Origin of the sequence: Streptacidiphilus anmyonensis (assembly GCF_000787855.1) — a bacterium.
Taxonomy (GTDB): domain Bacteria; phylum Actinomycetota; class Actinomycetes; order Streptomycetales; family Streptomycetaceae; genus Streptacidiphilus; species Streptacidiphilus anmyonensis.
Window position 1 is genome coordinate 246,025 of record NZ_BBPQ01000001.1, and the last position, 110,445, is coordinate 356,469.

A 110,445-nucleotide genomic window follows, 5' to 3' on the forward strand; every position below is an offset into this window, starting at 1 on the left:
GCGCAGATTAGTGCGTCTTAGGACGGTACCGACACAGCAGACACAGCGGAGGGGGACCGGCCACCCGGGCCGGTCCCCCTCCGCTCTTCCTCAGTCCAGCTCAGCGCGTAGCGCAATGCGCGCAGTGCGCGCAGTGCGCGCAGTGCGCCGCGCTACAGCAGGCCGTCCCAGAACTGCTCCAGGACCACGGCCCACCAGTTCTCCGGCGAGGCCAGCGCCGCCGGGTCGATGGCGTTGACCTCGTTCTGGAAGTCGGTCGTCCAGCGGCCCGCCTGCTCCTGGGTCAGGCCGTAGCGGAAGCGCCACAGCCGCCCCAGAACAGCGAGGCAGCGGACGAACTGCGGCAGGCCGGTGTTCACGAAGCGCGGCTGCGCCCCCTCCGGACCGGCCGGCTGCCCCGGCGTCCCCAGATCGACCGCGACGATCGCGTTCGTGCCGTACTGGACGCAGAGCTGTCGCCCGTAGTCGTTGCCGACGACGAGGTACGTGCCCGCGTCCGGACCGGCGGCCAGACCGCGCTCCGCGGCCAGCTCCGCCAAGGTCGGGATCGGCCGGCCGGGCTGCGCCTGCGCCCAGAAGAACGGACCGAAGTCACGCGGCAGGCCCGCCCAGGCCAGCGTCGACTGGACCTCCGGCGGCACCCCCGCCCGCGAGACCGCCTGCTGCTCGAAGCGGAACAGGTTCTGGTCGCCGAACGCCGCCTGCAACTCCTGGGCGAGCGCCTGCGGCGGCGGCACCGGGGCCGGTTGCGCGGCCGGCGCGAGCGGCGCCTTCGAGGACGCGATCGGCGCCGGACCGGCGGCGTGGGTGTGCAGCTCACGCAGGTGCTCCAGCAGGTGGTCGACCCCGCGCCGACGCGCCGCGGCCTCCCGCCCGTACGGGGCGGTGTGCGTGATCCGCACGTTCGGCCACGCCTCCTTGACCATCCGCGCGCAGTAGCCCGCAGGCAGGTCGCAGCACTCCAGCTCGGTGTGCAGCTCCAGCACCTGCTCCGGCGGCACGTTCAGACGCCGCACCTCCTGCAGGATCTGCCACTCCGGGTGCGGCTGGCCGAGCGCGGAGCGCTGGATCACCTGCTGCTCCGAGCCGTCCGGGCCCCGGTAGCGCAGCACGGCCATGTAGCCGGGCCCGACCGTCGGGACACCGGGCGCGGGCGCGGGCGCTCCGACCGGCGCCCCGGGCTGCACGGGCCCGGACTGACCGCCGAAGGACGCCCCGGGCGGGGGCGGGGGCATGCCGGGGCCACCCAGCGGCGCACCCGGCGGGGGCGGCGGAGGCATCCCCGGACCACCCATCGGCACACCCGGCGAAGCCGGCATGCCCGGAGGCGGCGGGGGCATGCCCGGGCCGCCCAGCGGCGCACCCGGGGGCGGCGGCGGAACCGCCGCGCCCCCCAACGGGCCGGGCGGAGGAGGAGGCGGCACACCGGGCCCACCCAACGGCGCGCCCGGAGGCGGCGGGGGAACCCCCGGTCCACCGACCGGAGCCGCAGGGGCACCCGGCGCACCGGGCGCGCCGGGGCGGCCGGGAACGCTGCCCGGGGTCGCGAACATCGTCGGCGCGAAATCCAGACCCTCGGCCTGCAGCCCGCCCATCATGCCCGGCGGGGGCGGCGGCACACCGGGCCCGCCCAGCGGACCACCCGGAGGCGGCGGAGGCATCCCCGGACCACCCGCCGGCATGCCCGGCACCCCTGGCATCCCCGGCACTCCCGGCGGAGGCGGTGGCATGCCGGGCCCTCCGAGCGGAGCGCCCGGAGGGGGCGGAGGCACCCCCGGACCGCCCAGCGGTCCAGGCGGCGGAGGCGGCGGCACACCGGGGCCGCCCAGCGGAGCACCGGGAGCGCCCGGCACACCCGGGGCGCCCGGACGACCGGGAACACTCCCCGGAGTCGCGAACATCGTCGGCGCGTAGTCCAGCCCCTCGGCCTGCGGCCCGCCCATCACACCCGGCGGGGGCGGCGGCACACCGGGCCCGCCCATCGGCACACCCGGAGGCGGCGGAGGCATCCCCGGACCACCCAGCAGATCAGCGGGCGTCCCCGGGGCGCCCGGCATGCCCGGCACTCCGGGCGGCGGAGGCGGCGGCATGCCGGGACCGCCCAGCGGGCCACCGGGGAACGGCTGGCCACCCGGCAGACCCGGGGGCGGCGGAGGCATGCCCGGAACGCCCATCGGCGCACCTGGCGCCGGGGCGGCTGCGTTCGCGCCCGGGAACGGCTCGGCGACCGGCCCACCGGGCGGAGGCGGAGGGGTTCCGGGCACGCCCTGCTGCGCGGGCACGCCCACAGGCGCGCCCGCCGCGGGCGGGAAGCCGTACGAGCCGGACGCCACGGCGCCTTCCTGCGGGAAGCCGTAGCCGCCGCCCGAGCCGGGCGCCTGCCCGGGCTGCGGGTAGCCGTAACTTCCAGCGGCCGCCGGAGCAGCGGCGGAGCCCTGCGGATACCCGTACCCCGGCGTACCGGCACCGGCCGAGCCGGGCCCGGCGTGGGCCTCGGACGACGACGGCGCGAACGGCGATCCGCCGTCAGACGCGGACACGGACTCGGACGTGGACGCAGGCACTGGCGCAGGTGCGGCCGCCGGCGCGGGCTCGCTCGGATGCGGGACGGGCGTCGGCGGCGCGAGCATCGTCGGCACCTCGGCCGGCGGACCCGCGGAGACCGGCGGGGCCACCTGGAGGCTCGCCGCCTCCTCCTCGCGGGCCCGGGCCGCGGCCTCCTCCAGCCACTGCGGCGGGCTGAGCAGGAAGGACGTCGCCTCGACGAGATCCCGGTCCCCGGTCACCTGCAACGGCGACTGCGGCGTCGCGCCCGCCGGGCGGCCGTAGACCTCCTCGTAGCGCCGGACCACGTCGTTGATCGGCAGGGCGGGCCAGAGCGTGGTCGCGCCCGTCTCCCGGGCGATCACCATCCGTGCCGCGCCGCCGTCCGAGGACGGACCGTCGGTGCGGTCGACCGCCCAGGCCACGAAGCCCAGGTCGAACTCGCGCACGCGCACCTCGCGGCGCAGCCACGCGGGCGCCCCGGCGTTGATCCATTCCTCGGCGCGCTGCTGCGCCTCCGCGTACGTCACCACGTCGACGCCCCCCTCAACCCTTCACCGGGACGGCGCGCGCGAAGCCGCCGTCCACCATCAGTTCGGCCACTGTCTGCAGCTCCGGCGGGCTGCCCGCCAGCCGGAGCAGGAACGCGTCGAAGTCGTCGCCGCAGGGCAGCAGCAGGCGCTCGCAGCGCTGCTGCGGCGTCAGGGACGGGTCGCCGTCGTCGCGCGCGTCGTCGTAGGGCAGGAACCAGACCGTGCCGATCCGGTCGCCGCGGACCTTGACCGCCAGCAGGCCGCCCTGGACGAAGCCGACGCCGAGGTAGTCCTTGGTGATGTGGTCGCGCAGGCACTTGTTGACGTATGCGAGGTCCGCCGTGGACCGCTCCGTGGGCAGCCCGAAGAAGGGCTGGTCCACGAGGATGCCCAGCTCGGTGTCGAGCCCGAGGCCCTTGGGGGCGCGGCCGCCGGCCGCCTTCAGGAAGGTCCGGTAGGGCCCGGGCAGGGTGTAGCCGAGGGCCTCCTCGACGGCCTGCAAGCGCTGCTCGATCTCCTCCGGGCTGGGCGGCGGGGCGGCCTCGCCGCCGTCGCCGCCCTCTCCGGCCTCCGCCACGCCGGGGAGGGCGAAGTGGACGGGGCGTCGCTCCTGGAGCGGACGCGTGCCGCGCTTGCCGTGGTCCGCGCGTGAGCCGGCCAGGCCGCCGTGGTGCCGCAGCAGCGCCTTGACGTCGACGGGGACCAGCTCGAGTCGACGGCTGCCCGGCGTCGCCGGGTTGACGGAGTGGTGCCAGGTCCAGCCGGCGGGTGTGCCAACCGGGCTCTCCACGTCCGCCCACAGCTCGTGCCCGTCGGCGCGCAGCGCGGCGTTGGCGGAGACGTAGTCGGTGAGCCGCAGCTCGTCGACGCCGAACCCCTCGGGTGGGTCCGCGACCTCCGCCGCGGCTCGGGCGTACGGGGAGAAGTCGGGGCGACCGTCCGCGTCGACCCTCACCCCGCCCGGGTACTGCTGCGCGCGCAGCGGATCGGGAAAGTGCACGACCTGCCCGGCGTAGGCCGCGTTGGGCCGACCTGTCGTCATGGAGTTTGCCCCCTGCTGGAACTGACTGCCGCGCCCAAGCCTAGGGGCTCACCGGCCCGTGGGGATCTCCCCGGTCGGCCGGAAGGCGGGGGGAGGGCGGTCCGCGCGCACCGGTCCGTCGTCGAACGAGACCCCGACTTCAGTATCTGCGTACGGATTTGGCAGTCTGATCCACAGCACGTTGACGGGGGTTAACGGGGGAAGGGGACTACCGTTCATGGAGATCATGCAGCACCAGAACAGACAGGCGCCGGCACCGCTGCTGCGCCACCGCCGGGACAGCCTGATGCCGATCGTCGCCGCGGCGCTGTCGGTGCGGGGTGATACCTATACGCACGTGAGCGAGAAGGGCGGGGCCCCGCAGCTCCACCCGCTCGTGGACGAGTTCCTGGCCGGGCTGCCCGTCGGGCAGTTGGAGCGGTTCACCGGGCGCTGCCCGGAGGCCGTGCTGCTGTCCCAGTTCCTGGACCACGCCGAGTCCGGGCGCTCCGGCCGGGCCGCGCGGAAGTCCTTCGGCGAGGGGGAGGCCCGAAAGGCGCTGCGCGGGGCGAAGATGACGACGGTCCGGATCCGCGAGGAGGGCGATCCGGCCCACGGCACCCACCAACCGCCGTGCCGCAGCTGCGAGCCGTTGCTGGCCCACTTCGGGGTCAGGACCATCTCGCTGCGCCCGAGGAAGAAGTGACGAGGGGAGGTCGGACACCATGCAGGCACGTTTCCCTGCGGACGTCGCGTCCGCTCTCGCCAAGGCGGGCTGGTACCCGGACCGGCGACGCGTGGCCACCGCGGAGTCCTGGGCGGAGCAGCTGTCCGCCTACGTCTCCCCGGAGGGCCACCGCCACACCGTCTTCCCCGCCGCGCTGGAGGCCTGGGCGGAGTTCGGCGAGATCGGCGTCTCGCTGGACGGCGCCGGGGTCGAGGTCGCCCGCACGCCCTTCGTCATCGACCCGCTGCGAGGTCTCCACCAACCCCGCACGCTTTCCGACCTGGGCCGCGCGCTGGAGCTGCCGGTGGCCCCTCTGGGCGAGGAACGGGAGGGTGCGGCGCTGCTGGCGATCGACGCGGTCGGCCGCGTCTACAGCCTCGACCACGCGGGCGAGTGGTTCCTCGGGCACACGATGGACCAGGCGCTCACCGTGCTGATCAACGGCCTGCGGGCGGAGCGGCTCCGGTTCCTGACCGAGGCGCTGTAACGAGGCCGGTCGCGGTACGCGGGCGGCGCGGCGCGGCGATGAGCCGCTCCGCCGCCCCGTGCGGCCGGTGCGGCGCGGCTACGCCTCGCCGTACGCCTCGCGCAGGGCCGTGTCGACCACGGCGCGGGCCTGGTCCGGCGGCAGGCCGAGGGACTTCGCCCGCTGCGCGTACGCCGCCGCCGCGCGGGCGATCTCGGCGAGCGACCGGTCGCCGGAGGCCGCGACGACCGTGCCCGCGCGGCCGCGGGTCTCGACCACGCCCGCGGCCTCCAGCTCGCGGTACGCCTTGGCGACGGTGTTCACCGCGAGCCCCAGGTCCTCGGCGAGCTTGCGGACGGTGGGGAGCTTCGTCCCGACCGGAGCCTCCCCGCTCGCCGCGGCGGCGGCGACCTGCGCCCGGATCTGCTCCGACGGCGGGACATGGGACGCGGGGTCAAGGGCGATCAGCACGCGGCGCTCTCCGGCACTCAGGACGACGACAGCCTCCTACGGTAGTGCCGTCGCACACCCGGAGCGCTGACGATCGTGTTGACGGTGAACGCGCCGAGCACGACGAGGACCGACCATCCCTGGAACAGGGCGAGCACCCAGGGACCGGCGCCGTTCAGCGAGTAGCAGCAGGCCGCACCCGCCAGGGCGACCAGCAGCGGCACGGTCATCACCGTCGACAGCAGCGTCGTCACCCGGAACGCCTCGTCGAAGGCGAGTTCCGGCCCGGTCTCGGCAACCCGGCCGGAATTCATCAGATACAGCTGCCCACGCTCGATCCCCCACACCGACACCCCGGCGGCGACCGCGAGCGCGGCGAACATCAGCGTCTGCTCCGTCTTCGCGTGCACGGCGCAGAGCACGGCCGCACCGGCGGGCGGAAGGACGGCGAGCAGGCGGGAGATCCAGGTCAGCCACGGCGGCACCACTTGGCCCAGCCGGGCGGGGGTGCGGACGACGGTCGGCGCGTCGGCTCGACGCGACCCGCCCCGGGCGACGTCCCAGACGTGCACGGCCACGTTGAGCAGCCCGAGGGGCAGGACCAGCACGACGAAGAGCATCGGCCCGGGAAAGAAGGAGAGCCTGTCGGGGACCAGCGGGGTGCCGAGGCCGCGGGCCATCGACGTCACGTACCAGCCGAAGACCGGCGCGCCGACGAGCCCCGACAGGAGCTGGCCGAGCCCCGCGCGGCGGCGCAGCCGTGCACCGACCGATCGGGCGAACTCGGGCGGCAGCCACAGGTCCTGCTCGCGGGCGAACCTGTCGGCCCACTTCAGTTCGGCGCGTTCACCGCTCCGCAGGAGTGTGAACATACCGGTGCCAACGAGCACGACACCGATGCCGACCGCGGCACCCACTCCGACTTCCACCGCGGACATCGCCGCCCACCCTCCCACCGACCGCGTCCCTCGCAGGTCAGGCGAGCGTTCTAGCACATCATCAGGTCGCCGTCAGCAGGCGGGCCTCGACGCGGAAGCCGCCCTCGGCCGTCGGGCCGGCGGCGAAGCTGCCCCCGAGGGCGTGCACGCGCTCGCGCATGCCGAGCAGCCCGTTGCCGCCGCTGGGCAGACCGCGGTCGGCGGCGGGCACGGTGTCGGCGGCGGGGCAGGTGTTGGAGACGGCGAGGGCGACGCCGCCGGAGACGTAGGCGACGACGACCTCGACGTCCGTGCCCGGGGCGTGCTTGAGCACGTTGGTGAGCGCCTCCTGGACGACGCGGTACGCGGTCTGCTCGGCCTGGGCGGGCAGCGCGCTGCGCAGGCCGCCCAGGGTGTACCGGACGCCCAGGCCCGCCGCCCGCGACTCGTCGACGAGCTTCGGCAGGTCCGCCAGACCGAGCCCGGCGGCCCCGGAGCCCTCGACGGGCGAGCCCAGGCCCACCGGCGTCGCCGTCGTCCCGGTGGTCCCCGCCGCCCCGGGCTCCGCCTGCGGCTCGACGGTCCGCAGTACGCCGAGGATCTGCCGCAGCTCGTCCAGCGCCTGGCGGCCGATGTCACCCATCAGCTTGGCGCTCTGCGCGGCACGCTCCGGATCCTTGTGGACCACCCGCTCCAGCGCGCCCGCGTGGACGACGAGCAAGCTGACGCGGTGGGCGACCACGTCGTGCATCTCACGGGCGATCCGCGTGCGTTCCTCCACGCGTGCCCGGCGCGCACGCTCGTGCGCCTGGTCGGCCAGCAGGCTGAGCTCCGTCTCCAGTCCCTCCGCGCGCTCCCTGAGCGCGACCAGCAGCCGTCTCTTGGCCCCGATGTAGAGGCCGAGGATCGCCGGCGGCACGCTGATCGCCACGGCGACCAGCACCGACAGGATGACCAGCACGTACTCGGCCACGCCGTGGCGCAGCGCCTCCTGCTGCTGGGTGCCGAGCGTCAGCGTGGAGACGATGACGGTCTCGGCGATCGCCAGCGCGCACAGCGCGCTCATCACGCGCCGTTCGGCGAAGCGACTGGCGGCGCCCTCGGGGCGGTACGCCCCGAGCGTGTAGAGGCCGATCATCAGCAGCGTGTAGCCCGCGTCGAGCGGGATCGTCGCGAGCGCCGCCGCGACCGGGATCAGCGGCCAACGCCGCCGCACCAGCAGCGTCGAGCCCGCGACCAGCCCGAACACCGCGACCGCCGCCACCGCGGCGGTGCCGAGGCCCTGGCGGAACGCGAAGACGGCCGCCGACCACGCGCACTCACCTGCCGCGACCACCGCGAGGCCGATGTCCAGCCACATGCTCCGTCGGCGCGTCCACGCTCCCACCCTCATGCGACAAGGGTAAAAGGAAGCTCAAAGGCGGCGCGGGCGACCGCCCCGTTGTCCGGATAGCGGCCATTCCCGTGGACGGTCACACCCCGCAACCTATGCTGGACCGCGAGAGATCAACCATCTCGAGCGCAAGGCAGGCGACTGCATCTTGGGCGGACAGCGTGGTCCGCACACGCCCCTGTCCGTTCCCCCACCCCGCAAGGGAGCACCAGCGTGAGCGACGACCGCGAGGCCACCGTCCCCGCCACCGCCCCGGCGACCGCCGAGCCCGACAACAGCGCGCTGCGCGCCGACATCCGGCGTCTCGGCGACCTGCTCGGCGAAACCCTGGTCCGACAGGAGGGCCAGGAACTGCTCGACCTCGTCGAAGAGGTCCGCGCCCTGACCCGCAGCGACGGCGCGGCCGCCGCCCAGCTGCTGGAGGAGACCGACCTGGCCACCGCGGCCAAGCTGGTCCGGGCCTTCTCCACCTACTTCCATCTCGCCAACGTGGCCGAGCAGGTGCACCGCGGCCGTGAACTGAACGCCAACCGCGACGACAACGGCAGCCTGCTCTCGCAGACGGTCGACAAGCTCGCCGACGCCGACCCGGAGCACCTCGCCGAGACGCTCCAGCACCTCAACGTGCGGCCGGTGTTCACCGCGCACCCCACCGAGGCCGCGCGCCGCAGCGTGCTGCAGAAGCTGCGCCGGATCGCGGAACTGCTGGACACCCATGACACGCCCTCCCGGCCCACCGGCCGCCGCCAGGCCGACCGCCGCCTCGCCGAGGTCATCGACCTGCTGTGGCAGACCGACGAGCTGCGCATCGCCCGGCCCGAGCCGGCCGACGAGGCCCGCAACGCCGTCTACTACCTGGACGAGCTCTACAAGCGCGCCGTCCCCGACGTGCTGGAGGAGCTGTACGAGGAGCTGGCCCGGGTCGGCGTCCAGCTCCCGGAGGGCTCTCGTCCGCTGACCTTCGGCACCTGGATCGGCGGCGACCGCGACGGCAACCCGAACGTCACCCCCGACGTGACGCTGGACGTGCTGATCCTCCAGCACGAGTACGGCATCAACGACGCCCTGGACCTGATCGACGAGCTGCGCGCGACGCTCTCCTCGTCGGTGCGGCTCTCGGGCGCGAGCGAGGAACTGCTGCAGAGCCTCGCCGCCGACCTGGAGCAGCTGAAGGAGATCAGCCCCCGCTACAAGCGGATGAACGCCGAGGAGCCCTACCGCCTCAAGGCCACCTGCGTGCGGCAGAAGCTGATCAACACCAAGGAGCGCCTGGCCGGCAACACCCCGCACGTCCCGGGCCGCGACTACCTCGGCACCGGCGAGCTGCTGGCGGACCTGGAGGTCATCCAGGCGTCCCTGCGCGCCCACAAGGGCGGCCTGATCGCGGACGGCCGGATGAGCCGCGCCATCCGCACCGTCTCGGCGTTCGGGCTCCAACTGGCCACGATGGACGTGCGCGAGCACGCCGACGCGCACCACCACGCGCTCGGCCAGCTCTTCGACCGCCTCGGCGAGGAGGCCTGGCGCTACACGGACATGCCGCGCGAGTACCGGCAGCGGCTGCTCGCCAAGGAGCTCAAGTCCCGCCGCCCGCTGGCCCCGACGCCCGCGCCGCTGGACGCCGCGGGTGCGAGGACGCTCGGCGTCTTCGAAACGGTGCGCGAGGCCTTCGACCGCTTCGGGCCGGAGATCGTGGAGAGTTACATCATCTCCATGTGCCAGGGCGCGGACGACGTGTTCGCGGCAGCGGTGCTGGCCCGCGAGGCCGGGCTGATCGACCTGCACGCGGGTGTCGCCCGGATCGGCATCGTGCCGCTGCTGGAGACCACCGACGAGCTGCGCGCCGCGGACACGATCCTCGACGAGATGCTGCGCGACCCCTCCTACCGCCGCCTGGTGGCGCTGCGCGGGGACCTCCAGGAGGTCATGCTCGGCTACTCCGACTCCTCGAAGTTCGGCGGCATCACCACCTCGCAGTGGGAGATCCACCGGGCCCAGCGCCGGCTGCGGGACGTCGCGCACCGCTACGGCGTGCGGCTGCGGCTCTTCCACGGCCGCGGCGGGACCGTCGGCCGCGGCGGCGGCCCGTCTCACGAGGCGATCCTGGCCCAGCCGTGGGGCACCCTGGAGGGCGCGATCAAGGTCACCGAGCAGGGCGAGGTGATCTCCGACAAGTACCTGATCCCCTCGTTGGCCCGGGAGAACCTGGAGCTGACCGTCTCCGCGACGCTGGAGGCCTCGGCCCTGCACACCTCGCCGCGTCAGTCGGCCGAGGCACTGTCGCGCTGGGACGCGACCATGGACACCGTCTCCGACGGCGCGCACGCGGCCTACCGCCGCCTGGTCGAGGACCCGGACCTGCCGGCGTACTTCTTCGCCTCCACCCCGGTCGACCAGCTGGCCTCGCTGCACCTGGGCTCTCGCCCGTCCCGCCGCCCCGACTCCGGCGCGGGCCTGGACGGCCTGCGCGCCATCCCCTGGGTCTTCGGCTGGACGCAGTCCCGCCAGATCGTCCCCGGCTGGTACGGCGTCGGCTCCGGCCTCGCCGCCGCCCGCGAGGCGGGGCTCGGCGAGATCCTGGACGAGATGCACGGCGAGTGGCACTTCTTCCGCAACTTCCTGTCCAACGTCACCATGACGCTGGCCAAGACGGACCTGCGGATCGCCCGCCACTACGTCGAGCAACTGGTGCCGAAGGAGCTCCAGCACGTCTTCGCCCTGATCGAGGCCGAGCACGAACTGACCGTCAAGGAGGTGCTGCGGGTGACCCGCGAGTCCGAACTCCTGGAGCACCAGCCGGTGCTCAAGCAGACCTTCGCGATCCGCGACGCCTACCTCGACCCGATCTCCTACCTCCAGGTCGCCCTGCTGCGCCGTCAGCGCGAGGACGCCGCGAAGGACGTCTCCGACGACCCGCTGCGCTCGCGGGCCCTGCTGCTCACCGTCAACGGTGTGGCGGCAGGTCTGCGCAACACGGGCTGACATCCCGGTTCACACGTCGACGGTGACGAGTCGTCGGTAACGATTCGTGCATCAACTGCGGTCGGTTTCCGGATCATTCCGGACACCGGCCGCAGTCCGTTTTCGGCCACGGGATTAGGCTCGCGCGCACACCTCTCATGCTTCGCACAACCGTTGCACATGAGCCACAGACTCCGGGGGGATCTCAGCGTGGGGCTCCGTTCCGCCATGTCCGCCGCCGCAGCCGCCGCGCTGCTGACGGCATTCCTCGCCATGCCGACCCAGGCCCTGGCCGAAACCTCCGCGGGCGCGAGGCCGCACGACACGGCGCCCGGCGCGCCGACGCCCGGGCCGACCGATCCGGCCACCGTCGTGACCACACAGACCGCCGGACTCCCGTGGGCCTGGGGAGTCGGCACCGCCGCCTCGGACCCGCACCAGTTGCAGATCGAGGCGTGGCTCGCCGCGAGCGACCCGTCCTTCGCCGCCCCCGGCGAGATCACCTCGGTGACGGCCCATCTGCGTCCGCACGGCTCGGCCGTCGGCACGCCGGACGCGGTGACCCTCACGCTGACCCACCCCGACACGGCCTCCACGTCCTGGTACTCCGCCGGCGACGTGCAACCGCCGCAGCTCGGCGTCTACGACGTGGACGCCGAGCTGACGGACGACCAGGGCCATCACGTACTGGTCCCGGACGCAGGCCAGTTCACCGAGGCGGCCGACGTGACGCTCTTTGGCCTCGCACCGCGTCAGGCGACCGTCGACTTCGACCACCCCACGGTCACCCTGACCGGCCAGGTGACCGTCACCGATCCGCGGACCGGCGCCGCGCTCACCCCTGACCACCTCGCGATCGACCTCACCGACACCTTCGGCCACGAGGGCGACTACACGGTCAACCCGGGTGCCGACGGCAGCTTCTCCGTCACGGTTCCGCCCTTCGTCTACGGCATGCAGGCCGACTTCGTGGTACGCGCGGTGTACGGGACGGGATCCGTCCCGTACCGCCTCGCCAACGCGACCGCCGTCGGTGACAGCTACGTCGCCATCCAGTCCGAGCAGACCCGCGTGCGCTATCTGACACCGACGAACGTCTACGGCCCGCAGGGCGGTACGGCCACCGTCACCGGCGTGGTCGAGCACGAGGTCGGGTCCGCCTGGCTACCCGCGGCGGGCGTCCAGGTCGCCTACCACCAGTGGCTGGGTACGCCCTCGGGAACGCTGACCACGGACGCCCAGGGCCACTTCAGCATCGCTCTCGGCGTCCCGGGACCCTACTGGTTCGACACCGTCGGCTCGACCTACCTCCAGTCCTCGTACCCCGGCACCCCTGAGGTCGACGTCCACATCCCGCAGCCGACCGCGTTCACCGGCCTCCAGATCACGGAGGACCAGTACGGCGAGGCCGCGATCGACGGGCATCTCAAGCTCAACGGCAACGTCTACCAGGGCACCAACGGCGCCAAGATCTACGTGCAGTTCTCGCCGGACGGGCGGACCTGGCGCTCGGTCGGCTACACCGTGGTCGGCGGCCAGGGCCGGGCCACGGACGAGTTCAAGTGCTACGCCCGGCTGGGCGCCAACGCGAACGGCTACTGGCGGGTCTCGTACTCGGGCACGGCCGACTGGCGTCCCGTGCTCAGCCAGGCGGTCCGGATCTGGCGCTACCCCACCGCCGTGACCGGCGGCAAGCCCAGCACCACCAGGGCGCGCAAGGGACAGACGCTGAGCTTCAGCGGCACCGTCGCGCAGCGCATCTCGTCCTGGCGACCGCTCGCCCACGCCAAGGTGATGCTGCTCTTCCGTCCGCGCGGGAGCTCGACCTGGTATTGGGTCACGATCGGCTGGACCGACTCACGCGGCCGATACAACCTGCGAGGCCGGGCCTACACGGGCGGCACCTGGGCCGTTCTCTACACCGCCACCGACGCCACGCACATCGACTCGACCGGGCCGCAGACCTACGTGTCCGTGAGCTGATGGCGATCCGCGCCTCAACTGCGGCGACCAGGCATGACTCAACGGCTGTTCAGGAATCACGTTTCTTCAGGGGGAATCTCAGCGTGAGACTCCGTTCCACTCTTCCCGCCGTCGCGGCCACCGCACTGCTGGCGGCGACGCTCGCGGTGCCGGCTCAGGCGATGGCCGACACCTCCCCGAGCCCGACACCGTCCGCCGCCACCGGCGGCGGCACCCCGGCGCCGTCGTCAGCGTCGTCAGCGTCGTCGGCGCCGATCTCGGCGCGGACCTCGGCGCCGTCCTCGGCGCGGACCTCGGCGTCGTCGTCGGCACCGACGACGACGGCTGCCACGGCCCCGGTCATCGACCAGGTCGGCCTGGTCAGGACGGACAGCGGTACCGCGCTCAAGGTCGTCACCGACACCGGTGACCCCGTGGACACGCTGACCGTGGCGATCAACACGTCCGGGCAGACGCCCACGCCGGTCAAGACCGTCACCGCGTTCACCCAGGAGTCCCCCGGGGTCTGGCAGAGCGCTCCGCTCCAGCTGGGCAGCCACGGCTACTTCGGCTACTCCGCCACCGCGACCGACGCGGCGGGTACCGCCACGGCCACCGCCACGAGCGGCTACTTCATCTACGACACCTCGCCCGTCTTCCACGACCTGACCGGCTCACCGGCGCTCCTGTCGTACGGCCATGAGCTGGTCACCGTCAGCGGGCACCTGACGACCTACGACCCCGACCTCGGAGTCACCAGCGCACCGTACGCGGGTGCCGACATGGGCTTCGCGGGCAACGCGTTCTGGTCCCAGCCGGACGGGTCGTTCAGCGACACCCTCTACATCGGTCGTCCGGCCACGAGCACGTTCACGACCACGGTCGACGCGAACGGCAAGGACAACGCCGAGATCGTCAGCTCCCCGGTGAGCTGGCAGGTCGGCGCCGACCAGCAGACCCGCATCGTGCTCGACAGTTCCTCGGCCTCCGGCCTCGTGGTCGGCACCACGCTCAAGATCCGCGGCCTGGTGCAGTTCCAGGACACCGACGGCTCCTGGAAGCCGCTCACCGACTACGCGGTACAGCTGGGCAACAGCGGCTTCACTCCCGACGCGTCGGCCACCACGGACGCGAACGGGCGCTTCGAGCTGTGGACCACGGTGCCGAAGGCGGCCGGGAACCTCGGGCTCTACCTGCCGAACACCTACGCCTCCGACCGGTGGCTGGTGCCCTCGACGGCGACGTTCCAGGTGCAGTCCGTGCTCCAGAGCATCGGCCTGTACGCGTCGAACGCGAGCGTCGACGAGTTCTCCGACCTCAGCTTCAACTACGCCGTCACCAGCACCGACGGCAAGGTCCCGGGCGGCCGGATCTACGTGCTCGAGTCGCCGAACGGGTCGACCGGCTGGAAGAACCTCGGCTACCTCCAGGTCAACGGCCCCGGCTCGCCGGCGAAGCCGATCACCGCCTGGGTCGACAACCCGCACGGCTACTGGAAGCTCTGGTACCCCGGTGCGACCGGATACGCGCCCGCCTACAGCGGCGTGATCCACACCTTCCGGTACCTGACCGACATCACCGGCGGGAAGCCCAACACCACCTCGGCCTACCGCGGCCAGACTCTGCGCTTCAGCGGCGGCCTGTGGGAACAGGGCATGGGCAACTGGTTCCGCATGGGCGCCAACTGGCGGGTCTACCTCTTCTTCGAGCCTGCCGGCAGCAAGACCTGGAAGCTCGTCAGCTACACCCGGACCGACCGCAACGGCTACTGGAACCTCTCCGGAAAGGCCACCGCGGCCGGCACCTGGGAGGTCGCCTGGTTCACCGGTGACACCAACCACGTCGACGCTTTCGGCCCGAGGACCTACGTGCACATCCGCTGACACGACGGCGTGAGACGAACGGCCGGACCCGCTGCTGCAGGCCCGGCCGTTCGCCGTTCAGTTCGCCGTTCAGTTGGCCGTTCAGTTGGCCGTTCCGGCGGCTCAGCTGTTGTAGACCGACTGGGCCCGCTCCAGGCCGTCCTGCATCAGCGACTCCACCGAGTCCGCGCAGCGGTCGACGAACCAGGGCAGTTCCTTGCGCTCGGTGGACGAGAAGTCGCGCAGCACGAAGTCGGCGACCTCCATCCGGCCGGGCGGGCGCCCGATGCCGGCGCGGACCCGGAGGTAGTCCGGGCCGAGGGACTTGGTGATCGACTTGAGCCCGTTGTGGCCGTTGTCGCCGCCGCCGCGCTTGAGGCGCAGGGTCGCGTAGTCGATGTCGAGCTCGTCGTGGATCACGATCAGCCGGTCGACGCCCGACTTGTAGAAGTCGCGGAGCCCGACGACCGGGCCGCCGGAGAGGTTCATGAAGGACATGGGCTTGGCCAGCACGACCCGCTGCCCGGCCAGTCGGCCCTCCAGGACCTGGGCGCGGCTCTTGTGCGCCTTGAACTTGCCGCCGACCCGCTCGGCCAGCAGGTCGGCCACCATGAAGCCGATGTTGTGGCGGTTGCCCTCGTACTGCCCACCGGGGTTTCCGAGGCCGACCACCAGCCAGGGGCCCTGCTCGCTCATCTGCTGCGACTCCTGTCGTGCTGCGGCTGGTGTGAACGCGGGACTGCCCCGGCCGTCACAGCGGACGGCCGGGGCAGCTTCACGCGGATGAGGCTCAGGCCTCGGCCTCGGCCTCGGCGGCCTCCTCGGCCTCCTCCTCGACGGCCTCGACCTGGGCGCCGATGACCTGCAGGACGACCGCGTCCTCGTCGACGGCCAGGGTGGCGCCGGACGGGAGGGTGATGTCCTTGGCGAGGATGGAGGCGCCGGCCTCCAGGCCCTCGACGGAGACCGTGACGGCCTCGGGCAGGTGGGTGGCCTCGGCCTCGATCGGCAGGGCGTTCAGGACGTGCTCGAGCAGGTTGCCACCGGGGGCCAGCTCGCCCTCGGTGTGGACCGGAACCTCGACGGTGACCTTCTCGCCACGCTTGACCAGCAGCAGGTCGACGTGCTCGATGGTGCGCTTGATGGCCTCACGCTGGACGGCCTTCGGCAGCACGAACTCCTGCTTGCCGTCGATCGGCAGGGAGATCAGCGCGTTCGGGGTCTTCAGCGCCAGCATCAGGTCGTGGCCCGGCAGGTTCAGGTGGACCGGGGCGTGGCCGTGGCCGTAGACGACGGCGGGGACCAGGCCGGCGCGACGGGCGCGACGGGCGGCACCCTTGCCGAACTCGGTGCGGGGCTCAGCGGCAAGGCGAATCTCGGACATGGAAGCGCTCCTTGTCTCGTTGTGAACGGGTGAGCGCTCGGCGGCCATCTCACACGTCTTGGAACAAGAAGCGCGTCGATAACGGAGTTTGTTTCTGTGTACCGGGGCACACAGAAAAGCTCCCTCGCCGGGCAGGTACCCCAGAGTACCCAAGCCCGCCGAGGGAGCCAAAACGATCAGTACGCCGACCAGGCGGTGCGGATCAGGCGCGCTCGTCGAAGAGGCTGGTGACCGAGCCGTCGTCGAAGACCTCGCGGATCGCGCGGGCGATCAGCGGGGCGATGGAGAGCGTGGTGACCTTGTCGATCTCCTGGGACAGCTCGCCCGGGGTCGGCAGGGTGTTGGTGAAGACGAACTCGCTGGCGCGCGAGTTCTTCAGACGGTCCGCGGCCGGGCCGGAGAGCACGCCGTGGGTCGCGGCGACGATGACGTCCTCCGCACCCTGCTCGAACAGCGCGTCCGCGGCGGCGACGATGGTGCCACCGGTGTCGATCATGTCGTCGACCAGGACGCAGACGCGGCCCTTGACGTCACCGACGACCTCGGCGGACATGACCTTGTTGGCCACGTTCGGGTCGCGGCGCTTGTGGATGATGGCCAGGGGCGCGGCCAGACGGTCCGACCACTGGTCGGCCACGCGCACGCGGCCGGCGTCCGGGGAGACGACGGTGAGCTTGTCGCGGTCGACCTTGGAGCCGACGTAGTCGGCCAGGATCGGCAGCGCGAACAGGTGGTCCACCGGGCCGTCGAAGAAGCCCTGGATCTGCGCGGTGTGCAGGTCCACGGAGATCAGCCGGTCCGCGCCCGCCGTCTTCAGCAGGTCCGCTATCAGGCGGGCGGAGATGGGCTCGCGACCGAGGTGCTTCTTGTCCTGACGGGCGTAGCCGTAGAACGGCATGATCACGGTGATGGTCTTGACCGACGCGCGCTTGAGCGCGTCGATCATGATCAGCTGCTCCATGATCCACTGGTTGATCGGAGCGGTGTGGCTCTGCAGCACGAAGGCGTGCGCGCCACGGACCGACTCCTGGTAGCGGACATAGATCTCACCGTTGGCGAAGTCCAGTGCCTTGGTGGGGACCAACTCGACGCCCAGCTGCTCGGCCACCTCGTGCGCGAGGGCAGGGTGTGCACGGCCGGAGAAGAGCATCAACTTCCGAGAGCCGGACGATTTGATCCCGGTCACTGCAACCGTCTCCTTGTTGCTTTGACACCCAGGTTTGCTGATCATCCGCAGGCGGACACTGGCCTGGCGCGGCCCTGTGGTGTGTGGATGACCACCAGGTTACGCGGCCGTGGAGGTTCCCGTCGCGCCCGGGTCGCCTCAAGGAGTGGTCGAAGCAGCCCCTTCGGCCCCGTCGGCCGCTGCCTTCGCAGCAGCCGCGGCCTGCGCCGACGCCGTCCCCGGACGCTTGCGCTCCACCCAGCCCTCGATGTTGCGCTGCTGCGGACGGGTCACGCCGAGCGCGCCCGCCGGGACGTCCTGGTAGATCACGGAACCGGCCGCCGTGTAGGCGCCGTCCCCGACCGTCACCGGGGCGACGAACATGTTGTCAGAGCCGGTCCGGCAGTGGGCGCCGATGGTGGTGCGGTGCTTGTTGACGCCGTCGTAGTTGACGAAGACCGAGGCGGCCCCGATGTTCGTGCCCTCACCGATCGTCGCGTCACCGACGTAGGTCAGGTGCGGCACCTTGGCGCCGTCGCCGACCACGGCGTTCTTCATCTCGACGTAGGTGCCCGCCTTGGCCTTCACGCCGAGCACCGTGCCGGGGCGCAGGTAGGCGTACGGGCCGACGTTCGCGCCCGCGCCGATCACCGCGCGCTCGGCTGTGGCATTGATCACAACGGCGCCCGCGCCGATCTCGGTGTCGCGCAGCGTGCAGTTCGGGCCGACCTCGGCGCCCTCGCCGACGCTGGTCGCGCCGTGCAGCTGGGTGTTCGGGTGGATCACCGCGTCCCGCTCGTAGGAGACCTGGACGTCCAGCCAGGTGGTGGCCGGGTCGACGACCGTGACGCCGGCCCGCATCGCGGCGTCCAGCAGGCGGTCGTTCATGATCCGGCGGGCCTCGGCGAGCTGCACCCGGTCGTTGATGCCCAGGATGTCGCGGTAGTCGCCCGCCACGACGGCGCCGACGCGGTGCCCCGCCTCGCGCAGGATGCCGAGGACGTCGGTGAGGTACTCCTCGCCCTGGCTGTTGTCCGTCCGGACCTCCGCCAGGCCCTGGGCCAGCAGCTTTCCGTCGAAGGCGAAGACACCCGAGTTGATCTCACGCACGGCGCGCTGCTCGTCGCTGGCGTCCTTGTGCTCGACGATCGCCTGCACCGCGCCGTCCGCGCCGCGGATGATCCGGCCGTAGCCGGTGGCGTCGGGCACCTCGGCGGTCAGCACGGTGACGGCGTTGCCGTCCTGGCCGTGGGCCGCGACCAGCGCCTGCAGGGTCGTGCCGGTCAGCAGCGGGGTGTCCCCGGTGGTGACGACGACGGTCCCGTCGAGGGCGACGCCCTCGGCGCCCAGCGCCTCCAGCGCGACGCGCACGGCGTTGCCGGTGCCGTTCTGCTGCTCCTGCACGACCGTGCGCACACCCGGGTCCGCCTCGGCCAGATGGGCCGTGACCTTGTCCCGCATGTGGCCGACGACCACGACCAGCTGCTCCGGCGTCAGTTCCCGGCCGGCCGCGACGGCGTGCCCGACGAGCGTCCGCCCGCACAGGGGGTGGAGCACCTTCGGCAGTACGGCCGACTTCATCCGGGTGCCCTCGCCGGCGGCGAGAACGATCACAGCGGTGGGAGTCATGGGACGCAGGCTCCTCTGCAGGGGGCTGACTCTTTCGAAGACCCCGAAGGGGCCCGCCGGGCCCGTCACACACCCACGAAGGGAGCCGCACAGACGTACCCGAACACAGTGAGGATAGCCGTCACCGGAGGGATCGATCAGAACCGATCAGAGGCTGTGCTCCGCCGCAAGGACTCGAACCTTGAAAACTGGATCCAAAGACCAGCGTGTTGCCAATTACACCACGGCGGATCGTCCGTCCACCCGTGCGGGCCGAACGGCGGCTCCTACTATGCCGTACTACCAGCCCTCCACGCGACGGTACGACCGGCGGCACGACCCGCGGTACGCCGGACATCCGGGAGTCGGCATCCGGCGAATTCCTGCGGTGACGGGAATTCTGACAATTCACCCGCTCGACACGTCCGGCGAGGGTGGGCTTCCACCGGCACGGGCACAGAACCTACGATGCCGTAAGTTACGGTTCCGTAGGTGAGGCCGAGGGGCGACCCATGACCAGCATGCCGAGCACAGAGACCGACCTGCGTCCGGTGGCGGACGCACGCCCGTCGATGGATCCGCTGCCCGACGCCACCCGGGGCGGCGAGCGCGCGAGCCTGCTCCAGCGGTTCGCGATCGGGATCTTCATCGTCGTCCCGTTCGCGGCGCTGGTCGCCGCCGTCCCGGTGGCCTGGGGGTGGGGGATCGGCTGGCACGACATCGCGATCGCGACGGTGATGTACTTCCTGACCTGCCACGGGGTCACCGTCGGCTACCACCGGTACTTCACCCACAGCTCCTTCAAGACCGCCCGCCCGCTGCGGATCGCCCTGGCGGTGGCGGGCAGCCTCGCGGTCGAAGGTCCGGTCGTCAGATGGGTCGCCGACCACCGCAAGCACCACAGGTTCTCCGACCGCGAGGGCGACCCGCACTCGCCGTGGCGCTACGGCGAGACCGTGCCGGCCCTGCTGCGCGGCCTGTGGTGGGCGCACATGGGCTGGCTGTTCGACGAGGAGCAGACGCCGCAGCAGCAGTACGCGCCGGACCTGGTCAAGGACCGGGCCATCCACTGGATCTCGCGTCAGTTCTTCGCCTTCACCATCGCCTCCCTGCTGCTGCCGGCGCTGGTCGGCGGGCTGTGGTCGTGGTCCTGGCAGGGCGCGGCGACCGCCTTCTTCTGGGGCTCGCTGGTCCGGATCGCGCTTCTGCACCACGTGACGTGGTCGATCAACTCCATCTGCCACGCGGTCGGCTCGCGCCCGTTCCGGTCGCGTGACCGCAGCGGCAACGTGTGGTGGCTGGCGATCCTGTCCTGCGGCGAGTCCTGGCACAACCTGCACCACGCCGACCCCACCTCGGCCCGCCACGGCGTGCTGCGCGGTCAGATCGACTCCTCGGCCCGGCTGATCCGCTGGTTCGAGCTGCTCGGCTGGGCCCGCGACGTGCGCTGGCCGAGCGCGGACCGGTTGGACATGAAGCGGGTCGCCGAGCCGACGGGCGCGGCCTCGCTGTAGCGCCGGACCAAGGAAGCGGGAAGGGCGACACGAACAACCAGAGCAACCAGAGCGAGCGGGAAACGAGCAAGGGCCCGACAGGCAGGGGCCCGAGAGGCAAGGGCCCGAAAAGCCGGAAGCGTCGGGCCGAGAGCGCCCGGAGGCGAGGGCCGGAGGAGCAGCGCGGCATGATGGTCCTGTGAACGAGAGCAGTGGCGACAGGGACGCGGGAGGCGACGCCCCCTCGTCCAAGCGGGGGGCGTCGACACGTCGGGGCACACGTGTGCGGATGAGCGGCAAGGAGCGCCGCGAGCAGCTGCTGGACATCGGACGGAGCCTTTTCGCGGAGCGAGGCTACGACGCGACGTCGGTCGAGGAGATCGCGGCGAAGGCGGGCGTCTCCAAGCCGGTGGTGTACGAGCACTTCGGCGGCAAGGAGGGGCTGTACGCGGTCGTCGTGGACCGCGAGATGCAGCTGCTGCTGGACATGGTCACCGGGTCGCTGACCGGTGGCCATCCTCGTGAGCTGTGCGAGGAGGCGGCGTTCGCGCTGCTGGACTACATCGAGACCTCGACGGACGGGTTCCGCATCCTGACCCGGGACTCGCCGGTGACCCAGTCGACCGGCACGTTCGCCTCGCTGATCGGGGACATCGCGAACCAGGTCGAGGACATCCTCGGCCTGGAGTTCAAGTCCCGTGGCTACGACCCGAAGCTGGCGCCGATGTACGCGCAGATGCTGGTGGGCATGGTGGCGCTGACGGGTCAGTGGTGGCTGGACGTCCGCAAGCCGAAGAAGGCCGAGGTCGTGGCCCATCTGGTGAACCTGGCCTGGCACGGCCTGGAGGGCATGGAGCGGCGGCCGCATCTGGTGGGCCGCCGCAAGGCGTAGCGCCGCGAGGCATGACACCGCCTGGCACAGCGCTGCGGGGCAGAGTGCTGCGAGGTACAGCGCTGCGCGACTTGGTGCTGCGTCCACGGCTGGACTCAGCGCGGCTCCAGGAACTCGATCCGGTTGCCGACCGGGTCGAAGGAGTAGAAGCGGTCATGGCCCGGCAGGTTGTCGTCCCAGACGACCTCCGCCCCGTTGGCTGCCAGCGTCTGCGCGTAGGCGTGGATGCCGCGGATCCGCAGGGCCGGGTGGGCCTTCTTCGCGGGCGTGAACGGCTCCTCGACGCCGACGTGGACCTGGACCGCGCCGTCGGCCGAGGCGAACCAGCAGCCGCCGCGCGCGGCGAGCACCGGGGGCTTGGGGATCTCGCGCAGGCCGAGCACACCGACGTAGTAGGCGCGCAGGAGGTCCTCGGCGCCCACCGGAGCGGCGAGCTGGACGTGGTCGAGAGCGACGATCATGGTCGGTCTCCTTCCGTTCTCGATCTTCAGTACTTGATCTTCAGCGTCTGGTCTTCAGCGCTTGACCGCGACGGCGAAGACGCGGCGGAAGGGCAGGACCGTCCCGTACGGACGGCGCGGGTAGGCGTCGTCGAGCAGTGCGGCGTACTCGGCGAGGAACGCGGCGCGCGCGTCGGGATCGGTCAGCGCGCCCAGGACGGGGCGCAGCCCGGTGCCGAGCATCCAGTCGAGGACCGGCCGCTCACCCTGGAGGACCTGGTGGTACGTCGTCTCCCAGACGTCGGCCGCACAGCCGAGACCGGCCAGCACGTCGAGGTACTCCCCCGGCTCCGGCGCGGCGGCGCGGTGCGGTCCGCCGACGCGCTCGGCCCAGCGGGGCGAGTTGCGCAGGTCGTGCAGGAGCGTGTGCGTCGGATTGTCGAAGTTGCCGGGCACCTGGAAGGCGAGCACGCCTCCGCTCGGCAGCGCGTCGATCCAGGCGGGGAAGAGCCGAGTGTGCCCCGGGACCCACTGGAGCGCGGCGTTGGAGACGATCAGGTCGGGTGCGTCCGCGGCCGGGTCGTACTCCGCGATGTCGCCGAGTCGGAACTCGACGCCGGCGGAGTCGGTCGCGCCGAAGTCGCGCCGCGCACGGTCGATCATCTCGGCCGAGTTGTCCACGCCGACGACGTGGGCGTCGGGCCAGCGGGCAGGAAGCGTCGCCGTGGTGTTGCCGGGACCGCAGCCGAGGTCCACGACGCGCGTCGGGGCGCCCGGGATCCGGTCGACCAGCTCGAAGAAGGGACGACTTCGCAGGTCGGCGTGGCGCAGGTACTGCTGCGGGTCCCACTGAACGCCTGCCATCGCGACCTCCAGGTATCTTGATATCGAGACATCTTCAGCATGGCGTCCGTAAATTCTTGATGTCAAGAGACTTCATGTCGATAGATATCCGACTACACTGATCAGCATGGAGGACGAGGTCGATCGGCTGGTCGCAGCATGGCGCCGGGAGCGCCCCGACCTCGACGTGGAACCTCTCGAGGTACTGAGCCGGGTCAGCCGGCTCGCCCGTCACCTCGACCGCGCCCGCCGTGCCGCCTTCGCCGAGCACGCGCTGGAGCCGTGGGAGTTCGACGTGCTCACCGCGCTGCGCCGGGCCGGCGCCCCGTACCAGCTCTCCCCTGGCCAGCTGCTGACGCAGACCCTGGTCACCTCCGGCACCATGACCAACCGCATCGACCGTCTGGCCGGCAAGGGCCTGGTCCAGCGCCTGCCCGATCCGGACGACCGCCGCGGTGTGCTGGTCCGGCTGACCCAGGGCGGGCAGGAGCGCGCGGACGCAGCCCTCTCGGGCCTGCTCGACCACGAGCGCGCGATCCTCGGCGAGCTGTCGACCTCCCAGCGGGGCGACCTCGCCGGGCTGCTGCGCCAACTCGTCGCCCCCTTCGACAACCTGACGGACTAGGGCAGCACCGGGCGGCCCCGCTCCCGCCACTCCGCGTTCCCCTGCTGCACGCCTCTTGTCAGCGGTTACCGGCCGGTTGTCTACTCCCTTCCCATGAGTCCGCGACAGCGCGGGCTCCCGAAGGGGGGACCACCCGATGACCGCACTGCCGCGGCTCGCGCGCGTACTGGCCGCAGCCGCCTGCTCCACCCTGCTCGCAGCCGGCCTGGCCGGCCCGGCCTTCGCCGAGGGCTCGACCTCCGCGACGGCGACGGCGCCAGCGACAGGAAGTACCGCGTCGTCGCACCACCGGAACCCCGACTACTACGTCTCGCTCGGCGACTCGCTCGCCGCCGGTTACCAGCCGAACATCGGGCACGACACGAACGTCTCCTACACCGACCAGCTCTACGCCCAGCTCAAGAAGCACGACCCGGACCTGGTCCACATCAAGCTCGGCTGCTCGGGTGAGACCACCGAGACGATGATCGCCGGCGGCATCTGCCACTACCCCGGCGCGACCTCGCAGCTCGACGCCGCCGTGAAGTTCCTGCGGGCGCACCGGGGTCACGTCAGCTACGTGACGCTCGACATCGGCGCCAACGACGTGGACGGCTGCCTGAAGGGCGGCGCCGTCGACGTCAGCTGTGCGCTCAAGGGCATCGCCACCGTCGCCGCGCAGGTCCCGCAGATCACCACCGCACTGCACCGCGCGGGCGGCAGCCACCCGCGCTACGCCGCGATGAACTACTACGACCCCTTCCTCGCGGTCTGGCTGACGGGCCCGGCCGGGCAGCAGGCGGCACAGGAGTCGGCGCAGCTGAGCGTGGGGCTGAACGACGCAGTCGAGCTCGGCCTGAAGGCGGGCGGCTTCCGGCTCGCGGACGTGTCGACGGCGTTCTCGACGCTGGACTTCACCGACCAGGCCACCCTCCCCGGCGTCGGCCAGGTGCCCCTGAACGTGGCGCGGATCTGCACATGGACGTGGATGTGCACGCCCTACCAGGACATTCACGCCACTCCGACCGGCCACGCGGTGATCGCGGGGGTGTTCCTGGACCTGTTCCGGCACCGCCGGCACTGAACGGCCGAGGCCCCTGCGGCCGGTCAGGCCGTCGCCCAGGCCGTCGCGCAGGCCCGTCGTCCGGGCCGCCCGGCGGCCGAGGCCGACCGGCTTCCCTGCTTCCCCCGGCTGCACCAGCTGATGTCTGATCCATCCCGTTCTGGTGTGCAATCATGAAGATTGCCCCAGAACGGGATGGATGCGCACGTGTCGACCGATAGTCCGGCCAGCAACCGTGAGAAATGGCAACGCCGAGCCGCTTGGGCGGCCATCTGGTATCTGCGCCTCGCCGCCGCGCTCAACCTGCTCGGGGCCTTCTCTGCGCCGTTCCGCCGCCAGGTCACCCGACACAACACCGGCGAGCTGTTCACGCCGTACCTGCTGACGGCCGGCTTCACCTCCGCCGCGCTCGCCTGGTTCCTGGCGATCATGATGCGACGGCGCAAGCGGGCCGCCTGGATCTTCAACATCGTGCTGTCCGGCGCCTACCTGCTGCTGGTCGCCCTGGCGCTGATCGTCGCGCCCGAGGTACGCGAGCACACCTTCAACTGGATCTCAGCCGCGATCAGCGCCTTCTTCGTGGCCGCGCTGCTGGTCGGACGGCGCGAGTTCCACGCGAAGGGCGACCGCTCCAACCCGCTGCTCGCCATCCTCACGCTGATCGTCGGCGGTGCCGTCGGCATGCTGATCGGCACCGCGCTGGTGACCGTCACCAACACCGCCACCGGCTCCACGCTGTGGGACCGGATGAACTACGCGCTGATGCGCGTCTACACCCTCGCCCCCGCCGGCTCCGAGCACGCGGGCGTGCGCATCCCGCACTGGGTGGACATCGCGATCAACGTGCTCAGCGTGATCCTCTTCCTGCTCGTGCTCTACGTGCTCTTCCGCGCCCCCAAGGGCAAGGAGTACCTGTGCGACGACGACGAGCGGCGGCTGCGGGACATGCTCGACCGCCACGGCGACCGCGACTCCCTCGGCTACTTCGCGCTGCGCCGCGACAAGAGCGTCGTCTTCTCCTCCAGCGGCAAGGCCGCCGTCGCCTACCGCGTGGTCGGCGGCGTCTCGCTCGCCTCGGGGGACCCGATCGGCGACCTCGAGGCGTGGCCGGGCGCGATCGACCAGTGGCTGGAGCAGGCCCAGGTGCACGCCTGGACCCCGGCGGTGATGGGCGCCAGCGAGGAGGGCGGCACCGTGTACGCCCGCCACGGCCTGAACGCGCTGGAACTCGGCGACGAGGCGATCGTCGAGGTGGACGAGTTCACACTCGACGGCCGCGCGATGCGCGGCGTCCGGCAGGCGCACAAGCGCGTCGGCCGCGCCGGCTACACCGTCCGGATCCGCCGCCACGCGGCGATCCCGGAGGACGAGATGGACGCGCTGCTGCAGCTCGCCGACCACTGGCGGGACGGCCAGACCGAGCGCGGCTTCTCCATGGCCCTCGGCCGTCTCGGCGACCCCGCCGACGGCCAGTGCGTGATGCTGGAGTGCCACGACGGCGAGGGCCGGCTGCGCGCCCTGCTGAGCTTCGTCCCCTGGGGTCGTGAGGGCCTCTCGCTCGACCTGATGCGCCGCGACCGCGAGTCCGACAACGGCCTGATGGAGTTCATGGTCATCGAGCTGATCCGGCAGGCCGACACCGTCGGCGTGAAACGGATCTCGCTGAACTTCGCCATGTTCCGCGCCGTCTTCGAGCGCGGCGGCAAGCTCGGCGCAGGCCCCGTCCTGCGCCTGTGGCGCGAGGTGCTGATCTTCCTCTCGCGCTGGTGGCAGATCGAGTCCCTCTACCGGGCCAACGCCAAGTACCGCCCGATCTGGGAGCCGCGCTACCTGCTGTTCGAGCGCAGCAGCGACCTCCCCCGGATCGGCATCGCCTCGGCCCGCGCCGAAGGCTTCATCACCGCGCCCAGCCTCCCCGCGCTGTTCAAGCGACGCCATGTCCCGGCGGCCGCGGCCGAAGCCGTGAGTGCGACCCCGGCCGCAGCCCCAGCCACAGCCCCCACCGCTCCGCGCACAGGAGCCGCGGCAGCCGCTGAGGCGGCTGAGGCGGCTGAGGCGGCTGAGGCGGCGAGCATGACGACCGGTGCTCCGGCCGGGAACCGGCAGGCCGGTCGTCCGAAGGACCAGGCCGGTGTGGCGGCCACGAACGGGCACGGTCGCGGACGCGCAGACGGACGCGGTGACGGACCCGGAGACCGTGACGCAGACGGCGACGGGCGCCGGGGCCGGGATCCGCGGCGGCCAGGGCAGGACCCCGGGCGCGGCGCCGCCGAGTCCTCGCAGACCTCCGCCGCCCCCGCCGAAGGTCCCGCACCGAGGGCGACGACTCCTCCGGAGTAGGCCGCTCCGCTGTCCGCCGCGTCCACCGCATCCGCCGGATCCGCCGTGGACCGACCTGCCACCATTCCGACTTATCGGACATTCCGGCTTACCGTGGAGAGAGGCATTCGTCCTCGAACTTCCTGGCACTTCCTCGAACATGCCTGGCCCCTGGAGGAACAGCGCGCATGCAGAGGGACGGAACGGCAACCGTCGGTGGTGGCGCGGGAGTGGCCCTGCGGTCGAGCTTGCGTGCCGCCGCGGAGCACGAGTGGGGCGCGCTGGCGCGCGCGATACGCAGCGGCCTGCGCGGGCGCGGCCTCGCGGCGATGCCGCTGACCATCTGCGCCACCCTCGCCATCCTCGCGTTCCAGGTCTGGCAACAGTCCCCGCGGGGTGCGGCGATCGTCGAGCAGGTGGGCGTGGTCCGCGCCTCGCTTCCTCTCGGTGTCGCGCTGTCGCGCACGCCCCTGTCGCTCTTCGTGCCCGCGCCCGACCTGCCGGTCTGGGGCGCGGCCCTCCAGGTGTTCCTCGTTTTCGGCATCGCCGAGCTCACCCTCGGACGCGTACGCACCCTGGCCGTCGGCTACGCGGCCACCCTCGCCGGGACCATGTACACACGCCTCGGCACCTCGATGGGGCCGGACCGCTTCTTCGGCCTCTCCTACAGCGCCGAGTTCGTCCGGGACACCGGCCCCTCCGTGGCGGTCGTGGCCCTCGCCGTCTGCATCGCCTGGCGCTACCGGGCGCTGGTGACGGGCGCGCTGGTCGTCGCCTCGATGGTGGCCGAGGCCCTGATCCTGCCGAACATGGCCGGCGCCGAGCATCTCGTCGCCATCCTCACCGCGCTCACCGTGGCCCTGGGCGCGGAACTGGTCCAGCGGCAGACGCGCCGCACGACCGCCGCACTCAACGCCGTCCTGCTGGTGCGGCGCCGGATCTGAACGCCGCTCCGTCGAGGGGCTCCGCCGTGGGGAGCGCAGCTCGTCCGGGCGGCCTCCCCACTACCGCCCGAGGTCAGGCGTCCGCCGGACCGACGCCCGCTCGGCGCGCGAGCGCGACGGCCGCCAGCGTCGAGTGGACCCCGAGCTTGCCGAGGACGTTCTGCATGTGCGTGCGCACGGTGTGCGGGGACAGGTAGAGCCGGTCCGCGACGGCCTGCCGACCGAGCCCCGCGACCATGCAGCGCAGCACCTGCTTCTCGCGGGGCGTGAGGGTGTCCACCAGCCGCTCGCTCTCGGTCCGGTCCCGGCGCGCGGCGGTCAGTTCGCGTATGACGCCGGTGAGCAGGCTCGGCGCGAGGTGCGTCTCGTCCCGCATCACGCCGCGGATCACGGCCATCAGCCGTCCGAGGGAGCTCTCCTTGGCCACCCAGCCGCCCGCCCCGGCCTGCAGCGCGCGCACCGCGCGGTGCGGGTCGTCCGCGGTGGCCAGCACGATCACCCGCAGCTCGGGATGGGCGGCGCGAGCCCTGGAGATCAGCGCGATTCCGTCGGCGCCGACCGGCCCGGGTGCCGCCGGGGGCTGGGGCGCGGCGCCAGCCGAGCGCCGCTGGGCGGGCAGGCGGACGGGTCCGCCGAGGACGGGCGCGGGCAATCCGGCGGCACCGGCGCCGACGCCCAGATCCGCGTCGACCAGCATCACCTGGAATCCGCGCGCCTCCGCCGCGGCACGTTCCAGCGCGCGCTCCGCACCCGCGGCGCTGCCCGCCGCGGCGACCTCCACATCCGGCTCCGCGGCGAGCGCCGTCGCCAACGCCTCCGCGAAGATCCGGTGGCCGTCGGCCACCAGCACCCTGATCCGCCCCACGCCCGCTCCCCCCGACGCAGCACCGCCTCCTCCAGCACCCAGCGTAGGGTCGCGCCCGCGATGACGCGGCGTTATCACCCGAACGAGCGCGGTCACCGATGCACGCGGGGAGACGGCACCACTCGGGGGGCGCAGAGCCGGACCGAGCGCCGTGCGGTCCGCCTGGGAGCCCCATGCCACCCCGCAGTGGGCTGACAGCCCTGGTCAGCGGCGGACAGGCCGGTGCGCGGGGACCCGGACGGGGACCGCCCGCCACCCCTGCCCGCTGCTCGCGCGGCTCCCCCGCAGGGCGGAGACGAGCCGAGGCGGGACACGAGCAGAGATGAGCAGAGATGGCACCGACACCGGTGGAGCGGAGGCGGCGCGGACACCGGTGGAGCGGAGAAGACGCGGACATGGGTGAAACGGGAACGCCAGGCGTGGCCCGGAGCGACCCTGAGTACCCGGGGTCAGCCGGGACCGGCCGGGATCGGGCGCGTGGGCACGCCCGGTGCACCGGGCGTGCCCACGCGGCCTACGCGCCCGAGGCGTCGAGCATCTCGTCGCGGGGCACGATCTTGACGCGCTCCCGGCCTTCCGCAGTACCGAGCTCGCGCTCACGCGCGTCCAGGCGCTGCCAGCCATCCCACGTCGTGAAGCGGACGCCACGCTCGCGCAGGAACGCGTCCACCGCCTCCGGCTCCGGGAGCGCCGCGGGCGTCAGCTCTCCCCCGGCGTAGTCGGAGAGCAGGGAGGCGACGGTCTCGTTCGCGTCGCCCTTGGTGTGGCCGATCAGGCCGACCGGGCCGCGCTTGATCCAGCCCGTCACGTACGTGCCCGGCTCGACGCGGCCGGCGTCGTGCGGCACCGTGCCGGAGTCGGGGTCGAAGGGGAGCTTCGCGAGCTCCTCGGAGTAGTACCCGACGGCCCGGTAGACGGACTGGAGGTCCCACTCCTTGAACCGCCCCGTGCCGCGGACGTTGCCGCTGCCGTCCAGCTCCGTGCGCTCGGTGCGCAGGCCGACGACGCGCCCGCCCTCGCCCAGCACCTCCACAGGGGACTCGAAGAAGTGCAGGTAGAGCCGGTGGGGGCGGGTGCCCACATCGCGGATGGCCCAGTTCTCCAGCGTGGAGGCGACCATGTCGGCCTGCTTGTTGCCGCGCCTGGTCGCGATCGAGCCCTCGTCGTAGTCGATGTCCTCGGGGTCGACGATGACCTCGATGTTCGGCGAGTGGTCGAGCTCGCGCAGCTCCATCGGACTGAACTTCGCCTGCGCCGGACCCCGGCGGCCGAAGACGTGGATCTCCTTGGCGGCGTTCTGCTTCAGGCCCTCGTGGACGTTGGCCGGGATCTCCGTCGGCAGCAGTTCGTCCGCCGTCTTCGCCAGGATGCGCGCCACGTCCAGAGCCACGTTGCCGACCCCGAGCACGGCGACCTTCTCCGCCGTGAGCGGCCAGGTGCGCGGGACGTCCGGGTGACCGTCGTACCAGAACACGAAGTCGGCCGCGCCGTAGGAGCCTTCGAGCTCGATGCCGGGTATGCCCAGGTCGCGGTCGGCATTGGCGCCGGTGGCGAAGATCACCGCGTCGTAGAACCGGTGCAGTTCGTCGAGGGTGAGGTCGTTCGGGTAGTCGACGTTGCCGAAGAGGCGGATCTGCGGCTTGTCCATCACCTGGTGCAGGGCGGTGATGATGCCCTTGATCCTGGGGTGGTCGGGCGCGACACCGTAGCGGATCAGGCCGAAGGGGGCCGGCATGCGCTCGAAGACGTCGACGGACACGCCCGGGTCCTGCGCCACGTCCGACTTGAGCAGGGCGTCGGCGGCGTAGATGCCGGCGGGACCGGACCCGACGACGGCGACCCGGAGAGTGCGTGTCATGGAAGAGGACTCCTTGGAGCGACAGGACGACTGACGAGCGGAGGGCGGCGAGGCTACCTGGTAAGGCAACCCTCACCTCCGCCAGCCTGCCACAGTAGTCAGTCCTGCTTTATGACCCCATAAGCCCGACTTATGTGTAGCCCCCGCCCCGACTGCCCCTACCGCATGCGTCGCGCGCCGGGTGCGGGCGTCGCGGTGAAGAACGCGGGGGCGTTCCAGCTCTCCTGGGCCGCGTAGGCGGCCGCAATCGCCGCGGTGATGCCGGGCACCAGAGCGGGTTCGGTCAGCACGATCACGCAGCCGCCGAAACCGCCGCCCGTCTGCCGCGCCCCGAGGGCGCCCGCGACGAGCGCGGTGTCGACCGCGGTGTCGGACTGTGCGCAGGAGATCGCGAAGTCGTCGCGCTGCGAGGCGTGCCCGGCCGTCAGGACGGGGCCGAGGGCACGCAGCCCGCCCTCGTCGAGCAGTCGGACGGCCTCCAGCACCCGCGCGTTCTCGGTGACGACGTGTCGGGTGAGGCGGCGCAGTTCCTCCTCGGGGAGCCGGTCGAGCAGGGCGTCCAGGTCGGGGCCCGAGGCCGCCTCCACATCGCGCAGCGCCTTGACGCCCAGCAGGTCCGCGGAGCGTTCACAGCCCTCACGGCGCTGCCGGTAGGCGCCGTCCGCGTGGCCGTGCTCGACGCGGGTGTCCACGACGAGCAGCACCAGCCCGGCGGCGGCGAGGTCCAGGGGGACCTGCCGCTGCGACATGTCCCGGGTGTCCAGGAAGAGGGCCGCACCCTCGGCGCAGCACAGGGAGGCCGTCTGGTCCATCACACCGACGGGGGCGCCGACGTAGTCGTTCTCGGCGCGCTGGGCGAGCCTGGCGAGGCTGGGCCGGTCGATGCCGAGGCCGAGCAGCTCGTCGCAGGCGAGCAGCACCGCGCACTGCAACGCGGCGGAGGAGGAGAGCCCGGCCCCGAACGGCACGTCGCTGTCGAGGTGCAGGTCGATGCCGGGGACGGCGTGCCCGCCCTCACGCAGCACCCACAGGGCGCCCGCGGGATAGGCGGCCCAGCCGGCGACGGAGCCGGGTGCGAGCGATTCCACTGTGAACTCGACCACGGAGCCGCCGCCTTGTGAACTGTGCACCCGCACCACGCCGTCGTCACGCCTGGCCACGGCGACGCGGGCCGCGTGCGGCAGGGCGACCGGCAGCACGAAGCCGTCGTTGTAGTCGGTGTGCTCGCCGATCAGGTTGATCCGTCCCGGCGCCTGCCACACGCCCTCGGGCTCCCGCCCGTACAGCGCGGCGAACTCCTCGGCGACCACGGCGGCGTGCGGCTGGTTCACGGGCGGCTCTCCTACCTCTGCGGCTTCGGGTGGTGCGGGCGACTGCGGGCGCTGCGGGTGCTGCGGGTGCTCCCGAGGGTGCCGGTGCTTCGGGTGCTGCGGGTGCTCCCGATGCTGCGGGTGCCGCCTGGGCGCCGGCAGGGTCAGGGGTGCTGCGGTGCGGTGGAGGCTCCCGCGGCCTCCGGCCGGGGGAGCTCCTGCTCGCCCGCCAGGGAGAGCGCGAACTCCCAGGCGTCGGCGACGATGCCGTCCAGGTCGGCACGGCGCGGACGCCAGCCGAGGGTCTCGTGCGCGCGCTCGGCGGAGGCCACCAGCACGGCCGGGTCGCCCGGGCGGCGCTCGGCGGTGACGGCCTGGATCTCACGGCCCGTCACGCGGCGCACGGCCTCGATGACCTCGCGCACCGAGAAGCCGTTGCCGTTGCCGAGGTTGCAGATCAGGTGCCGGCCCGGCGCCGCGGCGTCGAGGGCGAGCAGGTGGGCGTCGGCCAGGTCGGCGACGTGGATGTAGTCGCGCACGCAGGTGCCGTCCGGGGTCGGGTAGTCCTCACCGAAGACGGAGATGTGCGGGCGGCGGCCCAGCGCCGCCTGGATGACCAGCGGGATGAGGTGCGTCTCGGGGTCGTGCCGCTCGCCCTGGCGGCCGTAGGCGCCCGCCACGTTGAAGTAGCGCAGCGAGACCGCGGCCAGGCCGTGGGCGTTCGCCTCACTGGTGATCATGTGGTCCACGGCGAGCTTGCTCGCCCCGTACGGGTTGGTCGGGCTGGTCGGCGCGGTCTCGAGGATCGGCGTCGTCGCGGGCTCGCCGTAGACGGCGGCGGTGGAGGAGAAGACCAGGCGGCGCACGCCCGCCTTGCGCATCGCGGTCAGCAGCTCCAGCGAGCCGGCCACGTTGTTGCGCCAGTACTTCTCCGGGTCGGCGACGGATTCGCCGACCTGGGAGCTGGCCGCGAAGTGGAGGACTCCGTCGAAGGAGCCGTCCAGCACCTCGGCGGCGTCCTGGACGCGGCCCTGCACGAAGGTCGCCCCGGCCGGCACCGACTCGCGGAAGCCGGTCGACAGGTCGTCCAGGACGACGACCTCGTGGCCGGCCTCGAGAAGGTGCGCCGCGACGACGCCGCCGACGTAGCCGGCGCCACCGGTGACCAGGTACTGACTCATGCCTTGACCTCCCGCAGGCGTCGCGCTGCGTTCTCGGGCGCGACGTCGTTGATGAACACGTCCATGCCGGACTCTGAACCGGCCAGGAACTTGAGCTTCCCTACGGTACGACGGATGGTGAAGAGCTCCATGTGGAGCGCCAGCTCGTCGGCGCCCTGGGCGCGGTCCGCACCGCGCCGCACCGGGGCCTGGTGCCAGGCCGCGATGTACGGCGTCCTGCTGGACGCCTTGGGCGTGCTGTTGACGCCGTCCACGGCTTCGTCCGCTGTGAACAGCAGATCGAAGCGCTGCAGCAGGTCGAGGTAGAGGTGGGCGAACTCGGTGCGCTCCGCCTCGTCGAGCGCGAGCAGGTCCGCGACCCGGCGGTTGGGATACACATGCACCTCATAGGGCCAGTGGGCGGCGAACGGCACGAAAGCGGTCCAGTGCTCGCCGGCCACGACGATCCGCTCGCCGCTCCGGCGCTCGGCCTCCAACTGGTCCTCGAAGAGGTTCCGGCCGGTACGGACGCGATGGGCGACGGCCGCGGCGATCATCCGCTCGGTGCGGGGGGTGACGAAGGGGTAGGCGTAGATCTGCCCGTGCGAGTGCTCCAGGGTGACGCCGATCTCCACACCGCGGTTCTCGAAGCAGAAGACCTGCTCGACGTCGGGGAGTGTGGACAGCTCGGCGGTGCGGTCCGTCCACGCCTCCAGCACGGTGCCGACCTGACGCGGACTGAGGTCGGCGAAGGAGGCGTCGTGTTCGGGGGTGAAGCAGACCACCTCGCACCGTCCGGCGGCGGGGCGGATCGCGTGCGGCGGGGCCGCGCTCACCTGCTCGGGGTGCGGGTGCGCGGCGAGCGACGGGAAGCGGTTCTCGAAGACGACGACCTCGTAGTCGGATTCGGGGATCTCGCTCAGCCGCCCGTCCCGCGAGGGGCAGAGCGGGCACTCGTCCGCCGGCGGGTGGTAGATCCGGCCCTGCCGGTGCGCGGCGATGACCACCCACTCGTCGAGCACGGGGTCGTGGCGCAGTTCGGAGAGGGTCTCACTGTGGGGCAGCGGCCGCTGGTCCTGGGCGCTGCGGACGGCGTCGTCACGGGAGTCGTAGTAGATCAACTCACGGCCGTCGGCCAGTCGCGTGCTGGTCTTCTTCACTACGGGAATCTCCAAGGTCGGCCTCGCTCGCAGACGTTCAAGCTCGCTCGGTTCAACATAATCGAACATAAACAAGCAGCAGTCAACAGGCATGCGCGACGTTCATGGCACAACTGAGCAGCAGGCATCGTCAGGCCCCCGCGAATCGGATGGCACTGTTCGGAAGTGTTCGTTTTCGCCGACTCAGTCGGCGGTGCGTCCCACCTGCTCCAGCAGGCCGGTCCGGGCCGCGACGGCCGCGGCCTCCAGTCGCGTCCGCGCCCCGAGCTTCACCAGCACGCGCTGGACGTGGGTACGCGCGGTGCTCGGCGCGATCCGCATGCCCTCGGCGATCTCCTGGGTGTCCTGCCCGTCGGCAATCCGCGCCAGCACCTCGGCCTCGCGCCGGGTCAGCAGCCGAAGCAGGCGCAGCGCCTCGTCGTCCGGCTCGGCCGACGGTCGCAGCAGCTGGTCGAACGAGGCCCGCAGCAGCTCCGGGGAGACCGCCGCCTCCCCCGCGCGGACGCGCCCGAGCGCGCGCTCCACGACCTCGATGCGCTCGTCCTGCCGCACGTACCCGGCCGCGCCGGCGGCGAACGCCGCGGCCACCCCCGCGAGGTGGTCCACATTGCCCATCACCACGACCGAGACCTCGGGCCGCTCCCGCCGGATCCGCCGGATCGCGTCGAACGCCGCGCCGTCCTCCGGCCGTGCCACACCCAGCAGACACGCCTCCGGCCGCCGGCTCACCACGAGGTCAGCGGCGACCCCGGTCGGCGTCCCGACGGCCAACACCCGGTGTCCACGCAACTGCAGGGCGGCCGCCAGTGCCTCCGCGAGTAACCGGTGGTCGTCCACGACCACGAGCCGAACACCCACAGCGCCCTCCGCCCTCCCCTGGCACGATGTGTGACGAACCATCACAACGCATTCTGCCTGCGGATCGCTACAGCGCAGCCCTCGTTCGGGGGATCATTTCGGGAACTCCCGCGAAAACGCCGAAGGCCCGCATCCGAACACCGGATACGGGCCTTCCTGGCGAGCCCCCATGCGGAATCGAACCGCAGACCTTCTCCTTACCATGGAGACGCTCTACCGACTGAGCTATAGGGGCGAACGAGGAAGACCATACCTGGTCAGCGGCCGGATGGGAAATCCGCGATCTTCGGCCGGTGCCGTGCCCGCCTCCGGGCCCGCCGACGATCCGGATGTCCGGATCCGTCGCCACGGGCCGAGCACGCCGGCTGACGGGCCATCGGCTACGACCTGCGTCGACACCGGACGGCAGGCACCTGTCCGACCTGCTCATATGCGGCTGTGTACACTTCAAGGCCCAAATGACCAAGGGGGGGCGATGGCATCGGGCTTCGAGGTCGACGTGCAGGCGTTGCAACGGCTCGCGAGCGATCTGGGACAGGCCGTGCACTCCATGGCCGCCGCACGCGCCGAGCTGAGCGCGGCTTCACACGGCCGGACCGGCGACGGCTCGCTCGACCGGGCCTGCGACGAGTTCCAGCACAAGTGGGGCTACGGGCTCCAGCAGCTGGAGAAGACGGCCGGCGCCTTCGTGGAGGGCCTGGGCGCCACGGCCAAGGCGTACCAGACGGTCGAGGAGGAGATCCAGAAGTCCTTCGGCGGCAGCGGAAGCGGAGGCGGCCACGGGATGCTCACCCCGATCGACCAGGGTCCGCGCTATGAACCCGGCCCGGTGCACCGCCCCGTCATCGAACCGGGACCGATCGAACAGCCCGGCCCCATCGAGCGCCCGGGCCCGGTCGGCGAGCCGCCGGTCGGCGAGCCGGTGGGCTTCATCCCCCCGCCGCGGATCCGTTTCGGACCGACACCCGAGCCGACCGCCCCGCAGAACGGAGGAGCCGCGCAGTGAGCGACTCGATGGTCAGCTGGCCCGGCCTCGGCTTCGACCCGGCGCCCGGTTCCGTCGCCTCCGTGGCACAGCTCGCCCAGGCCATGACCGCGTCGCAGCGCCAGCTGACGGAGGCGCTGCACCTCATTTCCAGCGTCGGCCAAGGCGGCACGTGGACGGGCGACGCCGCGAACGCGTTCCTCAGCCGGGTGGGCGAGCTGCCCAGGCATCTCCAGCAGGCGGAGGACTCCTTCGGTGCGGCGGCGCACGAACTGACCGGCTGGCAGAGCCAGCTGGCCTCGCTGCAGCAGAAGGCCCAGGAACTGGAATCCGAGGCGGTCGACGCCCGCGCCCGCCTGAACGGCGCGGAGATGAACCCGGTCCTGGGCCTTCGAGGACACGTCTTCACCAACCCCCAGGACGCACAGGAGGCCCAGCAGCGCTACGACGCAGCCCTCCAGGAGATCAACACCGCCCAGGCCGATCTCAACGCCCTGATCGAGCAGGCGAACCGGCTCCTCGCCCAGCACCGCGGCCTCGCGGAGGAGGCCGCCAAGGCGATCGACGCGGCGTCCCACCTGGCCCCGGACTCCCCGGGCCTGTTCGCGAGCCTGCTCGGCGACCTGGAATCGGTGATCCAGGGCAACATCAAGATGGCCGAGGACGCGTGGAACTGGGTCAAGGCCCATGCGAACGCGATCAACGCGGTCGGCGACATGCTGGCGACGGCGAGTACCGTCGTCGGCACCGTCGGCCTCGCCTTCGACGCCTGCGGCGCAGTGGAGATCGGCGGTCCGCTGGACGCGGTCTCGGCCGGCCTGTCCGGTGCCGCACTCGGCACCCACCTGCTGGCCAAGGCAGCCGGAGCCCCCGTCTCCGACAAGACCATCGCGGAGGACTCGCTGGGCCTGGCGAGCTTCGGGGTGAGCAAGACCGTCGACGCCGCCGTGGACGCCGGCAAGGTCGCCGAGTACGCCGGCAGGACCATCGAGGCGGGCGGCAGCATCGGCAGCCTCGCCCCTTCCTGGCAGGACATGGCGAACAGCCCGTCCAGCGTCGGCGTCTTCGTGCCGCACAGCTGGGGACAGGCGGGCGAGCTGGCGCTCGGCGGCCCGCTCCTGGTCGGCTTCGACAACGCCTGGCGCGAGGGCTCCGCCAAGGACCGTGCAGCACACGGCGGGAGCTGAGCGGGATGCACGTCGACACGCACGAGGAATTCGCCATCCGCCTGCTGACCCTGGCGCCCAGGGCCAACTTCACCGGCAGGCGCGTCGCCAGGGACTACTCGCTGGCCATCTGGCTGGCCCGCCAGTACGGGTACACGTACCCGGACATCCACCGCCCGTGGTCCAACCAGTCCTCGCTGACCGGCTCGGGGCGCGGGCACGTGCTGGAGTTCTGGCGAGACGACGACCCCCTCGCGCGTCGCCGCGGCGAGTGGATGCGCAACCCCAACGGGGACCCGTCCTTTCCACCACCCATCGCCTGGACCGTGAACGGCGGCCCGGGGATCCATCCTCCGGGCTGGTTCCCCTCCGTCCGCCTGCTGATCACCCCGGAGATCGAGGCCGAACTGCGGAACCTGGACCAGGCCGTCGGCCGATCGCTGGACCTGCACTGGTTCAACGGTGTCCCGGGCAACCCCCCGCCGCTGGGACCTTCCGGTCCCGTCCCTCCGCCTCCTCCGGGAACCTGGTCGGCATGATCTTCCTCGAAGAGGTTGCGGTCGAGATGCTGCGGCTCACGCCCTCCTTCACCCGGCGCTGGACCGAGGCCCCCTACGCGTACGCCACAGCGGTGTGGGTCAGCAGGCTCTACGGCTACGACGTGACCGTCCGCCGCAGCTTCCCGGACGATCCGGGCGGGAGGCACCTCCTTCTGGACGCGGTCTACACGCGCGTCGACGAACCGGGGGCGCGGCGTCGCGCGGAGTGGATGCGAAACCCGGCCGCAGACCCGGGCTATCCGCCGCCGGTCAGCTGGCGGCTGGACGGCGGATTCGGATTCCACCCGCCCGGCTGGCACCCCGCAGCCCGGTTGGCGATCACACCCGAGGTCGAACGGTCCCTCCGCTACAACGAGGAGCAGTTCATCCGCCGGTTCCACGACACGTACGGGTTCTCCCTCCACTCGCTCCCCCACCGCCGCGCTCCGCTTCCTCCAAGTCCGCCGCCACCACCGCCGCCGGACACCATCGCCTACCCCGACGAGGAACGACCCCGATGACCGAGACCACGCCCGCCGCCGTCGACGTCGAGTTCGAACTCCCCACCGAGTTCCACCCGCTGACTCTCGGCAGCAGCCCGGAGGAGGCCCGCGCCGAACTGGTGGCGCGAATCGGCCGACGCGTCAGTGACGTGCCGGCCGCGGCTCTGGACCGGCTGGCGCAGGAGTACGCCGCGGCGTCACAGTGGCTGGACCAGGCCGGGGTCTGTTACGCCGCCACCTGCCTCGGGCTGCTGGACGGGGAGTTGACGCTCGCCACGCTCACCCTGGCCCGCGCGGAGCTCGACTGCCGGGACCCGGAGGTCGTTGACAGGATCGTCGAGGTCCTCGGGGCTGGTGACCCCGAGAAGCGGCAGGCCAAGCGGTACGACCTGCCGTGCGGGCCCGCCGCCGTCGCGGTCGGGGCCGCCGTGGAGACGGTGCTGCCGGCCGCCGAAGCCGGGACGGACGAAGACTTCCCTGTGCCGATCGCGTCCTTGGAGGCCTGGGTACCGGTACCGGCGGCGGCAGATCCCACCCGGAGGAGTGCGATCGTGCTGCGGTTCAGCACGCCGAGCCTGCGGCACTGGGAGGCGTACTGCCCCGTCCTCGTCGAGGCCCTGCGGACGCTCCGCTTCCCGGCCGCCGGAGGCGGCGCCCCGGCGGCCGATCCGGAGCCCGCTCAGGCCACCAGCCGGATCGCCGCCGCGCTCGGGTAAGGCCGCAAGCAGGAGCCGCCGGCCGGGACGCCGTTCACGCGTCCTCGGCGAGCTCCAGCCACTGCATCTCCAGCTCGTCGCGCTCGTCCTTGACCGCGCGCAGCTGAGCGTCCAGTTCGGCGATCTTGCCGAAGTCCGCGGCGTGCTCGGCCATCTGGGCGTGGAGCTTGGTCTCCTTCTCCTCCAGCTTCGCGAGCTGGCGCTCGATCCGCTGGAGTTCCTTCTTCGCCGCACGGGTGTCGCCGCCCGACTTCTTCGGGGCCGGGGCCGGGGCCGCGGCCTCGACCAGGGCCGCGCGGCGCTCCAGGTACTCGTCGATGCCGCGCGGCAGCATCCGCAGGCGGCGGTCGCCGAGGAGCGCCCACACCGTGTCCGTCGTGCGCTCAATGAAGAAGCGGTCGTGCGAGATCACCACGAGCGAGCCGGGCCAGCCGTCGAGGAGGTCCTCGAGCTGGTTCAGGGTCTCGATGTCGAGGTCGTTGGTCGGCTCGTCCATGAACAGCACGTTCGGCTCGTCCATGAGCAGGCGCAGCAGCTGGAGCCGGCGCCGCTCACCACCCGAGAGGTCGGCGACCGGCGTCCACTGCTTCTCCTTTGTGAACCCGAACGTCTCGCAGAGCTGGCTCGCGGACAGTTCACGGCCCTTGCCGAGGTCGACGCGCCCGCGCACCTGCTCCACGGCCTCCAGCACACGCAGCGTGCCGGGAAGCTCGGCGACCTCCTGGGAGAGGTAGGCGAGCTTGACGGTCTTGCCGACCACGACCTTGCCGCCCTGCGGCTGCTTCTCGCCGTCGCTGGCCCAGGCCACCTGCATCGCGCGCATCAGCGAGGTCTTGCCCGCGCCGTTGACGCCGACGAGGCCGATGCGGTCGCCCGGCCCGAGCTGCCAGGTGAGACGTTCCAGCAACAGCTTGTCACCGGCCTGGACGGTCACGTCCTCCAGGTCGAAGACGGTCTTGCCGAGCCGCGAGTTGGCGAACTTCATCAGCTCGACCTTGTCGCGCGGCGGCGGGACGTCCGCGATCAGCTCGTTGGCCGCCTCGACGCGGAACCGCGGCTTGGAGGTGCGGGCGGGCGCGCCACGCCGCAGCCAGGCCAGCTCCTTGCGGACCAGGTTCTGGCGCTTGGTCTCCTCCGTCGCGGCGACGCGGGCACGCTCGGCGCGGGCGAAGACGTAGTCGGAGTAGCCGCCCTCGTACTCGTGGACGGCGCCCGCCTGCACATCCCACATGCGGGTGGCGACCTGGTCGAGGAACCAGCGGTCGTGGGTGACGACGACCAGCGCGCTGCGGCGCGCCTGGAGGTGGCGGGCGAGCCAGGCGATGCCCTCGACGTCGAGGTGGTTGGTGGGCTCGTCCAGGACGAGCAGGTCGTGGTCCTCGATCAGCAGCTTCGCCAGCGCGATGCGGCGGCGCTCACCACCGGAGAGCGGACCGATGACGGTGTCGAGGCCCTGCGGGAACCCGGACAGGTCCAGGCCGTCGAAGAGGCCCGTGAGCACGTCGCGGATCTTCGCGTCGCCCGCCCACTCGTGGTCGGCCTTGTCGCCGACGACCTCGTGGCGGATGGTGGCCTTCGGGTCCAGGGCGTCGCCCTGGGCCAGCACGCCGATGCGCAGGCCGGTCACGTGGGTGACGCGGCCGCCGTCCGGCTCCTCCCGCCTGGCCATGATCAGGGTCAGCGTGGTCTTTCCGTCGCCGTTGCGACCGACGACGCCGATCCGGTCGCCCTCGCTCACGCCGACGGACACGCCGTCGAGCACGGCTCGGGTGCCGAAGATCTTGCTGACGTCTTCGACGGTGACGAGGTTGACTGCCACGGGTGCTGCGCTCCTGCGGGGGCTCGGATGAGGTGCCGACCTACCAGCGTAGTGGCCCGCCCGCTCGGTCCCGTCCGCCGATCCGGCTTTGGAGATCGCCGAGCAGCCGGTCGAGCCGTCCGGTGAGCAGTTCCTGCTGCTCCGGTTCGAGCCCCGCGACCAGCTCGGCCTCCCGGCCGAGCACCGCGTCCACCGACCGTTCGACGTTCGACGTTCGACGTTCGACCAGGGCGTGCCCGGCCCCGGTGCGGCGGACCGCGATCGCGCGCGGACCGTCTTCGGGGGCGCCGGCCGCTCGACGTCGCGGAGACCGTCCAGTCCTCGCCTCCCGCGGCGCGCGCAACCGGCCGAGTCTTGCTGCCTCAGCCCACGCTCCCGTAGGAAGGAAGTCACGAAGCGGGCCCGAGGCGGCCGGAGGCGGCCGGCTCAGACGAGGGCCGCGCCGGGGACCGGGCCCTGCGCGCGGCGGACCTCCCGGCAGGTGCCGGACTGCGCGAGGGCGGCCGCGACGGCCGAAGCCGCAGCGTCGTTCTTGGCCAGGAAGGCGCAGGTCGGGCCGGAGCCGGAGACGAGAGCGCCGATGGCGCCCGCCGCCGTGCCCACGCGGAGCGTCTCGGCGAGGGCGGGGCGCAGCGAGAGCGCGGCGGGCTGCAGGTCGTTGCTCAGGGCCGCGCCCAGCGCGGCGGCGTCGCCCGAGGCCAGGGCCTCCAGCAGGGCGGCGTCGGCGGCGGGCGTGGGGACATGCGACTCGTCCGCGCCTCCGGGGCCCGCCGCCTCCTCACGCAGGCGGTCGCACTCCCCGTACACGGCAGGCGTGGACAGACCGCCGTCGGCGACGGCGAAGACCCAGTGGAACGCACCGCCGACCGGCACCGGCGTCAGCACCTCGCCACGCCCCTCGCCGAGCGCGACGCCGCCCTGGAGGGAGAACGGCACGTCACTGCCGAGCTCGGCGGCGAGCGCGAAGAGCGTCGACCGGTCCGTGTCGAGACCCCACAGCGCGTCACAGGCGAGCAGGGCCGCCGCGGCGTCCGCGCTGCCGCCCGCCATACCGCCGGCGACCGGTATGTCCTTGTCGATGTGGAGGGCGACGTTCGCCTCGACGCCGTGGTGCGCGGCCAGCGCCCGCGCCGCACGGGCGGCCAGGTTGCTCTCGTCGGTCGGCACGACGGCGGCGTCGCGGCCGGCGACGGTCAGCGAAAGGCCGTCGGCCGGGCGCGCCGTGACGGTGTCCCACAGACCGACGGCGAAGAAGACCGTGGCGAGCGCGTGGAAGCCGTCGGCGCGCCGACCGCCCACCGCCAGTTGCACGTTGACCTTGGCCGGCACCCGGACGGTGACGCTGTCGGGCGCGGACGCGGACGTCGGTTCGAGCGTGGACTCGGACGCGTTCATCGGCGGGAGCTCCTGGGGAGACGGGGCGTGCGGTGCAGGAGAGAGATGCGGTGCAGGAGACAGGTGCGGTCGGGTGCGGTCGGTGCGGCCCGGCCCGGCGCGGTGCGGCGCGGTGCGGTGCGGGAGTCGGGACGAAGAAGAGGGCCCGGCGGCTCAGGACTGGGGTGAGGGCTGCGGCTTGTGCTCGGCGATCGCAGCGAACTGCTCCACCGTCAGCGCCTCGCCGCGCAGGCGGTGGTCGATCCCGGCGGCGGTCAGCGCCGTCTCCGCCGCGGCCGCGCTGCCGGCCCAGCCGGCCAGCGCCGCGCGCAGCGTCTTGCGGCGCTGCGCGAACGCCGCGTCGACGACGGCGAAGACCTCGGTGCGCGCGGCGGTCGTCTTCGGCGGCTCGTCGCGGCGGACCAGCGAGACCAGCCCGGAGTCGACGTTCGGCGCGGGCCAGAAGACGTTGCGGCCGATCGCCCCGGCCCGCTTGACGCGCGCGTACCACTGGGCCTTGACCGACGGAACGCCGTAGACCTTGTTGCCGGGCTGCGCGGCGAGCCGGTCGGCGACCTCGGACTGCACCATCACCAGCGTGCGTTCGATGGTGGGGAACCGCTCCAGCATGTGCAGCAGCACGGGCACGGCGACGTTGTAGGGCAGGTTCGCGACCAGTGCGGTCGGCGCGGGCCCCGGCAGCTCCGTGACCGTCATCGCGTCCGCGTGGACCAGCGCGAACCGGTCCGCCTTCGCCGGCATGCGGGCTGCGACGGTGGTCGGCAGATGCTCGGCGAGCAGCGGGTCGATCTCGATGGCGGTGACCCGGTCGACGGCCTCCAGCAACCCCAGCGTCAGCGAGCCGAGGCCGGGCCCGACCTCGACGACCACGTCGTCGGGCCGCACCTCCGCCGCCCGCACGATGCGGCGGACGGTGTTCGCGTCGATGACGAAGTTCTGTCCGCGCTGCTTGGTCGGCCGCACTCCCAGCCGACCGGCCAGTTCACGGACGTCGGCGGGGCTCAGCAGAGCGGAGTCGTTCGACGCGGCGGAAGGCTCGACGGACTCGGGATCGGTGGTGCTCACCCGGCAAGGATACGGGGCCCACCCCGGCGCGACGCGCCGCCGCACGCCCCTCGGCCAGGCCCGCGCGAACGAGCTCGCAAGTGAGGGTCGGGGTGCCCCTGAGCGACCCGGTGCCCCGGCGCGTGTTGCCGGTGCCCCGGCGCGTGTGTGCGGGTGCCGCCCGCGTCGTCCTGCGCCTCTGTTGTCAGTGCTCGGCGCGTGTGCCGCAGACCGGCCAGGGGGACAGGCCCCGTTCCTGGAAGAGGGCCCGCGCGCGGGTGGTCTGCTCGGAGACCGAGGCGTTCTGCGGCAGGCCGTGGCCGCCGAGGCTGTGCCAGGTGCCGGCATCGAACTGGTAGAGCCCGCCGTAACGGCCGCTCGGGTCGGTGATGTGCGGGTTGCCGCCGGACTCGCAGCGCGCCAGCGCCGCCCAGTTGATCTCGCCGGTCCCGAAGTGCACCAGAGGGGAGACCGCGCGGTGGCGCCCACGGCTCGCGGCATGACGGTCGAGACCCTGCGGCCGGACCTCCTCGGCCGCGCGCAGGCGGGGTCTGGCGTGCCGGGGGCGGGACGGCATCTGCGGCGCGGCGGGCGCTCCGGGGACATGCGGCAGCACGAGCGCCTCGACCGTGCGCGGTGCGGGTGCCGCGCCGTCGAGGGTTGCGAACGGATCCTTCGTGGCGAGGCTGTCGGTCGTCGACGTAGCCCCCGCCGTCGTGGCACCCGCATCTGCCCCCGCGACGGCGACAGCGCCGTCCGGCAGGATGTCGGCGGCCTCGGTCGCCCGGTCGCCCTCCGCGCTCTGCGCCTCCTCGGCCAGGAACGCACCGGTGCCGCCCACCAGCAGAGCCAGGATCAGCGCCTGCGGCAGCGCCCGCCTGGAGGTGTCAGAAGAAACGTTCACGCGCGCTCCCACCTGGCCGTTCATCCTTGCCCGGTCACTCGACCGCGGACTGTCCAACGACCTCCCGGCGCGACCGTCACGTCACCTTGAGAGTGGTTCCTGCCGAAAGAGCGTGGGTCAGTAATCGAACGCGCGCGCGGTGTTCGCCGCCACCGCGGCCGCCAGCTCGTCCTCTTCCACGCCCTTCACCTGCGCCATCGCCCGCAGGGTGACCGGGATCAGGTACGGCGCGTTCGGCCGCCCCCGGAACGGCGCCGGAGTGAGGAACGGCGCGTCGGTCTCCACCAGGACGCGGTCCATCGGGGTGACGGCGAGCGCCGCCCGCAGGTGACGGTTGGCCGGGAAGGTGACGGGCCCCGCGAACGACAGGTAGTAGCCCGCCTCCGCGCAGATCCGGGCCATCTCCTCGTCCCCGGAGTAGCAGTGGAAGACGGTGCGCTCCGGCGCGCCCTCCTCGGTGAGGATGCGCAGCACGTCCTCGTGCGCGTCCCGGTCGTGGATCACCAGCGCCTTGCCGTGCTTCTTCGCCAGCGCGATGTGCCGACGGAACGACTCCTGCTGGATCTCCACGCCCTCAGGCCCGGTCCGGAAGTAGTCCAGTCCCGTCTCCCCGACGCCGCGCACCTGCGGCAGCGCGGCGAGCGCGTCGATCTCCTCGATCGCCACGTCCAGCGCGGCCGTGCCGCCCGGTCCGCGCCGCTGCCCGCTCCACCCGTCGGGGTCGCCGAGCACGATCCGCGGCGCCTCGTTCGGGTGCAGCGCCACGGTGGCGTGGACGTTGTCGTGCTTCGCCGCGATCTCCGCCGCCCACCGTGAACCCGGGATGTCGCAGCCGACCTGCACGACCGTGTTCACGCCGACGGACGCCGCCCTGGCGAGGATCTCCTCCGGCGTGGCGTCCTGCATGTCCAGGTGCGTGTGCGAGTCCGCGACCGGCACGCGCAGCGGCTCGGGTGCCGGCGGCGGCGTGCTGTTGTCACCCTTGGAGCGGGCCACGTGGGAAACCTTCCTTAGCCGTGTGCAGGGCGCGAGCCGAGTGCGAGGCGCCAGCCGTGTGCAGGGCGCAAGCGGTGTGCGGGGCGCCGGCCGAGCGCGGGGAGCGAGGGACCGCGGGCAGTTCCTCGCGGTTCCTCGCTCCCCCGGGTAGGCGCGCCTACCCCATGGCTCCTCAGTCCTTCTTCTCCTCGAGACGCGGGAAGAGGATCTCGCCCTTGGTGACGGTGACGCCCGCCGGGAGGCGACCCCACTGCGCGGCCTCGTCGATCCGCTGGTCGGCGAGCGCGCCCAGCGCGCTCTCCGCGCCGAGGGAGTCCCACAGCAGCCCCGACACCCGCGGCATGACCGCGTTCAGCAGGACCGCCACACCGCGCAGCGACTCCGCCGCCGCGTAGAGGACGGTCGCCAGGCGGGCCTGGCCCTCGGGGGACTCGTCCTTGGCGACCTTCCACGGCTCCTGCTCGGTGAGGTAGCCGTTGACCTGCTTGACGAATTCGAAGATCGCGGCGATGCCGCCCGCGAAGTCCAGCTTCTCGCCGATCTTGTCGTCGGACTCGGCCACGGCCTTCGCCAGACCCTGCGCCAGCGCGTCCTCCGCCGGGCCGGACGCGGTCGCCTCCGGCAGGACCCCGCCGAAGTACTTGCCCACCATCGCCGCCACGCGCGAGGCGAGGTTGCCGAAGTCGTTGGCCAGCTCGGAGGTGTAGCGGGCGGAGAAGTCCTCCCACGAGAACGAGCCGTCGGTGCCGAACGGGATCGCGCGCAGGAAGTAGTAGCGGTAGGCGTCGACGCCGAAGTGGGCGGTCAGGTCCTGCGGCGCGATGCCGGTCAGGTTGGACTTGCTCATCTTCTCGCCGCCGACCATCAGCCAGCCGTTGGCGACCACGCGCTTGGGCAGCGGCAGGCCGTTGGCCATCAGCATGGCCGGCCAGATCACCGCGTGGAAGCGCAGGATGTCCTTGCCGACCAGGTGCACGTCGGCCGGGAAGGTGTCCTCGAACTTGGCCTGGTCGGCGCCGTAGCCGACCGCCGTGGCGTAGTTGAGCAGCGCGTCGACCCAGACGTAGATGACGTGCTTCGGGTCCCAGGGGATCTGCACGCCCCAGTCGAAGGTGGAGCGCGAGATCGAGAGGTCCTGGAGGCCCTGCTCGACGAAGCGCACGACCTCGTTGCGCGCCGACTCCGGCTGGATGAACCCGGGGTTGGCGGCGTAGAACTCCAGCAGCTTGGGGCCGTACTCGGAGAGCTTGAAGAAGTAGTTCTCCTCCTTCAGCATCTCCACCGGCTTCTTGTGGATGGCGCAGATCTTCTGACCTGCGAACTCACCCTCGCCGTCCAGCAGCTCGCCCGGGGCCTTGTACTCCTCGCAGCCCACGCAGTACGGGCCCTCGTAGCCGCCCTGGTAGATCTCGCCCTTGTCGTAGAGGTCCTGGACGAACTCCTGCACCCGGGCCGTGTGCCGGTCCTCGGTGGTGCGGATGAAGTCGTCGTTGGCGATCTCCAGGTGCTCCCAGAGGGGCTTCCACGCCTCCTCGACGAGCTTGTCGCACCACTCCTGAGGCGAGACGCCGTTCGCCTCGGCGGTGCGCATGATCTTCTGGCCGTGCTCGTCCGTCCCGGTCAGGTACCACACCCGCTCGCCGCGCTGGCGGTGCCAGCGGGTCAGCACGTCTCCGGCGACGGTGGTGTACGCGTGACCGAGGTGCGGGCGGTCGTTGACGTAGTAGATCGGCGTCGAGACGTAGTAGCTCTTGCCGGGGTTCTGGACGGCGGTCATGCCGCAATGGTATCGGCCGACAGAGGTGCAACCCGCCGGGTGACCGCCCCTCGGTCAGTCCGCTCGACGGGCGCTCCACCAGTGACGGCGATGCGGCTTCTGATCGGCCGGCTGCGCCGGATCCTTCGGGCTCTCCGCCGGGCTCTCGGTCGGGCTGTCCGCCATGTGCTCGGCCAGCAGCTGCGCCTGCCGCGCGCTCTCGTCCTGGTACCGCCCCGCGTTCGCCCTGGCCACGCGCCCGGACGCCATGATCCGCACGTGCGGACCGCCACAGCCCGGACAAGCCGGGTGCGTCAGCGGCGAGGCGACAGGTACGCCGTCGGCCTTGTAGCGGTAGACCATCTGGCCGTTGTGGTCGACGACGTGCTCGATCTCGTACGCCTGCTCCCAGACGAACCCGCAGTTCAGGCAGGCGAAGGAGTAGGCCTCGTGGGCCGGCTCGAGCTTCGCTCGCCGTGTGGGCGCGGAGGTTTCGCTCATGACGTGCTCCCAGTGCCCGGCGGGCGTCCGCCCGGAGCGGGACTTTCTCGTCCCCAATGATTTCCCCGTGGCACAGGCGATCCGCAGTGTCACGGGCTTTCTTTGGGGAGAGTTGGCTCTTCTTGGCGTCCCCGAGACCTCGCGTGGGGATTGCGAGGGCGCTTCTTTGTCCGCTATTTGCCTATTCCGACACCGTACGCCACGTTCGGGGGAAAGGTAAGCAGAGCCGGAATCCGTCAGAAGAGGTGCAACAACGCAGGTCAGAAGCGCCTCAGGAAGCCGACTTCGCCGCCACGACGGCGTCGAAGACCTCCCGCTTGGGCAGCCCCGCCTCGACGGCGACGGCGGCGATCGCCTCCTTGCGGTGCTCGCCGGCGTCCACGCGCAGAGCGACCCGCCGGGCCAGCTCGGCGGCGTCCACCGCCGTCGGCGCGGCGGCGGGCGCGCCCGCGACCACGACGGTGATCTCGCCGCGCACCCCGTCCGCCGCCCAGGCGGCGAGCTCGCCGAGACCCCCGCGCTTGACCTCCTCGTAGGTCTTGGTCAGCTCCCGGCAGACGGCCGCGTCGCGCTCCGCGCCGAAGGCCTCGGCCATCGCCTTGAGCGACTCCTCGATCCGGTGCGGTGACTCGAAGAACACCATGGTCCGCGGCTCGGCGCCCAGCTCCCGAAGGCGGGCGGCGCGCTCACCGCCCTTGCGGGGCAGGAAGCCCTCGAAGCAGAAACGGTCCACCGGCAGCCCCGACAGCGCGAGCGCCGTCAGCACCGCGGAGGGCCCCGGCACGGCGGTGATCCGCACACCCGCCTCGACGGCGGCGGCGACGAGGCGGTAGCCCGGGTCGGAGACGGACGGCATCCCGGCGTCGGTCACCAGCAGCACGCGGGCGCCGCCGCGCAGGGCCTCGACCAGCTCGGGTGTGCGGCCGACCTCGTTGCCCTCGAAGTAGGAGACGATCCGCCCGGTCGGCGCCACGTCCAGCGCCTGCGCGAGACGCCGCAGCCGCCGCGTGTCCTCCGCGGCGACGACGTCGGCCTCGGCGAGCTCCTTCGCCAGCCTCGGCGGCGCGTCCTCGACGTCACCGATGGGGGTTCCAGCCAGCACGAGTAGACCTGTCACCCGCCCATCCTCCCACCCGCTCGACCCTGTCCCCCGCCGCTCACCCCGCCGCCCCGGCGGACTGCCCGGCCGGCCCGGCAGCCAGTCCGGCAGCCAGTCCGGCCGAGCCTCCGCCCCTGCCTCCGGAGCCCGAAGCGGGAACGCGGCGGCCTCGGAGCGCGTGGGAACCGGCCGGGCGAAATGTCTCCGTGTGCCGAAGATCCCGTGGATCCTCTGGTCTGGACAGGATCGGCCCCTACGATGCTCGCGTGCATGAAGACAGGACGGACACGCTGACCGCCGCCACCGCGCAGGGGACGACGCCGCCCTCGCCGTGGGCGCGCAGACTCACGCGGTACGGGTACCGGCCGGGCGAGCGGACGTCGCTGCGGGGGCGACTGGTGCCGCCGATGCCGGACGGGCCCGGCGTGCCGACCGGCGCGCCCTCGCCGGTGCTGGCGCGGCTCGGCCTGCACGTCCCGGCGCGGCTGTGGCAGATCGCCTGCCGCTGGGCGGGCTGGCTCGGGCCGCTGGTCCTCACCGGGTTCGCCGCCGTGATGACGTTCTGGAAGCTCGGCACCCCGAACGCGATCATCTTCGACGAGACGTACTACGCCAAGGACTCCTGGTCCATCTGGCACTACGGCTACGAGCGCAACTGGCCGGACAACGCCAACACGCTCATCATGCAGACGCCGCAGCACATCCCCACGCCCACCGGCCCCGAGTTCATCGCGCACCCGCCGGCCGGCAAGTGGGTGATCGGGATCGGCGAGGAGCTCTTCGGCCTGAACCCGTTCGGCTGGCGCTTCATGGTCGCGCTGCTGGGCGTCCTCGCCGTGCTGATCGTCTGTCGCATCGGCCGCCGGCTGTTCCGCTCCACGCTGCTGGGCTGCCTCGCCGGGCTGCTGCTGGCCGTGGACGGCATGCACTACGTGATGAGCCGCACCGGGCTGCTGGACCAGATGGTGATGTTCTGGGCCCTGTGCGCCTTCGGCCTGCTGCTGATCGACCGCGACCGCAGCCGCGCGCGCCTCGCCGACCTGGTCGGAGCGACCGTCGACAACCCCGACGCGCCGCCGAACGACGAGCTGGCGACCTCGGCCCGGCTCGGCTGGCGGCCCTACCGGATCCTCGCGGGCGTCTGCCTCGGACTCGACTGCGCGACCAAGTGGAACGGCCTGTGGTTCCTGGCGCTGTTCGGCATCATGACGGTGGTCTGGGACGCGACCGCCCGCAAGGCCGCCGGCGCGCGCCGTCCCTACCTGACGGCCGCCCTCCACGACGCGCCGTGGGCGGTCGTGTCGATGGTCGTCGTGGCGCTGCTGACCTACATCGGCTCCTGGTCCGGCTGGCTGGCCACCTCCGGCGGCTACGACCGCAACTGGGCCGCGGGCCGCAAGGGCCTGTCCCCGGACTCCATCGGGCCGCTGCACCACCTGCCGCAGTTCGACATGACGTGGGTGCCCGAGGCGCTGCGCAGCCTGTGGCACTACCACTCGGAGATCTGGGACTTCAACACCAACCTGCACACCCCGCACACCTACATGTCCAACCCCTGGAGCTGGCTGGTCAACGCGCGGCCGGTGTCCTTCTACTACGAGTCGCCGACACTGGGGAAGAGCGGCTGCACCGCGGCGCAGTGCTCCAGCGAGGTGCTCGGCATCGGCACGCCGCTGCTGTGGTGGACGGCGACGTTCGCGCTGCTGTACTGCCTGTACCGGTGGTTCTTCCGGCGTGACTGGCGCGCCGCCGCGATCTGCGTCGCCGTGGCGGCCGGGTACCTGCCCTGGTTCCAGTGGCAGCAGCGGACGATCTTCCTCTTCTACACGATCGACTTCGAGCCCTACCTCGCCCTCGCCGTCGCCTTCATGATCGGCGCCATGTTGGGCCATGCCCGCGCCCGCGGCGACCGCCGACTGCTCGGTGCGATCGGAGCGGGCATGCTCGTCCTCGCGATCATGGCCAATTTCCTGTATTTCCTCCCGCTCTACGACGCCCAGGTCATTCCGGTCGACGATTGGCGCGCCCGAATGTGGTGGCCCTCCTGGATCTGAGATCCGACGGATCCGACGGCTTCATCGGAATTGGCGGTCCGTCAGCTGAATGCGGACGGATAACGGTTTCCCCGATTCGCCTTCCTTGACTGTGAACGCACACGTACCATCCCCGCGACAGCCGACGGTGCACAGAGGTCGGCACAGGCCACAAGGGCCACGGACGCACCGTCACGAAGGACAGGGGGGAACGGGGCCGTGCACAAGGGAGCGAAGATCGCCGTCGCCACAGTGGTGGCAGCCATGCTGGCGGGAGGCGGGTACGCCGCGTTCAACGTGGGAAACGCGCTGCTCGGCTCACCGGGCGGCCCGGCGACGTTCAACGCGTCGGACCTGTCGACCGCGCCGCCCACCAGCACGGCCGCGCAGCAGCAGGCCACCGCCTTCCTCCAGGCGTGGCAGGCGGGGCCCGAGCACTACGCGGACGCGGGCAAGGCCTCGGACTCCCCGCTGACCACCGCGGCGGCGCTGCAGAAGTTCCACGACGGCCTCGGTCTGACGAGCGTCTCCTTCTCCCACATCACCACGACCGGGGCCTCCTCGCAGGGCGGTGCGGCGGAGACCGTCGGCTTCGACGTCACCGCGCAGGTCAAGGGCGGTACATGGACCTACAAGGGCTCGCTCGACGTGGTGCAGAGCAGCAACGGCAAGACGGCGGTCCGCTGGGCCCCGTCGGTGCTGTACCCGTCGCTGGCCGCCGGCCAGTCGCTGCAGGCGGGGCCGGTCACGACCAGCGCCGCGTCCACGACCGTCACGGACCAGAACGGCGCCACGCTCACCGGCGCCCAGTTCCCCTCCCTGCAGGGGATCCTCTCGACGATCGCCCAGAACGGCACGGCCGCCGGTGGAGCGAGCGGCACCGGCGTCGAGGTGGTCGACGGCTCGGGCTCCGGTGTCGCCGCGGCCAAGGTCTTCACCCAGCCGAAAGCGGCGACGATCAAGACCACCATCGACGCCAAGCTCCAGGCCGCGGCCGAGCGCGCGGTGAAGCTCCCTCAGGTGGGAGGGAAGAGCGCCGGAGTGGTCGTCGTCCGCCCCTCGGACGGGCACATCCTCGCGATCGCCTACAGCGGCGCGGACGGCGACATCGCGATCAACACGACGCAACCGCCCGGCTCCTCGATGAAGATCCTCACCTCGGCCGCGCTGTTCGACCAGGCCGGGATGACGCCGAACTCCACCGCGCCCTGCCTGACGACACAGCCCGCCGAGTCGGAGACGTTCCACAACGAGGCGGACGTGCCCAACCTCCCGCAGGCCACGCTCATGGAGGACTTCGCACGCTCCTGCAACACCGGCTTCATCTGGGCCGCGTTCGACAAGCTGGTCCAGCACGGCCAGCCCTCGCCCGCCCTGGCCAACGAGGCCACGAACGTCTTTGGCTTCGGCGACTGGCACATCGGCGGCGGCGTCCAGACGACGGACCCGAGCGTGCCGACCGACGAGCAACTCGGCGACAACCCGGCCCAGTTCATCGGCCAGGGCAAGGTCACGCTGAGCCCGCTGGTGATGGCCTCCGTCGCGGCCACCGTGCAGCACGGCTCGTTCAAACAGCCGATCCTGCTGCCCGACCAGCAGCAGGCGCCCGCCCCCTCGTCCCTCTCCCCCACGACCGACAGGTACTTGCAGGAGATGATGCGCGCCGTGGTCCGGCAGCCCTACGGCACCGCGAACCCGGTCCTCGGCAACCTGTCCGGCGCCGTCGGCGCCAAGACCGGCACCGCGGAGACCCCGAACAACGGCACGGACGGCTGGATGACCGCGTACAACGACGACATCGCCGTGTCGTCCGTCGTGCTCGGCGGCAGCTCGGGGGCGGGGACCGCGGGCTACGTCGTGCGCGAGCTGCTGCAGGCGACCGGCTCCTGAGAACGTCGCCCGGCTCCCCTCGGGCGGCTCGTTTCAGCCGTAGACGGCCTGGACGTTGTCCTTGGGCGCCGGCCGGTGGTTCTCGGCCGGCCCCAGGGCGAAGGCGTTCAGCAGGTTCTCCGTCACCTTGGTGACGAAGGCAGCCGTGCGGGCGTCCATACCGTGGTCGCCGCCGTCGTCGTGACCGCCCGCCATCAGACCCTCGACCCAGCGCATGGTGCCCGAGGCGAAGACCCCGGCGCCGCTGCGCGCGGTGTAGTAGGCCGTGTCGGAATGGCTGTGGTCGCCGTTGCAGACCAACGGCGAGTGGGCCAGGATCTCGATCGGCCGCGGCGTCGGCGCTCCGGGCGTGACCCGGTCGTACTCGACGCCGACGAGGTGGTCGAAGGAGTCGCCGGCGCGGACGCCCGTGCCTTCGAACAGCCAGTGGTCGGGGCTGTGCACGACGTAGGGCGCGTCGGTCGGGTAGCCCTCGTAGAGGACGCCGGTCATGGACGACTCCGGGTCGGCGGCCGGACCGGAGCGGAAGTCGGTGGTGGTGAGCGCGCGGTCCAGCATGTAGGCGGGGTCGTCGCGGTAGTCGGTCTTGTAGCAGACCACGGTGCGGCCGTCGTCCTCCACGCGGATCCGGCGGAAGCAGGTGTTCGCGCCGAGGAAGGCGATGTTCGTGCCCGCGTCGCGGGCCTTGGTGACGGACTGCCGCTGCTGCGGCGTCCAGTACTCGTCGTGCCCGAGGCAGAGCACGGCCGTCGCGCCGCCGAGGATCGACGGGTCGGTGTGCACGTCGATCCCCGTGGTGTAGGCCAGCGGCAGCCCGAGACGTTCGGCCAGGACGACCAGGGCCCGCTCGTAGACGAGGAACTTCTCCGCGCCCTCGTCCGTGTACGGGCGGTCGAAGGAGACCTTGAGGGCGCGACTGCCGTAGCTGCCGTTCACGCCCTGGTAGAGGCTGGTGCCGCCCCACGTGTTGTACGCCTGCCACGTCGCCGTGCCGTGCATGACCAGGACCCGCCCGTGCGCGTCCTGTGAACGCAGCACCAGGGGCACCCAGCGCTGACTGCCGTTCACGGCGTCGAGCCGCAGCAGGTAGGCGCCCTCGGGCCAGTCGCGGGTGTCCAGCGTGAGCGAGGGCTTCCAGCCCGCCTTGACCGTCCGGGTGGCGGGCTCGATCACGGGCGCGGCCTGGCGCTTGCCGGGCATGCGCGCCGACCGCCACACCAGGCGGGCCTGTGCGCCCCCGTACCAGCCGACGCGGTAGGCGGAGACGGTGAACCCCGACGCGGTCGTCGACACGCTCAGGGCGACGGGCTCTCCGGGCCTGGCCGACGCCTTGTCGGTGTAGCCCTCGATGGCGTCGGGCGCACCGAGTCTGGCGATCCGCCAGTCCGCGGATCCGGGCTTGGCGTTCTCGGCGAGGGTGGCGGCCGACTGCACGCCCGTCGGCACGGGTCCGCTCGCCTGGGCGGTGCGCTGTCTCCCGTGCGCGGAGCGAGCGGTCGCATCGCCCGAGCCGCAGCCGCTCAGCCCCGCCACCCCGACGACCGCCCCCGCGACGGCTGCCGCCCCCAGCACGCCACGCCGCGTCAGCCCCCGTCCCGTTCCGGCGCCCGGAACCGACCCGTCGTCCGCCTCCGGGGCCATGTCCGGGGCCATGTCCGAGCCCCTGTCGGCGCCCTTGTCCGCGCCCTTGTTCATGGCATTGCCCGTGCCGTTGTCCGTGCCTATGCCCGCACCGGTCTCCGTGCCCCGTTCCACCCGCCCCGCCCTCCTCCCAGCCGACACTCAGCCTCGGGTCGTCACCGAACGACATTACGCGCACGGGGCGACACGGCCACTCGGGCGTCAAGGCAGCGGCGGGGCTGCCGGAGGCCGCATCAGACGGGGCGTGGCATCGGTGCGACGGCAGCGACGTGAAAGGCAGGGTGTGATGGTGCGGCGACGCGGTGCTACGACCGGGAGGCGGCACTCGCCGTGCGATCGGAGCGAACCGCTGCGAGCGCGTGCACCGCATCCCGGCTGTGAACCGAGTCATCGGACTCTGCCATGCCGTGAGCAGAGGCGGAGGCGTGTACGCCTGGCAGTGGCGCCGCGCTGTGAACCGCGCCGACCTCGCGCCGTTGGTCCTCGCTCGTCGCCACCAGGACCGGCCCGCCGTCGGGTCGTCGGGTCCGTACCGCCAGGCGCGGCCACAGCACGAGCAGCACGGGCAACTGGAGGTAGCCGAAGCGTCCCGCCGGGGCCAGCAGGAAGGCGAGCGCCACGCCGAGCGCCAGCCGGTCGCAGGCCGCGCGCGCGTCGCGGGGCGGCCGGACCACCAGCCAGACGCAGACGAGCAGACCGCTCAGCCCGAACAGGACCAGCGAAGCCGTCCTCCCGTAGGGGCCCATCTGGGCGAGGATGTGTCCCGGCAGCGGGCTGCCCGCAGGCGTCCGCACCTTCGACAGCCCCAGCGGGAAGCGGACCACCTGCTCCAGCATGGCCTGCGGGAAGGCCAGCGCGAACGGCAGCACCAGCGCGCCGCCGACCAGCCCCGTCCACACCAGCCCGCGCAGCGCCGTCTTGCGCCCGCCCACCTGCAGGAGCAGCAGCAGCGCGACCGGCACGGCCGGCCACGCCGTCCACTTGAGCGCGCAGACCAGCCCCAGCACCACCCCGGCCCGCGCCGCGTTCCCGCGTCCGGCGAGCGCCAGTGCCAGGATGCAACCGCCGATCATCGGCAGGTCCACCCCGCTGACGGCCGCGGGCAGCGCGACCAGCGGCGAGGCGACGACGGCCGCGAACGGCACCGCCAGCGGCCCGCCGCGCAGGATCCGCCAGGCCAGGACGAGGCAGACCAGGAAGGCCAGCAGGAACCAGATCCGCGCGTCACCGAGGACGGCGGGGAGCACCAGGTGCGGGAAGCCGAACAGCGCCATGCCGGGCAGATACGGCGTGTAGCCCGTCCAGTTGGCCGGGTGCGGCAGGTACGGGCTGCCGGTGTGCACCAACCGGACGGCCGACTGCTGCACCACGAAGACCTCGGACTGCGCCTGGCCGAGCACCAGCAGCAGCACGAGCGGCACCACGACCCCGCCCAGCAAGGCGATCGCCACCGCGGCGCGGATCGGTCGGGCGGCGCCGGCCGACCGACCGTGCGGAAGCAGGGCGGCGACCAGCGCGGCCAGCACGTACCCGACGCCCGCCGACCAACCCCAGGCGCGCTGCGAGGCGAGGTTCGAGATCAGTGGGAACGCGAAGGCCCACCCGGCGCAGACCAGGGCTCCCAGCACCCAGGGGGCGCGGCTGTAGGCCCCCGCGGCGCCGGTCCACCGAAGCCCTGCACCGAACTGCCGCACCCGCTGACGCGGCAGCAGCAGACGCGCGGCGGCTCGCCGTGTCTCCCCGGAACGGGCATGAGTCGTCGTCACGCTGCCACATTAGGAAGACCCGGCCCGGCCTGTCGTCACACCACAGGGTTGTTCACCCATCCTTCCCGGGTAGGGGGCACACGCACGCGCGGGCACGCTGGGTGACGAACCGTTCCGCCTGTGCACAACCGCCATCCGGGCGCCACCCGAACGGCGGTTCACCTCCCCCTGCGCGTCACCGTCGGGCGCGTCAGCGTCGGCGGAACAACCCCGCGGCGTCGGCGGAACAGCGAAAAGCCCCTCGGCCCTCGGCCCGTCGAGCCGCACTCAGCGGTTCACAGGCTCGACCACGCGGACGTCACTCCCCGCCCGCGAGGCCGTGCTCGTAGGCGAACACGACCGCCTGGGTGCGGTCCCGCAGCTCCAGCTTGGCGAGGATCCGGCCGACGTGGGTCTTGATGGTCTGCTCCGACAGCACCAGTTCGTCGGCGATCTCGGAGTTCGACAGCCCGCGCGCCACTTGCCGCAGCACGTCCAGCTCGCGTGCCGTCAGGCTCGCGACCGCCTCGGGCCGCAGGTTGCCGGCGCGTCGGCGGCGGGCCACGTCCGCGATGAGACGACGCGTCACCGAGGGCGCGAGCAGCGCCTGACCGGCCGCGATGACCCGGACAGCGTTGATGAGATCGCGTGCGGGGGCGTCCTTGAGCAGGAACCCGCTGGCCCCGCGCGCCAGCGCCTCGTACACGTATTCGTCGAGGTCGAAGGTGGTCAGGATGAGAACGCGCGGCCCCTGCTCGCCGCCCGCGTCCACGATCGCACCTGTCGCCGTGAGCCCGTCCATGCCGGGCATCCGGACGTCCATGACGACCACGTCGGGGGAGAGCTCCCGGGCCAGGTGGACGGCCTTGACCCCGTCGCCCGCCTCACCGACCAGCTCGATATCGGGCGCGCTCGACAGCAGCGCACCGAGCCCGTCGCGGACCATCTCCTGGTCGTCGACCAGGAGCACGCGGATCGTCTCCTGCGCGTCCCGCACGTCCCGCTGCACGTTCTGCCGCGTCTCCGCCTGCACGTCCCCGTGCACGCCCGCATGCATACCTGCGTGCATGCCCGTGTGCATGCCCACGTGCACACCCGGACGCACGTCCGGCGCGGACGCCGTCGTGCCGTCGGGCTGCGCCATGTCCGCGGGCTCCACCGCCTGAGTCACCGTTCCCCCTGTCCGTTCGGCCGTTCACCGGCGTGCCCGTCCCGCTGTCCGTTCACGTGCCCGTCGCCCATCTCCACGTCGAGGTGACCGCCCAGCGCGTCGAGGCCGCCGCCGGGGTGTCCCGTGCCGGCGAGATCGACCCCGGCCGGTCCGCCGGTTCCGTTCCTGCTGTTTCCGTCCGAGCTCTCGCCCTCGGCGGCGGTGTGGTCCACGCCGACACCGACGGCGGTGATGCCGATGTCGCCGACGGTGATGCCGTTCGTGCTCGATTCTCCATGCTCGTCGCGCGTCCGCACCCGAGGACCGTCCGTCGGCAGCCACGCCGTCACCGTGAAGCCGCCGCCCCGGCGGCGGCCGGCGCGCAGAGTCCCGCCGAGCAGCGCGGCGCGCTCACGCATGCCCGTCAGCCCGTGGCCGCCGTTGCCCCCCGGCGGCAACGGCGCGCGACTGCCGCCCGGCCCACCGTCGTCGATCACCTCGATCCGCACGCCGCCGGAGGAACGCTCCACCTCGATGGCCACGTGGGCGCCCGGCGCGTGACGACCGGCGTTGCTCAGGGCCTCCTGGACGATGCGGTACACGGACACATCGACGACCGACGGCACCCGGTCCGGGCCGCCGGTCAGCGTCAGGTCCACCTGCATGCCGGCCCCGCGCGCGGCCCGGACCATGTCCGGGATTCCGTCGATGCCGGGCTGGGGCGCGCGCTCCGCCCCCTCGTCCTCCTCGCGCAGCAGACCGATGACGCGGCGCATCTCCGTCAGAGCGGTGGTGGACGCCTCCCGGATCGCCGTGAAGGTCCGCCGGGTCTGCTCGGGCAGCCCGGGCTCCTTGTAGGGGGCGGCCTCGGCCTGGATGGCGATCATCGACATGTGGTGTGCGACCACGTCGTGCAGTTCCCGGGCGATCCGGCTGCGCTCCTCCAGGACCGCCTGCCGCGCAAGCCCGGCCCGGCGCTGCTGCTCGGCCTGCTCCAGATGCCGTTCCGCCTCGAGCCGCGAGTGAATCGACTCGCCGAGGACCAGCACCAGCGTCACCGCGACGACGGCGACGCCCAGCACCACCGGCGGCAGGTCGACCAGCAGCAGGGCCGGCAACAGCACGGCCCCGGCCGTGAGCAGGTCGACGCCGATGGCGATGTCCCGGCCGTACCGCTGGGCGGTCACGAACACCAGGACCACGAACGCGATGCACGAGCTGACAGGCCACGGCCAGAACGGCGTCGGCGCGTGCCCGACCTCGGCGAAGGTCGCCAGCGTCAACCCGAGTGCGCTGAGTCGCCAGGCGGCCAGCGGCCGTGAGACGACGAGCAGCAGCGGCAGCGCCTGCAGCGCCGCCAGCGCCCAGGCCAGGCTGCTGGGTACGAGCTCCACCAGCTGCTGGTCCGCGCTGGCCGCCAGCACGAGCACGGCCACGAGCCCCGTCAGGCCCAGCGCCAGCCGCGTCGTGCGCCCGAGCTGCGGCGCGAACGGCACATGCCGGTCCGGCGCCGCCCAGGCGGCATCCCCGAGCAGCCGCGCGACGCGGCGACCCCGCCCCCACGCGCGACCCACAGCGTTCCGCAGTGCGCTCCCCATGACGGAGCCAGCGTAATCCGCTCCCAGGCCGCGGACATCCGGGGCACAGCCTGGCATTGCGACCGGGCGGGTTTCGGACGCCTGCCTTCCACCGGTCTTCACCCGTCTTCCGGCTGTCCTCACCCGCTCGTGTGTCTCCCGGCTCGTCGTCCCCGCCTGCCGTCGCACCGGGATCGCCTCCGGGGAGTCGAGGACAGCGGCCCGGATCGCGGCTGGACAGCTGCCCGGATCGCGCTCGGTTCCGGGCTTGGTTCGGGGCTTGGTTCGCTCCTCCTGGTGGGCTCGCACCGGGCGGCCGGACGGCCCGCCGCACCGAGGCAGTACAGCCATTGACCCCCCGGCAGATTGGCCTATACCTTCCCTCTCATTGGTCTACGCCAATGAACGCTCCGACGCTCAGTCCCGCGCTGCCGCGCCCCCGCGCCCCGCGCTCCCGTGCCGCCACCCGACGTGTGCGCACAGGGCGCCCCTTCTGCTTCGAGGCATCCCGTCGAGGAGAGTCCATGCCAGCGAACCGTCGTGCCGCCTTTCGTTCCGTGGCCGTTCGTCGCGCCGCCGTCGCCGCGGCGACGGCCGCCTGCGCCGCCGCGCTGATCGGCACCACGCCCGCCCACGCCGCCGCCCACGCGTCCGGCGTCGGGGGTGACCAGGGCCGCTCCCAGAAGCAGCTCATCGGCTACTTCACCCAGTGGGGCATCTACTCCGGCAACTTCGAGAAGAACCTGATCAGCAGCGGAGAGATCAGCCACCTCACCGAACTGGACTACGCGTTCAGCGACGTCTCCGCCGACGGCCTGTGCTCGAGCGGCGACAGTTGGGCCGACTACCAGCGCCCCTTCGCCGCCTCCGAATCCGTGAACGGGCAGGCCGACGCCGCCGGGCAGGCGCTGATGGGCAACTTCAACCAGCTGCGTGAACTCAAAGCGCGCTATCCGCACCTGAAGATCGTGATGTCCATCGGCGGCTGGTCCTGGTCCGGTCAGTTCTCGCAGCTCGCGGCCACCGCCGCGTCGAGGCAGAAGTTCGTGGCCTCCTGCGTCGACCAGTACCTGAAGGGCGACATCCCCGGTCTCCCGGCGGGCGCAGCCGCAGGCATCTTCGACGGCTTCGCCGTCGACTGGGAGTACCCGGGCCTGCCCGGCAACGGCAACCCCTACGGCCCGCAGGACACGCCCGACTTCACCTCGCTGATGCAGGAGTTCCGTCACCAGCTCGACGCCGCCGGCCATGCGAGCGGCGAGCGCTACCTGCTCACCGCCAACACCTCCGCCAACCCCACCGCCGCCGCCAAGCTGCAACTGCCGCAGCTCGCCAAGGTCGTGGACTGGTTCAACGTCATGACCTTCGACTACCACGGCAGCTGGGAGGCCACCGGCCCCACCGACTTCGCCTCCGCGCTCCACCAGGACCCGCGCGACCCGAACCCGGCGGACAACCAGTACAGCATCGACCAGGCCGTGCGGTACTACGAGCAGCACGGAGTGCAGCCCGGCAAGATCGGCCTCGCCATCCCCTACTACGCCCACACCTGGACGGGCGTCGCGCCCGGCCCGCACGGCGACGGACTCTTCCAGCCGGCCACCGCGGGCGGCGGTACGCCCGACTACAACCAGGTCGTCACCGCGCCGGGGAAGACCTACTGGGACCCGATCGCCAAGGAGCCGTACAAGTACGACCAGGCCAGCGGCACCTTCTACACCTACGACAACCCGCTCTCCCTCTGGTACAAGGGCCAGTACATCCGGGAGCAGGGGCTGCGCGGCACCTTCGTGTGGTCGATGGACGGCGACACCGCCGACGGCAGCCTGACAGCCGCACTGGGCGCCGCGCTCGGCACCGGCCAGGACGGCTGACGTCCTGCCGCCTCGTCTCGGAGGCGGCGCTCACGACGTCCACGGGACGTCACGATCGTGCGCGGCGCGGATCGGCGTCCGGCTGGTCCGCGCCGCGCAGGCGCGAGTGCCCGTTCACTCCCCGAGCGCCTGGGCGACTTCCGCGCGGGTCGGCAGGGAGGGCTGAGCCCCCGCCAGCATCGTGCTGAGCGCGGCGGCGACGTTCGCGCGGCGGACGGCCTCGTGCAGACCGTGACCGTCGATCAGACCGCAGGCCAGGGCGCCGCAGAAGGCGTCGCCCGCCGCGGTGGTGTCGAGGGGTGTGACCGGATGGGGCGGGACGAAGACGACCGCCCCATCCTCGCAGAGCAGCGCGCCCTCCGCGCCCAGGGTCACCACGACGGCCCCGGGTCCGCGCAACTGACGTGCCGCGTCGGCGACCGCGTGCAGGTCGGGAAGGCGGTGACCGACCAGGCTCGCCAGCTCCTCGCGGTTCGGGACCAGGATGTCGACCATGTGGAGCAGATCGAGGGTCAGCTTGCGGGCCGGCGCAGGGTTCAGCAGAACCGTTCCGCCCGCCAGCCGTGCCGCCGCGGCGACGGTCTCCGGCGGCACCTCGTGCTGCAGGAGAGTGACGGTCGCGTCACGGAGCAGTGCTCCCTCCGAGGCGCAGTGCTCCGGAGAGAGAGCGGTGTTCGCACCCGGACTGACGATGATCGAGTTCTCGCCGGTGGTGTGATCCACGGCGATCAGCGCCCGACCCGTCGGAAGCCCGTCGACCGCCAGGACCCGGGTGGTGTCCACGCCCTCCAGGTCCAGCACGCGCCGCAGTCGGGTGCCTGCGTCGTCGGCCCCGACGCGGCCCAGCATCGCCACGGACGCGCCGAGCCTCGCCGCGGCCACCGCCTGGTTCGCGCCCTTGCCCCCCGGGTGCTCGGCGAGGTCGCCGCCCAGCACGGTCTCCCCCGGCCGCGGGTGCCTGGGCACCGGCACCACCAGGTCGAGGTTGATGCTTCCGACGACAGCGATCTTCGGCATGCAGCCACCCTAGGCCCTGGATGCCCCGCACAACCCGTCCACCCCCGACTCTTCTGACCGTGGGCAGTCATGCGCCCCCCGGGGATGGGAGAGGAGTCCGGCACTGCGACGCAGGGACTCCGACGCCGGGACTCGGACACCGGGACCTCTCACCCCGACAGCACGGCCTGCATGACGGCCTTCGCGATCGGAGCCGCCAGACCGCCGCCGCTGACGTCGGCCCGGTTGGCGTCGCTGTCCTCGATCACCACGGCGACCGCGACCGGCGAGACGGCCGTGGCGCTGGGCTTCGCGTAGGAGATGAACCAGGCGTAGGGGACACCGCTGTTCCCGACGCCGTTCTGGGCCGTCCCGGTCTTCCCGCCGACGACGACCCCGGGGATCTGCGCGCTGGTCCCCGTCCCGCTGTCGACCACACCCACCATCGCCTGCTGGATCTGCGCGGCGACGCCCGCCGAGAAGGGCCGGCTGAAACTCCTGTTCCCGAAGCTCTGCACGGTGGCGCCGTCGCTGCGGGTCACCTTGTCCAGCAGCCGGGGCTGCATCAGCGTCCCGTTGTTGGCCACAGCGGCCGCGACCTCGGCCATCTCCAACGGCGTGGCCGCGGTGTCGTACTGGCCGATGGAGGAGAGCGCGAGAAGGGCCTGGCTGGTCAGGTCGGTGTCGAAGTTGCTCCTGGCCACGGCCACCGGGATCGTCTGGAGCGACTGATTGAAGCCGAACGCCTCCGCCATCCGCACCATGTTCTGCGCGCCGACGTCCACGCCGACCTTGCCGAAGACGGTGTTGCACGACACCTGGAGCGCGTAGGCCAGCGTCGCGTTCGTGCACGCGTCGCTCGCCGACTCGTTGGTGATCGCATGGTCGGTGTCCTTGGGCGTGTACGGATCCGGCGAGTTCGTCGGGACGTCGATCCCGCTGTAGAGCCCGTACTGCAGGGCTGCCGCGAGCGTCACCACCTTGAAGGTCGAGCCCGGCGGATAGGTCTGCCGCAGGGCGCGGTTCAGCATCGGCTGCGTGGAGTCCGCGTTCAGCCGCGTCCAGTCGGCGACCGTGGCCGGTCCGGTGCCGGTGATGCCGTTCGGGTCGTACGACGGGGCGCTGGCCAGGGCCAGGATCCGCCCTGTCGCCGGTTCGATGGCGGCGACCGCGCCGCGTTTGCCGCCGAGCCCCTGAAACGCGGCGCGCTGCACCCTCGGATTGATCGTCGTGAACACGTTTCCGCCCGGCACCGGGGCACGCGAGATCGCGTCCCAGACCGGGTTCGTCGACAGACGGCTGTCCTGACCGGTGAGGATCCGGTCCTCGACGCCCTCGATGAGGGTGTTCCCGTAGGTCTGCGAGGAGAATCCGGTGACCGGCGCGTAGAACGCGCCGTCGGTGTAGGTCCGCTGGTAGGCGAGAGTGCCGCCGGTCTTCTTGGAGCCGGTGACGGCCTCTCCCGCTACCAGGATGTTCCCCCGGGGCTGGCTGTAGCGGGCGATGACGGTGCGTTGGTTCGCCGCGTTCTCGTTGAGCGACTTGCCCTGGAAGACCTGCAGCCGCGTGGCGTTGGCCAGCAGGAGCAGGATCAGGGCCAGGCAGAAGAGCCCGGCGCGGCGGCCGGTGCGGCTCAGGGAGAGCCGCACCGCGCCGCGAGGCGGCCCGGGCCGCTGGGCCGGGCCGCCCTGGTTCCGCGCGGTCCTCCGGTTCACGGGCGCGGCACCGCCTGGGTCTCCTCGCCGCCCGGATCTTCGTCGGCCGGTGTCCCCTCGCCCGGCACCCCCTCGCCCGGCACCCCCTCACCCGGTTCCCCCTCATCCGGGCCCGATTCGCCGCGGGCCGCCGAGTCCGCGTCAGAGCCCGGGGGCGGCGTGAGCAACTGCGGGACTGGTAGGCGGGGGCGTCGTGCGGCGTCGCCCAGCTTCACCAGCAGGGCGATCAGGATCCAGTTCGTCACCAGCGAGGAGCCGCCCTGGGCCAGGAACGGCATGGTCATTCCGGTCAACGGGATCAGATCGGTGACCCCGCCCGCCACCACGAAGACCTGGAGTGCCAGCAGGGAGGCGAGTCCGATGGCCAGCAGACGCCCGAAGGGGTCGCGGAGCTCGCGGCCGATCCGGTAGCCGCGGACCACGACGATGGCGTAGAGGAGGAACAGGGCGGCCAGGCCGACCAGCCCGATCTCCTCGCCGAAGGTGGCCAGGATCCAGTCCGACTTCATCGCGAAGCCGATCAGGTAGGAGTGGCCGAGCCCGAGGCCGGTGCCGAGCAGGCCGCCGGCCGCGAAGGCGAACAGGGACTCGGCGAGTTGACTGGGCCCCTGCCCGAGCCGAATGGTGCGCATCGGATCGAGCCAGTCGAGGAAACGGACATGGACGTGGGGCTCCCACAGGGCCACCGGCACGACCGCGACGCCGACCAGGACCAAACCCACCGCGATCCAGCCCGTCCGGGCCGTCGCCACATAGAGCATGACCACGAAGAGGCCGAAGAAGATCAGCAGGGTGCCCAGGTCCTGCTCCAGGAAGAGGATCGCGGCACCGACCAGCCAGATCAGCACAATCGGGCCGAGATTGCGGCCGCGCGGCAGCTCCAGCCGCCAGATCCGACGTCCGGTCAGCGCCAGGGCGTCGCGATGCTGGGCCAGGTAGGAGGCGAAGAAGATCGCCAGCGCGATCTTGGCGATCTCACCGGGTTGGAACGAGAGAGGGCCGATCTTGATCCAGATCTTGGCCCCGTAGACCGCGGGCAGGAAGGCCGGAACGATCATCAGCAGCAGCGTGGTCAAGGCCACCACGTAGGCGTAGCGCTGCAGCACGCGATAGTCGCGGAGCAGCACGACGACGGCGATGAACAGGCCGACGCCGACCATCGACCAGACCAACTGGGTCGGCGCGGTGCTGTCGTTCGGGGTGGAGCGGTCGAGGCGGTAGATGACCACCAGCCCGAGACCGTTGAGCAGGACCGCGATGGGCAGCAGCAGGGGGTCGGCGTAGCGCGCCCACCGGCGTACGGCCAGGTGCGCGAGCAATGCGAGCGCTCCTAGGCCGAGGCCGTAGCGCAAGGTGTCCGACGGCACCTTTCCGTCCATGTCGGACCCGACGTCCACGTACCCGTACACGGCGATCGCGACGGCGAGGACGAGCAGAAACAGCTCGACCCGGCGCCCGCTCGGCGGCTCGGGCTGCTGCGCTCGCACCGTCCCGCCTGTCGCCGCCCCGGACCCGAAGGCGCCCGAACCGACGGCCCCTGAGCCGGCGGCCCCCGGGCTGACCGCACCGGGCTCAACGGCACCAGCCCCGCCCGGAGCGCGACCCACCACCGGGTCGAACCCGCCTCCGGCGCGTCGGCCCTGGTCCCGGCCGCTCGCACCGACGGCGTCCGGACCACCCCCGCCGGCCAAGGACCGGGCTCCGACTCCGGCACGCGCACGCGCCCCCGCGCCCGTGCCGGCTCCGGCTCCGGCTCCGGCTCCGGCTCCGGCTCCGGCTCCGGCTCCGGCTCCGGCTCCGGCTCCGGCTCCGGGCAGGCTGGAGATCCCGGCTTCCGTCGGCGCGGCAGCCACGGACGCCGGCGTCCCGCTGCCCCGCGATCGCCGGGGCGCGCGCCGCGGCCGCGCGTTCCGGGACCGACCGGGGTCAGGCGGCGTGGGCCGCACCCGCGCGCACGATGGCGACCGCCTCGCGGAGGTGCGCCTCCCCGGTCGAGCTCGCAACGGCGATGAGGTTGCTCATGGAGGTTCCCTTCGAGTCTCCTCGAGACGTCGGTCACGAGGGAATCTACCGAGAGGCTCCGAATTTGTCCGATTTGTTCTCAGCGTGTCGGATCCGCTGCGTGGACACGGCCACCTGCCGCTGCGGCAGACCCGCACCCTCCGTGCGAGCACCCGGGGCCGCGTACTCCGGGTCGGACTCCAGGGTGAATCCGATCTCCGCGCCGCCGCCGACACGGTTGCGGGCGAAGACCTCCCCGCCGTGCTCCTCGGCGACATCGCGCACGATCGACAACCCCAGGCCGGAGCCGGGCAGGCTGCGGGCGGCCGTCGCCCGGTAGAAGCGGTCGAAGATGCGGTCGAGATCCTCCGACGCGAGCCCTGGGCCACGGTCGAGCACGGTGATCCGGCCGGCCCGGACCACCACCCGGATCTCCTCGGGCCCGGTGGAGAACTTGGCCGCGTTCTCCACCAGGTTCGTCAGCGCGCGCTGCAACGCCTGCGGCCGGACCACGGCCACCACCGGATCGGCCTCGACCACGATCTCCCGGCCGGTGCGGCGGCGGGTCAGATCGGCCACGCGCTCGGCCAGCTCGTCGAGCTCCGTCCGGGTCGGCTCCTCGGTGCTGCGTCGGTCGTTCGCCAGCTCCACCAACTCGTTGACCAGGACCGTCAGCTCACGCGTCTCGGTCTCCAGATCGTCCAGCAGCGCACTGCGCGAGGCCGGGGAGAGCCGGTCCATCCGGCGCAGGGCGGCGATGTTGGTGCGCAGCGAGGTCAACGGGGTGCGCAGTTCATGGCCCGCGTCCTGGACCAGGCGGCGCTGGTCCTCCTTGGACCGCGCGAGCCGGCCGAGCATGTCGTCGAAAGCACGCGCCAGTCGGCCGATCTCGTCCCGGCCGCGCTGCGGCACGTCCAGGGCCAGCTCACCGGTGGCCGAGACCTGCTCGGCGGTGGCCGTCAGCCGGACCAGGCGCCGGGTGATCCGCCCCGCCACCCACCAGCCCGCGGCGCCGGCCGCGACCATCACAGCCCCCGCCGTCAGCGCGATCCGCACCATCAGCGAGCCCAGCAGGTCGTCGGTGGCGCTGAGCCGCTCCGAGAGCATCACCGCGCCGCGTCCCCCGCCCAGGGACACGGTCACCACGCGGTAGCGGTCGCCACCGGTCAGCTCGGTGACGTTGCCGGTCTTGCCCGCCGTCTCGCTGCGGGCCAGATGCCTGTCCTCCGCAGCCGTGGGCAGCGGGTCCATCTCGCTGTTCTGCTTGTTGGCGTACTGCAGGACCTTGCCGTCCGGTCCGAGGACCTGGAGCCCGATGTCTCCGGAGTGGGTCAGCTGGTCCACCAGGTGGTCCTGGCTCGCCGGCGTGGAGATGAAGTCGTGGGCGTTGAGGTCCAGGGTCTGCGCGTCGGCGACCAGTGTGCTGAGCGAGGTCTGGAAGTCCTTGGCCCGGTCCTGCCGGATCAGGGACGCGGCCGAGGTGTAGCCGAGCCCGCCGACGAGCACGGTGACCAGCGCCGCGAGCCCGGCGAAGGCGATGGCGAACCGGAGCCTGAGGCCTATGTTGGCCCGGAGGCGACTCACGGCTCTCGCAGCGTGTAGCCGACGCCTCGGACGGTGTGGATGAGCGGGGTGCGGCCCGGGGTGTCCAGCTTGCGGCGCAGGTAGCCGATGTAGACCGCCAGGTTCTTCGAGCCCGGCCCGAAGTCGTAACCCCAGATCCGGTCGTAAACCGTGCTGTGGTCCAGCACGATCCCCGCGTTGCGCGCCAGCAGCTCCAGCAGGTCGTACTCGGTGCGGGAGAGCTGGATCTCCTCCCCGGCACGCCAGACCCTGCGCGCGGTCGAGTCGATGCGCAGGTCGTCGACCTCGATCAGGTCGTGCCCGGCCGTGACGGACTCGACCTCCACCACGTCCGCCGTGACCGCGGGCACCGCGGCACGCCGCAGCAGCGCACGCAGCCGCGCCAACAGCTCCTCGGCCTCGAAGGGCTTGAGCATGTAGTCGTCCGCCCCGGCGTCCAGCCCGGCCACCCGGTCGGAGGTCTCCACCCGCGCCGTCAGCATCAGGATCGGCACGTTGTCGCCCTCGGCCCGCAGCACCCGGCAGACGGCGAGCCCGTCGATTCCGGGCATCATCACGTCCAGGACCAACACGTCCGGGCGTTGCTTGTGGACGGAGGCCAGCGCCTCGATACCGTCGGACACTGGAGTCACCTGATACCCCTCCAGGGTAAGCAGGCGGTCCAGGGAATCACGGATGGCTCGGTCGTCCTCAGCCAGCAGCACAGTCGGCGTCACGACATCGATTCTCCACGACGACATGAGGAACCGGTAAGAGACCTTGTGCCGCAACGCCCCGGACGCCGCCCGGCACATCCTCGTCAGGCCCCGAGGGCATCCCGGGCTCGGCCTGCCCACCCCCTGCGGGACCCGTCTCCGCCGCTTCGAGGCGGACCCTGCTGGGAGACGACGCTAGTCCCGCGTCGGGCCTCCGGCCAGACTTCCGCGACGGATTCACTCTCCCGGTAGCGGAGTGCAGGTCATCACGGCTCCCCTTCGCGCTTGTTCGATTCTGGTGCGACGCGGCACGCGCCGGCTTGGCGGAGTTTCCCCCAACAGGAGGCCTTCTGTCCGAGGCTGGTGATACACAGTCAGCATGACGACCACCCCTGAATTCGAACAGAACCTCCGCCGCATCGAGGAGCGGTCCGCCGCATTTCGCGCGGCGCTCACGGCCCTCACGCCCCTCACGGCGGGCGGCTCGCTCGATGCTCCGCTCGCCGCCAAGGTGCCCAGCTGCCCCGAGTGGACGCTGGGCGACCTGGTCGTGCACCTCGGGATGGTGCACCGGTTCTGGGCCGCCATGGTCACGGCCGGGCCGGCCGACACGCCCCTCCCCGAGGAGGACTTCCTCGCCCCCGAGGGGCTCGGCGCCGAGGCGCTGCCGGCCTGGTCCCAGGCGAGCACGGAGGAACTGCTGTCCGCCCTCCGGGCGGCCGGTCCCGATCGCGGGTGCTGGACATGGTGGGGCGCGTCCGACGCGGCGCAGACCGCCGGGCCGGTCGCCCCACACCAGGTCGCCGAGGCGCTCGTCCACACCTACGACGCGCAACTGGCCGTCGGCCGCCCCGTGTCCCTGCCGACCGAGGAGGCGCTCGACGCGATCGACGAGTTCCTGCGCGTCGGATGCGGCGCGGCAGGGCCGTGGCCGAACCCGGCCGCGGTCGTCGTGCTGCGCGCGGCGGAAGGGCGGGGCTGGCTGCTGGAGCTGACCTCGGAGGGCTCCCGCGCCCGGTCGCTCCCCGGGGCGGCTGTGACCGACACCACCCCCGCCCACCCCGTCGCGACGGTGACCGCGCACGGCACCGCGAGTGAACTCGTGCTGGCCCTGTACGGGCGCATGCCGATGGAGTCGCTCGACATCGAGGGGGACCGCGAGGTCCTCACCTTGCTGCGGGCCTGGCAGCCCTCGGAGTGATCAAGTGATCATGTGCTGCGGCACCTCCGGTCGCCGCACCGGTGACGCCCGCCGACCGTGGGCGCCCGCAACACGAGAAGAGGTCGACGCACCCATGCAGCACCACCTCCGGCCCGCAGGTCTTCCTCCGGTCAACGGCTACAGCCACGCGGTCGTGGCGACCGGCACGCTCGTGGCCGTCTCCGGCCAGGTGCCCCTCGACGCGAGCGGCGCGCTGGTCGGCTGCCCCGGCCCCGACGGCGAACCGGCGGACCCGCAGGCCCAGATACGGCAGGTGTTCACGAACCTCGGGGCCGCACTGGCCGCGGCCGGCGCGGGTTGGGGCGACGTCGCCAAGCTCACGGTCTTCCTCACCGACCTGGCCGACCTGCCCGTCTTCCGGACCGTGCGCGACGAGTTCGTGGACACCGGCCGCCCGCCGGCCTGCTCCCTGGTCCAGGTCGCGGCTCTGGTCCACCCGGAATTCCGAGTGGAGATCGACGCGCTGGCGGTAGTGTCCGGGTGACCTCATCCCCGGCCAGTGGGCCGGAGCCCCTGGAAGCGACGGGCGTCAACGGGCGGCTCCGTCCGGAAAGGCGTTGCACCGTGACCCCCGACGAAGCTGCCGCTCCTCTCGCCGTGCCCGGCCCCGTCGTCGACACCGCCTGGCTGGCCCGGCATCTGGGCACGCCGGAGCTGCTGGTGCTCGACGCCGGCGTCGGAGCGCACCGTCGCGAGGTCGCCGCGATACCTGGTGCCCGAGCCTTCGACCTGGACGGCCCGCTCTCGGCCTCGGACAGCCCGCTGGCGCACACCATGCCGGGGCCCGAGCAGTTCCAACACGAGATGCGGCGGCTCGGCCTGAACGAGACCGGCACGGTCGTGTTCTACGACAACGCCGGTCTCTACTCGGCGGCACGCGGCTGGTGGATGCTGCGAGCCATGGGCTTCGACCGCGTGGCCGTGCTCGACGGCGGCCTGCCCGCCTGGACGTCGGCCGGGCTGCCTCAGCAGGAGGGCGCCCCGGGCCCGGCTGCGCCGGGGAACTTCGTCGCACGCCCCCGCCCGGGGATGATCGTCGACAGTTCCGCGGTGCTCGCCGCGCTCGCCGACCCGACGGCCGCCGTCCTGGACGCCCGCGCGGCGGACCGCTTCCACGGGTCGGCCCCCGAGCCGCGCCCCGGCCTGCGCAGCGGACACATGCCCGGCGCCGTCAACCTCCCCTTCACCGCTGTCCAGGACGACTGCGGGTTCCTCCTCCCCCGGGACGCTCTGCGAGCCCGCTTCGTCGAGGCGCTGGGTGCGGCAGCCTCCGCCCCGGCGGCGACCGCCGAGCCGAAGCGTCTGCTGTTCAGCTGCGGCTCGGGCGTCACCGCCTGCGTCCTCGCCCTCGCCGCCACCGTGGCCGGCTACCGCCAGCTCGCCGTCTACGACGGCTCCTGGAGCGAATGGGGCCTTCCCTCCGGCCTCCCGGTCGCATGAACGCCATGGCATCACCGTCCCCGAATCCGTCGCAGGGTCGCCCACTGCTCATGCTCGACGCCGACGGACCCCTCAATCCCTACGAAGCCATGCCGGACCACCGACCCGACGGGTATCGGGAGCACTTCCTCATGCCGCCGAGCTGGGCCGCGCAGGAGGAGATCCGCATCGCGGCCTCTCCGCGCGTCCGCGAGCCGAGGCCGCTGCCCGTCTGGCTCAACCCCGGTCACGGTGCCCGACTGCTCAGCCTCCCGTTCCAACTGATCTGGGCAACGACATGGGAGGCGGAGGCGAACGAGTTCATCTCACCGCTCCTCGGCCTGCCCGACCTCCCCTACGTCGCCTGGGAGACGCCACGACCCGTGCAACGGGGGCGCGGCTGCTGGAAGACGTCCGAGATCGTCGCCTGGGCGGCTGGACGGCCCTTCGCCTGGGTCGACGACGAGATCACCCGGGCCGACCGGGACTGGGTCGCTCGGCACCACGCAGGCCCGGCTCTGCTTCACCGGGTCGACGCCGAAAGCGGGCTCGGTGCCGACGATTTCGCGAGCCTGTCCGCGTGGGCCGCGGAACTGGGCTGATGGCTGACGCCGACCTGCGGCGGACGGCCCGTCAACCGGCTCAGCGGACACCGAGGGTGACAGCCCCGGGAGCACACCCCGCGGCGCGCAGCGCCTTCCGAGGCCTTTGCCGCACTCCTATGACACGCGTCACACTCGCGCACTGACCACGGCGGCGAGTGTCGGTCACCGGTGGCCGACACGACAGAGGCCCTGCCCGATTTCTCGGGCAGGGCCTCTGCGTTGGGTGGAGCTGAGGGGATTCGAACCCCTGACCCCCTCGATGCGAACGAGGTGCGCTACCGGACTGCGCCACAGCCCCAACGAGAAGAAACTCTAGCAGGTCCGGAGGGGTGCTTGCGCACGGGTTACTCGTTGGCGGCGCGGGGGGTGTCCTCGGCGTACTGGTCGAAGAGCGGAGTGGCCGGCTTCGGGGCGGGACGCCGGGGCGCGGGGGTCTGAGCCTTCCGACCCTGCTGGGGCGGCGGCGTCTGCCGGGCGCGGGCCGAGGAGTAGGTGTCCGGCGCGGACAGGTCCAGCCCGAGTGTGGCGCGGGGGGCGACGGGGGCCGTGACGTAGGTCGGCAGCGGAACCGGGACGGGGTCCCAACCCTGGTCTCCGTGGTCCGTGGACGGCGCCGTCGAGCCGGCGTGCTCGGGACGGTCGTCGTCCGCCCAGGAGTCGGTACGGCTCGCACCGAGCGTCCCGGTGCCCGATGTGGTCGCACCGGAGTGGCCGATCTCTTCGGCAGCGCCAGAGGACACGACATCCGCCCCGGGCGCAGCGGCCCCCCGGCTCGCTTCCCGGCTCGCTTCCCGGCCCGTCTCCTGCGTTGCTGCGGCCGCCGTGGCCTCGCGCCGCGCCGCCGCCTGCTGGCGCACGCGCTGGGCGGCCTCCGCCGCGCGACGGCGGTCGAGCTTGACCTCGTAACGACGGTGCTCCTGGCGGCGCATCTGCGCGATGTAGACGGAGAACAGGACGGCCGGGACGGCCGGGATCCACAGCAGCGCGATACCGCCGACCGCGGCGATCACCATCCCGGCCGTGAACGCCGCGAAGAGGATGATCACCATGCGCCGACGCCTCGCCAGGAGCGCGGCCCGGCGCCGGGAGGCCACAGCGGGCGACGGTCCACTGTGGTGCGCGGCAGGACCGGGAGCGGATGCGGGAGCCGGGGCGGCCGTGGCAACCGCGGATTCGGCGAAGCCCGGCGCCCCGACGGGGCCGTCCAGCCGGTCGGCCGGGCGGGCCTGGTCGGTGTCGTCGATGTGGTCGGTGTGGTCGGTGTGGTCCGCCTGGGCGGCCGAGCCCGCGCCGTGCTGGGACCGCGGGAGCGGGGTCGGCACGGCGAGAGGCTGGGTCTCCTCCAACTGCCGGGAGATCTTCCGCTCCATGGCGGCACGACCGGACAGCAGGCGGATCGCCGTGCTGAAACGCTCCGTCGGCCGCGCCTCGTTGAGCTCGTCCTGACGGCGGAGCCACATGGGAACCAGATACGCGGCCCAGGCCCCGACGATGACCGCGTAAATGAGGCCGCTACTGCTCACGCTTCACACCGTACGGGCGTGAGGGACGGCCCGGCGGCAATTTCGGGCGGTGTGTCGCTGAATCTTCTTCATATCGACCTATTTATGGTGATGATGGCTCTGGATTCCACTGTTCCCGCGCCACCGCGCGAGCATTCCCTCCGGCACCTCGTCCGCCGTCAGCGCGTAGACGAGGTGGTCCCGCCAGCCTCCGTCGATGTGGAGATAGCGTGGGCGAAGGCCCTCCTCCCGGAAGCGGAGTTTCTCGACCACGCGACGGCTCGGCAGATTCTCCGGACGGATGCAGACCTCGATCCGGTGCAGTCCCATCGTGCGGAAGCAGTAGTCGGTGGCGAGCGCTACGGCCGCCGGGATGATTCCCCGTCCGGCGTGGTCCTGATCGACCCAGTAACCGATATTCGCCGAGCACATCGATCCCCAGGTGATGCCGCCCACCGTGAGCTGTCCGACGAGCTCCCCCTCGTACGTCACCACGAAGGGCAGCATGCGCCCGGCATTCGCCTCCGACCGCAGGAAGCGCACCATCTGACGGTAGGTCGGGCGCGGATTCTGCGGGTGGCCGGGCGGTGGCGGCGGCACGGTGGCCTCCCAGCGGCGCAGCCAATCCCGGTTGCGGCGGCTGACGTCCTGCCAGGCTCGCTGGTCGCGCACCTTGATCGGGCGCAGCCCGACCTGCCCCTCCCGCAGTTCCACCGGCCAGAAGGCGTTCAGTGCGGGCCCCCTCTCCCGTCGACGCCCTCCGGCGCCCGGAGCCCGTGGTCGCCGCCACCGACCTGGTCGACGGCGTGGGCCAGCAGCGGCCCGAGGACGGCAAGGCCGTCTTTGACCCCGCCGGGCGAGCCCGGCAAGTTGATGATCAAGGTCTTGCCGGCCAGCCCCGACAGCCCGCGCGAGAGCGCAGCCGTCGGCACGCCGTGCTCACGCCCGTACGCGCGGATCGCCTCGGCGATGCCCGGCACGGGCCGGGTGATGACCTGCTGCGTCATCTCCGGCGTGAGGTCCAGCGGCGTCAGACCCGTGCCGCCGGTGGTGACCACCACGTCGTAGCCGTCCGCGACAGCCTTGCGCAGCGCCACGAGCACCGGATCGCCGTCCGGCACCACGACCGGCCCGACGACCATGCAGCCGAGCTCCGCGAGCCCGGAGGCCAGAATCGGGCCGCCCCGGTCCTCGTAGACGCCGGCATGGGCCCGGTTCGAGACGGTGAGGACGAACGCGCGCATCACGACTGCGCTCCCTGCTCGTGCTGGGCGGGCTCGGCGGCGGTCGGGGAACCGGGGAGATCGGCACGGTGCCAGTCACCGCTCTTGCCGCCGGTCTTCTCCTCCACCTGAACGGCGTCGATCCTCGCGCCCTTGTCGACCGCCTTGACCATGTCGATCACGGTCAGACCCGCGACCGCGACCGCGGTGAGCGCCTCCATCTCGACGCCCGTGCGGTCCGCGGTGCGGACGGTGGCGGAGATCTCCACGGCGTCGTCGGCCACGACGAGGTCGACCGTCACGCCGGAGACGGCGATGGGGTGGCACAGCGGGATCAGGTCGGGCGTGCGTTTGGCTCCCATGATCCCGGCGATCCGGGCGACGGACAGCGCGTCCCCCTTCGGCACGCCCTCTCCGCGGAGCAGTTCCACGACACGCGGCGAGACCAGCACGCGCCCGGTGGCCCGAGCGGTCCGCGCCGTCGTCGCCTTCTCGGAGACGTCGACCATGCGTGCCGCGCCCGAGGCGTCGACATGAGTCAACCCGGACCCGGACCCGGACGGAACGGGGCTGGTGCTGTGCACTGGCGCTCCTGCGATCGTGACGGCGGGGGTGCGGCGCCAGAGTATCGCTGCCCGGCCCGGGCGTCCCATCGGCAGCGTGAACCGATCCCCGTACCGGTAGCCACCTGGGCCGTCGACCGCCGAGCAGTCCGGCTGCCCGGCTGCCCGACGTCAGTCCAGGAGGATCGCGCGCACCTCGGCGTCGGCCTCGATCGAGGTGCTGTCCTCGTCGACCACCAGCAGGGCGTTGGCCTGTGCCAGGGCGCCGAGCAGATGCGAGCCCGAGCCGCCCACCGGCGTCACCGTGCCGGCCTCGGCGTCGTAGGCGGCCCGCAGGAACTGACGGCGGCCGGCCGGCGAGGATGCGACGCCCTCGGTCAGGCGGGCCGTCACCTCGCGACGGTGGATCTCGGTCGCCCCCAGCATCGCCAGGATCGCGGGGCGGACGAAGAGCTCGAAGGAGATGTACGCACTGACCGGGTTGCCGGGGAGCGCGAGCAGCGGCACACCGGCGTCCGAGCCCTCCAGCACGCCGAAGCCCTGCGGCTTGCCCGGTTGCATACGCAGCTTGCGGAACGAGATCTGGTCGCCGAGCGCCTCCTTGACCACGTCGTACGCACCGACGCTGACACCGCCGCTGGTCACGATGAGGTCGGCACGGATCAGCTGGTCGTCGATGATCTCCCGCAGGCGCTCCGCGTCGTCCGGCACGCCGCCGACGCGGAAGGCCATCGCACCCGCGTCCCGGGCGGCGGCGGTGAGAGCGAAGCTGTTGGAGTCCGGGATCTGGCCAGGCCCGATCGGGGTTCCCGGCTGGACCAGCTCACTGCCCGTGGACAGCACGACGACGCGCGGACGCGGCCGGACCCGTACCCGGTCGTGTCCGGTCGCCGCGAGCAGCCCGATCTGGGTCGGCCCGAGACGGGTCCCGGCCGGCAGCAGCGCCTGGCCGGCCTTGATGTCCTCGCCTCGGCGGCGCACGAAGCCGCCGAGTTCCACCGACTGGAAGATGCGCACCTCGCCTCCGGTGGCGACGGGCGCCGCGCCCTGCGGGTCCATCGTGGTGGCCACCTCGCCCGAGCCGCTTCCGGCATCGGTCCACTCGACCGGGACAACCGCTTCCGCCCCGGGCGGCAGCGGTGCACCGGTCATGATGCGCGCGCACTGACCAGGGCCGATGACGGGCAACGTAGCCGCACCCGCCGCGACGTCGCCGACGACGGTGAGCACGGAGGGGTAGTCCTTCGTGGCTCCGGCGAGATCGGCGACCCGGACCGCGTATCCGTCCATCGAGCTGTTGTCGAAGGGCGGCAGGGCCACCGCGGAGACGATCTCCTCGACGGTGAGGCATCCCTGGGCCTCCAGCAGCTGCAGCTCCAGCGGCGGCAGCGGGGAGACCGCGGCGAGCACCTGGGCGAGGTGCTCCTCGACGGTCCACTGGCGCTCGGCGCCGGGCTCGGCGGCACAGGGGTCCGCGAGACCGGCCCCGTGGTCGTGGCCATGGCCGTGCTGGTGGCCGCGATCGTGCTCGCGACGGTGGCCGTGGTCGTGCCCGTGCTGCTGCAGGTCGGTCATGGTGCCTTCCCCCATGGTCGTGCGGCTCGGTCGCCGCTCAGGTGCCGCGTCCCTCGGGCCGGGGCCGAGGCCGTCGGACCGACGTGGTGTCGGCGGCGGCCCCCGGCCCTCGCACCGGCGAGGATCCCAGTCAGAGTTTCTGGGCCTCGCCGTCCAGCTCGCCGCTGACGACGAACTCCTTGAGCCAGGCGCGGAACTCCGGGCCGAGGTCCTCGCGCTCGCAGGCGAGGCGGACGATGGCGCGCAGGTAGTCGCCCTTGTCGCCGGTGTCGTAGCGGCGGCCACGGAAGATCACGCCGTGGACGGGGCCGCCACGGCCGGGGGTGCGCTGGGCGAGCACCCGCAACGCGTCGGTCAGCTGGATCTCGCCGTTCTTGCCGGGCGCGGTCTCGTGCAGCACATCGAAGACGCTCGGGTCGAGCACGTAGCGACCGATCACCGCGTAGTTGCTCGGGGCCTCGCCGGGGGCGGGCTTCTCCACGAGGTCGGTGATCCGGACGATGTCCTCGTCCAGCCCGTGGGGGCCGTGGTACTCGGCGGGGCGGATCGAGGCGCAGCCGTACAGGTGCGCCAGGGCGGGGTCGACCTCGATCAGCGCGACGACGCTGCCGCCGAGCTCGCTCTGGACCTCGATCATCTTGGACAGCAGCGGGTCGCGCGGGTCGATCAGGTCGTCGCCGAGCAGCACCGCGAACGGCTGGTCGGCGACGTGCGGCTCCGCGCACAGGACGGCGTGGCCCAGGCCCTTCGGGTCGCCCTGGCGCACGTAGTGCATGGTGGCCAGCTCACTCGACTCCCGCACCCGGTCCAGCTTGTGCTGGTCCCCCTTGCGCGAGAGCTGCTCCTCGAGCTCGTAGGCCCGGTCGAAGTGGTCCTCCAGCGGCCGCTTGTTGCGACCGGTGATCATCAGCACGTCGGTCAGCCCGGCCGACGCCGCCTCCTCCACCACGTACTGGATCGCCGGCTTGTCGACGACCGGAAGCATCTCCTTCGGGGTCGCCTTGGTGGCGGGCAGGAAGCGGGTGCCGAGTCCGGCAGCCGGGATGACCGCCTTGGAGATCTGGCGCGCACGAGCTTTCGTCATACCGATGACTCTAGCTTCCCCTGCGTGTCGGCTGGCTGTCTCTCCGCTGTCAGCGACTTTTCAGCGGCCCGCAGCAGAAGCGCGGCATGCGAACCGTCCTGCGGCAGCAAGCCGATTCCGACACGGGCGGTAAGGCCGTTACCTGGGAGCGCGCTGCCCTCGCCCGCGAGCACGGGAACCGACGGCAGGGCGAGGGGGTGCCGACGGACCGTCCACGCCAGCCGATCCGCCACCGTCCGCGCACCGCCCTCGCCGGTGTCGGGCAGCAGCACCAGGAACTCCTCCCCGCCGTAGCGGCCGAACACGTCCTCCTCGCGGACCTCCATGGCCAGCCGCTGCGCGAGGTCGCGCAGCACGGCCCCGGCCCGCTGGTAGCCGTGCTCCCGACGGATCTCGACGAAGCCCTCGATCTCGAGCAGCAGCACGGCGAGCACCCGCTCCGTCGGACGCCGTTTGCAGCGTGCGATCTCGCGGTCCAGGGCCAACTGGAGGTAGCGGTAGTTCCACACACCGGTCAGGGCGTCCGTGCAGGAGGTCCGCTCCAGCTCCGTCCGCCCCGCACGGAGCTGCGCCAGCTCCGACTCCTGTGCCGCCGCCCGGAACCGTGCCCGCGCCCGCCCGCGTGCCAGCAGCGCGGCGGCGAGCAGCGAAGGGAGGCAGAGAGCAGCAAGGATGTCCGCGAGGACGGGCGGCATGTCGTCCCTCCGCACAGTACTGGCCGGTAACGAGACGGAAGGCCGTCCCATCCGATGTTCAACGAGAAGAAGGCGATCAGGTCACGGCTGCTCGCCGAACGGGCTGCAAAGTCACCCGAGGAGCGGGAAGCAGCGGCCGACAAGCTGGCCGACGCGGCTCTCGCGGCCGTCTCGGCTGCGGGCGCACGGACCGTCGCCTGCTACGTCTCGATGGGTTCCGAGCCGGGCACCCGTCCTCTGCTGGACGCCCTGCGCACGGCCGGGGTCCGGGTGCTGCTGCCGGTCCTCCTGCCGGACAACGACCTGGACTGGGCCGAGTACCGGGGTTTCGACCTGCTGGCACCGGCCCGCCTCGGTCTGCTGGAGCCGACCGCCCCACGCCTCGGCCCGGACGCCGTCAGCGGGGCGGACGTCGTGCTGCTCCCGGGCCTGGCAGTCGATCCGGCCACGGGCGTGCGCCTGGGACGCGGCGGTGGCAGCTATGACCGCGTCCTGTCCCGGCTGACGACGTCGGGCTCGTCCGCACGGCTGGTGACGCTGCTCTTCGACACCGAACTCGTTCCGGATCTCCCGGCGGAGGCCCACGACCGGCCGGTGGACGCGGTGATCACACCGGAACGCACACTCCGATTCCGCTGAGCGCAGGCGCCCGAGCCCGAGCCCGAGCCCGAGCCCGAGCCCGCCGGAGGCGGATGTCCGGGCGAGAAGGCCCCGAAAGCGCCAGGGGCGCGGAGAACCCTGATGGTTCCCCACGCCCTTGGACGGTGCCTGCGCCCGGCGGCGCTACGGCGTCAGCGTGAGCTTGTCCTTCGCCGCCGCATCGACCGCCTGGTGTGTGTACGGCCAGGTCAGCAACTCGCCGTTGACCCAGAGCTGCATCTGGTCGTCGTAGTCCGGGCTGAACGCATGCCCCGAGGCTCCACCGATGTTGATCCAGTGGGACGAGTCGAAGTCGGACAGGTCGACGACCATGCGCATCGACGGCGCCTCGTCCACCGTGTAGCCGTTGGCCGCGTCCCAGCTGGCGGCGTCGACCGCGGCGCTGCCGCCGTTGAGCTGGTAGGGGCCACGGTTCAGCAGCCAGTGCGCGATCCCCGAGCCGATCGAGGAGTCGTCCGTGCCGAGGGTGCGCTCCTTGAGCTGGAGGGTGTGGATCCGGCCCCAGCTCCAGCCGCTGATGTCCTTGCCCATGAGCGAGGTGAGCTGCTTGCGAGCGTCGATCATGGCTTCCTTCAGCAGGGTGTCCCGGCCCTGGTACTGCTGGCCGTTGCTGTCGGTCCAGTTCCACCACTCGTTGGTGGGATCGGTCAGCAGCTTGCTGACGACGGTCGTCCACTGGTCGCCGCCGTCGGGCTGCGCCGTGATGTCGTCGCGCAGACCGCAGGTGCGTACGCGCTGGGCCTTGCCGTTGACGTCGTCCTGCGGAATGCCCGCCTTGTCGGCCGGGACGACCATGATGCAGTCGGTGGTGCTGCGCACCTCCGCCGGGAACTTCTGATCGAAAGCCAGGTGCAGCAGGTTCGACCAGACCGCGTTGTAGTAGGCGGCGGCGGCCGAACCGGAGTCCTGCTGGTAGTTCCAGCCGCGCAGCAGATCCCGTGCCTGCGTGTAGTAGGGCTCCGTCATCGGGATCTTGAGCAGGTACGGCACCAGGGTCTTGGCGAAGACGCTGGTGTCGTCCAGCTGGATCGAGGCCATGTCCTCCGGTGAGATCTTGCCCCCGCCGGCCAGCTTGCCCTTGATCAGCGTGGTGATCTGCGCGGCGCGCGTGCCGTAGTCCCAGTCGTCGGTGATCAGGTACTTGTACGACGGATCCACGACCGCCTGATTGGCCGTCACGATGTAGCCGGAACTCGGGTTCTCCTCCCACGGCAGGGCCGCGAAGGAAACGTACCTGTCCTGCCCGTGGCCGTCCTGCTCCCACCGGTAGCGGGGGTCCCAGCCGGGCTGCGGGTAGGTGCCGTCGGATGCCGCGCCGTCCACCTTCGGGCGGATCGGGATCGAACCCGGCATCTGATAGCCGATGTTGCCCTTGGTGTCCGCGTAGATCAGGTTCTGCGCCGGGACCGAGAAGTCCTGGGCGGCGGAGCGGAACTGGGAGAAGTCGCTTGCCTTGTCCAGGGCGAAGACGGCGTCCATGGTCTTGTTCGGCGTCAGCGCCGTCCACTTGAGCGCGATGGCGTAGCCGCCGCCACGCGGCGGAGCCGAGCCGTCGACCGGCGCGCTGGCGCCGACGCTCTGCTCCTGGGTGTCGTGGTCGGAGATGATCGGCATACCGTCGGCCGTGCTGCGCACGGTGATGGTCTGGTCCGAGCCGCCGGCCACCTTGATGGTCTCCTGGCGGGTGACGAACGGGACGTTCTTGCCGTCGTACAGGTAGGTGCCGTCGCTGTTGACCTGCTCCAGGTAGAGGTCCTGGACGTCCGCGCCGACGTTGGTGAAGCCCCAGGCGATGTTCTGGTTGTGACCGATGATCACTCCGGGCATCCCCGGGAAGGTGAAGCCGGTGACGTCGAAGGGGCACTGCGCGCTGACGGTGGTGCAGTGCAGACCCATCTGGTACCAGATGGACGGAATGCCCGGCGCCAGGTGCGGGTCGTTCGCGAGCAGGGGCTTGCCCGTGGTGGTGTGGCTGCCGTCGACGACCCAGGAGTTGGAGCCGATGCCGGCGGCTCCGGGACGGCCGAGCATGGTCGGCAGCACGGACAGGTTGTCGGCGAGAGCCAGGGCCGCCTGCTGCGCGCCCTGGGCAGCCGGCTTGCCTCCGGCGGTCTTGTACGAGGCGGGGACGGTTCCGGCCCCGCTGTTCGTGGCACTGTTCGAACCACTCGTGGCGGAGCCGCCCGTCGGCGTCGTCAGACCGTCAGCCGGGACGTACTTGCCGGCCGCGGTGACGGTGCCGGTCTTGGCGATGATCGTGCCGTTGGCCGCGTAGGGGTAGTCGGGGTAGAGATCCGCGATCTGCTGGGTGGTGAACGTTCCAGCCAGCAGGGAGCGGTCGATCTCCTGCTGCATGTTTCCGCTGAGGTCCCAGGCCATCGCCTTGAGCCAGGAGATCGAGTCCACCGGCGTCCACTGAGCCGGCTTGTAACCCCCGTAGACCGTGCCGAGCAGCGCGTACTCGAGCGAGGCGCCCGCCCCGCCGGGGTGCTGGCCGAGCCAGGCGTTGACGCCGTTGGTGTAGGCCTGCAGGTACTTCTTGGTGGTGTCAGAGAGCTGGGTGTTCCACTCCTTCTGCGCCACCCCCTGCCAGTCCATGGTGCGGATGAAGGCGTCCGTCTGCACCTGACCGGAGCCGAACATCGAGGCGAGGGTGCCCGAGGTGATGTGCCGGTTCACGTCCATCTGCCAGAACCGGTCCTGCGCCTGCACGTACCCCTGGGCCATGAACAGGTCCTCGGGGGTGGACGCGTAGACCTGGGGGATGCCCTTGTCGTCGCGGACGACGTCGACCGGGCCGGACAGGCCCTGGAGGTGGATGCTGCCGGTGGTCTGCGGGTAGGAGGCGTGCACCTGTTGCACGCCGTACCAGCCGCCGACCGCGACACCGGCCACCAACAGCAGCACGACCAGCACCACCAGCAGGCGCAGACGGCGGAACTTCTTGGAGCGGGGCATCAGGGTCCTTGTGAGGGGCAGTGACTGTACCGCGACGGGCCACCGGGCAAGGCGGCGGTGCTGACGCTAACACCCGAAGCGGAACCGGTGGTGCGCGGGCGCTGCAAGGGGCGTGTGGTACGCCCCCTCGGCGCCCCTCGGGCGGTGTGCCCGGTTCGTGCCCGGCGACTGCCCAGCCCGTGGACGAGCCCAGGGTTCCAAGAGGCAGAACGGTAAAATCTTGCTCCAATCAAACGGAAGCAACGATTCTCCAGCGCGAGGTGCCCCTGCGTGTCCGTCCACCGGCTCGACCTGCTGCTCCTGATGTTCTCGCTGGTATTGCTGGTGGCCGTGGCCGCGGTCCGGCTCTCCTCCCGCAGCGGGCTCCCCAGCCTGCTCATCTACCTGGGGATCGGGGTCCTTCTCGGTCAGGACGGTGTCGCGGGCATCACCTTCAATGACGCCCAACTCGCTCAGGTGCTCGGCTACGCGGCCCTGGTGGTGATCCTGGCCGAGGGCGGTCTCGGCACCCGCTGGCACGACATCAGGCCGGCGGTTCCGGCCGCGGCCGTGCTCGCCACTGTCGGCACGGCGATCAGCGTCGGCGTCGTCGCCGTCGGAGCGCACCTGCTGACCGGCAGCGACTGGCGCATCTCGCTGCTGATGGGCGCCGTGGTCTCCTCCACGGACGCCGCAGCCGTCTTCTCAGTGCTGCGGCGCGTACCCCTGCCCGCCCGGCTGAGCGGCCTGCTCGAGGCGGAGTCGGGCTTCAACGACGCGCCGGTCGTCATCCTCGCCGTGGCCTTCGCGACGGCCGGACCGATCGACTCCTGGTGGATCCTGGTCGGCACCGTCGTGCTGGAGCTGATCATCGGCTCGGCGGTCGGGCTCGCGGTGGGTCGCCTGGGCGCCCTCGCCCTGCGCCACGTGGCGCTGCCTTCGTCGGGCCTCTACCCGATCGCCGTGATCGCCCTCACGCTGCTGGCCTACGCGGGCGGAGCACTGGGACACGGCTCGGGCTTCCTGGCTGTGTATGTCTGTGCCCTGGTCCTGGGCAATTCCCGGCTGCCGCACGGGCCCGCCACCCGCGGCTTCGCCGAGGGACTGGCCTGGATCGCCCAGATCAGCATGTTCGTCATGCTGGGGCTCCTGGTGAACCCGCGGACGATGGCGGACGCCGTGATCCCCGCTGTGGTCGTCGGCCTGGTGCTGGTCCTGGTGGCCCGGCCGCTCTCGGTGCTGCTGACGCTGACGCCGTTCCGGGTGGCCTGGCGCGAACAGGCGCTGCTGAGCTGGGCCGGCCTGCGCGGGGCGGTCCCGATCGTGTTGGCGACCATTCCGGTCGTGCACGCCGTGCCCGGCGCCGGCCAGCTGTTCAACACCGTGTTCCTACTCGTCGTGGTGTTCACCCTGATCCAAGGCCCGACCCTGCCGCTCGTCGCCAAGGCGCTGCGGATCTCGGACGCCGGCCACGCCGACGACCTGGCGGTCGAGTCCGCACCTCTGGAGCGACTGCACGGCCACCTGCTCTCGGTCTCGATCGGTCCGGAGTCCCGCCTCGCGGGCGTCGAGGTCAGCGAGCTGCGTCTGCCGAAGGGCGCGGCGGTGACCCTGGTGGTACGCGAAGGGGCGAGTTTCGTGCCCGGCCCCACGACCGCGCTGAGGCACGGTGACGACCTGCTCGTCGTCGCCACCGACCAGGTCCGCGACCGGGCGGAACGGCGGCTGCGGGCCGTCGACCGGGGCGGCAAGCTGGCGGGCTGGCTGAGCGGGACCCGCGGAGAGTACTGAGCCTCACATCCGGATCAGTGGACTTATCGACCAGGAATACAGCATCATTGAGGATCGTTAGCACTCACAGCCTTAGAGTGCCAGGAGGAAACAAGTGCCGACGTACCAGTACCAGTGCACCGCGTGCGGCAACGGCCTCGAGGCCGTCCAGAAGTTCACGGACGCCGCGCTGACCGAGTGCCCCGAGTGCGGCGGCAAGCTGCGCAAGATCTTCTCTGCGGTGGGCGTGGTCTTCAAGGGTTCCGGCTTCTACCGGACCGACAGCCGCTCGTCGTCCAGCAGCAGCATCTCGTCGAACTCCTCGTCTTCGGGCACGGCTTCGACCTCGTCCTCGTCGAGCTCCACCAGCTCGTCGAGCTCCTCCTCGTCCTCGTCGACGTCCTCCTCGTCCGGCTCGTCGGGTTCCGCCGCCTGAGTCGGCTCCCCCGGCTACGCTGCGGCGCATGACAGACCAGTCTGCAGTCGCGGCCACGGCCGAGATCGGCATCATCGGAGGCACGGGGCTCTACGCCCTCGTGGACGACCTCGACGAAGTCGTCGTCGACACCCCCTACGGCGCCCCAAGCGACTCCCTTCTCGTGGGCGAGTTCGCCGGGCGCCGCGTGGCGTTTCTCCCGCGGCACGGGCGGGGGCACCGAACTCCCCCGCATGCGATCAACTACCGGGCGAACCTGTGGGCGCTGCGCTCGCTCGGCGTCCGGCAGATCCTCGGCCCCTGCGCTACCGGCGGCCTGCGCCCACAGTACGGTCCCGGCACTCTGCTGGTGCCTGACCAGCTGGTGGACCGGACCTACGGCCGGGTCCAGACGTTCTACGACGGACAGACCCGATCCGACGGGGTCACCCCGGAGGTCGTGCACGTCTCCGCTGCCGATCCCTACTGCCCGCGCGGCCGCGCGGCGGCCCTGGTCGGCGCCCGATCCTCGGGCTGGGCGCCTGTGGACGGCGGCACGATGGTGGTGATCGAGGGCCCCCGGTTCTCGACTCGCGCCGAATCGCGCTGGTACAGCTCCCAAGGCTGGTCGGTGGTCGGGATGACCGGCCACCCGGAGGCTGTCCTCGCCCGTGAGCTCGCGCTCTGCTACACCTCGCTCGCGCTGGTGACGGACCTGGACGCCGGCGTGGAGACGGGCCAGGGCGTGACGCACGCAGAGGTCCTGGTCGAGTTCGGCCGCAACATCGACCGGCTGCGCGGTGTGTTGGCGGCCACGGTGGCGGCCCTGCCGGCTACGGAGGAACGCGAGTGCATCTGCGTTCACGCGCTGGACGGGGTGACCACCGGCCTGGGAGTCGAGCCGGGCTCCCGCGAAGCAGCCTAGGACGCCTGCAGGCCGCTGCGGAAGCCGCAGCGGGCAGCTTCACTCGGGCGTGGAGAAGTTTTCCACAGGGGGTGGTTATCCACAGCCTGTGAGGGCCTCAGTTGGTCCGGTCCCCGGCTGGGGGCAACGTGGTGGGCACAGCGGATCCCGGTCCGAAGGGATCCCCCACCACGGAGGTCGGCATGTCCCTCTCCATCCCGCCCACCTACTGCATCGCCTCATTCCCGCCGATCCTGGCCGGCCGTGGGCGGCATCGCCTGCCCACGCCGGTACGGCGGCGTCCGGGTCCCATCGCGGCCGGACTGCTCGTCGCGGCCACCACACTCGCCGTGGGATCGATGCGACAGTTCCCCGATTCGAGTGAAAAGGGTGCGGCGGCAAGCGCACGCCCCCACGAGCCCTCCGGAACGTTTCCTCAGGTGGAGCCGGGCACTGTGCCGGCCACGGCTCCGCACGGGTGAATTCCCCGTGTGCCAAGGCGCCCGGAGAACTACCGTAACTTCCGATGCCCATGAAGGGCTTCAAGGCATTCCTGCTCCGCGGCAACGTCGTGGACCTCGCGGTGGCCGTGGTCATCGGCGCCGCATTCACCAAGATCATCAATTCCATCGTCGACGGGGTCATCAACCCGATCGTCGGCGCATTCGGTACGCAGGACCTCAGCGCGTACACGACCTGTCTCAAGGGAACCTGCCTGGTGGACAAGGCCACCGGCAAGGTCGACGGCATCCTCATCCAGTGGGGCTCGGTCCTCGGCGCCACGCTCAGCTTCGTGATCACCGCCGCCGTCGTCTACTTCTGCCTCGTTCTGCCCATGAACGCCTTTATGAAGCGCTACATGGCCAAGAAGGAGGTTCCGGCCCAGGAGTCCAAGTCGCCCGAGGTCACCGAAGTCGTCATCCTCGGCGAGATCCGCGACCTGCTCGTCGCCCAGCGCGGCTGAGACCGGTCGGAAAGCAACGCTCTCCCGTCACTTCTCCCCGTGGTGCGGCGGGGCCTCGCTCAGGTACCAGTCCCTGTCACGCGAGCCCTCGCCGCGCTCGCCGCCCCAGCCCGCGTCCGAGTCGTCCCGGCTGCCGCCGCTCATCGGGTCGTCGAAGACGATCCGACGCTTGGCCCTCTCAGAGCGCTTCGCGCCGCTCTCAAGGCCCTGCTTCGTATCCTGCTGCTCGCCACCACTCACAGGTCCAGAGTAGGCGCAGGCGCGCAGTCTCCCGAGTCGGCGGTCGCTCGGGTGGGACGGATTCCAGATCGGGGCGGTCGAGGTGTGATCCTGCATCCACCCGTCGACGCAGACGCCCAGAACCCAGAGCTGGCCCGCGAGGATGCCGAGCACCACGACGAGCCGGCCGGTCAGCATCGCCGAGGCATTCGGGGCCGTGGCCGGTGTCCAGCCGGTCGTCGTCACCGGGGCACTGTCGCTCCGTCATACGACCTCACCACCAACCCTCCTGGCCGTGCCCAGGTTGATGACGGACAGGCAGTTCTGGACACCCTCATCGTGTGGTGCTCGATTCTGCGGGCGCGCCCAGGCCATAGCGCGCTCGGCGTCGGCGAACATCCGCGCCACCTGGGCGACTTGCTCGACGGGGATGCCACAGACCTCTGCCGCGCCCTCGGGGGCGCAGAAGAGCCCCCGCCACACCTGCTCGGCGTAGCGGGGGCTCCTGCGGAGACTGCGGGGCTTGCCTAGGCGGCCTCGAAGCCCGCGTGGTCGGCGATCTTGCGAAGCTCGGCCAGCGCGTGCTTCTCGATCTGGCGAATGCGCTCCCTGGTCAGACCGTGCTGCTTGCCGACCTCGGTCAGGGTCCGCTCGCGACCGTCCTCCATCCCGTAGCGGGAGCGGATGATCGAGGCGGTGCGGTCGTCGAGACGGTCGATGAGGGCGTCCAACTCCTCGCGGCGGAGCATGACCAGCACGGCGTCCTCCGGAGAGGTGGCGCCGGTGTCCTCGACGAGATCGCCGAACTGGGTCTCGCCGTCGTCGTCGACGGTCATGTTGAGGCTGACCGGATCGCGCGCCCAGTCCAGGACGTCCTTGATGCGGTCCTCGGTGGTGTCCAGTTCGGCCGCGACCTCGGCCGGCTCGGCCTCCCGGCCCAGCTCCTTGGACTTCTCGCGCTGCACACGCCGAATGCGCCCGAGCTCCTCGACGAGGTGGACGGGGAGTCGAATGGTGCGGGACTGGTCGGCGATGGAGCGGGTGATGGCCTGGCGGATCCACCAGGTCGCGTACGTGGAGAACTTGTAGCCCTTGCTGAAGTCGAACTTCTCGACCGCTCGGACCAGACCGGCGTTGCCCTCCTGGATCAGGTCGAGCAGGGGCAGCCCGCTGCGCGGGTATCGACGGGCGACGGCGACCACGAGGCGGAGGTTGGACCGGATGAAGACGTCCTTGGCGCGCTGGCCGTCGGCTGCCACCGCCCGCAGTTCGTCCTCCGTCGCCCCGGCCGCGGTCCGCCCCTCCTCGAGCAGCTGCTCGGCGAAGACGCCCGCCTCGATCCGGGTCGACAGTTCGACCTCCTGCGCCGCGTCGAGCAGCGGGGTGCGCGCGATCTCGTCCAGGTACATACCGACGAGGTCTCGGTCGGCCTCACCTGCGGTCGGGCGCGCGGTACGCGTCCGATCGGCCTTGTCGCGGACGACGGCACGGGTGGCCATACGAACTCCCTCGGGTGACCTGACGGGCCTGGCTGGCCCGTACCTGGGAACTGCTTACGTAACGACTGAACGACGATGTCCGAGGAAACATTCCCGAAGCGGTGTTTTTCTTCGCACGTAGCAGTATGCTGTGCGGTTCGCCCGCGATCGTCAGCAGAGCGTTATCACTCGAGCACAGCGCGGCGGGCGTCCAGTTCTGTCACTCTCTGGGACGATTGTCCGCCCCGTAACAGTTCCCCGCGCGGTGAATCGGCGACGGGGAAAGCCCCGGAGCGGAGAGGTGACAGGCGTGCGATGGAGGCAGTCCTGGCTGCTCTGGGCGGGTGCGGGGCTGTGTCTGGCGCTCTTCGGACTGCTGTTGGCTCTGGTCGAGTCGGGCTGGGGTCCACTGGCGCGCTTCGACCAGTCGATCGACCAGGGCCTGCACACCACCGCGCTGCGCCACGTCGCGTGGACCGGGTCGATGCGGACCGTCACCACCGTGCTCTCCCCGACCGTGCTCCGAGTGATCCTCGGCGTGCTGGTCGTCTGGTTGTGGTGGCGCGGGGCCCGGGTAGCCGCGCTGTGGGCGGCAGCCTGCGGGGTCGTGCAGGCGGCGCTTGAGGAGGGCGTCAAGGAAGCGGTCGCCCGGCCGCGGCCGCTCCTGCCCGAACCCGTCTCCACGGCGACCGGCTGGAGCTTTCCTTCCGGCCACGCCATGACTTCGGCGACGGTGATCCCGCTCCTGGTCGTCGTCGCCTGGCCGCACCTGCGTCGGCGTGCGACGCGCGCGGTGACGGCCGGGGTGGCCGCCGCCCTGGTGTTCCTCGTGGGGTGGACGCGAATCGGGCTGGGCGTCCACTGGCCCAGCGACATCCTCGGCGGATGGCTGCTCGCCGGCTTCACCCTCTGTGCCGTGACGGCGGCCGTGGACACCTGGCGCCCGGGCATGCGCGGAGCCGAACTGCATCGGCTGACTTCCCGGGCTGCCCAACGCGTGCAACGCCGGCAGGTGCAGCGGCAGCAGGTGCAAGCACGGGACGCGGACCCGTCCTGAGACGGGCCCGCGCCCCATCGGTCGTTCGAAGCTGAACCGGCTCGCAGCTCAGCCGCCGCTCGACCACGCAGCCGCTCGGCGAATCAGGCGGTGCACTCGTAGAGCGTCTCGCCGGAGGTGGCACCCGCCGACGACGTGCCGGAGGTGCCGGAGGTGCCGGAGGCCCTGCTCGACGAGGAACCCGTCGACGTCGAGGTCGAGCCGCCGTACGCCGAGGCGCTGACCGCCTTGCAGGCGGACTGCACGTATTCGGTCGCCTCGCTGTTGGCCTGACCGCCACCGGGGCCGCCACCCATGCCGCCGAAACCGCCGGAGCCCAGCAGCACGAAGCGCAGCTTGCCGGAGGCGACGAGCGACTTCAGCTTGGCCAGGCTCATGGCCGGGTCACTGCCGGTGAAGCCGCCCATGGCGATCACCGGCTTCCCGGACTGGAGGATGATCTCGGACGCCGATTGGGCGCTGGAGACCGCGACCAGCCAGGTGGCGCCACCCTGGTTCCTCTCGAGGTAGGAGAGGAGCGCCGTGCTGACCGACCCACCGCCCATGGGACCCCCGAAGCCGCCCGCGCCGTCGAGGCCACGCGTCCGCTCCGTACCACCGGCGCCGGCGCCCTGCCCCAGGCCGGATGCCGTGCCTCCCTGACCTGTGCTTCCCTGGCCTGTGCTTCCCTGGCCTGCGACTCCTTGGCCTGTGCCGGCCGCGGTCGTTCCGTCTCCGGACGTTCCGCCGGGCATGCCTGTGCCCGCTCCTCCTGGGAAGCCGCCCGGGAAACCGCCCCCGAATCCACCCGTGCCCTCCGCGCCGCCTGGGCCACCCGCACCGCCGACTCCACGCGGGAACTCGCCGCCGCGCAGGCCGCCGGGAAAGCCGCCGCGCGTGCCGCCGGCGCCGCCGGGGAAGCCGAAGCCGCCGCCTGAAGACGGGCCGGCCGTCGGGTTGGTGCCCTGAATGGCGCCCGCGGTCACCGTGTCCGCAGCGTAGGCGGCGGGGCCCGCAAGCAGGGCCAACGCTGCCGCGATCGCTCCGACCGCCAGGACGCGCCTGCGGACCGCGGCCCCGACCGAGCTCGCGCCGAAGCGCGCGACGATCAGCGCCACCACTCCGCCCACCGCCAGCAATGCGACGACCGGCCACAGCCAGGGCACGAAACTCGTCGTCCGCCGGAGCAGCAGCACCGCCCAGATCGCCGAGAGGACCACGCCCGCCGGCAGCACGGCGGCCCACACGGGCTTGCGTGAGGGCGAACGCAGCGCCCGGAGCAGCATCGTCCCGCCCGCACCGGTGAGGGCGGCGATCGCAGGAGCCAGCATGGTCGTGTAGTACGGGTGGAAGGTGCCGGAGGAGAAGCTGAAGACGATGTAGTGCGTGAGCAGCCACATCCCCCACAACAGCAGCGAGGCTCGCTGCATGTCGGTGCGGCGCCGACGGCCGCGCAGCACCAGCGCCCCGACGAGGGCGACCACCGCGAAGGGGATCAGCCAGGAGATCTGGCCGCCGAGGATGTCGTTGAAGAGCCGGCCGGCACCGGAGGTGCCGCCGAAGTTGGCACCGCCCCCGCCCCCACCGCTGCCGCCTGCCCCGCCGCCCGCGCCGAATCCGGCAGTGGCGCCGCCGCTGGTTCCGGTCACGTTGCCGGCGCTGGCCCCGAGCACGCGCTCAAGGCCGTTGTAGCCGATGACGAGGTTCCACACCGTGCCGTCGGAGCTGGAACCGATGAACGGGTGGTCCTTGATCGAGTCGACGATCACTATCCACCAGCCGCTGGAGACCACGAGAGCGACGCCCGCGATCAGCAGGTTCCGCGCCCGGACCAGCCAACTCCCTCGCGCCGCCCAGGCATAGGCGAGGAACAGCGCCGGGATCACCATGTACGCCTGCAGCATCTTGGTGTTGAAGGCGAACCCCACCAGTACGGCGGAGACCACCAGGTGACGCAGCGTGCCGCGCCGCACGGCCTCCAGGCAGAACCACGCCGCGGAGACGGTGAGCAGCACCAGCACCGGGTCCGGGTTGTTGTCGCGGCTGATGGCCACGGTGATCGGGGTGAGCGCCAGCACCACGGCGGAGACGGTCGCCGCGACGGGGCCGAAGCTGCGACGGACGGCGCTGTACAGGACCGCGACGGAGGCGACGGCACAGCCGGCGATCGGCAGCAGCATCTGCCAGCTGCCGAAGCCGAACACGCGACAGGAGAGCTCCATCAGCCACAGCGCGAACGGCGGCTTGTCGACGGTGATGAAGTTGCCCGCGTCCAGGGAGCCGTAGAACATCGCGGACCAGCTCTTCGTGCCGCTGAGCACGGCCGCCGCGTAGTACGAGTTGGCGTCCCCGTTCTGGCCCAGGCCGTAGCAGTAGACCAGTGCGGCCAGGGCCAGCGTCCCCCAGTAGGCGGGGCGGATCCAGCGCGGACCCCGCGGACGGCGTGGCCGCCGCAGCACGCCGGTATGCGGGGGGACGGCGGCCGACTCGGCCGGTGCTTCGATGTAGGCGCTCACCGGCGGGCCTCCTGGTCGGTGCGGTGATCGGGGGTGCGGTTGGTGGTGCGGTAGGTGGTGCGTTGATCCGTGCGCTGGTCGGCGCGGTGATCGGGGGTGCGGTTGGTGCGGTTGGTGCGGTGATCGTTCTCACGGCAGGTGCCGTGGTCGGCGGGGGCCGAAGCGAGGGAGGAGAGCTCCGACAGGTCGGCGTCCCGGGCGTTCCTGGCCGTGCGGTGGGGGTTGAACACCCAGGCACGCAACAGCACGAAGCGGACCACGGTGGCCAGGGCGTTCGCCGCAACCAGCCAGCCGAGCTCGGCCGTGTGCGAGGCGCCCGGCGCGACCGCGTGGGAGACGGCGAGCGCGACGGTGCTCAGCACCAGGCCGATGACGAAGGCGATGCCGCCCTCGACCTGGTGGCGCAGGGCGTCCCGCGGGCCGGTGACGCCGAACGTGAAACGACGGTTGGCGGCCGTGTTGGCGATCGCCGTCGCCAGCAGCGCGAAGGCGTTGGCCAGCACGGCGGGTGCCGCTTGCCGCGTCAGGAGGTACAGCCCCAGGTAGGCGAGGGTGCTGAGCACCCCGATCACGGCGAAGCTGGAGAGCTGCCAGCGCATGCCGGTCGGCAGCTGCGCCTGGAGCACGCGCGGCGGAACGGGCATCCGGGTGGCCCCGAAGGCGGCCTTCCTACCGACGCGCCACATGCCCTTGAGGTCGTCCTTGACCGTGCGGACGATGTCGACGCGGCTGTCCGGGTCGTCGATCCAGTCGACCGGGACCTCGTGGATCCGCAGGCCGCTGCGTTCGGCGAGAAGCAGCAACTCGGTGTCGAAGAACCAGGTCTGGTCCTCGACATCGGCGAGCAGCGCCTGCACGACCTCGGTCCGGGCGGCCTTGAAACCGCACTGGGCGTCGGAGAACTTGGCCGCGAGCGTGGCCCTGAGCAGCAGGTTGTAGGTACGCGAGATGAACTCGCGCTTCGGACCGCGGACCACCGCCGAGCCCCGGTGGAGCCGGCTGCCGATGGCGAGGTCGCTGTGACCGGAGAGCAGTGGAGCGACCAGTGGGAGGAAGGCTTCGAGCCCTGTGGAGAGGTCCACGTCCATGTAGGCCACGACGTCGGCGTCGCTGCTGCCCCAGACGGTTCGAAGGGCGCGACCGCGTCCCTTCTGGTCCAGGTGGACGGCGCGGACCTCACGGAGCTCCGCGGCGAGACCGGAGGCGACCTGCCAGGTGCCGTCGATGCTCGCGTTGTCGGCGATCGTGATGCGGAACGGATAGGGGAAGTGCTCGCTCAGGTAGCTGTGCAGCGTGCGCACGCTGCGGGCGAGCACGAGCTCCTCGTTGTAGACGGGGACGACCACCTCGACCAGCTCGGTGCGAGTGCCGTCCCGGCCTGTGGCGGGAGGGGCGGCGTGTGCCGCCGGCGAGGACGAATGGTTCATGCCAGGAAGCCTTGGGCCCGGCGCTGTGGTGCACCTGTGCGGTGTTTAGGGCTTGGCTGGCAGGTGCCGCGCGCTCCGCCGTTCGTGCGATCGACCTACCGGCGGACCCGCCAACGGACCCGCCGAAGCGACTGCTGCCGTGTCGCTCAGCCCCCGAGCTTCCGCAGTTCGCCCTTGAGGACTTTGCCGGAGGCGTTGCGGGGCAGCTCGTCGACGAAGATCACCTCACGCGGGACCTTGTAGTTGGCCATCTCCCGGCGGCACCAGTCCACCAGTTCCACGGCCGCTTCCGGGGAAGGTTGTTGACGCGGGATCACGAAGGCTCGACCCACCTCGCCGAGGCGCGGGTCGGGAACGCCGACGACCGCGGAGTCCGCGACGAGCGGGTGGCGGGCCAGGATGCGTTCGATCTCCGCCGGGTAGGCGTTGAAACCGCCGACGGTGTACATGTCCTTGAGGCGGTCGGTGATCCGCAGGTTGCCGTCGGCGTCGAGGACGCCGATGTCACCGGTGCGGAGCCAGCCGTCGTCGGTGAAGGCTCCGGCGGTGGCGGCCGGGTCCTCGAAGTAGCCGCGCATCACGGTGTAGCCGCGGACCTGGACCTCGCCCGCCTCGCCGGGCGGAACGTCCTTGCCGTCGGCGTCGCGGAGGCGGACCTCGACGTCGGGGATGGCGCGGCCGGAGGTCGCGGCGACGGTGTCGGGGGTGTCGTCGCGGCGGCACATGGTGACCATGCCGCAGCTCTCGGTCAGGCCGTAGGCGGTGAGCACCGTGCCGAAGCCGAGGTCGTCGCGGATGCGGTGGACCAGCTCCAGCGGGACGACGGCAGCGCCTGTCACGGCGAGGCGCAGCGAGCCGAGCGCGTACTGGTCGCGTGCGGGGTGGTCGAGCAGGGCCTGGTAGACGGTCGGCGCGCCCGGCAGGACGGTGACGCGCTCGGTGGCGATCTTGGCGAGCACGGCCTCGGGGTCGAAGACGGGCTGCGGCAGGATCGTGGCTCCGCGCATGAGGCCGGCGAGGACACCGGCCTTCCAGCCGAAGGTGTGCGTGAACGGGTTGACCACCAGGTAGCGGTCCCCCTCGGCCAGTCCGGCCAGATCGGCCCAGGTGCCGAAGGCGCGCAGGCTCTGGGCGTGGGTGGTCACGGCGCCCTTGGGCAGCCCGGTGGTGCCGGAGGTGAACATGATGTCGGCCGGGTCCTCCGGGCCGACGGCGGCGATGCGTTCCTGGACGGAGCGCTCCGGGATGTCCGCGCCCGCCGCGAGGAAGGCGCGCCAGGAGAGCAGCCCCTCGGGGACGGTCTCGGTGTCGCCGAGGACGACGGTGGCGCTCAGGTCGGGCAACGGACCGGCGGCCTTGAGAGCCGAGACGTAACTGACGCCGAGGAAGGTGGAGGTCACGAACAGCAGCGAGGCCCGGGTCCGTCGCAGCAGGTCCGCCGCCTCGCCGCCCTTGAGCCGGGTGCCGAGCGGGACCAGCACCGCGCCGGCGCTGACCGCGCCGAGTGCCGCGACGACGTAGTCGGGGGTGTTCGGAGCCCAGATGCCGATGCGGTCGCCCGGCCGGACGCCCGTGGCCATGACGCCGGCCGCCGCCCGCCGGACCCGGCGGGCCAGCTCGGCGTAGTCGAACCGGGTGCGCGGGCCGACGACCGCCTCGCGGCCGCCGTAGCGGGCGCCCGCCGCCTGGACCAGGTTCGCGATGGTGCCCCACTCCAGATCCGCACGCATGGGCGTCCTTCCCGCTGTTCGGCTCCGACGTCGCGCTCGTGACTGATCGTCAGATTAGGCTGACGGCGGGCTTCCCGGAAAGGTGGCGTGGACTCTATTCTGACGCTACGTCAGAAGATCTTCCTCTACGGCTGGTCGCCGTAACGGAGTTCGGGGAGCCGCCCATGCTCAGGGACCGCTCGGCCATCGTCGGCATCGGCCAGACCCGCTTCGCGAAACGACTGGAGGAGTCGGAGAAGGCGCTGGCTTGCCGCGCCGTGCTCGCCGCCCTGGACGACGCCGGGATCGAGCCGCACGAGGTGGACGCCCTCGCCTCCTACACCATGGAGGAGACCGACGAGGTCGAGCTCGCCAAGGCGATCGGCGCCGGAGACGTCACCTTCTTCTCCCGGATCGGCTTCGGCGGTGGCGGCTCCTGCGCCACCGTCGCGCACCTGGCCATGGCCGTCGCCACCGGGCAGGCCACCGTCGGCGTCGCGTGGCGCAGTCGCAAGCGCGGCAGCGGCAGACGGCCCTGGACCAACACGGCCCAGCAACTGCCCACCCCGGCCCAGTGGACCAGGCCCTTCGGCCTGTTGCGCCCGGCCGACGAGATCGGCATGCTGGCCCGCCGCTACATGCACGAGTACGGCGCCACCCGCGACCACCTCTTCAACGTCGCACTGGCCTGCCGGAACCGGGCCAACCAGAACCCCGACGCGATCATGTACGAGCGGCCGCTGACCCGCGAGATGTACATGGACGCACGGTGGATCAGCGAACCGCTCTGCCTCTACGACAACTGCCTGGAGACCGACGGCGCCCTCGCCTGCGTCGTCGTGAGCGCCGAGCGAGCGCGGGACTGCCGGCAGCGGCCCGTCTACGTCCACTCCGCCGCCCAGGGACTGCCCGCGCAGCACCACGGCATGGTCAACTACTGGAACGACGACCCGCTGACCGGCCCCGCCTGGACCGCCGCGCGACAACTCTGGAAGACCGCCGAGTTCGGCCCCGAGGACGTCGACGTCGCGCAGATCTACGACGCCTTCACTCCGCTGGTCCCGCTCTCCCTCGAGGGCTACGGCTTCTGCGGCCGAGGCGAGGGAGCGTCCTTCACCGAGGGCGGAGCCCTGGAGCTCGGCGGCCGACTGCCGATCAACACCGGCGGCGGCGGTCTCTCCGAGGGCTACGTGCACGGCTTCAACCTGATCAACGAGGGCGTCAAGCAACTGCGCGGCGTCTCCACCGCCCAGGTGCCCGACGCGGCCACCTGCCTGGTCACCGCGGGCGAGGGCGTGCCGACCTCCGCGCTGCTGCTACGCGCCTGAGCCGCGCTCACGCGCGTAGCGCCGGATTCCTACTCAATCCATGTGATTCCGAAGGTGGGCGTGCGATCCAAGCGCGCTGAACAGGGCTGAAAAGGAAGGCTGCCGAATGGACACCATCACCGCCGAGGGACTGCTGCTCCCCTGGCCCGACAACGACGGCGAGCCGTTCTGGGAGCACGCCCGCCACGGTGAGCTGCGCATACAGGCCTGCACGGACTGCGGACGGCTGCGCTTCCCGCCCCGTCCATGCTGTCCGCAGTGCGGCAGCTTCGACGACGAGTGGCGACTGATGTCCGGGCGGGGACGGCTCTGGTCCTACGTCGTCGCCCACCCGCCGCTGCTCCCGGCCTACGCGGAACGCGCGCCTTACCCGGTCGCGCTCGTGGAGCTGGAGGAGGACCCGAGGATCCGGCTGGTGGGGACCCTGACGACCTCGGTCCGCCGACCCAACGCGCCCTGGAACGCGGTACCGCCTCAGCGGCTGCGGATCGGGGCACCGGTGCAGGCGGTCTTCCAGGCGGTGACGCCCGAGGTCACCGTCGTACGCTGGGCCCTGTGCAACGGCTGATCCGGTCCATCCGACCCCGGTCCGGTCAAACCTGAGAGCCCCACAGGCGTCGTCCGTCCGGGTGAATCAGAAGCCACGGGTCCTGGCCTGGGAACAGTGCGTTGCGCAGCGGTGAACTTACCTCACTCCTCACCGAACGTCTGCTTCCATCTACTACAGTGCAACGTCGTCCGAGCCCTGTCCCCGCGCAGTTGCACGGCCGGACCCCGCAATCAGGACCAGGAGTCATCGTGACCATCCCCGCCGCTCTTCCCGACGACTGGGCGGACACGCCCGTCACCGTCGTCATGCCGACGTACAACGAGATCGGCAGCCTGGAGGCGACGGTCGAGCAGGTCATGGCCCTCCCGCTGCCCGGCCTGCACCTGAAGGTCGTCGACGACAGCAGCCCCGACGGCACAGGCGAGCTGGCGGAGAAGCTCGCGGAGCGCCACCTGCTGGACGGCAAGCCCCGCATCAGCGTGCTGCACCGCAAGGGTAAGGACGGCCTCGGAAAGGCCTACGCCGCGGGCATGGCGCTCGCCGTCGAGGAAGGCGCCCGGTTCGTCGTCCAGATGGACGCCGACGGCAGCCACCCGGCGAGCGCGATCCCGCAGATGCTCGGCACCGCCCTCTCCACGGGCGCCGGCGTGGTCGTCGGCAGCCGCTACGTCCCGGGCGGCGAGCTCGCCGAGGAGTGGGGCTGGCACCGCCGGCTGCTGTCGCGCTGGGCCAACGCCTACGCCGGCACCATCCTCTCGACCCGCGTCCGCGACATCACCGCCGGCTTCAACCTCTGGAGCGCGGAGGCGCTGCACGCGGTCGACCTGGCCACGCTCGAGAGCGCCGGCTACAGCTTCCAGGTGGAGCTCAAGTTCCGCGCCGTGCACGCCGGTTTCAGCGCGCTGGAGATCCCGATCCGCTTCGAGGAGCGGCGCGCCGGCGAGTCCAAGATGAGCCTCTCCGTGCAGCTCGAGTCCGCGGTCGTGCCGTGGCGCCTGCGGCTGCGCGCGCGCAAGTAAGCCACACGTCGGCGCCGGGCGGCGACTGTCGACCGGCGCCGGCAATCCACCGCCTGCCGCCTGCCGCCTCCCACCCGGCGCGTCCGCAATCCGGACGCCGCTAGAGTGGCGGGATGACTTGGCTTGTCACCGGCGGCGCCGGCTACATCGGAGCACACGTCGTCCGCGCGATGGTCGAGGCCGGCCACGGCGTGGTCGTCCTGGACGACCTCAGCACGGGCGACCCGTCGCGGCTGCCCGCCGGAGTCCCGCTGGTCCAGGGTTCGACCCTGGACCAGCCGCTGCTGGCCTCGGTGCTGCGCGAGCACGACGTCACCGGTGTGCTGCACATCGCCGCGAAGAAGCAGGTCGGCGAGTCGGTCGAGAAGCCGCTCTGGTACTACCGCGAGAACGTGGAGGGCCTTCGGGTCGTCCTGGAGGCGGCAGCCGAGGCGGGGGTCCGGCGCTTCCTGCTGTCCTCCTCCGCGGCGGTCTACGGCATGCCGGACGTCGACCTCGTCACCGAGGAGACCCCCTGCCGGCCGATGAGCCCGTACGGCGAGAGCAAGCTCGTCGGCGAGTGGCTGGTGCGGGCGGCGGGCCGCGCCCACGGCATGGGCACCGTCTCGCTCCGCTACTTCAACGTGGCCGGGGCGGCGACGCCCGAGCTGGGTGACCCCGGCGTCTTCAACCTCGTCCCGATGGTCTTCGAGCGCCTGGACGCGGGCGAGCCCCCGCGTATCTTCGGCGACGACTACCCCACGCCGGACGGCACCTGCATCCGCGACTACATCCACGTCGCCGATGTCGCCGAGGCGCACGTCGCCGCGGTGCGCCGACTCACCGCAGACCCGGACGGCACCGACCTCATCCTCAACATCGGCCGGGGCGAGGGCGTCTCGGTCCGCCAGATGCTCGACGTCATCGGCGAGGTCACCGGCCTCGACACGACGGGAGAGGTGACCCCGCGCCGCGCGGGCGATCCCGCACGCGTGGTCGCCTCGGCCGAGCGGATCGCCGAGGAGCTGGGCTGGAAGGCACGGTTCGACGTGCACGAGATGATCAGCTCCGCCTGGGCGGGCTGGCGTCTGCGCCACTGAGTGCTGGGCCTGCACCCCAGCGTTCACCCTCCTGACCGCCGCGTGGCCGGCTCCGGAGAGACGTCAGCGGCGACGGCATGGGCGCACGGCGCACGGAGCCACACCCGCGCGAGAACCGGACCGCCGCGCGGGACGCCGGGGTGCCGGGGCGCCAGGGGCGCCAGGCGCGCCGAGCACGAACCCGGACGCCCGCTGTGAACGCACAGGGCGTCCTGACGTGCGGAGCGTCCGCAGGGGCAGGCCCCTCCGCAGGCGCAGGGCGTCCGCACAGTGAAGCCCGTCCGCAGGCGCAGGGCGTCCGCACAGTGAAGCCCGTCCGCAGGCGCAGGCCCCTCCGCACCGGGAGGCCCGGCCGCACATGTAGGGCCGCCCGCGCCGACTGGCCGGTCGGCCTCGCCCGCCGACGCGCACAGCCCTGCTGTCGCAGGCTCCCCGCCACGAGGCGGGGCGGCGGGCGCTCCTGCTCAGCTCACTTCACTCCCGGCCCGTCGCGGTGCCGCGCGCCGCGTCCAGCGCGTAGACGCAGTGGTCCTTGCTGCACGCGAAGACGCGGCCGTCGGCGGTGACCGGAGAGCCGGTGATCTCGCCGCCGGTGTCGAGCTTCCAGCGGAGGCGGCCGTTGGCGAGGTCGAGGGTGTGCAGGGAATGGTCCCGACTGCCGAGGTGGACGAGGCTGCCCGCGGCCGCGGGGATGCCGGCGAGCTCGGCGCGGGCCGCGTAGCGCCAGCGCTCCGTGCCCGTACGGGTGTCGAACGCGAACACCGTGTCGCCGCTGCCGACGAGGACGAGGTCCTCGGCGAGGACGGCCGGGTCCGCGCCCTGGCGGCCACCGGTGCGGGCGTGCCAGCGGACCGCGCCGTTGGCCGGGTCCAGGGCGAAGACGGTGCCGAGGTAGTCGGCGACGAAGACGCCCTGCTCGCTCACGGCCGGGGAGGTGAACAGGACGACGGGGGCGTCGAAGCGCCAGCGCTCCGCGCCGGTCTGCTCGTCCACGGCGTAGACGCGCGTACCGCTGCAGAGCAGGAGCATGCCTCGCCAGAGCACCGGCCGGGAGGGGACCTCCTCGCCCAGCGGGAACGCCCACTGAAGCTGACCGGTCGTCAACTCCAAGGAGCGGAGGCAGCCTCCGCCGTAGTAGTAGACCGAGTCGCCGATCACGCAGGGGCCCGACGCCGGGTTCTCGTAGGCCTGCTGGGCGTCGTTGGTGTGCCACATCTCGCTGCCGTCGATCGCGGAGTGCACGTGGACGCCACCGCCGCGGGTTCCCGCGACGAGGGCGCCGCCGGCCGCGTCGAGGGTGTAGGTCCAGCCGTCCAGGGCCACCCGCCAGCGCTCGACGCCGTCGGCGGCCTGCAGCGTGAAGAGGTTGGGACCGTCGGCGGCGTGGACCCTTCCGTCGGCCACCGCCAGGGCCCAGGCCACGCTCTCGGTGCGGAAGCGACGCCGCCCGCTGGCGATGTCGAGCGCGTGCACCCCGAAGCTGGCGACGTACAGCACGCCGTCGGAGATGATCGGCGCCCCCCACACGTCGTGTGACATGCGGAAACGCCACGGACGCCAGGGCGCCTCAGGAGCCGCCTGCGACTCCGCGGGCGCGGTGCCGGGCCCCGAGGGCCCGGAGGCCGGGGACTGAGCGGGCGCCGGGACCGCCGACGCCACGGGGCCGGATGAACCGGAGGAACCCGAGGAACCGGAGGAGCCGGGAGAACCCGAGGAACCCGGAGAGCCCGGAACGCTCGGCGGAACGGCGGGTCCGGCCGAAGCCGGACCGGCGGGCGAGCCGGGCGAGCCGGTCGAGACGGGACCGGAGGGGGCAGCGTGCGCGCCCCGCTGCACCCAGCCCGTCGTGGGCGGGGTCACCGGCTCGGACGGCGGGTTCGCCGGAAGCCGGACGCCGGGCCCTATGGGCGCGGCCATGCCGGGAAGGTGCACGACCGGCCGAGCGGTCGTGGCCGCCTCGGGGGGTGTGCGGGTCGCGGACGCCGACTCGTGCGCGGGCGGACCCGCGTGCTGCCCGCCCCGGTGCGTCGCGGGCTGGACGGGAAGCTGCCCGCCCGCCGCCGCACCCATCCCAGCCGCACCACCGGGCATCCCAGCCGCACCACCGGGCATCCCGGCCGCACCGGCCCCGGCACCGGGGCCGCCGCCGGGACTGCCGCCGGAGCCGCCAGAGCCGCCGTGGGCGGCCTCGGACACCGGGTAGCCCGGTCGCACGCCTCCGCCCGCCGGAGCCCCGGGGCTCATCGGCCCCGCGTGGCCCGGGTAGCCCGCGCCGTGCGCGCTCGACTCCGGCGGAGCCACGGGCTGCTGGAACGAGGGCGGGGGCGGCGTACGGCGCCCCTTCTTCTTCTCGATCAGGTCGAGGGCCACCGGAGGCAGCCACTCGCCCGCGTCGTCCTGCGTGCCGTCGCCGGAGCCGTACAGGTGCGGGGCGAGCTCGGCCGCGATCTCCGCGGGAACCGGGCGCCGCTCGGGCGCGGTGCGCATGCAGGCGCGGACCAGCGGGGCCAGTTCCTCGGGCAGGCCGGAGAGGTCCGGAGCCTCGCGCAGGAGCATGAACACCGTCTCGACGGGGTTCGCGCCGTGGTACGGCGGGTGGCCGGTGGCCGCGAAGACCATCAGCGAGCCGAGCGAGAAGACGTCGGAGGCGCCCTGCACGCCGCGGCTGTCACGAGCCTGCTCCGGCGACATGTACGCGGGGGTGCCTACCGCGACATTGGTCATCGTCAGACGGGTGTGCGAGACGCCCGCCGCGATGCCGAAGTCGATCACGCGCGGTCCGTCCTCGGTGACCAGCACGTTGGACGGCTTGAGGTCGCGGTGCACCAGGTTGGCCGCGTGGATGGACTGCAGCGCCTCCGCGATGCCGGCGATCAGCCAGCGCACCGTGGCAACCGGGAGCGGTCCGCACTCGGTGACCAGGTCCTCGAGCGAGGGCGCCGGGATGTAGGCGGTGGCGAGCCACGGCACGGCCGCGTCGGCGTCGGCGTCGACGACCGCGGCGGTGTAGAAGCCGCTCACCGTCCGCGCGGCCGCGATCTCACGGGCGAAGCGCACCCGGAAGAGCTGGTCCTCGGCCAGCTCCGCCCGCACCGTCTTGATGGCGACCCGGCGGCCCGCCGCCGAGCGTGCCAGGTAGACCAAGCCCATTCCGCCCGCGCCGAGCCGGCCCAGCACCTCGAAGGGCCCGATCCTTCTGGGATCGTGCGCCGTCAGCTGGTCCACGTCCTCAGCACCTCCCCGTTGGGTCGAAAGCGCCGTCGGTAGGAGAAGCAGGACAGACGCAGCACTGATTCTCCACGGCCGGACGCCCCACAGGCCAACCCGCCGGGCGGGACATGGGACACACCCTCGCCACAATCACGCCACAGACCGGCAACCGTACGGCCGTGCTCCGGAAAGTAGCCCGCTCGGACGGCTAGGGAGGCGCGACGCGCGACCGAGTCGTGACGAATCCTCCACGGCGCGGCGGGGACGATCTAGATTGGTGACACGGCAACATCCGGACCGGCCCACGTGGTGCCGCGCGCCCTCGCGGGTATACGCGCTTCGGCACCCGCCCGCTGCACGTGTGCAGCACCCCCGGCCACGCACCGCCTGCACCACCCGAACGACCCGCACCACCCGAACGACCCGCACCGCCTGCACCACCTTCGAGCGGCCTGACGATCCTCGAGGAGTCGTGATGAGTGACAGCGCTCTGGCCCTGCGCGAACTGCTGACGCATCTGCTCGGCGTCGAGCCGCCGTTCCGCGTGCGCACCTGGGACGGCGCCGAGGCCGGACCGGCCGACGCGCCGCTGCTCGCGTTGACCGACCGGCGGGCCCTGCGCCACCTGCTCTGGGCGCCGAACGAGCTCGGTCTCGCCCGCGCCTACGTCTCCGGGGCGATCACGCTGCCCGGCGAGGACGAGGACGCCGACAGCACCGAGCTGTACGAGCTGCTGCGTCGCCTCGCCGCTCTCGCCGAGGACCGGCCGGAGCTGTCGCTGCGCCCGACGATGCGCCAGGGGTCGGCACCAGGGTCCGGACCGGCATCGGAACCGGGATCGGGGCCGGGCGTGAGGTCGGAATCGGGGGTGAGGTCGCGATCGGGGGCGAAACCGGGGTCGGCGCTCTCGCCGGGCAGCCTGAAGGCGCTGTTCGGCCCGGACTCCCGCCGGATGGTCGCGACGGCGGCCCGGCTCGGCGCGATCGGACCGCGTCCGGCGATCCCGCCGGAGGAGATGCGCCGCTCGCGCGGCCCGGTGCACACGCTGCGGCGCGACCGTGCGGCGATCAGTCACCACTACGACGTGGGCAACGACTTCTACCGGTTGGTGCTGGGCCCCTCGATGGTCTACTCGTGCGCCTACTGGCCGCCGGGGACGGCCACGCTGGAGGCCGCGCAGGAGGCCAAGCTGGACCTGGTCTGCCGCAAGCTCGGGCTGCACCAGCTGCCCCCGGGCTCCCGACTGCTCGACGTCGGCTGCGGCTGGGGTTCGATGCTGCTGCACGCGGCGCGGCGCTACGGCGTCACCGGCGTCGGCGTCACGCTCTCCGCCGAGCAGGCGCGGATGGCCCGCGAGCGGATCGCGGACGCCGGTCTGACGGACCGGGTGGAGATCCGGCTGCAGGACTACCGGGAGGTCGTTGACGGGCCGTTCGACGCGATCTCCAGCATCGGCATGGCCGAACACGTGGGCTCGGCCATGTACCTGCGCTACGCCAAGACCCTGCACGGCCTGCTGCGGCCGGGCGGGCGGCTGCTGAACCACCAGATCGGCCGGCGGCCGACGGCCCCCGGCCAGCCGTACCGGCTGAGCCCCTTCATCGCCGCCTACGTCTTCCCCGACGGCGAGCTGGCGCCGATCGGCACCACGGTCTCCCTGCTGGAGCAGGCCGGGTTCGAGGTCCGCGACGTGGAGTCGCTGCGCGAGCACTACGCGCTGACGCTGCGCCGCTGGGTCACCAACCTTCAGGAGGAGTGGACGCAGGCGGTCAAGCTGGCGGGCCTCGGCCGGGCCCGGGTCTGGCGCCTCTACATGGCCGCGTGCGCCCTCGCCTTCGAGGAGAACCGGATCGGCGTGAACCAGGTGCTGGCCGTCAGGAACGGGCCCGGAGGCACCAGCGAGCTGCCGCTCAGCCGCCGCGCATGGCTGGAAGACGCCCCTGCGCGGCCGGAACGGGGCGTGGGCGACTGAGCGGGCGGACCCGGCCCCGAGGACGGAGCAGCCGGCCAGGCGGGACGGAGTAGCTGATCAGAGCCCTGGCAGGGCTCGAGCGAGGCCCGAGAAGGGCTCTAGCAGAGGGCTCGTCAGCCTGACGGAGCATTCACATTTCCCGCCGAATAGCGCCCGGATCTTGCCACGGTAAACTGACGGCATGACAGGACAAGTTCGCACCGTCGATGGGCGTGTCGCCGGGCGACGCGGACAGGCCACGCGGCAGAAGCTGCTGGACTGCCTCCGCGAGATGCTCGCGACCTCGCCCTACCGGGACGTCAAGGTCATCGACGTCGCCCGGATGGCGGGTACCTCCCCCGCAACCTTCTACCAGTACTTCCCCGACGTCGAGGGCGCTGTCCTCGAGATCGCGGATGAAATGGCCAAGGACGGCGCCGGCCTCAAGGACCTGGTCGCCGACAAGTCGTGGGTCGGCAAGGCCGGCTACCAGACGGCGGAGGAGCTGGTCGACGGCTTCCTCTCCTTCTGGCGCGACAACGAGGCCATCCTGCGTGTGGTGACGCTGGGCGCGGCCGAAGGGGACAAGCGGTTCTTCAAGATCCGCATGAAGATCCTCAACGCCGTGACCAACTCCCTCACCGACTCACTCAAGGCCATGCAGGCCTCCGGCAAGGCGGACAAGTCGGTCAGCGCGCCGGCTGTCGCCGGTTCGCTGGTGGCGATGCTGGCTGCCGTCGCGGAGCACCAGAAGGGGTTCGACTCCTGGGGCGTCAAGGCGAAGGAGCTGACGCCCAACCTGGCTCTGCTGGTCTACCTCGGCATGACGGGCAAGAAGCCCCCGAAGTAGCCATCCCGGCCACCACAACACCATCACTGCGGAGCCGTGGGGCCCGGTCGCCTGTCCGCCGGCGTGAGCGCCGGGGCTGTGCCTCGGGGGAGGTAGGTCCTGCGCGCCCACGGCCCGTCCCGCTCGGGCGGCATCGTCGATGACCTGGCGATGCCGCCCTTTTCCTTTGCGCCTTTCCTTTGCACCACCTCTTGTGGTGCATCACCTGTCGTCGAACCGTCCTGTCGCCGTCGTCGCACCGACCTGTCGCGGCTCCAGCCGGAAGACGCGGATCTCGCGCTCGACCCGGGCCTGGTAGGAGGCGTACGGGGGCCACATCGCCAGCAGCGCCGCCCATGCCTGGGTGCGTTCCCCGCCGGAGAGCAGCCGGGCGCGGACCGGGACGGTCCGGCCGCGGTGTTCGACGACGGCGTCGGCGTCGGCCAGCAGGTTGCCGGTCCACGCGGGGTGGGAGGTGCGGCCGAAGTTGCTGCCGACGACGAGGAACGTCCCGCCCTGCGGCAGACAGGCCAGCGGGGTGGTGCGGGGCTCCCCGCTCCTGCGGCCGGTCGTCGTCAGGAAGAGCGAGGGCAGCATCCACTGACTCAACATGAACTTGCCGCCGCTCAGCCGGTGCACCGCCTTGTCCAGGCGGGGCACGATCGACGGGGCGACCCGGGCGAAGGCCGGCGTCGCCGAGACCTTCTGCATGGCGTTCTCCAGCACTCTCATCGCGTCGCGCCTCCTGTTTCCGCTCCGGTCGGGGCGAGCACGCCCGACAGTTCCGCCGCGCGGGCCCGCAGCAGGTGCGGCGGGCCGAAGAGCAGCTCGTCCGCCGCGGCCCGCTTGAAGTAGAGATGGGCGTCGTGCTCCCAGGTGATCGCGATGCCGCCGTGCAACTGGATCGCCTCGGCGGACGCGGCCCGCGCGGCGGTCAGCGCGTGGGCGAGCGCCAGCAGCGCGGGAACGGGGTCCTCGGGCGTCGTCGTGGCGGCCCAGGCGGCATAGAGCATCGCCGAGCGCGCGGTCTCGACGGCGACGTAGACGTCCGCGAGGCGGTGCTTGACGGCCTGGAAGGCACCGACCGCACGCCCGAACTGGTGCCTGACCTGTACGTACTCCACGGTCCTGGCGAGCGCCTGGGCGGCTGCGCCGACCGCCTCGGCAGCCACGGCGACGGCCGCCGCGCGGCCCACCCGGGCCAGGGCCGGGGCCGCGTCCAGCTCCGGGTCGCCGAGAGGGCGGGCGGTGACGTCGCGCAGCTCGATCCGGCCGACGCTCCGGGTCTGGTCGATGCCCGCGCTGCGTTCGCGGCGCAGGCCGGGGACGGGGACGGGAACGGGAACGGTGTAGCCCACGTCGGTGGTGTCGGCCACGTCGGCGGCGGGGGCACTCGCCGCCTCCACCGCGAAGAGGACGGTGCGGCTGCGCGGGAAGCCGCCCGCGTGGGCGGCGACGATCAGCAGGTCGGAGCGGGCGCCGTCGAGGACGTGAGTGGCCTCCCCGTAGAGGGTCCACAGGCCGTCGGCCGCCGGTCTGGCCTGGATCCCGCCGGCCCGTCCGCCACCCGCCGGGACGTCGCCGGGCAGCAGGCGCGGGTTCGTGTCCGGGACCAGGCCGAGGGCGAGGGCGGGGGTGCCCGGCAGGGCGAGGGCGGCCGTCCCGGAGCCGGAGGCAAGGGGCGGGAGCAGTTCGTCGCACTGGTCCTCGGTGCCACAGGCGGCGATCGCTCCCGCCGCGAGCACGGAGCTGGCGAGCAGCGGGGAGGGCAGCAGGGCGCGTCCGGCCTCCTCGCAGGCGAGGGCCAGCTCGATCGGGCCGAGTCCAGAGCCACCCTGGCGCTCCGGGAAGGCGAGCCCGGCCAGTCCCGGCTGCTTGGCGAGTCGGCGCCACAGTTCGGCGTCGTATCCGGTCGCCGAGACCGCGGCGCGACGGACCTCCTCCGGTCCGGCCTGCTTGGCGAGCACGTCGCGCAGGGCGCGGGCGATCTCTTCCTGTTCCTGGGTGAGCGCGGGATCCATGCCGCCTCCTGGCTTACAGCCGCTTCGTCTACTGCTACAGGCAGAACGTCGATCTGACGGTTCGTCATACTAGGTTCCGTCGCGTGCGCCGCACAGGGGCGCGCCGGAGCAGATCTGATGTACCGTCAGATTTATGACTGCTTCCGGCCCCTCGGCCCCGCCCAGCGGCTCCGGCCCGCTCCGTCACCCCGTCCCCGACGACGACGGCGACGCGACCGGCAGGCGGCGCCGGGTGGCGGTGGTGGGCGTGGCGCTCAGCGAGTGCGGGCGCGTGGACGACGCCACCCCGTTCCAGCTGCACGCCCAGGCCGCGCGGCGGGCGCTCGCGGACTCCGGACTGCCGAGGGACGTGATCGACGGCGTGGCCTCCGCCGGTCTCGGCATCCTGGCGCCGGTGGAGGTCTCCGAGTACCTGGGCCTGCGGCCCACCTGGACCGACTCCACCTCGGTCGGCGGCTCGACCTGGGAGGTCATGGCCGCCCACGCCGCCGACGCCATCGCGGCGGGCCACGCCAACGCCGTCCTGCTGGTCTACGGCTCCACGGCCCGCGCGGACCTGAAGGCGCGCCGCCGCACCGCCGCGCTCTCGCTCGGCGCGCGCGGACCGCTCCAGTTCGAGGCGCCCTACGGGCACACCCTGATCGCCAAGTACGCCATGGCGGCCCGTCGGCACATGCACGCATACGGCACGACGGCCGAGCAGTTGGCGGGCGTCGCGGTCCAGGCCCGCACCAACGCCGCCACCAACCCGGACGCGATGTACCGGACCCCGATCAGCGTCGACGACGTCCTTTCCGGCCCGATGGTCGCGGACCCGTTCACCAAGCTGCACTGCTGCATCCGCTCGGACGGCGGCTGCGCGGTGCTGCTCGCGGCGGAGGAGTACGTGCCGGACACCCGGCGCGAGCCGGTCTGGATCCTGGGCACGGGCGAGGCCCTCAGCCACAGCACGATGTCGGACTGGGAGGACTTCACCGTCTCCCCCGCCGCGGCGTCCGGCCGGCTGGCCTTCGAACGGGCGGGCGTCTCGCCGGCGGACGTGGACCTGTGCGAGCTCTACGACGCGTTCACCTACATGCCGCTGGTGATGCTGGAGGACCTCGGCTTCTGCGCGAAGGGCGAGGGCGGCTCCTTCGTCGAGGCCAAGGCGGGCCGCCTGCTGCGGGACGGCGAACTGCCCACCAACACCGACGGCGGCGGCCTCTCCGCCTGCCATCCGGGCATGCGCGGCCTCTTCCTCATCGTCGAGGCGGTGCGCCAGCTCCGCCGCGAGTACGCGGCCTCCGCGCCCGAACGGCAGGTCCCCGGCGACCCACGCGTGGCGCTGGTCAGCGGCACGGGCGGCTGGTTCTGCTCCTCGGGGACGCTCGTCCTGGGACGGTAGCCGCAGGCGGCGGGCGCAGCCACCGGATGTGTGAGCGTCACCATCATGGCAGGTCAGCGGGGGTTTTAGTAGGACCGATCGCACACGGGTGAAGCCTTGTTGGGCCACCTCGCGAGGGCCGAACATCTCCGTCATGACTTCTGCCGAGAACATCCATCCCGACATGGTCATCCGAGCCCGAGTGAAGCTGCTGGGAGTCGACCGGCTCCCGCACGAGGAGAGGGTGGACGCCTACCGCCTGCTCGTCCGCGTCGATCCGCGCCACCTGCCCCGCCTCGTCCGCTACCTGCTCGTGTGGGACAAGGACGGCGCCCCGGCCCCGGCCCTGCGCCGAGCCATCCTGGAGGAGGCGGTCTCCGCCGCCCGTCGCCTCCCGGCCGGCGACCCCGAACGCGCTGAACTGCTCGACGCGGCCCTCGCCGCGTACGAGCGAGCGCAGCTCAGTCCGATGTGACAGGGACCGGGACCCGCAGGCGTCCCTCGCAGGTGCGAATCCGCTCAGCCTCAGCCCATCGCATCCACGCACGCTATGGGCTGGGGATCGCGTCAGGGCGGCGAGTCACCCTGCTGGCAGCCGAGGCCGGCATGGTCCACCAGCCTCTCCGATGCCTGGCGGACGCGGCCCGTCTCACCGGCGGCGGAAGAGGCGTACGCCGCGGCACGTCTGCGGTTCGAGTTGGGCGAGGCGGTACGCCTCCGCCGTGGTGAGCTCGGGCTCTCCCAGACCGAGCTCGGCCGGAGGGCCGGCATGACCCGGTCCGCCGTCGCCCGCTTCGAAGCGGGCGGAACGGTTCCCACACTCCCGCTTCTGGACCGGATCGCAGACGCGCTCGGCCTGCCCCTGAGGGTCGAGTTCGTGGAGCACGCGAAGATCGCTTGAGGCGTCCTCAACTGCCGTGCCCGCGGGTCGACCCCCACGGGGTCAGGGGCAGCGGACGACCTGGCCGGCGTAGGCGAGGCCGCCGCCGAAGCCGAAGAGGAGGGCGGGGCCGCCCGAGCGCAGTTCGCCGCGTTCGGCGAGCTTGGAGAGGGCGAGGGGGACGGAGGCCGCGGAGGTGTTGCCCGAGTCGACGACGTCGCGGGCGACAACGCAGTCCGGCGAGAGGCCGAGCTTGCCCGCGATGGCGTCGATGATGCGCAGGTTGGCCTGGTGCGGGACGAAGGCGACCAGCTCGTCCGGACGGACGCCCGCGCGCTCGCAGGCCTGGCGGGCGATCGGGGCGAGCTGCGTGGTGGCCCACCGGAAGACCGCCTGGCCCTGCTGGCTGATGGTCGGGTCCCAGCCGTCGATGCGGACGGCGTCGCCCTTGGTCGGGTCGGAGCCCCAGACGACGGGGCCGACGCCCTCGAAGTCGTCGGCGGCCTCCAGGACGGCCGCGCCCGCGCCGTCGGCGAAGATCACGCAGGTGGAGCGGTCGCTCCAGTCGATGGTGTCGGACATCTTCTCCGCGCCGACGACGACCGCGCGGCGGGCCGCGCCCGCGCGCAGCGCGTGGTCGGCGGTGGCGAGCGCGTAGGAGAAGCCCGAGCAGACGGTGTTCACGTCGTACGCCGCCGGAGTCGGGATGCCGAGACGCGCGGCGACCTGGGCGGCGGTGTTGGGGCTGCGGTCGATCGCGGTGCAGGTGGCGACGACGACCAGGTCCACGCTCTGCGGATCGAAGCCGCTGGCGGCCAGCGCCTTGGCGGCGGCGCGGGAGGCCATGTCGGCGACCGTCTCGTCCGGGGCCGCGATGTGCCGCCTGCGGATGCCCACCCGCGAGGTGATCCACTCGTCGCTGGTGTCGACCAGCGACGCGAGATCGTCGTTGGTGAGGACCTTGGACGGCTGGTAGTGACCCAACGCGACGATGCGGGAACCTGTCATGGCTCCCACTCAAGCTGATTACCGATGGGTCTCCCGGAGAGGCTTGGCACAGGATCCACCGATGGGAGCTGTAGATCCCGGACAAACCCTCACAACGTGCGACGTTCGCGTCACTGTGCGAGCGACGCGGCGTCGCCCATCACGATGACCGGGTGCTTGGACGGGTCGAGGGCCAGCAGCAGGGCCCGCATGTCGTCCTTCGCCAGCGCGACGCAGCCGTGCGTGGGCCCGCCGTGGTCGACGTGGACCCAGATGCCGCCGCCGCGCGAGGCTCCCATCGGGCGCTCCCCGTCGAGCGGGGACGTGCCGGGAACGTGGTTGTAGTTGATGGCGACGACGTAGTCGAAGGCGTCCGCCAGCGACTCGCCCTCGAAGCCGGTTCCCGGCGCCTGGAACGCGGAGGAGCGCGTGTACGGGAGCTTGGTGCCCGGGTTCGCGTCGAGGCCGCCGGCGTCGGTGAGGGAGAAGACGCCGATCGGGCTGTGCAGGTCGCCCGCGTGGTGGTCGGTGGTCCAGCCGTCCTTGGCGTTGCGCGCGGCCCAGCTCGGACCCGGGATCCAGCCGCCCGCGGCGGTGCGGGTGTAGAGGACGGCCGTGCCCGTGTTCTGGTTCTTGCCCTTGCCGGTCACCAGCAGCACCTGCTGCGTGCCGGCCGGCACCTTGGCGAGGAAGGCCGCGCCGAGACCCGGCAGCTGCTTGACCGCGGCCGCCGGGGTCGCCCGGTCGACCGAGCGGGAGGCGTCGCCGTCGCCGGTGCGCCCGGCGACCGGAACCGCCGAGGAGTCCGCCTGCGAGGCGGAGTTCGCGTCGTGGTGCGGGTTCACGAGCCCGGCCACCGCTATCACCGCGACGGCGGCGACGGAGCCGACGCCGAGGAAGCTGGTGCGCTTCAGACGCCTGCGACGCGCGTGCGCGCGGGCCGCGGCCCGCGCCTGCGCGCGGCTCGGCCGAGGGGACCCGGCGGCGTCGTGGTGGGCGGCATCGTGGTGGGCGAGATCGTGGTGGGCGACGTCGAAGTCCGCGCCGTCGTGGTGGGCGAGATCGTGGTGGACGAGATCGTGACGGGCCGCGACGCGCTGCCCGGCGGAGCCGCCGACCGTGTACACGCCTCCGACGCCACCGCCGTAGGAGTCCCCGTAGGACCCCCCGTACGCACCGTCCTCGTACGCACCGTCACCGTAGGCCGGGCCACCGTAGGCCTGGTCACCGTAGGCCGCGTCGACGAACGTCGCGTCACCGTAGGCGGCACCCTCGCCGTCGTAAGGCGCACCTGGGTGCGGCATGGTGGCGGGTCGGGGCACGGGGCCGGGGCGGGCGTGGCTGGACATAAGTGGATCCTCGCAGGTGGTCGACGTGACGCGGGCCGGTGAGCCGCTGGCCACCACCTCTCGGTCCCTCCGCCCGCACCCTGGTGTGCAGGCGTCACGGCCGTCACGCTACCCCCATCGGGTGATCGTGAAGGGCACCGGCGTGTCTGGGACCACGGATTTCTGAGGTCCGGTCAGTCTGCGACGCGCCGCGTCCGCCAGGGGCGACCGGCCGCTGCCTGCAGCCGCACACCGTCAGCACACGGATCACCCGATGTGTCTAAGGTCACAGCTACTACACAGCGTCAGGCTACCGGGTGGGAGCGCCTTTACGGCCCCGCCGGAGCCCGACGGTCCGTCGGACGAAAGACGGGCACCTTGGGACTGTCTCCGCCTTCTACAGCAAACGCGACAAAATCGACAACAAGCTTCATATCAACCTGAAGCAGCGTCGGATCGCAGTCCACGACCGTGGTCATCATGCGCGGCCCCTCCGCCAACTCGACCACGGCGGCGACATAGGGCAGGCGGTCACGGAAGGGTGGCAGGTCGTTGGCGTGCACGACGGACCAGGTGTAGAGGGTCGCCCGGCCGCTCGCCTGCTCCCAGGCGACGTCCTCGCTCCAGCAGTACGGGCAGAACTCGCGCGGGTAGTGGTGCGGCCGTCCGCAGGCTTGGCAACGGCGCAGCAGCAGCCGGCCCTCGGCGGCGGCGTCCCAGTAGGGCTGGGTGAACGCGTCCGGCTCGGGGAGGTCGGTGCGGGGCATGGGCATCAGGCGTCTCCGTCTGTCCGATCCGGTCGTCGAGGGAGGGCGTGAGCGGCGGGCGTGAGCGGCGGGCGTGAGCGGCGG

92 protein-coding genes, 3 tRNA genes and 1 pseudogene are annotated in these 110,445 nt (G+C 72.1%); 38 read left to right on the forward strand and 58 right to left on the reverse strand.

Annotated features, from left to right (window positions below):
• Positions 1 to 152: 152 nt before the first annotated feature.
• Both TR50_RS43475 and TR50_RS01095 read right to left on the reverse strand, forming a co-directional pair.
• The gene (locus TR50_RS43475) at positions 153 to 3,077 is read right to left on the reverse strand and encodes an SUKH-4 family immunity protein (protein WP_042412612.1); all 2,925 of its coding nucleotides are present in this window, start codon (positions 3,075 to 3,077) and stop codon (positions 153 to 155) included.
• A gap of 13 nt (positions 3,078 to 3,090) precedes the next feature.
• Complete coding sequence (locus TR50_RS01095) at positions 3,091 to 4,119, reverse strand: HNH endonuclease (protein WP_042412615.1); 1,029 nt, start codon at positions 4,117 to 4,119, stop codon at positions 3,091 to 3,093.
• 217 nt (positions 4,120 to 4,336) lie between these two features.
• Here TR50_RS01095 and TR50_RS01100 point away from each other — a divergent pair, with 217 nt between their 5' ends.
• Complete coding sequence (locus tag TR50_RS01100) at positions 4,337 to 4,804, forward strand: YwqJ-related putative deaminase (RefSeq protein ID WP_042412617.1); 468 nt, start codon at positions 4,337 to 4,339, stop codon at positions 4,802 to 4,804.
• 19 nt (positions 4,805 to 4,823) lie between these two features.
• Positions 4,824 to 5,312 carry an SUKH-3 domain-containing protein gene (locus tag TR50_RS01105; RefSeq protein WP_042412619.1) on the forward strand — a complete coding sequence of 163 codons (489 nt, stop codon included), beginning with the start codon at positions 4,824 to 4,826 and terminating at the stop codon, positions 5,310 to 5,312.
• A 78-nt stretch (positions 5,313 to 5,390) separates the two neighbouring features.
• Here the strand turns inward: TR50_RS01105 and TR50_RS01110 are convergent, their stop codons facing one another.
• From TR50_RS01110 to TR50_RS01120, 3 genes are all read right to left on the reverse strand, one after another.
• Positions 5,391 to 5,762, reverse strand: coding sequence for a GntR family transcriptional regulator (locus TR50_RS01110; RefSeq protein WP_042412627.1), 372 nt, complete (start codon positions 5,760 to 5,762; stop codon positions 5,391 to 5,393).
• Positions 5,763 to 5,779: 17 nt separating this feature from the next.
• Positions 5,780 to 6,679, reverse strand: coding sequence for a hypothetical protein (locus TR50_RS01115; protein ID WP_152648185.1), 900 nt, complete (start codon positions 6,677 to 6,679; stop codon positions 5,780 to 5,782).
• Positions 6,680 to 6,740: 61 nt separating this feature from the next.
• Positions 6,741 to 8,051 carry a sensor histidine kinase gene (locus TR50_RS01120; RefSeq protein WP_042412631.1) on the reverse strand — a complete coding sequence of 437 codons (1,311 nt, stop codon included), beginning with the start codon at positions 8,049 to 8,051 and terminating at the stop codon, positions 6,741 to 6,743.
• 213 nt (positions 8,052 to 8,264) lie between these two features.
• Between TR50_RS01120 and ppc the strand changes: the two genes are divergently transcribed.
• Together ppc and TR50_RS01130 are read left to right on the forward strand one after the other, a co-directional pair.
• Positions 8,265 to 11,033 carry a phosphoenolpyruvate carboxylase gene (gene ppc / locus TR50_RS01125; RefSeq protein WP_042412633.1) on the forward strand — a complete coding sequence of 923 codons (2,769 nt, stop codon included), beginning with the start codon at positions 8,265 to 8,267 and terminating at the stop codon, positions 11,031 to 11,033.
• A 189-nt stretch (positions 11,034 to 11,222) separates the two neighbouring features.
• A complete protein-coding gene (locus TR50_RS01130) occupies positions 11,223 to 12,995 on the forward strand; it encodes a hypothetical protein (RefSeq protein WP_152648186.1) in 1,773 nt (590 codons plus the stop codon).
• Between the two features lie 154 nt (positions 12,996 to 13,149).
• Here TR50_RS01130 and TR50_RS46425 read toward each other — a convergent pair whose 3' ends face one another.
• A complete protein-coding gene (locus TR50_RS46425; RefSeq protein WP_160311061.1) occupies positions 13,150 to 13,383 on the reverse strand; it encodes a hypothetical protein in 234 nt (77 codons plus the stop codon).
• Positions 13,384 to 13,408: 25 nt separating this feature from the next.
• On the opposite strand from TR50_RS46425, the gene TR50_RS01140 reads away from it, so the two are divergent.
• Positions 13,409 to 14,857, forward strand: a complete 1,449-nt coding sequence (locus TR50_RS01140; protein WP_042412640.1) for a hypothetical protein — start codon at positions 13,409 to 13,411, stop codon at positions 14,855 to 14,857.
• 102 nt (positions 14,858 to 14,959) lie between these two features.
• Here TR50_RS01140 and pth read toward each other — a convergent pair whose 3' ends face one another.
• The 5 genes from pth to TR50_RS01165 all read right to left on the reverse strand — a co-directional run bounded on the left by pth (position 14,960) and on the right by TR50_RS01165 (position 19,245).
• The gene (gene pth, locus TR50_RS01145) at positions 14,960 to 15,532 is read right to left on the reverse strand and encodes an aminoacyl-tRNA hydrolase (protein ID WP_042412642.1); all 573 of its coding nucleotides are present in this window, start codon (positions 15,530 to 15,532) and stop codon (positions 14,960 to 14,962) included.
• 94 nt (positions 15,533 to 15,626) lie between these two features.
• Positions 15,627 to 16,220 (reverse strand): 50S ribosomal protein L25/general stress protein Ctc, encoded by a 594-nt coding sequence (locus TR50_RS01150; RefSeq protein WP_042412643.1) that lies wholly within the window; start codon positions 16,218 to 16,220, stop codon positions 15,627 to 15,629.
• 202 nt (positions 16,221 to 16,422) lie between these two features.
• Entirely contained in the window at positions 16,423 to 17,406 is a 984-nt protein-coding gene (locus tag TR50_RS01155) for a ribose-phosphate diphosphokinase (RefSeq protein WP_042371973.1), read from the reverse strand.
• 138 nt (positions 17,407 to 17,544) lie between these two features.
• Positions 17,545 to 19,014 carry a bifunctional UDP-N-acetylglucosamine diphosphorylase/glucosamine-1-phosphate N-acetyltransferase GlmU gene (gene glmU / locus TR50_RS01160; protein WP_042412645.1) on the reverse strand — a complete coding sequence of 490 codons (1,470 nt, stop codon included), beginning with the start codon at positions 19,012 to 19,014 and terminating at the stop codon, positions 17,545 to 17,547.
• A 159-nt stretch (positions 19,015 to 19,173) separates the two neighbouring features.
• Positions 19,174 to 19,245, reverse strand: a tRNA-Gln gene (locus TR50_RS01165).
• 260 nt (positions 19,246 to 19,505) lie between these two features.
• Between TR50_RS01165 and TR50_RS01170 the strand changes: the two genes are divergently transcribed.
• Together TR50_RS01170 and TR50_RS01175 are read left to right on the forward strand one after the other, a co-directional pair.
• A complete protein-coding gene (locus TR50_RS01170; RefSeq protein WP_042412647.1) occupies positions 19,506 to 20,507 on the forward strand; it encodes an acyl-CoA desaturase in 1,002 nt (333 codons plus the stop codon).
• 178 nt (positions 20,508 to 20,685) lie between these two features.
• Complete coding sequence (locus tag TR50_RS01175; RefSeq protein WP_084699620.1) at positions 20,686 to 21,378, forward strand: TetR/AcrR family transcriptional regulator; 693 nt, start codon at positions 20,686 to 20,688, stop codon at positions 21,376 to 21,378.
• 95 nt (positions 21,379 to 21,473) lie between these two features.
• Here TR50_RS01175 and TR50_RS01180 read toward each other — a convergent pair whose 3' ends face one another.
• Both TR50_RS01180 and TR50_RS01185 read right to left on the reverse strand, forming a co-directional pair.
• Positions 21,474 to 21,839 (reverse strand): VOC family protein, encoded by a 366-nt coding sequence (locus TR50_RS01180; protein ID WP_042412649.1) that lies wholly within the window; start codon positions 21,837 to 21,839, stop codon positions 21,474 to 21,476.
• Positions 21,840 to 21,893: 54 nt separating this feature from the next.
• Positions 21,894 to 22,682: a methyltransferase domain-containing protein gene (locus TR50_RS01185; RefSeq protein ID WP_084699621.1), complete on the reverse strand. Its 789-nt coding sequence runs from the start codon at positions 22,680 to 22,682 to the stop codon at positions 21,894 to 21,896.
• Positions 22,683 to 22,788: 106 nt separating this feature from the next.
• Here TR50_RS01185 and TR50_RS01190 point away from each other — a divergent pair, with 106 nt between their 5' ends.
• From TR50_RS01190 to TR50_RS46430, 4 genes and pseudogenes are all read left to right on the forward strand, one after another.
• Positions 22,789 to 23,286: a MarR family winged helix-turn-helix transcriptional regulator gene (locus tag TR50_RS01190; RefSeq protein ID WP_042412651.1), complete on the forward strand. Its 498-nt coding sequence runs from the start codon at positions 22,789 to 22,791 to the stop codon at positions 23,284 to 23,286.
• 136 nt (positions 23,287 to 23,422) lie between these two features.
• The gene (locus TR50_RS01195) at positions 23,423 to 24,349 is read left to right on the forward strand and encodes an SGNH/GDSL hydrolase family protein (RefSeq protein ID WP_042412653.1); all 927 of its coding nucleotides are present in this window, start codon (positions 23,423 to 23,425) and stop codon (positions 24,347 to 24,349) included.
• A gap of 174 nt (positions 24,350 to 24,523) precedes the next feature.
• A pseudogene (locus TR50_RS01200) lies at positions 24,524 to 26,269 on the forward strand (phosphatidylglycerol lysyltransferase domain-containing protein); the annotation flags it as partial.
• Between the two features lie 566 nt (positions 26,270 to 26,835).
• The gene (locus tag TR50_RS46430) at positions 26,836 to 27,591 is read left to right on the forward strand and encodes a hypothetical protein (RefSeq protein WP_052440540.1); all 756 of its coding nucleotides are present in this window, start codon (positions 26,836 to 26,838) and stop codon (positions 27,589 to 27,591) included.
• Positions 27,592 to 27,664: 73 nt separating this feature from the next.
• Here TR50_RS46430 and TR50_RS01210 read toward each other — a convergent pair whose 3' ends face one another.
• The 7 genes from TR50_RS01210 to TR50_RS01240 form a co-directional block, all read right to left on the reverse strand.
• Entirely contained in the window at positions 27,665 to 28,456 is a 792-nt protein-coding gene (locus tag TR50_RS01210) for a LuxR C-terminal-related transcriptional regulator (protein WP_042412654.1), read from the reverse strand.
• Between the two features lie 514 nt (positions 28,457 to 28,970).
• A complete protein-coding gene (locus tag TR50_RS01215; protein ID WP_042412657.1) occupies positions 28,971 to 30,314 on the reverse strand; it encodes an FAD-dependent oxidoreductase in 1,344 nt (447 codons plus the stop codon).
• 158 nt (positions 30,315 to 30,472) lie between these two features.
• On the reverse strand, positions 30,473 to 31,645 hold the full coding sequence (gene galK / locus TR50_RS01220; RefSeq protein WP_042412659.1) for a galactokinase: 1,173 nt from the start codon (positions 31,643 to 31,645) through the stop codon (positions 30,473 to 30,475).
• A 143-nt stretch (positions 31,646 to 31,788) separates the two neighbouring features.
• Positions 31,789 to 32,805 (reverse strand): UDP-glucose 4-epimerase GalE, encoded by a 1,017-nt coding sequence (gene galE, locus TR50_RS01225; protein WP_042412661.1) that lies wholly within the window; start codon positions 32,803 to 32,805, stop codon positions 31,789 to 31,791.
• Positions 32,802 to 33,944: a galactose-1-phosphate uridylyltransferase gene (gene galT / locus TR50_RS01230; protein ID WP_042412663.1), complete on the reverse strand. Its 1,143-nt coding sequence runs from the start codon at positions 33,942 to 33,944 to the stop codon at positions 32,802 to 32,804. The genes galE (TR50_RS01225) and galT overlap by 4 nt, the downstream gene beginning before the upstream one ends.
• A gap of 183 nt (positions 33,945 to 34,127) precedes the next feature.
• Positions 34,128 to 34,802 carry a helix-turn-helix transcriptional regulator gene (locus TR50_RS01235; protein ID WP_042412665.1) on the reverse strand — a complete coding sequence of 225 codons (675 nt, stop codon included), beginning with the start codon at positions 34,800 to 34,802 and terminating at the stop codon, positions 34,128 to 34,130.
• A gap of 162 nt (positions 34,803 to 34,964) precedes the next feature.
• Positions 34,965 to 35,037 (reverse strand) — tRNA-Thr (locus TR50_RS01240).
• 240 nt (positions 35,038 to 35,277) lie between these two features.
• Here TR50_RS01240 and TR50_RS01245 point away from each other — a divergent pair.
• The 5 genes from TR50_RS01245 to TR50_RS01265 are packed head-to-tail and all read left to right on the forward strand — an operon-like array spanning position 35,278 to position 38,711.
• Positions 35,278 to 35,808 (forward strand): DUF6317 family protein, encoded by a 531-nt coding sequence (locus TR50_RS01245; protein WP_042412668.1) that lies wholly within the window; start codon positions 35,278 to 35,280, stop codon positions 35,806 to 35,808.
• Entirely contained in the window at positions 35,805 to 36,974 is a 1,170-nt protein-coding gene (locus TR50_RS01250; RefSeq protein ID WP_042412669.1) for a putative T7SS-secreted protein, read from the forward strand. Before TR50_RS01245 ends, TR50_RS01250 begins: the two co-directional genes overlap by 4 nt.
• 5 nt (positions 36,975 to 36,979) lie before the next feature.
• The gene (locus tag TR50_RS01255) at positions 36,980 to 37,492 is read left to right on the forward strand and encodes a hypothetical protein (RefSeq protein ID WP_042412671.1); all 513 of its coding nucleotides are present in this window, start codon (positions 36,980 to 36,982) and stop codon (positions 37,490 to 37,492) included.
• A complete protein-coding gene (locus TR50_RS01260) occupies positions 37,489 to 38,013 on the forward strand; it encodes a hypothetical protein (RefSeq protein WP_042412673.1) in 525 nt (174 codons plus the stop codon). Before TR50_RS01255 ends, TR50_RS01260 begins: the two co-directional genes overlap by 4 nt.
• Complete coding sequence (locus TR50_RS01265) at positions 38,010 to 38,711, forward strand: hypothetical protein (protein ID WP_042412675.1); 702 nt, start codon at positions 38,010 to 38,012, stop codon at positions 38,709 to 38,711. Before TR50_RS01260 ends, TR50_RS01265 begins: the two co-directional genes overlap by 4 nt.
• A gap of 34 nt (positions 38,712 to 38,745) precedes the next feature.
• Here the strand turns inward: TR50_RS01265 and TR50_RS01270 are convergent, their stop codons facing one another.
• From TR50_RS01270 to rsmI, 9 genes are all read right to left on the reverse strand, one after another.
• Entirely contained in the window at positions 38,746 to 40,530 is a 1,785-nt protein-coding gene (locus TR50_RS01270; protein ID WP_042412677.1) for an ABC-F family ATP-binding cassette domain-containing protein, read from the reverse strand.
• Between the two features lie 40 nt (positions 40,531 to 40,570).
• On the reverse strand, positions 40,571 to 40,723 hold the full coding sequence (locus TR50_RS46435; RefSeq protein WP_160311062.1) for a hypothetical protein: 153 nt from the start codon (positions 40,721 to 40,723) through the stop codon (positions 40,571 to 40,573).
• 233 nt (positions 40,724 to 40,956) lie between these two features.
• On the reverse strand, positions 40,957 to 41,925 hold the full coding sequence (locus TR50_RS01280; RefSeq protein WP_042412678.1) for a 4-(cytidine 5'-diphospho)-2-C-methyl-D-erythritol kinase: 969 nt from the start codon (positions 41,923 to 41,925) through the stop codon (positions 40,957 to 40,959).
• A gap of 153 nt (positions 41,926 to 42,078) precedes the next feature.
• Positions 42,079 to 42,990 carry a 16S rRNA (adenine(1518)-N(6)/adenine(1519)-N(6))-dimethyltransferase RsmA gene (gene rsmA, locus TR50_RS01285; RefSeq protein ID WP_042412681.1) on the reverse strand — a complete coding sequence of 304 codons (912 nt, stop codon included), beginning with the start codon at positions 42,988 to 42,990 and terminating at the stop codon, positions 42,079 to 42,081.
• A gap of 184 nt (positions 42,991 to 43,174) precedes the next feature.
• On the reverse strand, positions 43,175 to 43,873 hold the full coding sequence (locus TR50_RS50040; protein WP_369405686.1) for a transglycosylase family protein: 699 nt from the start codon (positions 43,871 to 43,873) through the stop codon (positions 43,175 to 43,177).
• A 117-nt stretch (positions 43,874 to 43,990) separates the two neighbouring features.
• A complete protein-coding gene (locus TR50_RS01295) occupies positions 43,991 to 44,869 on the reverse strand; it encodes a TatD family hydrolase (RefSeq protein ID WP_042412690.1) in 879 nt (292 codons plus the stop codon).
• Between the two features lie 172 nt (positions 44,870 to 45,041).
• Positions 45,042 to 46,646: a methionine--tRNA ligase gene (gene metG, locus TR50_RS01300; protein ID WP_042412692.1), complete on the reverse strand. Its 1,605-nt coding sequence runs from the start codon at positions 46,644 to 46,646 to the stop codon at positions 45,042 to 45,044.
• Between the two features lie 54 nt (positions 46,647 to 46,700).
• Positions 46,701 to 47,126, reverse strand: a complete 426-nt coding sequence (locus tag TR50_RS01305; protein WP_042412694.1) for a hypothetical protein — start codon at positions 47,124 to 47,126, stop codon at positions 46,701 to 46,703.
• Between the two features lie 271 nt (positions 47,127 to 47,397).
• A complete protein-coding gene (gene rsmI, locus TR50_RS01310; RefSeq protein ID WP_042412696.1) occupies positions 47,398 to 48,243 on the reverse strand; it encodes a 16S rRNA (cytidine(1402)-2'-O)-methyltransferase in 846 nt (281 codons plus the stop codon).
• 248 nt (positions 48,244 to 48,491) lie between these two features.
• Here rsmI and TR50_RS01315 point away from each other — a divergent pair, with 248 nt between their 5' ends.
• Together TR50_RS01315 and TR50_RS01320 are read left to right on the forward strand one after the other, a co-directional pair.
• Positions 48,492 to 50,279, forward strand: a complete 1,788-nt coding sequence (locus TR50_RS01315) for a dolichyl-phosphate-mannose--protein mannosyltransferase (protein ID WP_236654186.1) — start codon at positions 48,492 to 48,494, stop codon at positions 50,277 to 50,279.
• Between the two features lie 198 nt (positions 50,280 to 50,477).
• Entirely contained in the window at positions 50,478 to 52,148 is a 1,671-nt protein-coding gene (locus tag TR50_RS01320) for a penicillin-binding transpeptidase domain-containing protein (RefSeq protein ID WP_236654187.1), read from the forward strand.
• 33 nt (positions 52,149 to 52,181) lie between these two features.
• Here TR50_RS01320 and TR50_RS01325 read toward each other — a convergent pair whose 3' ends face one another.
• From TR50_RS01325 to TR50_RS01340, 4 genes are all read right to left on the reverse strand, one after another.
• Entirely contained in the window at positions 52,182 to 53,801 is a 1,620-nt protein-coding gene (locus TR50_RS01325; protein ID WP_439654189.1) for a N,N-dimethylformamidase beta subunit family domain-containing protein, read from the reverse strand.
• A gap of 293 nt (positions 53,802 to 54,094) precedes the next feature.
• On the reverse strand, positions 54,095 to 55,555 hold the full coding sequence (locus tag TR50_RS01330) for a glycosyltransferase 87 family protein (RefSeq protein ID WP_152648190.1): 1,461 nt from the start codon (positions 55,553 to 55,555) through the stop codon (positions 54,095 to 54,097).
• A 298-nt stretch (positions 55,556 to 55,853) separates the two neighbouring features.
• The gene (locus TR50_RS01335; RefSeq protein WP_269084774.1) at positions 55,854 to 56,678 is read right to left on the reverse strand and encodes a response regulator; all 825 of its coding nucleotides are present in this window, start codon (positions 56,676 to 56,678) and stop codon (positions 55,854 to 55,856) included.
• A 23-nt stretch (positions 56,679 to 56,701) separates the two neighbouring features.
• Positions 56,702 to 58,282, reverse strand: coding sequence for a sensor histidine kinase (locus TR50_RS01340; protein WP_152648191.1), 1,581 nt, complete (start codon positions 58,280 to 58,282; stop codon positions 56,702 to 56,704).
• A 503-nt stretch (positions 58,283 to 58,785) separates the two neighbouring features.
• Between TR50_RS01340 and TR50_RS01345 the strand changes: the two genes are divergently transcribed.
• Positions 58,786 to 60,135, forward strand: a complete 1,350-nt coding sequence (locus tag TR50_RS01345; protein ID WP_042412698.1) for a glycoside hydrolase family 18 protein — start codon at positions 58,786 to 58,788, stop codon at positions 60,133 to 60,135.
• A gap of 114 nt (positions 60,136 to 60,249) precedes the next feature.
• On the opposite strand, the gene rbsK is transcribed toward TR50_RS01345, so the two are convergent.
• The 5 genes from rbsK to TR50_RS01370 all read right to left on the reverse strand — a co-directional run bounded on the left by rbsK (position 60,250) and on the right by TR50_RS01370 (position 67,147).
• A complete protein-coding gene (gene rbsK, locus TR50_RS01350; RefSeq protein ID WP_042412700.1) occupies positions 60,250 to 61,152 on the reverse strand; it encodes a ribokinase in 903 nt (300 codons plus the stop codon).
• A gap of 149 nt (positions 61,153 to 61,301) precedes the next feature.
• A complete protein-coding gene (locus TR50_RS01355) occupies positions 61,302 to 62,768 on the reverse strand; it encodes a penicillin-binding transpeptidase domain-containing protein (protein WP_042413237.1) in 1,467 nt (488 codons plus the stop codon).
• Positions 62,769 to 62,842: 74 nt separating this feature from the next.
• Positions 62,843 to 64,225, reverse strand: a complete 1,383-nt coding sequence (locus tag TR50_RS01360) for an FtsW/RodA/SpoVE family cell cycle protein (protein WP_084699623.1) — start codon at positions 64,223 to 64,225, stop codon at positions 62,843 to 62,845.
• Positions 64,226 to 64,913: 688 nt separating this feature from the next.
• The gene (locus TR50_RS01365; RefSeq protein ID WP_063774972.1) at positions 64,914 to 66,431 is read right to left on the reverse strand and encodes a sensor histidine kinase; all 1,518 of its coding nucleotides are present in this window, start codon (positions 66,429 to 66,431) and stop codon (positions 64,914 to 64,916) included.
• A complete protein-coding gene (locus TR50_RS01370) occupies positions 66,428 to 67,147 on the reverse strand; it encodes a response regulator transcription factor (RefSeq protein WP_042412702.1) in 720 nt (239 codons plus the stop codon). Before TR50_RS01370 ends, TR50_RS01365 begins: the two co-directional genes overlap by 4 nt.
• Positions 67,148 to 67,505: 358 nt before the next feature.
• Here TR50_RS01370 and TR50_RS01375 point away from each other — a divergent pair, with 358 nt between their 5' ends.
• The 4 genes from TR50_RS01375 to TR50_RS01390 all read left to right on the forward strand — a co-directional run bounded on the left by TR50_RS01375 (position 67,506) and on the right by TR50_RS01390 (position 70,369).
• Positions 67,506 to 68,327: a maleylpyruvate isomerase family mycothiol-dependent enzyme gene (locus TR50_RS01375; RefSeq protein ID WP_042412703.1), complete on the forward strand. Its 822-nt coding sequence runs from the start codon at positions 67,506 to 67,508 to the stop codon at positions 68,325 to 68,327.
• A 94-nt stretch (positions 68,328 to 68,421) separates the two neighbouring features.
• On the forward strand, positions 68,422 to 68,832 hold the full coding sequence (locus TR50_RS01380) for a RidA family protein (protein ID WP_042412705.1): 411 nt from the start codon (positions 68,422 to 68,424) through the stop codon (positions 68,830 to 68,832).
• An 80-nt stretch (positions 68,833 to 68,912) separates the two neighbouring features.
• Entirely contained in the window at positions 68,913 to 69,788 is an 876-nt protein-coding gene (locus TR50_RS01385) for a sulfurtransferase (RefSeq protein ID WP_042412707.1), read from the forward strand.
• Positions 69,789 to 69,793: 5 nt separating this feature from the next.
• Positions 69,794 to 70,369, forward strand: a complete 576-nt coding sequence (locus TR50_RS01390) for an HAD domain-containing protein (protein ID WP_042413242.1) — start codon at positions 69,794 to 69,796, stop codon at positions 70,367 to 70,369.
• A gap of 227 nt (positions 70,370 to 70,596) precedes the next feature.
• Here the strand turns inward: TR50_RS01390 and TR50_RS01395 are convergent.
• The 8 genes from TR50_RS01395 to TR50_RS01430 all read right to left on the reverse strand — a co-directional run bounded on the left by TR50_RS01395 (position 70,597) and on the right by TR50_RS01430 (position 77,014).
• Positions 70,597 to 70,670 (reverse strand) — tRNA-Ala (locus TR50_RS01395).
• A gap of 46 nt (positions 70,671 to 70,716) precedes the next feature.
• Positions 70,717 to 71,895 (reverse strand): divisome protein SepX/GlpR, encoded by a 1,179-nt coding sequence (gene sepX / locus TR50_RS01400; protein WP_042412709.1) that lies wholly within the window; start codon positions 71,893 to 71,895, stop codon positions 70,717 to 70,719.
• A gap of 78 nt (positions 71,896 to 71,973) precedes the next feature.
• Entirely contained in the window at positions 71,974 to 72,588 is a 615-nt protein-coding gene (locus tag TR50_RS01405; protein ID WP_042412711.1) for a GNAT family N-acetyltransferase, read from the reverse strand.
• 14 nt (positions 72,589 to 72,602) lie between these two features.
• A complete protein-coding gene (locus TR50_RS01410; RefSeq protein ID WP_042412713.1) occupies positions 72,603 to 73,118 on the reverse strand; it encodes a MogA/MoaB family molybdenum cofactor biosynthesis protein in 516 nt (171 codons plus the stop codon).
• The gene (moaC, locus tag TR50_RS01415) at positions 73,118 to 73,606 is read right to left on the reverse strand and encodes a cyclic pyranopterin monophosphate synthase MoaC (protein WP_042412720.1); all 489 of its coding nucleotides are present in this window, start codon (positions 73,604 to 73,606) and stop codon (positions 73,118 to 73,120) included. The genes TR50_RS01410 and moaC overlap by 1 nt, the downstream gene beginning before the upstream one ends.
• Positions 73,607 to 73,831: 225 nt before the next feature.
• Positions 73,832 to 75,235 (reverse strand): molybdotransferase-like divisome protein Glp, encoded by a 1,404-nt coding sequence (glp, locus tag TR50_RS01420; protein WP_042412722.1) that lies wholly within the window; start codon positions 75,233 to 75,235, stop codon positions 73,832 to 73,834.
• A gap of 130 nt (positions 75,236 to 75,365) precedes the next feature.
• A complete protein-coding gene (locus TR50_RS01425; protein ID WP_042412724.1) occupies positions 75,366 to 76,319 on the reverse strand; it encodes a UTP--glucose-1-phosphate uridylyltransferase in 954 nt (317 codons plus the stop codon).
• Positions 76,316 to 77,014, reverse strand: a complete 699-nt coding sequence (locus TR50_RS01430) for a GGDEF domain-containing protein (protein ID WP_052440549.1) — start codon at positions 77,012 to 77,014, stop codon at positions 76,316 to 76,318. The genes TR50_RS01425 and TR50_RS01430 overlap by 4 nt, the downstream gene beginning before the upstream one ends.
• Positions 77,015 to 77,068: 54 nt before the next feature.
• Here TR50_RS01430 and TR50_RS01435 point away from each other — a divergent pair, with 54 nt between their 5' ends.
• Positions 77,069 to 77,653 carry a 5-formyltetrahydrofolate cyclo-ligase gene (locus TR50_RS01435; protein WP_042412726.1) on the forward strand — a complete coding sequence of 195 codons (585 nt, stop codon included), beginning with the start codon at positions 77,069 to 77,071 and terminating at the stop codon, positions 77,651 to 77,653.
• 144 nt (positions 77,654 to 77,797) lie between these two features.
• Here TR50_RS01435 and TR50_RS01440 read toward each other — a convergent pair whose 3' ends face one another.
• On the reverse strand, positions 77,798 to 80,632 hold the full coding sequence (locus TR50_RS01440) for a penicillin acylase family protein (protein ID WP_042412728.1): 2,835 nt from the start codon (positions 80,630 to 80,632) through the stop codon (positions 77,798 to 77,800).
• Positions 80,633 to 80,935: 303 nt separating this feature from the next.
• On the opposite strand from TR50_RS01440, the gene TR50_RS01445 reads away from it, so the two are divergent.
• The 4 genes from TR50_RS01445 (at position 80,936) to mscL (ending at position 84,664) form a co-directional block, all read left to right on the forward strand.
• Positions 80,936 to 82,402 carry a potassium/proton antiporter gene (locus TR50_RS01445; RefSeq protein ID WP_084699669.1) on the forward strand — a complete coding sequence of 489 codons (1,467 nt, stop codon included), beginning with the start codon at positions 80,936 to 80,938 and terminating at the stop codon, positions 82,400 to 82,402.
• Between the two features lie 94 nt (positions 82,403 to 82,496).
• Positions 82,497 to 82,817 (forward strand): FmdB family zinc ribbon protein, encoded by a 321-nt coding sequence (locus tag TR50_RS01450; protein WP_042412732.1) that lies wholly within the window; start codon positions 82,497 to 82,499, stop codon positions 82,815 to 82,817.
• Positions 82,818 to 82,845: 28 nt separating this feature from the next.
• Complete coding sequence (locus TR50_RS01455) at positions 82,846 to 83,721, forward strand: S-methyl-5'-thioadenosine phosphorylase (protein ID WP_042412734.1); 876 nt, start codon at positions 82,846 to 82,848, stop codon at positions 83,719 to 83,721.
• A gap of 511 nt (positions 83,722 to 84,232) precedes the next feature.
• Complete coding sequence (gene mscL / locus TR50_RS01460; RefSeq protein ID WP_084699627.1) at positions 84,233 to 84,664, forward strand: large conductance mechanosensitive channel protein MscL; 432 nt, start codon at positions 84,233 to 84,235, stop codon at positions 84,662 to 84,664.
• Between the two features lie 27 nt (positions 84,665 to 84,691).
• Here the strand turns inward: mscL and TR50_RS01465 are convergent, their stop codons facing one another.
• Positions 84,692 to 85,129 carry a hypothetical protein gene (locus tag TR50_RS01465; RefSeq protein ID WP_042412738.1) on the reverse strand — a complete coding sequence of 146 codons (438 nt, stop codon included), beginning with the start codon at positions 85,127 to 85,129 and terminating at the stop codon, positions 84,692 to 84,694.
• 281 nt (positions 85,130 to 85,410) lie between these two features.
• On the reverse strand, positions 85,411 to 86,382 hold the full coding sequence (locus tag TR50_RS01475; protein ID WP_042376789.1) for a sigma-70 family RNA polymerase sigma factor: 972 nt from the start codon (positions 86,380 to 86,382) through the stop codon (positions 85,411 to 85,413).
• Positions 86,383 to 86,671: 289 nt separating this feature from the next.
• On the opposite strand from TR50_RS01475, the gene TR50_RS01480 reads away from it, so the two are divergent.
• Positions 86,672 to 87,418 (forward strand): phosphatase PAP2 family protein, encoded by a 747-nt coding sequence (locus TR50_RS01480; protein ID WP_052440551.1) that lies wholly within the window; start codon positions 86,672 to 86,674, stop codon positions 87,416 to 87,418.
• 83 nt (positions 87,419 to 87,501) lie between these two features.
• On the opposite strand, the gene TR50_RS49625 is transcribed toward TR50_RS01480, so the two are convergent.
• The 3 genes from TR50_RS49625 to TR50_RS01495 all read right to left on the reverse strand — a co-directional run bounded on the left by TR50_RS49625 (position 87,502) and on the right by TR50_RS01495 (position 93,070).
• Positions 87,502 to 89,913, reverse strand: coding sequence for a glycosyltransferase family 39 protein (locus tag TR50_RS49625; RefSeq protein ID WP_042412742.1), 2,412 nt, complete (start codon positions 89,911 to 89,913; stop codon positions 87,502 to 87,504).
• The gene (locus TR50_RS45185; RefSeq protein WP_152648196.1) at positions 89,910 to 91,340 is read right to left on the reverse strand and encodes a bifunctional glycosyltransferase family 2/GtrA family protein; all 1,431 of its coding nucleotides are present in this window, start codon (positions 91,338 to 91,340) and stop codon (positions 89,910 to 89,912) included. The genes TR50_RS49625 and TR50_RS45185 overlap by 4 nt, the downstream gene beginning before the upstream one ends.
• Before the next feature lie 146 nt (positions 91,341 to 91,486).
• Complete coding sequence (locus tag TR50_RS01495) at positions 91,487 to 93,070, reverse strand: FadD3 family acyl-CoA ligase (protein ID WP_042412745.1); 1,584 nt, start codon at positions 93,068 to 93,070, stop codon at positions 91,487 to 91,489.
• Positions 93,071 to 93,234: 164 nt separating this feature from the next.
• On the opposite strand from TR50_RS01495, the gene TR50_RS01500 reads away from it, so the two are divergent.
• The 4 genes from TR50_RS01500 to galE (TR50_RS01515) all read left to right on the forward strand — a co-directional run bounded on the left by TR50_RS01500 (position 93,235) and on the right by galE (TR50_RS01515) (position 97,025).
• Complete coding sequence (locus TR50_RS01500; protein WP_042412747.1) at positions 93,235 to 94,377, forward strand: lipid-transfer protein; 1,143 nt, start codon at positions 93,235 to 93,237, stop codon at positions 94,375 to 94,377.
• A 106-nt stretch (positions 94,378 to 94,483) separates the two neighbouring features.
• On the forward strand, positions 94,484 to 94,945 hold the full coding sequence (locus TR50_RS01505) for a Zn-ribbon domain-containing OB-fold protein (RefSeq protein ID WP_042412748.1): 462 nt from the start codon (positions 94,484 to 94,486) through the stop codon (positions 94,943 to 94,945).
• Positions 94,946 to 95,232: 287 nt separating this feature from the next.
• On the forward strand, positions 95,233 to 95,946 hold the full coding sequence (locus tag TR50_RS01510; protein ID WP_084699670.1) for a polyprenol monophosphomannose synthase: 714 nt from the start codon (positions 95,233 to 95,235) through the stop codon (positions 95,944 to 95,946).
• A 113-nt stretch (positions 95,947 to 96,059) separates the two neighbouring features.
• Positions 96,060 to 97,025, forward strand: coding sequence for a UDP-glucose 4-epimerase GalE (gene galE / locus TR50_RS01515; RefSeq protein WP_042412753.1), 966 nt, complete (start codon positions 96,060 to 96,062; stop codon positions 97,023 to 97,025).
• Between the two features lie 474 nt (positions 97,026 to 97,499).
• On the opposite strand, the gene TR50_RS01520 is transcribed toward galE (TR50_RS01515), so the two are convergent.
• On the reverse strand, positions 97,500 to 100,250 hold the full coding sequence (locus TR50_RS01520) for a serine/threonine-protein kinase (protein WP_042412756.1): 2,751 nt from the start codon (positions 100,248 to 100,250) through the stop codon (positions 97,500 to 97,502).
• A gap of 460 nt (positions 100,251 to 100,710) precedes the next feature.
• On the opposite strand from TR50_RS01520, the gene TR50_RS01525 reads away from it, so the two are divergent.
• Both TR50_RS01525 and TR50_RS01530 read left to right on the forward strand, forming a co-directional pair.
• Complete coding sequence (locus TR50_RS01525) at positions 100,711 to 102,207, forward strand: class I SAM-dependent methyltransferase (protein ID WP_042412763.1); 1,497 nt, start codon at positions 100,711 to 100,713, stop codon at positions 102,205 to 102,207.
• A gap of 181 nt (positions 102,208 to 102,388) precedes the next feature.
• Entirely contained in the window at positions 102,389 to 103,036 is a 648-nt protein-coding gene (locus tag TR50_RS01530) for a TetR family transcriptional regulator (protein ID WP_042364995.1), read from the forward strand.
• Positions 103,037 to 103,237: 201 nt separating this feature from the next.
• Here the strand turns inward: TR50_RS01530 and TR50_RS01535 are convergent, their stop codons facing one another.
• Both TR50_RS01535 and TR50_RS01540 read right to left on the reverse strand, forming a co-directional pair.
• Positions 103,238 to 103,747: a nitroreductase family deazaflavin-dependent oxidoreductase gene (locus tag TR50_RS01535; RefSeq protein WP_042412765.1), complete on the reverse strand. Its 510-nt coding sequence runs from the start codon at positions 103,745 to 103,747 to the stop codon at positions 103,238 to 103,240.
• Positions 103,744 to 105,036, reverse strand: coding sequence for an acyl-CoA dehydrogenase family protein (locus tag TR50_RS01540; protein WP_042412767.1), 1,293 nt, complete (start codon positions 105,034 to 105,036; stop codon positions 103,744 to 103,746). The genes TR50_RS01535 and TR50_RS01540 overlap by 4 nt, the downstream gene beginning before the upstream one ends.
• Positions 105,037 to 105,169: 133 nt before the next feature.
• On the opposite strand from TR50_RS01540, the gene TR50_RS01545 reads away from it, so the two are divergent.
• From TR50_RS01545 to TR50_RS01555, 3 genes are all read left to right on the forward strand, one after another.
• Positions 105,170 to 106,420, forward strand: coding sequence for a thiolase C-terminal domain-containing protein (locus TR50_RS01545; RefSeq protein WP_084699628.1), 1,251 nt, complete (start codon positions 105,170 to 105,172; stop codon positions 106,418 to 106,420).
• A gap of 133 nt (positions 106,421 to 106,553) precedes the next feature.
• Complete coding sequence (locus TR50_RS01550; RefSeq protein WP_152648197.1) at positions 106,554 to 106,874, forward strand: hypothetical protein; 321 nt, start codon at positions 106,554 to 106,556, stop codon at positions 106,872 to 106,874.
• A 75-nt stretch (positions 106,875 to 106,949) separates the two neighbouring features.
• Complete coding sequence (locus tag TR50_RS01555; RefSeq protein ID WP_042412772.1) at positions 106,950 to 107,300, forward strand: helix-turn-helix domain-containing protein; 351 nt, start codon at positions 106,950 to 106,952, stop codon at positions 107,298 to 107,300.
• Positions 107,301 to 107,342: 42 nt separating this feature from the next.
• Here the strand turns inward: TR50_RS01555 and TR50_RS01560 are convergent, their stop codons facing one another.
• The 3 genes from TR50_RS01560 to TR50_RS01570 all read right to left on the reverse strand — a co-directional run bounded on the left by TR50_RS01560 (position 107,343) and on the right by TR50_RS01570 (position 110,367).
• A complete protein-coding gene (locus TR50_RS01560; protein WP_042412775.1) occupies positions 107,343 to 108,287 on the reverse strand; it encodes a beta-ketoacyl-ACP synthase III in 945 nt (314 codons plus the stop codon).
• Positions 108,288 to 108,397: 110 nt separating this feature from the next.
• The gene (locus TR50_RS50305) at positions 108,398 to 109,615 is read right to left on the reverse strand and encodes a L,D-transpeptidase family protein (RefSeq protein ID WP_439654184.1); all 1,218 of its coding nucleotides are present in this window, start codon (positions 109,613 to 109,615) and stop codon (positions 108,398 to 108,400) included.
• A gap of 308 nt (positions 109,616 to 109,923) precedes the next feature.
• Positions 109,924 to 110,367 carry a Zn-ribbon domain-containing OB-fold protein gene (locus tag TR50_RS01570; protein WP_042412778.1) on the reverse strand — a complete coding sequence of 148 codons (444 nt, stop codon included), beginning with the start codon at positions 110,365 to 110,367 and terminating at the stop codon, positions 109,924 to 109,926.
• Positions 110,368 to 110,445: the final 78 nt, after the last annotated feature.

What these genes read in the sequence shown, in the direction of transcription:
- TR50_RS01095 (WP_042412615.1), bottom strand. Translation starts at nt 4,119, where the DNA reads ATGACGACAGGTCGGCCCAACGCGGCCTACGCCGGGCAGGTCGTGCAC.
- TR50_RS01100 (WP_042412617.1), top strand. Translation starts at nt 4,337, where the DNA reads ATGGAGATCATGCAGCACCAGAACAGACAGGCGCCGGCACCGCTGCTG.
- TR50_RS01105 (WP_042412619.1), top strand. Translation starts at nt 4,824, where the DNA reads ATGCAGGCACGTTTCCCTGCGGACGTCGCGTCCGCTCTCGCCAAGGCG.
- TR50_RS01115 (WP_152648185.1), bottom strand. Translation starts at nt 6,679, where the DNA reads ATGTCCGCGGTGGAAGTCGGAGTGGGTGCCGCGGTCGGCATCGGTGTC.
- TR50_RS01120 (WP_042412631.1), bottom strand. Translation starts at nt 8,051, where the DNA reads ATGAGGGTGGGAGCGTGGACGCGCCGACGGAGCATGTGGCTGGACATC.
- pth (WP_042412642.1), bottom strand. Translation starts at nt 15,532, where the DNA reads ATGAGCGAGCAGGGCCCCTGGCTGGTGGTCGGCCTCGGAAACCCCGGT.
- TR50_RS01150 (WP_042412643.1), bottom strand. Translation starts at nt 16,220, where the DNA reads ATGTCCGAGATTCGCCTTGCCGCTGAGCCCCGCACCGAGTTCGGCAAG.
- glmU (WP_042412645.1), bottom strand. Translation starts at nt 19,014, where the DNA reads ATGACTCCCACCGCTGTGATCGTTCTCGCCGCCGGCGAGGGCACCCGG.
- TR50_RS01170 (WP_042412647.1), top strand. Translation starts at nt 19,506, where the DNA reads ATGACCAGCATGCCGAGCACAGAGACCGACCTGCGTCCGGTGGCGGAC.
- TR50_RS01180 (WP_042412649.1), bottom strand. Translation starts at nt 21,839, where the DNA reads ATGATCGTCGCTCTCGACCACGTCCAGCTCGCCGCTCCGGTGGGCGCC.
- TR50_RS01185 (WP_084699621.1), bottom strand. Translation starts at nt 22,682, where the DNA reads ATGGCAGGCGTTCAGTGGGACCCGCAGCAGTACCTGCGCCACGCCGAC.
- TR50_RS01190 (WP_042412651.1), top strand. Translation starts at nt 22,789, where the DNA reads ATGGAGGACGAGGTCGATCGGCTGGTCGCAGCATGGCGCCGGGAGCGC.
- TR50_RS01195 (WP_042412653.1), top strand. Translation starts at nt 23,423, where the DNA reads ATGACCGCACTGCCGCGGCTCGCGCGCGTACTGGCCGCAGCCGCCTGC.
- TR50_RS46430 (WP_052440540.1), top strand. Translation starts at nt 26,836, where the DNA reads ATGCAGAGGGACGGAACGGCAACCGTCGGTGGTGGCGCGGGAGTGGCC.
- TR50_RS01215 (WP_042412657.1), bottom strand. Translation starts at nt 30,314, where the DNA reads ATGACACGCACTCTCCGGGTCGCCGTCGTCGGGTCCGGTCCCGCCGGC.
- galE (WP_042412661.1), bottom strand. Translation starts at nt 32,805, where the DNA reads ATGAGTCAGTACCTGGTCACCGGTGGCGCCGGCTACGTCGGCGGCGTC.
- TR50_RS01245 (WP_042412668.1), top strand. Translation starts at nt 35,278, where the DNA reads ATGGCATCGGGCTTCGAGGTCGACGTGCAGGCGTTGCAACGGCTCGCG.
- TR50_RS01255 (WP_042412671.1), top strand. Translation starts at nt 36,980, where the DNA reads ATGCACGTCGACACGCACGAGGAATTCGCCATCCGCCTGCTGACCCTG.
- TR50_RS01260 (WP_042412673.1), top strand. Translation starts at nt 37,489, where the DNA reads ATGATCTTCCTCGAAGAGGTTGCGGTCGAGATGCTGCGGCTCACGCCC.
- TR50_RS01265 (WP_042412675.1), top strand. Translation starts at nt 38,010, where the DNA reads ATGACCGAGACCACGCCCGCCGCCGTCGACGTCGAGTTCGAACTCCCC.
- TR50_RS01280 (WP_042412678.1), bottom strand. Translation starts at nt 41,925, where the DNA reads ATGAACGCGTCCGAGTCCACGCTCGAACCGACGTCCGCGTCCGCGCCC.
- metG (WP_042412692.1), bottom strand. Translation starts at nt 46,646, where the DNA reads ATGACCGCCGTCCAGAACCCCGGCAAGAGCTACTACGTCTCGACGCCG.
- TR50_RS01305 (WP_042412694.1), bottom strand. Translation starts at nt 47,126, where the DNA reads ATGAGCGAAACCTCCGCGCCCACACGGCGAGCGAAGCTCGAGCCGGCC.
- TR50_RS01325 (WP_439654189.1), bottom strand. Translation starts at nt 53,801, where the DNA reads ATGGCCCCGGACATGGCCCCGGAGGCGGACGACGGGTCGGTTCCGGGC.
- TR50_RS01335 (WP_269084774.1), bottom strand. Translation starts at nt 56,678, where the DNA reads ATGGCGCAGCCCGACGGCACGACGGCGTCCGCGCCGGACGTGCGTCCG.
- TR50_RS01340 (WP_152648191.1), bottom strand. Translation starts at nt 58,282, where the DNA reads ATGGGGAGCGCACTGCGGAACGCTGTGGGTCGCGCGTGGGGGCGGGGT.
- TR50_RS01345 (WP_042412698.1), top strand. Translation starts at nt 58,786, where the DNA reads ATGCCAGCGAACCGTCGTGCCGCCTTTCGTTCCGTGGCCGTTCGTCGC.
- rbsK (WP_042412700.1), bottom strand. Translation starts at nt 61,152, where the DNA reads ATGCCGAAGATCGCTGTCGTCGGAAGCATCAACCTCGACCTGGTGGTG.
- TR50_RS01360 (WP_084699623.1), bottom strand. Translation starts at nt 64,225, where the DNA reads ATGGACGGAAAGGTGCCGTCGGACACCTTGCGCTACGGCCTCGGCCTA.
- TR50_RS01375 (WP_042412703.1), top strand. Translation starts at nt 67,506, where the DNA reads ATGACGACCACCCCTGAATTCGAACAGAACCTCCGCCGCATCGAGGAG.
- TR50_RS01380 (WP_042412705.1), top strand. Translation starts at nt 68,422, where the DNA reads ATGCAGCACCACCTCCGGCCCGCAGGTCTTCCTCCGGTCAACGGCTAC.
- TR50_RS01390 (WP_042413242.1), top strand. Translation starts at nt 69,794, where the DNA reads ATGGCATCACCGTCCCCGAATCCGTCGCAGGGTCGCCCACTGCTCATG.
- TR50_RS01410 (WP_042412713.1), bottom strand. Translation starts at nt 73,118, where the DNA reads ATGCGCGCGTTCGTCCTCACCGTCTCGAACCGGGCCCATGCCGGCGTC.
- moaC (WP_042412720.1), bottom strand. Translation starts at nt 73,606, where the DNA reads ATGGTCGACGTCTCCGAGAAGGCGACGACGGCGCGGACCGCTCGGGCC.
- glp (WP_042412722.1), bottom strand. Translation starts at nt 75,235, where the DNA reads ATGACCGACCTGCAGCAGCACGGGCACGACCACGGCCACCGTCGCGAG.
- TR50_RS01425 (WP_042412724.1), bottom strand. Translation starts at nt 76,319, where the DNA reads ATGACGAAAGCTCGTGCGCGCCAGATCTCCAAGGCGGTCATCCCGGCT.
- TR50_RS01430 (WP_052440549.1), bottom strand. Translation starts at nt 77,014, where the DNA reads ATGCCGCCCGTCCTCGCGGACATCCTTGCTGCTCTCTGCCTCCCTTCG.
- TR50_RS01435 (WP_042412726.1), top strand. Translation starts at nt 77,069, where the DNA reads ATGTTCAACGAGAAGAAGGCGATCAGGTCACGGCTGCTCGCCGAACGG.
- TR50_RS01440 (WP_042412728.1), bottom strand. Translation starts at nt 80,632, where the DNA reads ATGCCCCGCTCCAAGAAGTTCCGCCGTCTGCGCCTGCTGGTGGTGCTG.
- TR50_RS01445 (WP_084699669.1), top strand. Translation starts at nt 80,936, where the DNA reads ATGTTCTCGCTGGTATTGCTGGTGGCCGTGGCCGCGGTCCGGCTCTCC.
- TR50_RS01455 (WP_042412734.1), top strand. Translation starts at nt 82,846, where the DNA reads ATGACAGACCAGTCTGCAGTCGCGGCCACGGCCGAGATCGGCATCATC.
- mscL (WP_084699627.1), top strand. Translation starts at nt 84,233, where the DNA reads ATGAAGGGCTTCAAGGCATTCCTGCTCCGCGGCAACGTCGTGGACCTC.
- TR50_RS01475 (WP_042376789.1), bottom strand. Translation starts at nt 86,382, where the DNA reads ATGGCCACCCGTGCCGTCGTCCGCGACAAGGCCGATCGGACGCGTACC.
- TR50_RS45185 (WP_152648196.1), bottom strand. Translation starts at nt 91,340, where the DNA reads ATGAACCATTCGTCCTCGCCGGCGGCACACGCCGCCCCTCCCGCCACA.
- TR50_RS01495 (WP_042412745.1), bottom strand. Translation starts at nt 93,070, where the DNA reads ATGCGTGCGGATCTGGAGTGGGGCACCATCGCGAACCTGGTCCAGGCG.
- TR50_RS01500 (WP_042412747.1), top strand. Translation starts at nt 93,235, where the DNA reads ATGCTCAGGGACCGCTCGGCCATCGTCGGCATCGGCCAGACCCGCTTC.
- TR50_RS01505 (WP_042412748.1), top strand. Translation starts at nt 94,484, where the DNA reads ATGGACACCATCACCGCCGAGGGACTGCTGCTCCCCTGGCCCGACAAC.
- TR50_RS01510 (WP_084699670.1), top strand. Translation starts at nt 95,233, where the DNA reads ATGCCGACGTACAACGAGATCGGCAGCCTGGAGGCGACGGTCGAGCAG.
- galE (WP_042412753.1), top strand. Translation starts at nt 96,060, where the DNA reads ATGACTTGGCTTGTCACCGGCGGCGCCGGCTACATCGGAGCACACGTC.
- TR50_RS01525 (WP_042412763.1), top strand. Translation starts at nt 100,711, where the DNA reads ATGAGTGACAGCGCTCTGGCCCTGCGCGAACTGCTGACGCATCTGCTC.
- TR50_RS01530 (WP_042364995.1), top strand. Translation starts at nt 102,389, where the DNA reads ATGACAGGACAAGTTCGCACCGTCGATGGGCGTGTCGCCGGGCGACGC.
- TR50_RS01535 (WP_042412765.1), bottom strand. Translation starts at nt 103,747, where the DNA reads ATGAGAGTGCTGGAGAACGCCATGCAGAAGGTCTCGGCGACGCCGGCC.
- TR50_RS01540 (WP_042412767.1), bottom strand. Translation starts at nt 105,036, where the DNA reads ATGGATCCCGCGCTCACCCAGGAACAGGAAGAGATCGCCCGCGCCCTG.
- TR50_RS01545 (WP_084699628.1), top strand. Translation starts at nt 105,170, where the DNA reads ATGACTGCTTCCGGCCCCTCGGCCCCGCCCAGCGGCTCCGGCCCGCTC.
- TR50_RS01550 (WP_152648197.1), top strand. Translation starts at nt 106,554, where the DNA reads ATGACTTCTGCCGAGAACATCCATCCCGACATGGTCATCCGAGCCCGA.
- TR50_RS01555 (WP_042412772.1), top strand. Translation starts at nt 106,950, where the DNA reads ATGGGCTGGGGATCGCGTCAGGGCGGCGAGTCACCCTGCTGGCAGCCG.
- TR50_RS01560 (WP_042412775.1), bottom strand. Translation starts at nt 108,287, where the DNA reads ATGACAGGTTCCCGCATCGTCGCGTTGGGTCACTACCAGCCGTCCAAG.
- TR50_RS50305 (WP_439654184.1), bottom strand. Translation starts at nt 109,615, where the DNA reads ATGTCCAGCCACGCCCGCCCCGGCCCCGTGCCCCGACCCGCCACCATG.
- TR50_RS01570 (WP_042412778.1), bottom strand. Translation starts at nt 110,367, where the DNA reads ATGCCCATGCCCCGCACCGACCTCCCCGAGCCGGACGCGTTCACCCAG.